The sequence below is a fragment of the Catellatospora chokoriensis genome, from assembly GCF_011297315.1.
Classification (GTDB): domain Bacteria; phylum Actinomycetota; class Actinomycetes; order Mycobacteriales; family Micromonosporaceae; genus Catellatospora; species Catellatospora citrea.
Genome location: NZ_JAAOTI010000024.1, coordinates 1 through 115,343, shown reverse-complemented (window position 1 = coordinate 115,343; position 115,343 = coordinate 1). Strand labels below are relative to the sequence as shown.

The following is a 115,343-nucleotide window of genomic DNA, read 5'->3' as shown; positions in this document are numbered from 1 at the left end:
CCGGACGCGACTGCTAACAGCGCAGACCCGCCGAGGCAGACCCCGGCTGAAGCACGCGGACCAATCGAACGGCAGTTTGCCAACGTCATCAACCGCCACCTCGCCAAATACCAGCAACGGGTGGTTGCTTCAGCGTGTCGACACATGGAGACGTCATCGAGTTCGAGACCATCCTGACCCCCACCGGCCGGCCAGGCCACATGACCACATCCGTCACCCATCGGTGCAGCAGCAGACCCCCCTCGAACCACGGCCGATGGCGGCACATTGGGTCACCGCTGGTATGGCCAGACCCCAGACCGGCGCGGCCAGTGACTCTGTCGGGTATCCGCCAGCCGCGGTCCATCGACAGCTGTGCTGCAGTGACTACAGTCCTGGCAGTGACGGACTCCACAGGGACGATGCCGCAGATGATGCCTGAGCAGCATGACGACGCACCTCTGACGGACCACCGCATGGCCCTGGCACGGGAGTGGGACGACCTTGTCGAACAGGTACGGGCACTGGAGGGTTTTGAGGATTTCCTGCGCCCCCCGCCGCTGGAGAACCTGCTGCCCGCCGCAACGAACGGACCTGTCGTCATCGTCAACGTCAGCCAGCGGCGCTGCGACGCACTCATCCTCAGCGCCGACGAGATGACGACCCGGGAACTGCCCGATCTAACCGCCGCCGACGCCGCTGCCTGGACGAACCGATACCTGAACACGCTGCGCGACGTCGAGCGGGCGGCCGAACGGCCCGCACTGGCCGGGCCAGATGACCCGATGGCGCTCACGCAGGCCCGCCAGCACTTGGCCAAAACCCGCCGCGCCGCCGAGGTCATGTTGCGAGAACTGCTCGCCTGGCTGTGGCGAGCGATCACCGAACCGGTGCTGGTGCAGCTGGGAATCCTCGGGCCGCCCACTGGCGGCGCGGCCTGGCCCAGGCTGTGGTGGTGCCCCACCGGCCCGCTGACGCTGTTGCCGTTGCATGCCGCCGGACACCACGACACCGACGACGGCCAGCATCGCACCGTGATCGACCGGGTCGTGTCCTCCTATACCCCTACGGTGCGGGCGCTGGTCGAAGCCCGCAAACCGCACGCCGAGGAACTGGCGCGAGCCGATTCGCTGCTGGTCGTCTCCCAAGGCGACGCTCCGGGCCAGCCGCGCCTGCCCGGGGTCGACCGCGAGGTCGCCATGATCGAGAGCCTCATTCCGGCCGCCAGGCGCACTGTACTGGCCGGAGCGGCGGCGACGCTGGCGGCGGTGCAGGAAGAGTTGACCCAGCACCGGTGGGTGCACTTCTCGTGTCACGGCACGCAAGACCTCGCGGATCCTTCCGAGGGCGGACTGCTGCTGCGCGACGGCATCCTCACCATCGCCGACATCACCTCCCGGCAGTACTTCGCCGAGTTCGCTTGCCTATCCGCATGCAAGACCGCTACTGGCGGGGTCAGCTTGCTCGACGAGGCGATCACGCTGGCCGCCGCACTGCACTACGCCGGCTACCGGCACGTGATCGGGACGTTGTGGTCGGTCTATGACTCGGCCGCCACCGACCTGTTCCAGACCGTGTACACCGCCATGGCCGTGGACGGGCGCCTTCACCCGCAGCGAAGCGCCATAGCCCTGCACCAAGCGACGCGAGCACTGCGTGACACCAACCGGACCCGGCCGAGCGCCTGGATCCCGTTCACCCATACCGGGCCGTGACGACAGGAGGACCAATGCCGACCACCGCGGACCAGGCCGAATTCAGGTACGAACACCGCACCCAGCCGTCGTACACCGAGCATGTCGCGACCACGTTCGAAGCCGAGACCAGCGACGAGTCCGTGGTTCTACACGGCTCGTGCCCGCGATGCGGCCACGTCATGGAGTACCTGATCGACGACGATGTGGTCAGATCCAGCCGAACGATCACTACGGACACCCCAGGCGCTGAGCCGTCCACCGCCGGTGCGATCAGTGAGCACATGGCATGCATGTGCGACATGGAACACTCAGGCAGGCCGGAGGGTTACCGCGGCTGTGGCGCACACTGGTATCTGCAGGTAACCAGATGACGGTCAAGCTGACCCCAGTGCAGCGGAACGACCTAGGCGATGTCGGTATCGTCCAGGCCACCCAGCGGCTGCACCGCGAAGCACTGCCGAAGGTCAGGGGCAACGCGATGGCCTGGCGAAACGGCCTCGCCGGACTGCTGGCAGGGCTGCTTGGATTCAGTCTGCTCAAGGGTCAGGACGACATCACCAGGCTGACGACCCCGTGGGCAGTCGCAGTCGGCCTGCTGCTGCTCGGCGCGTTCGTCGTCGGCGGAATCGGCGCCATGGGGCTGCTGTGGGCCGCGCACGGCCGCCCCAAGGTGATCAAAAGGACCGAGGTCCGCTCGGGGCTGGCCGCCGACCGCGCCGAAGCCGTCGCGGCTCTGCGCTCGCTGCGGTGGGGGATACGGCTCACTGTCGCATGCGCCATGCTGATCACCGCGGCGGTTGCGACGACCTGGTACGGCCCGACCACCGGTGCGCCGGAGCTCGAGGTGACGCTGCCGTCAGGACCAGTCTGCGGCTCGGTGGTCCGGGTCGAGGGTGGGGTCCTCACCTTGGCCACGACTGCCGGCGAGCGGCACATGTCGCTGGCCGAAGCAGTCGGCATGCACGCCGTCGAAAAGTGCTCAGGATGATGCAAACGGACGCTGGGTTATCCCAGGCGGTACTTGCGCGCCGCGTCAACCAGCGCAAGAGCCTGCTGAGCCGGGTCGCGGGCGAGCACACGCGCCAGAACGAGGTCCTGGTCAATGTGTGCGACGCCGAACTGCGGACCGGCGGCCCGCTGGCGTGGCTGGTTGACCACTCACCCCGCCAGCGGCCACGGTGCCGGTCCCAAATCCGGTTGATCTCCCCGAGCCGGCGGAGGTCTTCCTCGGCAGAGACCAGGAGCTGGCGGCCAATAGCGCCGTGGTGCATGCGGGCGCATCCGTCGGCACAGGGCGGATCGTGGCCGTGTCGGGTCCCGCGGTGCCGGCAAGACCGACCGGCAAAGCCATGCCGTCACCAGGCCGCACGACGTGCCTTCCGGCTGTACCCCCGGGCGGGCGACGATGGTCGGCTAAGCCAGGGCCGGCTGGGCATCATTGGTGGCGTCCGGACGCAGACCCGGTCGATCCGGCCAACACCGGCGAGAGGGCGATCCGGTGACTAATGCCAGCGCAGATCCCCACGAGCTGGTACGCCTTGGCCGGTTCGCCGAGGCCGTCCCGGCTTTCGAGCAGCGGTACGCCCAGGCCCTAAGCAACTTCGGCGAGATCTACCCGGCCACGCTGACGGCTGCAAACGACCTCGGATTCGCCCACATCATGGCCGGTCAGCCGATGGCGGCGGTCGGTATCCTCGCTCGTACGCTTGCCGGCCGACGGCATATCTCGGGGGAACGGAACCGAGAAACGCTAACCGTGATGGTGAATCTGGCCCAGGCACTCATCGGTGCCGATCAGGCAACGGTGGCTATCGAGTACCTGGAGCGGGCCAGTCACCTTTGTCGAGAGGTGCTGGGGCCAGCCGATCCGATGACGCTGACCGCGGAGAACAACCTAGCCGAGACGTATGTGGCGACCCTGCGGGTAGCCGAAGGCCAAACGCTGCACGAGCACGTCCTGGCTGTCCGCAGCCAAATACTCGGCGCGGACCATCGCGACACACTCACCTCCGGCCACAACTTGGCCTCCGCATACGAGGCTGGCGGGGACTATCCGCGGGCCATCGAGCTGCTGCAGGAAACAATCGCATCACTGGAACGAGCACTCGGACCGGACCATGTAGACACCCTGTCCACGCGCAACAATCTGGCCACGCTGTACCACACGGCTGGCCGCTACCCGGAAGCGATCGCCCTACATGAGCGGACCTGGGCCGACCGGGAACGGGTGCTCGGGGAAGCCCACATGCACACGCTCAACTCGGCAAACAACCTGGCCGTGGCGTACTTCGACGCCGGCCGGAACAACGACGGCCTGGCCGTATTCGAACGGGCCCAGGCAATCTGCCAGGGTTCGCTCCCACCCGACCATCCGACCCGGCGGAACTTCGAAGCTAACCTGCGGGCCGCGCGGGAGACAGCGAGCGGAGGATCGAAAAGGTGACCACGCCACAGCCAGGCGGCTACGACGCCGACACCTACTTCGCCCAGGCAATGGAGCGGGCCCGCGCCGGCGAATCGGACAGCGCGGCCGAACTCTTGCAGAAGGGAAGCGACCGTGGGCACGGGCCATCGGCGTTCCTATTGGGCGCGTGGTTCAAAGACGCTGGGCGGCTCGGCGAGGCCGAGGTCCAGTACCGGCGGGCGCTTTCCAGCCAGGGTCTTTCCACCGAGATGGTGGCAGCCTCGGAGCTGAGCCTGGGCTACATCCGGGCCCGGACGGGCGACGACGCGGGGGCTGAGCAGTACTACCGGTCGGCCGAGCGACACGGTAACCCGGATGCGACATTCAACCTCGCCAACGTTCTGAACCGTACCGGTCGGGCGGCCGAAGCCGAGGCGGCCTACCGGCGGGCCGTGTTGGCCGGGCACCCCGACGCCGCGTTCAACCTGGCTGACATCCTGGTCGAACGAGGTGAGGCCGAAGCAGCCGAACCGCTGCTGCGGCAGGCGGCAGTTGGCGGCATCACCGATGCATATAACGCCTTGGCCAAGATCCGGCTCGGCTTCGATGACGTCGCGGGGGCCGAGAACCTGCTCCGGACCGCGGTAGCGGCAGGCGACGACGATGCCGTCTTCAACCTGGGCATCGTCCTGCTGGTCCGGGGGGCCCTTGACGAGGCCGAGCACTGGTTGCGGCAGGCGCAGGCGGCCGGGCATCCGGAGGCGTCGCAGTACCTCGAACAAATCCGCACGACCCGGATGTCCTGATCATCGGAAGGAGCAAGCGTGTCGAACGAGCGGCCCTCACCCCATCCGGACGATGCTCCGGAAGACGCCACGGCGGCGATCACGGAGCGGCTCCGCGGCCTAATCGAGGCGTATGTCGCCGGTGGTGACGCCGGATGGATTCTGTCGCCCGACGCCGTCTCGCTGTGCCAAGCCGCAGTCCTGAAGGCCATTTCCGACGGTCTAACCAACGCGGATGCCGAGCTGCTCCGGCTGGCCGGCTGGCTATGCTGGTTCCGCCACGAGGCGCTGACCAATGTCGGTGACGGAACCGGAGCCGATCGGGAGCTCGGAGACTCCGTGCGGCTATTCCTCGTGCTGGACCTCGTGCGGCCGGATCTCGTTCCCTCGGGTCATCGGAGATACCTCGACCGGCTGCGATCCGACGGTGCCCTGCCCGACCTAGCCTACCGGGAGCGCGAACTAGCCGAGGTCCTGCTCGGCCCAGCCACAGCAGACCCGTCCACGCTCGACGCGGCCATCGAACTGGTTCGGAGCTCCATCGAACACGGTGGGCAGAATGGCATTGACGGATGGAACGCCCTCATGCGAGCACTGTGGCGACGCTATCGTAATGCGGCCCGGGTCGCCGACCTGACGGCGGTCGTCGAGGCGGCCGAGCGAGTGCTGTCTCTCGTCGACCCGGTCGGCCGGACCACCGCACTGACCCAGGTCGGCGTGGCGGAACAGATTCGCCACGGCCGGACCGGCTCCATGGCCAGCCTGGCTCGCTGCATCGAGGTCCTGTCTGAGGCGCTGGCACTGACAGCGACGGACAGCCCAGCCCGAATAGGCCTGCTCGTCGAACTGGGCATGGCCTTACGCGCCCGGGGCGCCCGGGCCCGCAGCCTCGACGACATCAGTCGGGCGGTGGCCCTGACCCGTGAGGCGTTGGTCCAGCCCGGCATCGACGCCAGCGAACAGGCCAGCGCGCTCTCCATGCTGGGTCTTGCGCTGTGCGCGCGGTACGAACTGGCCGGCCGCGCTGAGGACCTCGACGAGGCCATCGCGGTGGCGCGCGAGTCGGTGGCTATCGACACCGATGCGGACCGCAGTGTCCGGATCGGCAACCTCGGTCTGGTACTCAGCACGCAACACCATCATTGCCGGAACACCGATGATCTCATCGAGCTGGTGGGCGTCGCCCGGTTGGCGGTCGCGACGGCCGGAACCGCGCACCAGCAAGGCGTCGCTCAGGGGCAGCTGGCGGTCGCCCTGACCCGGCAGGCCGAGGCCAGCGGAGGCCTTGCCGATCTCAACGAAGCGATCACTGCAGCCCGAGCCGCAGTAGCTGCCCTGATCGACCATCAACACCGGCCATATTATCAACATGACCTCGCCAAGGCGCTGTACGAGCGGTACCTGCGGACCGGGAGCGCCGAGGATATCGACGAGGCGATCGACGTGAGCCGCGCTTCCGTCGCGGCCACCGATTCCGATGACCCATATCGGGCGATGCGACTGTCAGGCCTGGTAGGCCCATTGGAGAGCCGCTATCACCTGAACAACCAGTTCGGTGACCTACTGGATGCGGTCGCGGCGGCCGAGGAATCCGTCTTGTGCTCCCGGGCGTCCGCCCCAGAGTACGCGGGCCTGTTGAGCAATCTCAGCGGCGCTCGTCGCACACTGGCGGAGCACACCGGGCAGGTCGCCGATGCAGACGCTGCACTGCGGACGGCGGCGCGAGCTTTGGAGATCAACTCCCATTCGCCCGGGCGTCGGCACGTACACCTGAGGAATCTGGCCGCCTGCCACACGGTCCGGTTCCGGGCGACCGGCGAGCGCGCAGATCTCGGCCGAGCGATCGAGATGCTCCGGGACGCGCTTGCCGAACCATCCATTACAGAATCAGATCGCTGTACGCTGCTGTCGGACCTCGGCCAACGCCTGATCGAACGATACGAGGCCGCGCCCGACGATGGTGGCCCCGCACAGATCTCTGACGGCATCGCCGCCTGCCGCGAGGCCGCCAGGATCGCCGGTGCACCTGCCGGCGACCGGCTCCGTGCGGCCGCTCGCTGGGGTGCGGCCGCCGAGCGACACAGGTTGCCCGACGCAGCCGCCGGGTACGCCGCTGTGGTGAAGCTGCTGCCAGTTGCGGCATGGCATGGCCTGGATCGGCCGAGCCAAGAAAGGCAGCTGATGACATGGGGCTCCCTGGTCACCTTGGCCGCCGCCTGGTCCTTCGACACCGGGAGCCCCGACGATGCCCTCGAACTGCTCGAGCAGGGCCGCGGTGTGATGTGGACCCATCAGCTTGGACGGCGAACTGACCTGGCGGCGCTGCAGGCGGTGCGGCCCGATTTAGCCGACCGGCTGAATGCCGTCCGTATTGAATTGGACGTCCCGCGTACAAGTTTCGCGGATCGCGTCGGCCGAGCCAATTGGCCCACATAGACGGGGGTCTGCAGCTGTAGCCTGTCGGCTTCGCCATGTCGGCGACCGTCACAAGAAGACACTAAATGAGGGTGACCGCGGCTGGCGAACGGACGTGGTTGCACAAACGGCCCACACTCACCCAGCGACCTGTCCGGCATGAGCGTTAGCAGTCGACCGAAAGGATGAACATGTCTTTCTTTTCGAGACGAAAAGCCAAGCTTCCGAACTTCGCGGGCGTCTTACTGGAGGATTTGCTGGTCGATCCGACATGGGGCGAGCCTCTGGCCGGGGCTGGAATCTTCCCCGCTTCATGTGATCTGGTGCGACGAGTGGACAACGCGATGGTGGCATCGCCGCATCATTCATTTCGCGGCGGCATGCCTTTTCTGTCAGGTGGGCCGGCAGTCGTCCTAGTACAGGCCCAGCGGCTGGCCATTGCGCTGCCGGACGAGAGAGAAGTCCTCGTATTGACTCAACCTGCGAATAGAGGTCGGCTTATGCTCACCAGGTTTGGCGCGGTCCAGATCGTATTCGGCGCAGACGGTTCTGTGGACGGCTGGACATTCCCCGACATGAAGGTCGGCACCCCCGACGGAAGAGACTTCGGCAACGCTCTTCAACAGTACGTGGTTAGCGGCTGACGACCCGATGCGTAATTGGGGCTGGGACGTGTTCGTCCCCGCCCCACCGGGCACTCACCGGGCCATGACCGGCCATTTCCCGTCGGCGGTGTCATACGCCCACCGGCGCACGCGGTCGGTGGGCAGATGCTGGACCTGTGGTGACGAGGGTGCGAGTCTCGGTGTGGCCGCAGACAATGTGGGGTCGTCGGGAGGACCTAGCGCGGATAGCCAAGACCATACCCGAGGCCCACCCTCATCAGCCCGACACACCGAAACGGGCTCAGGTTCGAACCCGTCTCCACCGATGATCAACCCACTGAACTTCTGCCTCGTGAAGCTCTACGGACGCGAGCATGCTGGAATATTGCATTGAACACGTCCTTGATGCCGTGCCCCGCCCGGTAATGGAGACATCTGATGGCGAGCCGGGACTGTGATCCAAACCGCTGAGCTTTGACCGATTCACGCAACGCCGGAGTACGACACCCTTCGGCCTGACCGATCGCCTTCCGCCATCGACCCACCGGCAGGAAGATATGCACCCAGAAAGAGGAACTGCGAGCGCGAGGACTCGGCTACTGTCTGCTGCAGCGCCGATCGAGTGCAAGGTGTCTGACCGGACCTGTGCCTGCCGGCCGGCTCGCACTGCGGTGGATGTTCAGCAGCCCGAGGGGACCGATCGATGACCGACATGGACGCGAGCACCTTCCTGGCTGAACTCGTCGAGGAAGACGCGGCGCGTGACATCGAGAAGGCGGTCAGCGCCCGACATTCGATCGCTCGCAGGTACGTCAAGCGCATCCGCCGCCGGAATCCGGATGCGACGCCGGCCGAAGTGATCAGAATGCTCGAGCGCCAGTACGTCGCAGCCATCAGTACCGCGGGTGCCGTCATCGCTGTCGGCGCGATAGCGGCCGATGTCGCGATCGCGATGATTCCCGGGGTGGGGGCCGCCGCGGCCGGTGTCAAGAGTGCGGGCCAGCAGGCGGCGAAGAAGGCGGGGAAGGAGGCAGCGAAGGTCGTAGTCAAGGAAGCCGCGAAGGCTGCTGCCAAGGAAGCGGCGCTCGGTGCTGCCAAGACAGGAGCTCAGCGAGTGGCAGGGCTTCTCCCGGCGGGCGATGAGCAGCTCCAGTTCGAGATCACGGCGATCTTCGGGCTCGCCCTTGCCGACATCCACAACATGAACCTCGACAAAGATCAAGCTCACGCCCTCATCTATGGCCTGTCGAACGACAGCGTCAGTCAGAAGCAGATCGCGACGATGGCAACTGACCTCGCGACTTTGTCGACGGGTGGTGCCGTTGGCGTCGGACACGCGATAGCCGCCGGTCGCAGCGACTGGTCGCATTGGGCGAACACGCTTGCGGACACGCTGCCCGGGGGCGCAGCGCAAAGCCTTGTTCGGACCATCCAGACCGGCCGGCTTGACACCGTGCGTCAGACCCTGACCGGGAAGCAGCAGACGGCGGTCGAATACGGAGTCGGGGCATTGGCAGGCGGGGTCACGCGCTTCCTGTTCGGCAAGAAGGTGGTCGAGGCAGCCCGGGTCGCGTTCGCTGATGCTCCGGACCACTTCCCGGCGCACTTGACTCTTCCGATGAAGGCGAAGCCCGATGACGATGACGTCGAGGCCGAACCGAACCGGGCGCTAGCGGCCTTGGAGCATGCAGCGAAGGCGACGGGCAACTGGATCTCCGATGCCGCCAATGTGGCGGGTGCGGGCGTAGCGACCGCGGCGGGTGTTGTTGCGCGGCCGTTCAGAAGCGTCGACCTGGACGGCGACGGCATCCCGGATGCGCCGCAGGCGCTGACTGCGGTGAAGGGTGTGGGCGGAGCGATCGCCGGGGCAGCCGGTGCGGTCGGCGGGGCAGCCGCTTCGCTGTTCAAGGGCAAGATGCCGGGACGCCAGGCCCCTGGTGCGGGCCAACATCAGATCGAAGACGCCTCGGCTGGTGCTGAGCAATAGACAGCGTGAGCAGTGCGGGCAGTGCTCGTTTCGTTCGATTCGCAGGTGTGGCAGTGCCAAGCTCAGAGGCTGGGATGGGGATCGAGACCCGGCGCTGGTCGCGTTGGAGCGGATGAAACGGCGACCGGGGCCTTCGCGGAGCTCGGGCCGGCGGTCCGGCGGTGGTCGCTGCCGCCGTCGGGGCGATGTCGGTGGAAAGTGCGGCCACGATGTCGAGCTCACCGTTGCCGTACTGGTTGCCGCGGCCGGCGGGGTCCTTGTCGGCGGCGGTGGCGGTGAGCCGGCGCACGATCTCGGTGGCGGGCAGCTGCGGGAACTTGGTCCGCAGCAGTGCCGCCGCCCCGGCGACGAGGGCGGTTGCGTGGGAGGTGCCGGTGCCGATGCCGCGCTGGTGCTGTTTGAACGCGGTGCTGATGTCGTCGCACGGTGCGGCGATCGCGACCTGGTCGCCGGTCACCGAAGTCGGGGAGTGGGCGCCGTTGCGGTCGACGCCGCCAACGGCGAGCACGCCGGGGTTGGCGGCGGGGTAGCCGAGGGTGCGGTTGCGGGGCAGGTTACCGACGCCGGCGACGATGACGACGTTCTTGCGCGGTGCGTCCTGGGCGGCTTGTTGCGCCTGTACTCTGCTGGAGTAGTAGATCGAGATCGGTGACAGTTCGGCGCAACCTACAGCAAACGTCGGTCCACAGGCTGGGGTAGCAGCCGCTACCCCTCCGTTCGCAACCGGGATGTCGGTGGCCGTAGGCTCAAGCGGTCTGATTGGGAGGTCGCTGTCATGCCGATCCGGGCCGTGTTCTTCGACGTCGGCGAGACGATCGTGGACGAAACGCGTGAGTACGGGACCTGGGCGGACTGGCTGGGCGTGCCCCGGCACACGTTCTCTGCCGTCTTCGGTGCCGTGATCGCCCGCGGCCTGGACTACCGGGAGGCGTTCCAGTTCTTCCGGCCGGGGTTCAACCTGGCAGAGGAACGTGAGCGCCGTGCCGCGGCAGGGCAGCCGGAGTCCTTCGGCGAGGAGAACCTGTACACGGACTCCCGTCCGTGCCTGACGGGCCTGCGTGAGCAGGGTCTGCTCGTCGGTCTCGCGGGAAACCAGACCGCCCGTGCCGAGATGATCCTGCGTGCCCTGAACCTGCCGGTGGATCTCATTGGCACGTCGGACGGTTGGGGCGTGGAAAAGCCGTCCACGGCGTTCTTCGACCGCGTCGTCAAGGAGGCGGGCTGTGCCCCGGAGGAGATCCTCTACGTGGGCGACCGGCTCGACAACGACGTGCGCCCAGCCCAGGAGGTGGGCGTCTCGACGGCCCTGGTCGTACGCGGGCCGTGGGGCTACATCCTTGACATACCGCAGGTGTCGGACCGCTGCCTGTTCCGCATAACGTCCCTGGCCGAGCTGCCGGAGCTGGTGCGCGCCTATAACGAGTCCGGCCGCTAGACCAGCGTTAGGGTGCCGATCCGTTCGTCCAGTTCGCGGCCCAGCGGGCTGTCGCCGAGCTGGGCCCGCACCTCGCGGACCCGGTTCAGGCCGGTGCCGTACCACTCCCGTTCGACGGCGTCCAAGGCCCGGTTGAGATAGTCGGCTTGCTGGTCGCCGTCACCAGCATGGCACGCGGCGAGGTCGGCAAGCACGACGCTGCGCTGCTTTCCGGCTTCCGGGCCGAGCAGGTCCAGGGCCGACGACAGCCGGACGGCCGCTTCGGCGCGGTCGCCGCCGATGAGAGCGGAGTACCCGGCGAAGGATTGCAAGCGGCCGGCATCGAAGAAGTCGAGCCAGGTCGGCGTCTCCACGTCCGCGGTGCCGGCGGTGTCCAGCGCTGCGGTGGCTAGGTCGATGTGGTGCCTGCTGGAGGCACCCGCCCCGGCGCGTGCCTCAGCCTCGGAGGCGGTGCAGTGCAGCCAGGCGCGCACCGCCGGGTGCACACCATGCCAGGTGTGCTGGCGGGCAGCGTCCAGCAGCGACCGCGCGTGCTCGGGCTGATGCCCGAAGATCGGCACGAAGGCCATGTGCCCGATGACGGCGACGGCGAGGCTGTGGTCACCGGCCTCGCGGGTGGCGCTGAGCGCCACGTCGAAGCAGCGGTCGGCGATGGCGGGCCGACCGAGGTCGAAGAATGCCAGGCGCGCGGTGAGTAGCGCGGACTCGGCCAGTGACGTGGCGAACGCGGTCTTAGCGCTGCCGGTCGATCCGCGAACGAGGTCGAGACCGAGCTGGGTGTGTGCGTATGAGGCTTCGTAGAGTGGCCGCGCCGGGCTCGACCAGTACATCTTCCGGTGGCAGGCAGCGATCGTCGAGTATGCGGCGGGGTCGCCGGCCGGCAGCGCCGCCTCGGCGGCGTCCGGGGCGAGCGCCAGCAGCGGGCTGATCATGGGCAGCGCGCCGAGGCCGAGGATTCCGCGAAGTACCTGAGAACGGCTGACGCCGTCCGATGATTCGCCAGTCATGATCTCGCACAGTCTCCTGAACTCGGCGATGGTCTCAGCCTCGGGACGGACGTCCAATTCCTCCGGCGTGAGCAACCCTAGCTCGGTCGCGGGCTTGCTGAAGATCGTGACGAGATGCTTGCGGTATCGCGGATCCGGCCACCGCTCGCCGGTCTCCCAGCGGCGCACGGTGTTTGCCGACAGGCCCGTGTCGGTCTCCTGGCAGCGGCTCATCTCCGTGCGGATCCGGTCCGCAACCTCGTCATAGGACCAGCCGCGCTGCAGCCGCTCCCAGGACAGGAGTCGGTTAGGTGGGTGGCGTCGGTCTGCCATGCGATGAAGGTACGCCTCGCGACCTGGGTGGGGCAGTGGTGGTTGCGAATGGACGGGTGACGGACGGTACCGGCCTCCGTCGATCTGTCGTTGACTCGTCCTCACCGTGCGGCTACCGCCTGCTACGGGCGCACCCATGACTGAGCACATCGGCGAACACCCGAGGGAGGGCACGTTGCCGACCATGCCCGCCAGCACCTGGCAGGTTCCTGAGACCTGCGGCTGGAACGACTACGTGAGCGAGGCTGACCAGGCACTCGCCGGCGCGGGGTGGACAGTCCTGCGCCCTGGCCTCTGTCACGACGGCCCGTCTCCCGTCGCAGCATCGCGGACTGCCTGGACCGGCGTTGCCCCGGCGATCGTTCACCTGCACTGGCCGGAGAAGCTGGCCGCCGCCCTGGAGCCCGAGACCGCCCTGGAACTCCTCGGCGAGCTGCGCCGGGCGGGCGCCCGGATCGTGCAGACGCTGCACAACCTCACGCCGCACGAGTCACAGCCGGCACTCGCCCGATTCCGGGCGGCAGTCGACGCGATGACGGACGGGGTCCACTTCTTCAGCGCCGAGCACGAGCTCCTGGCTCGCGAGCACCGACCGGGTCTTCCTCGGTCGGTGCTGCACCTGCCGCATCCCCGTTACAGCACGCCGGGGCCGGTGGTTTCGATCGGCTGCTTTGGGCGTCTGCGGCCGTACAAGCGCACCGTCGAGTTCGCGTCGGCGGTCCTCGCGGGCAAGGACGAGCTGCGCTTGCTCGTGGCAGGCAATCCCGACGATGTTGATACGCACCGTCGCCTGAGCGTGATCGCCGAGTCGGATCATCGGCTCGACTACCGCCCCGACTTCCTGTCGATCACGGACTTTCGTGCTCTGCTGACAACGGTGGAGTGGGTTGCCCTGCCGTACCGGCAACTGCACTCCAGCGGAGTACTCGTGGAGGCGCTGCAGGCGGGCCGACGTGTGCTCAGCGTCGCGCCGGTAGGCGGCACAGCGCTCTACGGTGCATACCCCCCAGATCACTGGCTGGCGTTGCCGGCGTGGGACGACCAAGCCGCGCTTCGCGCCTGGCGCTCAGCAGTCGGAAGTAGCCGCGTCACGCTTCCCAGCTGGCCCGATGCCATATCGGCGGTCATTGGCTTCTACGAGGCCGTCATCGCAGCTCCACCTCGCCCTTGAGAGCCGCCAGCGACGCCGAGTCGGCTCCACCTCGCCCGTTTCCGAAACCTGATCTCATCTGAGGAGTTTCCATGCCATTTCCTGTTCCCCTTCACGCCCCCGCGACCAGGGGCGAACCGTTCGACTTCGGCACCCACGCCAACGACTTCCTCGTCAAACGCGAGCAAGCGCGGGCCACCGAGACATTCCTGGTGCGCGTCCCCGGCCTGGGCGCCGTGCCCGAGCACGCCCACTCCGACATGGAGCAGACCTTCGTCTTCCTGTCGGGGGTGGGCACGGCCACCCTCCGTCACGCCGGCGAGCAGGTCTCCTACGTGTGTCTGCCCGGCGACACGGTCTTTGTGCCGATCGGCTGGCACCACTCGGTGGCCGCGGACTGCCTGGAAGGCGTCACGTACGTGACCGTCAACTCGTTCCTGCCGGACGCCGAGCGGGTCGGCGGGACCGCTGTAGCCCACGCCGAGGAGGTGAACACGGCGTTTGCGCGAGCGTTCGCAGCTGGCCGCCCCGAGCGTGCGGTCGACGAGACGACGCTGTTCCGCTGCGCGGAGGCGGCGTTCCGCGGGGACGGCCCGTCGGGAGCCTGGGTGCAGGACTACACGTCGCTAGTCACAACCTTGACCGCATCACCCGACGGATACCGCGTCGACCGGATCGGGCCGTTCGAGATCGCGCGGACGGTGACGCCGGTGGGACAAGTTCTCACGTGTTCGCTGGCCGACGAGATCCACGCGGCAGTGGCGGGCCTGGCTCCAGTCGTCGTGGAGGGGTCGCAGTCGCCGCTGTCGGTCAAGCCGCCCCACGCGGGATCGGATCTCGATCTGCTGGTGGTCGTCCGCCACCCGGACGAACTCGCACTCGCGTCGAAGACGGTGCGAGCTCTCGACACGGTCACCGAACGGATCCCGGTGCCGCTGGCGGTCGGCATGGTGTTCGAGCCCTGGCTGACCCTGCCCGGCTTCTACTCCGCAGTCAGCATCGACCCCGGCCACCAGGACCGGCAGTGGTACATCGCCGCCGGGCCTGAGCGGCTCGCCGAAGCGACCCGCCGGCTCAAGGCCGGCCTCGCTACCGTGCGCGACCAGGGCCGGATGAGCGACATGTTCAGGGCCACGGTGGAGCTGGCCGGGCAGGACCACAGCCTGGTCCGGGAATGGCGGGTGACACCGCGCTGGCGCGGACTCGACGTGCTGGAGCCGTTGCCGTGACCAGGCATCCAGAGCTGACCAGCTGGATCTCCGAGGTCTCGACCAAGTGGCTAGCAGACGTGGCCACTACCGCGAACCTGTGGGAGGCGATCGAAGGTTCGGGAGCGGAAGCGCCGCCGGCGGCCGTCGCAGCGCAGACCCCAGGGCCGCTGCTATTCCCGCTGCTCTACCACCATCGCCCCCGCATCACCTCCGCGCTGTTCCATCAGATGGTCGACGCCTGTCAGGAGGCGCGCCGCAACCAGCGACGCCTCTGCCTCGTCGGCGCGGCCGTCGGCCGAGGCGAGCCCGTCGAAGACGCCTCCTACGACCTCACCGTGATCTGCGACGTCCTCAACGACGAGGGCTGGCCAGCCGATCTGGGCGGAGAAGTCGCCGAACTCGACGACTGCGCCCGGCACCTGGCAGCACGTGCACGGCGCACCTCCTATACCCGCCGCGCCACCGACCTGCCCGACCTGCTCATCTCCGCCGCGTATGACGCGGTCGGTGCGTCTGCGGTGTACCTGGGCGAGGGTGTGAACGGCGGGCGCTGCATAGGGCGCCTGCCGACCGTGGCTCCGCTCGGCCGACTGCACACACCTGGTGACCCGTTCGCGTCCGCACCCGAGGCTGCCAAGCTAAGGCCCGCTGGCTATGACCAGGTCTGGGGCGCTGCCTTCACCCTCGGCGAGACGAACACGTCGGCGGTGACCGACGACGAACGCCCAGATGTCGTACATAAGGTCCGGCAGCGGCTGGAGCCGACGTGGCGTGCGTTGCGCCGTGCCGGCCTAACCGCCCACAGCGGCCTCGCGCCCTCAGACAGCCGCCGTGTGGTCGCCTCGGGCGAGCGCCGGGCAAAGGTCGCAGTCCCGTTGTTTGGCGCGCGGACGATTTCAGCACCGACCATTTCGCTGGTCAAGGCCACGGCAGCGCTCGGTGAGGTAACGCTCGTGGTTGACGACCTCACGCCCCTGCTGCTGTATCGCTCGGCCGACGCAGCAGCGATCCGCGCCGGATTCAGGCAGCTCGCAGCCCGCACGGGTGGCCAGGTGTCGTTCCTTGGTGATCTCGACGCGACCGTTCTCCAAGAGCGCATCCAGGAGGTGCTCGAACGCTTGACCATGGCGGAGCTGATCGCCGCATCGCCGCACGGCAAGCCCGGACGCTCCCGACCGACCTTCACCGGCTACGACGCGATCCACCTGGCGATCATGGCCGTGGCCTGTGGTCTACACGACGGCTCGGCGCTCGCTGCCCAGGCGGCGAACGTCCCGGCCGTCCGCGCTCTGTCCCACCTGCACGGCATCGACTCGCTGGTGGTGCGCTCAGGACCGGCGGGTCCGGTTCGCGATCACGAGTTCCGGCTCGACGCCGCCTGGCTTTCCTCACCTACAGAAAATGGAGCCGATCATGACCGTTGACCTCCTGGAAATCGCACTGCGCGATCCGCAACCCGGTGCTGCGCTCGTCGTCGAGCGCAGCGACGGCCACCGCAGTGTCACCGACCTGGCCTGGTGGCGTCGGGATCCGGCCGCGCGACCACCCACGGACACCGAGATCCTGGACTGGGTGAAGCCGGGCCAGGCCGTCGCGGACGTCGGTTGCGCCACCGGCCGCCACCTGGAGATCCTGCGCGGCCGCGGCATCACCGCTGTCGGCGTGGACTCCTGCGCGACCGCCGTGGCGTTCGCCACGGCCCACGGGCTCATCGCGATCCACGCCGACGCCACGGTGTGGTTCCCGCCAGAGCCGGTCGACGTGATTACCGCGCTCGGCGGGGGTCTCGGCATCTGCGGCACCCTCGACCAGCTCGGCGACTGGCTCGCTCACCTGGCCCGGTGGGTCGGGCCTACCGGCCGCCTGCTCGTCACCAGTGTCGACTGGCGCGGCCCTGGCCACGCGGCCTGGGGTGAGGCGGCGCAAAGCCGCGACGCGTACCCCGGTGAGGTCACCTTGCGGCTGCGCTACCGAGACCAGGTCGGCGACTGGTTCCCCTGGCTCTGGGTGGATCCGCCGACGCTTCACGTCCACGCCCAGAAGGCGGGGCTGACCATGGTGAAGACGATGGCGTGGGGCGCGAAGTACGCCGCAGAACTGCGCAAGGAGCCCCTGCCATGATCCTGCGCGTCATCGTCGGGGCGGCAGGCCAGCTCGGTGCTGCCATCACCACCGCCTCGGCGCGGGCGGGTGACCGCACGCTCGCCGTCGACCCGCTCATCACCGAGGCCCCGCCAGGCATCGAAGTGCTCCGAGCTGGCGTTGGATCCCCGTCCTTCGCCGACGCGCTCGATGCGGCGCTGGCCGGCGCGACCCGGGGTGAGCTGATCCTCGCCGGTGGCCGCGTTCCGCCACTAGTCCGGGTACCCGACGCCACGAGCCACCACGTGGAGGCGGCGCTTGCCGACATCGTGGCCACATTCCAGGCGCTGTCGGTGTTCGCCGAGTCCGTCAAATCGGCGGCGATCGGCGGGTCGATGCTGCTCATCAGCACAGTTGGCGCCCGTCGCCCGCACCGCTACATGGCCGGCTACGACGCGGCGCGGGCAGGCATGGAGAGCCTGGCCCGATCCTTCGCGCTGGCGTACGCCCCGCACGGGATTACCACCCGCGTGCTCGCCGTCGGTCCCGTTGCCGAATCGGCCACCAGCCGAGCTGACGGCGACCTGACCGACGCCTTGGTCCGGCTCGTGCCGTTGGGCCGCTATCCGCGCCTGGACGAGGTCGCCAATGCGGCGATCACGGTCGCGTCGGCGGCGCTCGACTGCGCCAACGGCCACACCATCACCCTGGACGGTGGGCTGACCGTGCAGCTGCGCCCAGTCGACATCGAGCGCGCCCCGGCATGAACGGGACGCGACGGATACGCGTTTGAGCCACCAACCCACAGATCGGGTACCATCACAGCACTGGCCGGTGTCATCCAGGCGTCGCGCTGCGGTACCCGCACCCGATTCATTTTCTGGTGAGGACCGCAGTGACCATCGATTTCAGCACCATTCGCCAGCCACTCTCGCCGGTGGAACCCGGCAGCGTAGCGTCCATGATCGCTTCGCGGAGCAACGACTACCGCCTGCCCACCGCCAGTCAGGCACAGCTCAGCGTCGTCGTACCGATACGCAACCGCGCCTTCGTGATCACCCACGTTCTGGATGCGCTCGCCGCGAGCGAGGGCGTGGAACTGGAGGTCATCGTCGTCGATGACGCCAGCGACGACGACGGGGCGTTTCGCGCTGCCGCGCATTCCTCCCGACCGACCGTGATCAGGCTGACGGAGGCGGTCGGTTCGTCGGTCGCCCGCAACGTCGGGACCGTCCTCGCATCCGCGCCGACCGTCGTCTACGTCGACGGCGACATGATCTTGCCACCGCTTACCCTGCACGAGCTGGCGGTGCGCGCCGCCGACGACCTGATCTTGCTCGGCTTCCGCCAGCACGTGCCCGCCGCGGCCCTCGCCGCTGGTCCACTCATGCCGACCAGCATCGACCTTGACCAGGACCCTCGGGTGAGCACCGTCTTTCCCTCAGGCGTCCTGCCGTTCAGCGGCACAGTCCTCGATAGCCCACAGCGCTGTCGGCTGCTGGACGAGACCGACGAACTGCGCGGACTCGGTCACGGGCGATGGGTAGGTGACTGGTCACTTCCCCGGACCGTGATCACCGCCCTCGTGGCGATGCCACGGGAGGCAGTCCTCGACGTCGGCGGCTTCCACCCTGGCTTCCATGGCCTGTGGGGAGCCGAGGACGCGTACGTCGGGGCCAAGCTCGTCGCTGCGGGCTGCAAGGTCGTGCCGGTGCGCAGCGCGGTCGGGCTGCACGTGGACCCGCCGGAGACCCAGCCAGAAAACGGCAGGAAGCAGAACAGCCTGCCCCGTACCGTGGCGTTCTACCGCTCGCTGCTGGCACAGCCGATGCCAGTCGGCGGCAGCACGTGGCTGCGCGCACACGTGCAGGCACAGCTAGACCAGGCCACCGTCATCCGCGGTGACCGCGCACTGACCCGTACCACGAGTTGAATCGATCCGAGGTGACATCCGTGACCGACCTGACCATGCAGGACGCGCTATCCCGGCTCTCCGCCTACTGGGGTGGACTGGGCTGCCTGACCGTGCAACCGATGAACACCGAGGTCGGAGCGGGCACTCTCAACCCGGCCACCGCGCTGCGGGTCCTGGGCCCGGAGCCATGGAAGGTCGCCTACGTCGAGCCATCGGTCCGCCCTGACGACGCCCGATACGGCCAGAACCCGAACCGGATCCAGTGCCACACCCAGTTCCAGGTGATCCTCAAGCCGGAGCCCGGCAACGCGCAGGAGCTCTACCTCGGCTCCCTGCAGGCACTGGGCATCGACATCACCAGGCACGACGTGCGGTTCGTAGAGGACAACTGGGCCTCGCCGGCGCTGGGCGCATGGGGTCTGGGCTGGGAAGTGTGGCTCGACGGCCTAGAGATCACCCAGTTCACATACTTCCAGCAGGCCGGCGGCATCACGCTCAACCCTGTGTCGGTCGAGATCACCTACGGCATGGAGCGCATCCTCATGGCGCTGCAAGGGGTACGCCACTTCAAGGACATCACGTACGCGCCCGGCATCAGCTACGGCGAAGTGTTCGGGCAGGCCGAGTACGAGATGTCCCGCTACTACCTCGACGACGCCGACGTGCCCACCAACCGGGAGCTACTGTCGGCGTACGCGGCCGAGGCCCAGCGGATGGTCGATGCCGGGCTGTCGGTCCCCGCGCACTCGTTCGTGCTCAAAATGTCGCACGCGTTCAACGTCCTCGACGCCCGCGGCGCCGTGTCCACCGCCGACCGGGCCAGCGAGTTCGCTCGCATGCGCCGCCTGTCCAACGCCGTCGCCAAGCTGTGGATCGAGACCCGGGAGAAGGAGGGCTTCCCGCTCGTGCAGGCCGCGCCACCGACGATGACGGCCACCACTTGGTGCGAGCTGCCCAAGCAGACCGGACCGCAGCTGCTCGTCTTCGAGATCGGCGTCGAGGAGATGCCGCCCGCCGAGGCCCGCGACGCGCGCCAGCAGGTCGAAAGCGCGCTGACCGCACGGCTCACGGCAGGTCGGCTTCCGCACGGTGAGGTCCGGGTCCACGCCACGCCACGGCGCATCACGGCCATCGTCGCCGACGTCGCCGAGCGGGAGACCGACGCCGTCACCACCGTGCGTGGCCCGCGCATCTCGGTCGCGTTCAAGGACGGCACACCGACACCGGCCGCCCAGGGGTTCGCCCGCTCCAACGGCGTCAGCGTGGACGCCCTGGCCACCACCGTCGTCGACGGCGTCGAGTACGTCTGCGTCCAGCGTGAGGAACCCGGCCGCCCGGCCGTCGATGCCCTCGCCGAGAGCCTGTCTACGGTCGTGGGTGGCCTGCGGTCGGCGAAGAACATGCGGTGGAACGATCCGGAGCTGGCGTTCACCCGGCCGATCCGCTGGCTGCTGGCCATGTGGGGCAGCGAGCCGGTCCCAGTCACCAACTCACATCTGCGAGCCGCCACCGAGACGCGGCTGCACCGCAACGCGGACCACCCGACCGTTGTCGTCGACTCGGCAGACGCCTATCTTCCTGCGCTGCAGGCGGCGGGCATCCTACTCGACGAGACCGCTCGTAGGCAGGTCATCGTTGACGCGGCCCGCACCGCGGCTGCGAAGGTTGGCGGCAGCATCGATGTCGTCGGCGAGTCAGCGCTGCTCGACCAGATCACGTTCCTCGTCGAGCAGCCGACCGCGATCCTGGGCGACTTCGACCCCGGCTACCTGAGCCTGCCCGACGCCATCCTCACCACAGTGATGCGAAAGCACCAGCGCTACCTGCCCGTGCGCGATGCCAAAGGGCGGCTCCTGCCGCACTTCGTCGTCATCGCCAACGGTGTGATCGACCCGGCGACCGTCCAGGCGGGCAACGAGGCCGTGCTGCGGGCACGGTTCGAGGACGCGGCGTTCTTCCACCGCGCAGACCAGGCGGTCTCGATCGCCACGATGCGCGAACGGCTGCAGCGGCTCACCTTCACCGACAAGCTCGGCTCCATGGCCGAGCGAGCCGACCGCATCGCTGGTCTCGCCCAAGTGCTCTCGTCCGGCTTGGCTATGGAGGACGGTGATCGGGCAACATTGAAACGGGCCGCGCAGATCATCAAGTTCGACCTCGGGTCGCAGATGGTGACGGAGATGACCAGCCTCGCTGGCGTCATGGGCCGCGAGTACGCGCTGCACGCCGGCGAGGCCACCGCCGTTGCCGCCGCGATGCTCGAGGCTGAACTGCCGCGTTATGCCGACGACCAACTCCCGCAGAGCACGCCGGGTGCGTTACTGGCCCTGGCCGACAAGGTCGACTCGCTGATCGGCCTGGCCGCAACGGTTGGCCTGCCGACCGGCAGCAGCGACCCGTTCGCGCTGCGCCGCGCCGCCGTCGGCGTGATCGCGATCCACCGCGCCACGCCGGCCCTCGCCGGGCTGTCCCTGCGTCACGCCTTCACCGAAGCCGCCCGGCTACAGCCCGTCCCGGTTACGGGCGAGACGCTCGACGCAGTAGCCGAGTTCGCGGCCCGGCGGCTGGAGCAGCAGCTGCTGGACGAAGGGCATGCCTTCGACCGGGTGCGGGCCGTCATCATCCACGCCGACCAGCCCAGCACCGCCGATCGAACGTTGCACCAGCTGGCCGACCTAGCCGAAACCGCGGAGTTCGGGCGGCTCGCCGCGGCGCTGCAACGCGCCCGGCGCATTTCAACGACCGGCGGCACAGAGTACGCGCCTGGCAGCCTGACGGAGCCAGCCGAGCTGCAACTGCATGCGGCTGTCACAAGCGCAGCTGGCAGGCTTCCTGAGCGCCCCGGCCTCGACGACCTCGTGGCCGCCAGCGGCGCCCTGCCCGCCGCGGTGGACACGTTCTTCGACGACATTCTGGTGATGGCAGAGGACCCTCAGGTGCGGACGCGCCGCCTGAGCCTGGTTGGTGCGGTCGCCGCGCTCGGCGACGGCGTGCTCGACTGGCAGGCCCTCCGGCTGTAACACCAGGACGAGCTGAGCGCCGAGGGGTACCGCAGAGCCGCCATGATGTGCGGCTCTGCGGTCCCGCGACTCCGCCCGTCCAGCACATTGATCAACGCATCGTCGCGCGTGACCTCGATGCCGCGGTTGCGCAGCTCGCCAATCAGCTCGGCTTCCCGCTCGACGGGGATGTTCAGGAAGTCTCCGTTGAGTGCGGTGAAGTCGCTACTGCCGAACCGGGCTTGCAGGTCTTCGGGCAGCAGGTCGAATGCCCTGGCGGTCACCATGGGCGGCCAGTCGCCTTCGACCACGCAATTGACCTCGTTGATGTCGAACGCGGCGTCGTCGGGCTCCTCGTTCGGGTCGTCGTCGGGGTCGTCGAAGGCGACCGGGTTGCTCACGTGGCGGGTCTGCAGGCCACGGGCCTCGCCCCACGTCGTTGCTGTGGCGATGGCCTCGATTTCCGCGGCTTCGGCAGCGGCGGTGGTGGCGTCGGCAAACGCCAGGCTGTCGTGCAGCTGGGCGTGGCCGTATACGAGCCGGATCGGCTCCTGGGAGGCAGTGCTGGTCATGGCGGAACCGTAGCGGAAAAGGATCTTCGGGGCCTGCCCCAAGCGGGCAACGTTCCGGCAGCTCTTGTCGCATGCCAGGGCGAAATTGATCTCCGTTCGGCCGGGGTCGCGCCGCACCTAGATGAAGGTGTGTTCCAAGTGGTTGATCAACCTCGGCAAGTACGGCCAGTGATGACGCCGTAATCGAGTGAGCCGCCGTCGCCGGGTTAGTATTCGAAGGCCGCCCGGTCGAGGCGCTGCGCGAAGTCCAGCGACTGCGCAACCAGGCCGTTGATCTGCCTGTCGAGGGCGCCGGCGCACCACACGGCGGCCTCGGCGGTGGTGGTGTCGTCGTCGGGTACGCCGATCGCCGGGCGCAGGGGAGTCCATGCTGCGGTGATGTCGCCGACGGCGTCGCGGATGTCGCGGTCGGCTGCCCGCAGGTCGCGCGGGTCCACGTCGTATCCGGTGCCGGTCATCGCCGCGCCTTGCCGTCGAACAGTTCGATGGTCACAAGGGCCCAGGTGTCGTCGTGGAGTCCGATCGCCCCGTGTCGCAGCGTGTAGTCGTCCTTGATCCAGCATCCGTTGACGCTGACCTCGGGGCCGCGCTCGAAGTCGGGGCAGCGCGTCCACCCGGCCGACCGTGCCCGCTGGTCGTAGGCGGTGACCGCGTCGGTGGGCGAGGTTTTGAGTTCGTAGGTGACGATCCAGGTGTTGTACGAGGCTTGCAGGCCAGCTTCTTGGAAGCCACGGCCGGTCTCGGTCCAGCCGGGCGGTGCCAGGGCCGTGATCTGCTTATCTCCGGCTTCGCGCGTGCTGTCATCGCCCGAGCAGGCAGTGCCGCCGGCGGTGAGGATCACCGCGACGGTGAGCGCGGCCAGGATGCGTCGGATGTTCACGGGCGCCTCCTGCGGGCCATCAGGACACCGGTGACCGTCGCGCCCACGAGCAGCAGCAGGCACACCGCCACGGCGGTGACCAGCACGCCTGCCGCCGGCGTCGGGTTGGGCTCTGCTGCTGGGGCATTCGCTGTGGTCGGGCCGGGCGGTCCGGCGGTGATCGCCGCCGCAGTCGGGGCGGTGTCGGCCGAAAGTGCGGCCACGAGGTCGAGCACGCCGTTGCCGTACTGGTCGTCGCGGCCGGCGGGGCCCTTGTCGACAGCGGTGGCGATGAGCCGGCGCACGATCTCGGTCGCGGGCAGCTGCGGGAACTTGGTCCGCAGCAGTGCCGCCGCCCCGGCGACGAGGGCGGTCGCGTGGGAGGTGCCGGTGCCGACGCCGCGCTGGTGCTGTTTGAACGCGGTGCTGATGTCGTCGCACGGTGCGGCGATCGCGACCTGGGCGCCGGTCACCGACGTCGGGGAGTGGGAACCGTTGCGGTCGACGCCGCCGACGGCGAGCACCCCTGGGTAGGCGGCGGGGTAGCCGACGGTGCGATTGCGGGGCAGGTTACCGACCCCGGCGACGATCACGACGTTCTTGCCTACGGCGTCCTGGACGGCCTGTTCAAGGACGAGGTCCCGGGTGTCGTAGGCGACCGACAGCGACAGCACGGTGGCGCCGTGCTCGACCGCCCAAGTGATTGCTTGGGCGGTGGCGGTGCTGGACCCGGACACGCCGGTGGCGGCACGCACCGACATGACGCGCGCCGCGGGGGCGACGCCGCGGATGCGGCCGTGGCCGACGATGAGCCCGGCCATGGCGGTGCCGTGGCCGTCGGTGTCGAGCAGCCCGTCGCTGCCGCCACCGCGGCTGAAGTCGGCGCCGGCGACGACGGAGCCTTTCAGATCCGGGTGGGTGGCGTCGACGCCGGTGTCGATGACCGCGACGGTGACACCGGCACCTTTGTTGATCTGGTGTGCCTGTGCCAGGTGCAGGAAGTCGACGTACCACTGGCCGTCGGAGATCGGGTCGGCGGCCTGGGCGGGGGTTGCCGACAGGGCGCACGCGCCGATGAGCGCGGCGGCCGCCGCAGCGCAAAGTCGAGTTCTGATGGTCACGAGGGATTTCCGATCTGCGGCGGATGCTGACGTTGAGGTCGTCGGCCCACGGCGGCCAGTTCGAGCGCACTTGTCCATTTGCGCAACACAGTTGGTCAACGCCGGATCCGCCTTGACGGCGAAACGGATCTCCTGCCCTGCTCCGCAGGAGATCCGTTTCCTCCGGTCGTAAACGACCAGGGTTCCATGGAGGAGCGCGCTGGACCGAAAGCTAGACGGGTACGCCATAGGTGAGGAGATATGCCCACAGGTGATACTGCGACAAGCGGTCGCGACGGTCGACGGATATCCACTGGCGTTGAGCAGCTCGCAATGCTGCCGACGTGTGGATCCCAACGCTTGTCGCTTGGTAAAAGCCAGCCATGATTTCGCCGGTGGCCGCGTCGTCGATGTAATGCAGAGCCCCCACAATGTTAACGGCGCCGCGGATCTGGAACGCCAGAGGGAAGCCGCCGAGTTCTCCGCCGGAGTCCGCACGGATGTCCGTGTTGCAGGATGCGCCCACGACCAGTGCGGGAATGTACCACCGAAGCACGTGGCCGGTGGTCAGCCTTTCTCCGCTGGGCAACTTCTTGGCCTGTGTCCACCCGTCGCTTCCCCGCATTCCGTGCACTGCGAGAGCAAGCAGTCCGGCTGAGCGGCCAACCGTTGGGTCAGCCAGCAGATGGTCGATGTCGCCTAGGGTCTGTGCGGCCCGAACGGCTGGATGGTGCCGCACCAGAGCCTGCCATTCGGTCTCGGTGTGGCGCAGGCGCTGAGTGTCGTAGACGCCGACCTCAACTCCGCCGCTTGCGTCACGTCGAGCTGCGGCCAGGTTTTCGAGCGTCTGAAGCGATTGAGCGACCGCGACGATGGCGCGGTCGAGAACTAAGCCTCCCGCAACCCGCAGGGCCGTGAACGGCACGGCCAGCAGTCCGGTCGGCACTACCGCCAACGGAAGCGGCAGGTCTTCGCTTGCAGACGACAGCGCCTCAATGAGCGGAGCAGGGAGCAGGACGTCAGTAAGGAACGCCACTCGGCCGAAGAACTCGTCCGGGTTGGGGTCGGGTGATAGCTCGGGAAGCCAGGCCGGTGCGGGCACGATGTCGAGGTAAAGCTGCAGTGGCTCGCCGGTCGAGGGGCGCAGAGCGAGATGCCGCAACACTTGGCAATTGTCATTGTCTTTGAGTAGGACCAGCGATAGTACGGCGCCGGGGCCATCGCTGTAGAGTGCCTCGGCGGCTGCTCTCACGGTGTACCGCGAGACAGTCCCGGGATCGAATAATGTGCGTGCGATCGGCCCGAGTACTTGGCCGACAACGTCGAGCGTGCCGCTCAGCTGGTCGGCGAGGTTGCTGCCCCGGGTTTGTGCGTCCATATCCGCACTGTCGCCACCGCGCTGGCCAGTGGATGGCTCGTCGTCGGTCGAGGTCTCCGTCGGGCTGTCGATGTCGGCGACTTTGGCGCCGATCGCAGCGATGAGTTGCTCTGCTAGACGTGCGATCTCCAGGGGCATACCGTCGTCACTGGCCATTGCGTAGAGTACGGTGCCGACCAGGTCGCGCCTGATTACTTCGGTGGTGGCATCTACCGCGGCAGCGTTCTGCAGCTCAACGGCCAGCTCTAGAGTCTCCGTGAGCCACCGTCGGTACAGCCGGTCCAGCACGGCGCGCTGGCCGGGACTACCACAAGCGGTGAACCGGCGGGCAATCCCGGGAAGACACGCCATCCGAGCATTGAGTTCATCATCGGCCGAACAGGAGCCGTCGTTCAGACGGCGAAGGTTGCGTAACGCATATCCATGGATCTGGTGTGCTTCGACGACAGCTGCGGCGTCCAGTGGCACGGTCGACCTGCCCGGTTCGGTAAGAGTCAGCCCGTTCGCCGAATCGGCTGCGCGCACCGTGGCCTCCGACCATGCACGCCGTGCCGTGGCCACATCGCCGGCGGCACGGGCCGCGTCGCCGTGACGTAGATGCCAGCGGGCAATGCCAAGATCGAGGTGGGCGGCATCGACGGTCGGCGCGTCGTCTCGGAGTACGCGCAGCCGGTCTAGCACAACCACGTCGGTGGGGTCGCCATATTGGGCAGCCTTGACCGCGGTGCGACGCCGTCCCGCAACCCTCAGGAAACTGTCACTGCACTCCAGTAGATCACGGCCGATGGAGTGTGGATCGCGGGAGCCGTTGAGAGCTTCGAGTTCAATGCGGCGGAACTTCACCGCGACGTCGCCATTTACCCCGATGTCGGCCCAGGCCGCGTCGGCGACGTCGAGCCAAGCGGCCGCCTTCGCACGTGCGGCTGGGTCGAACTGGGCCCGACCGGATTCCAGCAGATACCGCGCGAGTTCGTAGGCGTCATTACCGATAGCCGTCGCATCAGCCTGTCGCGCCGCATCGATCAGACCGGGCAGTGCGCCCAGAACCGCGGCAGGATCGTTCTCGTTCACCGGCATCGCTAGCAGCTTAAATCGGCCAGCGATGCGCTCCCGGCGCAACTGTGTTGCACGATCCCAGTCGTCGAGAGCGACGGCTGACGCAGCGGCTGACGTCAGATACCGCAGGTAGACCCGCCGGTCCTCGGCATTGTCCGCGAACTCGCGTTGCTTGGCTTGCAGGCTGAGTGCGGTGGTGAAGTCGCCGAGTGTGCGGGCGAGCAAAGACCGCTCACCATACGCTTGGCAGCGAAGCATAGGCAGGTCGCTGATCCGCTCCGTCACCACGAGGGCATCGTCGAGATGTGCTGCTGTTTTCTCATACCGCCGCAGCATCCGGGCCGCGGCCGCGATCCGGTTATGCGCCCGAAACTCGAGCACCGCGCTCATCTGAGCGGCCAGCGGCAACCAAGTTGCGGCGGAAGTGGCGGCCGCGAGTTCGTGAGACGGCGCGTCCGCGTTGACGATCGGTGCGGTCCGCAGCAACGCCAGCGCCTGCAGCGCGACTGCTAGTGACTCCTCATAGCGGTGCGCGTTGCGTAGCAGGGTTGCGTCTGCCATCAATGCCCAGGACTCGAACTCTGGACCGAGCGCAGCCCCGGCCTCGACGGCGCGCCGCACGCCTGCCCGGGCCTCCTCGAGGGACTGGTTGCCAGTGTCGATCCGCTTGTACGTGCCGTAGGCCTGGAGTTCGCCGAGCAGCGCCCAAACGTTGCCGACCGAATCATCGCGGAGGTCGGCGTGGGCTAATAGTGCCCGACCCGCGGTGTACCGCGCCTGTAGATCGGGTCGGCCTGGAGGCAGGCCGGCAATGTCCCGGTCGATCGGGGTGGAAACGATCGGGCTGGTAAGGAGGCAGATCTGGGCCAGCACAAATGGTGCCGACACTGGATCGGGTTGGTCCACCAGCTGGTTGACGAACTCGCGCCACACTGCGCGTGCCGTGCCTACATCGTGTGTTTCAGCGGCCATCGCGGCTCACCTCCGCGACGATGGCTGGCGTGAGAATCATGCCGGTACTCCTATCGAGCTCGGCGGCGCCGACCAGCATGGCGTCCGTTCGATCGATGGCGACCGGGACTGTGATAGTGCCCGCCTCGCTTGTCCGCACCAGGGCGGTCACGCGATGCACGTTGTCGGCGATGCTGCCAGCGACAACGAGACTGACCGTGATCGTGCTGGTCACCACATCTAGAGCCACATTGATCTTGACTGGCGGGTCGTAATCCTCGCGCACCCTGCCGTGCAACTGCTCGAAAGCTTCATCCGGAAGCTCGAACCTGGCGTGCGTGCCGTGCTGGTCCTCGCCGCGGACCCCGGTGCTCGCAGCAGCCAGCTCGGCCTCCCACACGATTCGCACCAGGTCGAGCTCCGCCGCATCGAAAGCGCTCCTGCGCGAGACGCCGGCCTCGGCAAGCAGGGCGGTCAGTCGGCTTTCAACATAGTCATCTGTCATTGCATCGACTTGCTCGTCTACGCGTCGTAGCGCCTCCCGGACTGCGTCGGCAGCCTTCTGCCGTGCGCTTTCGGTAAGTCTGGTGCGCGGCTCGTTGCTGTTCACGGCTGTTCCTCCTCAACGTCGTTCGGCTGTTCGACCGCCCTAGCGGAGTGCGTTTGTGGCGCCACCAGGTCCTGCAGTCTTTTGCGGGCGTGCCGGATTGTGGACCGAACTGTCTTCTCATTGGCGCCCAGCGAAGCGGCGATTTCCGGGCCCGAGAGGCCTTCCAGCACCAGGTTCATGACCTTGCGCCGTGCCGGCGTTAGTGTCGCTAGCAGATCCGCTACCCACTGATCGTCCATCCATTGTTCGAGGTCGGACAATGTGCCATTCGAGGCATCCGCGATCGTGTCGGACGGCTTCGCTCGACGCAGGGCCAACCGAGCTTCACTCTCCGTCCGGTTTACGACCGCGCGAACGAAGTAAGGCAAGGGGGCTTCGATGTGGTCCCACTTTCCGCGTTTGATCTGTCGAGCGAAGACCTCGTGGACCACATCCTCGGCTTCGCACCTGTCGAGCCCCCACCGTACGAGCGCAGCGCCTGCGGCACGTACGAGGTCGCGATAGTGGGAGCGGTAGAAGTCCTCGAACCAGTCCGGTATACCGTTTTGCTGGGCCTCCGCTTCCAAAGGTCCCTCCACTGGTCGGCGGGGCGCCGTTGGCCCCTCTATGTTGGAGACTCCGTGCGATGCTCGACTGTGCACCGTCGGAGAGGCGTTTCTGCCGAGCGTCCTAACGACCACCCGCCGCGCTTGGCCGCCCTGACCGCTCATAGCCAGCGCGATAACCACCAGGATGACGACTGCCGCGATCGCAACGACTGTGACCGTGATAGAGCGCGTCGACGCGTACAAGCCGCCCACGCCGGCGAACACCGCGTTGATCCAGACGGTTGCGATTCCTAATTCGCGGCCCCGGCCGTTCGTCGACCGGCTTTTCCCGGAGCGCACCATAGCCATACCTCCGCCACCTCGTCGATCAGGTACCTGACGCACTTATAGACCGTGGTTCGGCCCGATCTGTGCATGCGCGTCGGCGTCGCGCTTCCGACGCCGCCAATCGGCGGTAGCACAGCGGGCACCTGACGGTGTTGGGCCCCTCGTCGACGACGGCCGAAATGTGACCCCGAACTTCATAGATCGGCTCCGCGCGTGGTGGAAGAATCGTTCGACGAGGTTCAACCAGCTGGCTCCCGTCGCGGCGAGATGCAGGTGGTTCCGCGGGTTTGGCTGCAGTTGCCGTTCGACCGCGGCGGTCTTGCGGGCGGCGAAGTGATTCATGATCAGGTGCACGTCGAGGACTGCCAGCTTGCCGATAACGGGCAGGATCACCGTCTGCGCTGAGCGTTCACCGGTCCGAGCGATCAGGCGTGAGGACATCGGTCCTGCGGACCGGGTCATGGGCATGCGCTTCTACGATGTCCATGCAGACGTCAGCATCGCCGTTCGGCCATTATGAATGACATATCTACCTGCGCGGACATTCACGTTTCAGAGCGGAGCCCAGCGCCGTAGCCGAGGCCGCTGCCCACACAGGTGCGGCAGTCCGATCGACACTTCAGGTGACCTTATGTACGCTCCCTGTCATCCATGCTCACGGGGAGGTAGGCAATGGGTAACGGGGAAACACCTGATGAGGTGTCTGTTGATCTCGGCACTCTGCGCTTCTTCGCCGAGGTCATGAAGGCAGACACCGACGACGGGCTGCGCAGGGGAGCGATCCGAGCCGACGCCGAGGTACAGACCGGAGTCCGGTTCGGCACCCGCACCCTTTCCGGCGAGGTCGTCGCCGGCACCGACGCCCTGAAAGCCGCCCTCGACCGCGCCAATACGAACGTCGCGCGCCAGGTCGAGGCAGCCGACATCCTCATCCACGCGATGGAGCAGATCCTCGCCAACTACACCGCCGCCGACATGGCCTCCGCCGAACAGGTCGCCACGGTCGAACGCACACTGCTCGACGCGGTCAAGGCCGCCGAGGCGGTATACCCCGAGCCTGAGCGGCTGCCGCGGGGGCTGGTCGCGTAGTGAGCGGACAGCAATACGTCCCACCGACCAACACGGCAATAACCCCCGTCGTCAAAGGCGAGTTCGTCGGGCCGGTGCAGACCGTGTTCACCGCGCAACCGGACTTCATCGCGTTCTGCACCAACTGGGACGCCTTCGACGTGCCGCGGCTGTGGGACTCGGTGCGTGCCGAGGACGACCCGGCCGCCTGGAAGCAGGCCCACGGCTGGGAGAACCTCGGACAGATGCTGGCCGACCAGCACGACCGGCTGCTGCGCCTGCGTGAAGCCCTGGCCGCAGGCTGGGATCCGATCAAGTCACCGGCGGCGCGGGTGTTCTTCCGGGTGCTGGATGGGCTGCTGGTGTCGATGCGCGAGGACGCCTACGCCCACACCTCCACAGCTCGCGGTGTCGATGGCATTCTGACGACTCTCAAGACGGCCAAGCAGAAGCTGGACCCGTTGAAGAGGGAGTGGGACGACGTCACCACCGACTGGCTACCGGAGTGGTGGGACAACGCGGCCGATGACCTGAACCGGCAAGGACGCGCCGCCCTCGAGGAGGTCGACAAGGCGGTCAAGGACTACCGGCGGCGGATCGTCATCCCCGCCGAGTACGACTACCGCGTGTTCTCCTCAGACGTCGTCGGCGGCCCGACCACCCCACCCGGCCCCGGCCGGGGCCTTGACCCGCGCCCTGGCGTTACGCCGGGCGGCGGCACGCCTCGACCACCACGCGCCGTCACCCCAGGCGGGAACCCGCCCCCGCCGGTGCCCGGCTACGACCCGGTGCTAGACGACGGACCCGTTCTGGAAGGAGCACCGCAGCCTGTGCCCGCGGTGCCCGGCTCGCCGATCTCGGTGCTGCCCGTGCCGCCGGGCAGCCCCTATGCGCCACACGGCGGCGCTTACGTGCTGCCGGGGCCGGGCGTCGGACGAGGCGGCTGGATCCACCCGATGCCGATATCGACCTCCACCGCCAACACCGCAGCAGCCGGCCGCCCCGCGGCGGGCGGCGTGACCGGCGCGGTGCCGGTGGCCGCACCGATGGGCGGCCCGGGCGCGCGCGGCCGGGCCGATGGCCGCGGCGGGCAGCGCGGCGGTGACGTGGTGTGGGAGGTGGCGCGCGGTGTGCCACCGGTCATCGGCCAGGCGCCCGACCCGCTCGCGGCGTCGGCAGCAGCCCAGGGGTCGGCGGTTGAAGCCGCGTTCGTCGACTGGTTCGCCGACGTCGCCACACCGTGGACAAACGACCTCAAGGTCAACATCAATCGAGGAACGGACCGGCCCACGTGACCACCCCCATGCGCCCGCTGCGCGCGATAGTCGCCGCACTGCTGACCGCGGCCGTGATCTCCACCGGCGCGCGGGCCGAAGCAGCCGACGCCATCAGCGACGGGCAGTGGTACCTCAAAGCACTCGACACCGCCGCCGCCCACCGCATCAGCCAGGGTAAAGGCGTGAAGGTCGGCGTCATCGACAGTGGCGTCGACGCCACCCACCCCGATCTTCGCGGCTCGGTCGAGGCCGGCGGCGACTTCAGCCGTGCCGGCGCCGGCGACAGCCTGACCGACACCGACGGGCACGGCACCTCCATGGCCAGCCTCATCGCAGGACACGGGCAGATCAAAGGCGTAGCGCCGGCCGCCAAGATCGTGTCAATCAAGGTCTCCGACGGGTTCAGCGGATCAGCCACAGCCGTCGGCCAGGCCATCACCTGGGCCTCTGAGCACGGCATCCGGATCGTGTCGATCTCCTCCGGCTACGACTCCGACGACCTGGTACTCCAGCAGGCCGTCACCAAAGCACGCGGCAAAGGCATGATCATCGTGGCGGCCGCCGGGAACAAACCCGACGCCACCACCGTGCAGTACCCGGCCGCATACAACGGAGTCATCGCCGTCGGCGCCACCGACAAAAACGGCAACCTGTCGAACAAGTCAGTGAGCGGCCCGCAGCTCCTGCTCGCCGCGCCAGGCGACTCCCTGAGCACCGCCCACCGCGACAAGCGCCGCGTCATCACCACCGGAACCTCCAACTCCGCAGCACTAGTCGCCGGGGCCGCGGCACTCGTGCTCGCCGCACACCCCGACATCAGCGCAGAAGAGCTGACCCGCAGGCTCACCTCGACCGCCACCGACAAAGGACCGGCAGGCCGAGACGACCAGTACGGCTACGGGATCATCAACATCACCGCCGCCCTGACCGTCGCCGCGGCGAGCACACCCGCCGCGGCGCCCACCTCAGCCGCGGCCGCGCCGCCGTCACCGCCGCTGGCGGCTCCCGGCGCTGACTTCCCGACCCGCACGGCGCTCACAGCCGGCATCGGCTGCCTACTCGTCCTGACCTCGATCGGAGCAGCGCTCGCCATCCTGAACCGCCGCCGGTCAAGAAGCTGAACAGGACACGCCGATGACATTCGAAGTACAGCCGCAGGCCCTACGCGCCGCGGCGAAGGCCTACGACACCAGCGCAGACCACCTTGCCGTCGCCCGCGACTACAACCAGACCCACTCGCAGTTCGAATGGTACGAAGAAGGCCTGATCGCCGGCGCCAACACCGACCACGACAACCTCATCAGCCTGCTCCGCCGGCGCCTAACCCAGGCGACCGACCTGCTAGGCCGCAGCGCCGACGAACTCGCCAAAGCAGCAGACGCCTACGAGGGCGTCGACACCAAAGCCGCAGCACAGCTCGACTCGAGCTACCCGCCAGTCGAGCGCGCCGACACCCGCACCAGGCACGGCCTGTGATGACCGACCCGACCCGCCATCTCACGACACCTGTGCCCCAAGACGAAAACGTCGACAACGGTTTCGTCAACATCACCGAACTGCTCGACTACCTCAGCCCCGCCGCCTGGCTCAACGAACTCATCGAAGAACTCACCGGCCACGACGTGACAGGCACGCTAGTCAAACCCCTCGCCGGCGACTGGGCCGCGATCTCCGCATACGGAGACGCACTCAAGAAACTGTCCCAGTGCTTCGGCGACATCGCCACCGACGTACAGGCCAACACGATCGAACTCGACCGGCACTGGCACGGCAACGCAGCCGACAGCGCCTACCTCTACTACTCCAGCACCGCCGCCTCACTGTCCTCACACGCCCAAGCCGTCCACCGGGCCGGTATCCAATACCAGAAACTCGCCGTCGGCATGTGGCAGCTCGCCGAACAGCTGAAAAGCTTCCTACAGCAGGTCTGCGACAAGGTCCTGCTCGCCGCCGCCTACGCCGCTGCCGGGACCGTGGCCGCTGAGACCGTCGTCGGCGGGGTGATCGGATACGCCCTGGCGGCCGCGGAAGTCGCCAAGGCACTCCAGCTGATCAACAAGTGTTCGTTCATCGTCCAGACAGCGAACATGGCCGTCGGAGGGTTCGTGTCGACGCTGCGGATCCTGTTCAAAGAGATCGAGGCGCTCGGCGACATCCCGACACCCGGCGCAGCCTACGACCACCCGATGGTGAGGTGAACCATGGACGACGAACGCACCGGCCTCGACCCGGACGTCGAGAAGCAGGTCGACCAGCGGCTGCTGCGCACCGCACTTGAACAGATGCGCCGAGGCCGTGACCAGATGATGCGAGAAGTTGCCGACGACCTGTTGGAAGGCCGCGTCGCGCTAGCCGACATCGGCAACTCCGCCGAGGTCGCACAGGCGCTGCGGGTCTCGGTGCGACGGTACAAAGACTGGCGCGAGAACATAGCCGAAGAAGACTTCCAGGCGCTTATGACGCGCGTCGGCAGCCAGGTCGAGATGGTACGCCGCCAGGTGGAGCAGGACCGGGACCATGGCTGACCCGAGCTCGGTCAAGATGTGGCACGGCGTGCGGCGCAGCCTCGCCATCGCCGCGCTGGCGGTCTGGTTCCCGCTGGGACTGGCGACCTCCATCGGCGTGATCGCGAACCTCACCGACGACGACCGGGTCTGGAACATCTCCGCACCCGAACTGATCCTGCGCTACCTGGTGCCGATCCTGCTCAGCACCATCGGCGCGGTCTTCGCCGTCGGAGTCCTGCGTACCGACGACCCGGAACGGTCGCGAACCCTCGCCTGGCGGCTCGCCAGCTGCTACGTAGGGGCCTATCTGATCTATGTGGCGGCGTCTGCCTCGCTCGCGTAGCGACGTTCGTGGGCTGCTCTGCAAAGCGGCGGTCGGCGAGCAGCCTGCGTCGACGACCCCCCAGGCACAGCAGAGAAATTGATAGGGTTTGCTGCCGCAGTCCAACTCGGACAGCAAGCAGTCGACCACTCAGAGCCAGAATCGATGAATAGGAGCAAGCGTTGTCTGCCCTACCACGCAGATCGGTCCTGCTCGGTGGAGCTGGCCTGATCCTGTCGGCATGCAGCGAAAAACGCGAGCAGCCACCGCCACTGATCACCGAACGCACCGCTCCGTCGCTGGCCCGGGATCCGCACATCGAGCGGGTATCCGCGGTGAACGAGATCTTGGCGCGCCGGGTCAAGGCTGTGCGCGATGGCGACGAGCGCGTGTTCCTGGCAGACCTCGATCAGACGAACACCGCTCTCGTTCAGCAGCAGCGGATGCTGTTCGCCAACCTCCGCCAGTTCAAGCTGACCACGTTCAACTACGTCATTCCGCCAGCGGAGCTGGTGGAGGTCAGCGGCGAACAGATGGTCTGCCCCGTCGTCGGGATCATCCAGTTCAGCATCGATGATGCAGGCACCGGTGTCATGCCCGGTGAGACCTTCCAGTACACGCTGGTACAGCGCGACGGACAGTTCCGGATCAAGGACATCACCGCCAAGACCGAGCAGAACGCCGGCACGCTCAACCTGCGGGGGCCGATGGCCGACGCACCCTGGAACAGCACCCCGCTAAAAGTCACCACCGTCGGCAACGTCTGGCTGGCATCAGACGCCTCAGTCACCGACCTCGACGCCTACATCAGCGCCGCCCAACACGAAGCACAACGCATCGACACCCTCTGGGGCAGTCGCACGCGCTACCCCGGCAGCCTGCTATTCCTCACCCGCGACAGCGAAGCATTCAAGACCTGGTACTCCTTCGGCTCCGCCGGCAACTACAAAGACACCATCGAAGGAATCGCGCCCCACCCCGAAGGCGTGCGGACCAACGGCGAGCCCTACACCGGGCAGCACGCCGGCTCACGAGCCGTGGTGAACCTCAAGCGCGTCGACGCGATCGACGACGACCCCCGCCGGGTCATCCGGCACGAACTCGCCCACGGCGTCACCGCCCGCGCCCGAATGACCGCGAGCGGGTTCATCAACGGCCACGACGGCCCACCCCTGTGGGCAGTCGAAGGATTCGCCGCATGGACCGAAACGCTCGACAGTCCGGCGCTGGCCGCCGCGTACCGCCGCGGCGCCAACACAGGCTTCAACGGCAAGCTCCCACGCTCGACGGACTTCTACAGCAAAAACTCCGGCGGCAACTACGCGATGGGCGCAGCGGCGTTCCTACTCGCAGAGAAACTCAAAGGCAGACAGGCCGCGGTCGACTTCTACGCGTCCCTGATCCAGCACACGGATCTCGGCGACCTGGCAGTCGCCGAGATGCCCGTGTTCGACGGCATCTGCAAACAGGCCCTCGGCATCAGCGCCGCGTCCTACACCAGCCAGTGGGCGGCCTACGTGAAAGCAGGGGCATGACATGGGCGCCGGTCGCCGTGCACTGATGAAGAACATCGCGCTCGCCGTCGTTCCGTTGGCGGTGGTCGCCGCGCTGCCCCTGCTGGTGCTCCTGCGGTCTGGCGGTGAAGTCGTCGAGACCGGCCTGGTCAGATGCCCGGGCAACCTGTCCGGCCAGTGTGCCGCGAACTTGACGGTCACTGCGGTGAAGGATGCGCTCGTCGGGCACGGATACACGTGCACCGACGTCAAGGAACGCGGTCACCACGAGTGCAAGCTGAAGATCGGCGTCGCCGAGTTCACCGTGTACATCGACTACAACGGTGACGGAGTCCGTGAACTCGAGGCCGCCGTGACCTTCTACCAGGACGGCATCACCCCAGGCAAAAGCAGTACTGCCCTGCTGAGCTGGGTGGCCAGCCTGCCGTTCGCGGACAGCCGCCAGAACATCGAAGAGGTTACGGCCTGGGTCGCGGCCAAGATGACATCACCCGGCGACGCCGAGGCTCGCATCGGCCCATACATCTATCACCTCGAGCGCGGCACAGCCGGCATACTCGACCTGAGCATCATCCCCGACTACAAGGCCAAGGCCACCAAGACCAAACCCCGGGCGGTCACTCTTCCTGCCGTGACCGGGGAGTTCCCGACCCTGGCCGACGCCTACCTTCGGGACCTGACGACCGCGAACCTCACCAAGTTGATGAGCGACGCGAAGTGGACGTGCGCACCAGAAGCCCCCTCATCGTTGGTGCAACCCGCGCAGCAACAGGTCAGCTGCCAGGCTCCAGCAATGGCGGAGCTGAGGCTGACCGTCGGATATGACGACGAGTCCAGGATCCGGTCGATCTACGCATGGTGCCATTACCAGCCTGGCACACCCTTGTGTCGCACCCTTTTTCGGACGCTGGCCGCGGCGGCGCATCTTGGGCACCCCGACCTGCGCGAGCAGTCCGCGGAGTGGGCGGCACGCAACGTCGACCATGACGCGATGACAGTCATCGGCGATGTGCGTTTCATCGCGGCGCTCGACCCAACCACCATCACGATCCTGCCTAGCCTCCTCTGACCGCACGCGGACAGTTCGCCAGCTCTGCCGCCAACCGCCGAAGGAAACGTCACCGCGCATCAATCGTGACAGCCGGCCAACCCGGCGAGATTTCCCGATGAAAGGATGACTTCACGCCCAGCGGCGGATCGCAGCAGAACGTCGCTTCGATCGCCTCATGCGTGAAGCACTTATCGTCGAGCACGACACTGACTCGGTGGTGCATCCAGGGATGCGCCCGCAGAGAGCTAATTCTTAGAAATTGCGCGAATCTCGTTGGCCTCGCTGAGGAGGCATAGCACGAAATCCTTTCCGTTCACAAATGCGGCGGCCGCTACCTGCAGAACATTGCTGCAGCCATCTGCGCTGCGAGCCTCGATCTTTCTCCAGCCCACAGGTGCCGCGCCGGTGTGCAAGAACACCCATGCGTTCGTGGAGTCGCAACTTGCGTAGACTCCGTACACCCTAAACTCTGCCAATCCATCGGAAGCTCCTCGACGAAGAGGGTTATTCACTCGACGACCATCGATGACCCGGCAACGGCTGGCTTGATCGACCCGTGATGTGTCGGCGATGGACGCGACGGCCGTCCACTGGTAGACCACCTGGCTTGTGTCAGCACACAAGATCCTCGCGGACAGGCCGTCTCGGGTAGCGACTATGACGGGCCTGACCAGCGATCAGGCCGACCGGCTCGTGCTCGACGTCTACGCCCACGTCGACCTGGACCCGGCCCGCCGCCGCCGTGCGGTCGGCCCCTACCGCGCAGTGCTGGTCGTCCTGCTCTACCTACGCCACAATCTTTCCCAGACACTGCTTGCCGAACTGTTCGGCTGCTCCCAGCCGACCGTGTCCCGCCTGATCACCCGGCTCACACCCGCCGTCACCAAGGTGCTCACCCCCTACGCCGAGCAGGCCGCCGACCGCGACCTGCGCTCCACCATCCGCGTCGACGGGTTCGTCGCTCCGACCGGTGACCGGCGCAAGAACACCTACACCTCGGGCATGTACTCCGGGAAGCGGCACCGCTGCGGGTTCAACATCCAGGTCGTCGGCTCATTCCACGGCAGGCTCGTGCTCACCGGCGCACCGCAGCCAGGCGCGATGCACGACGCGAAGGCCTGGCGCGAGTCCGGACTCGCCGCGAAGTTCGAAGGCCGGCTGCACGCCGACGGCGGCCCCGGAGGCTTCGCCGACACCGCCTACACCGGCACCGGCCTGTGCGTGCCCGTCCGCAGGCAGAAAGGCCAGGCCCTGACCGAATCGACCCGCGAGTACAACCGCGCGATCGCCTCCCGCCGGGCCAGCGTCGAGCGCGTCATCGCGCACCTCAAGAACTGGCGGCTCCTGGCCACCGGCTACCGCGGCATGCTCGACCGGTTCCCGATGTACCTCGATGCCATCACGAAGCTGGAGATCTACCGGACCTCATAGCGCAGGAGGCAGGGTCTGGTTCAGCTCTCGCGTATACATCAGGCACGCATCGTCGTCGATCACGACGGATTCTCCCGGCGGCACCGGCTCACCTGCGTACATGATCCCGCGCCCGTCCGGGATGTAGCCGCGTTTGACGTACATCCGCTGGGCGGCGCCGTAGTCGCCATACAGGCCCACCCCGAGACCGACCACCGGGGTCCGCGTGGCCACCAGCATTTCGGCCGCGTCCATCAATGCACTGCCCACTCCCCGCTGGCGGTGCGCCGGGAGCACGTTGAAATCCTGGATCTCTGGTATCCCCTCGACCCGAAACGGCAGGTAGCCGCTGGCCCACGCAACGGTGACGTACCCCGCGAACCGTCCACCCAGCTCAGCGACGATGACGTCCCGGTCGCCGGCAGCCTGCTCGGCCAGGTAGCACCGGAACTGCTGCACGTCCTTGCCCGGCCACCCGAGTTCGGCGAACGCCGCCGGGATCGTCAGCAGGTCAGGCTCGGCCAGCGCCCGCATCGTCAGGTCAGCGATCACCGGCCCATCATCCTTCACCCGTCAAGAACGTGATCGAGGGACTGGAACAGCCACGCCACCGGCGATCGACGGCTGAAACACGATCCTTCCACCACGTCCGACACGTCACCACGCCTGGATACCTACCAGGCATCGACAAGCGCCACATGAATAGCCCTCGAAGGCTCTACATGTCGCCGTGTAGGTGGCTACCTCTGTGGTCTTGAACCTCTGTCCGGGTGACGACGGCACGCTATACGGTATCGGTCGGGCGGGCCCGAGGCGTCTCTCGAATAATAGCTGCTGATCGTTGTTCTCGCGTAGGTCTACCGCGGTTGCGAAAGCGCGACGACGGGTACATCCAGGACAGACGACGGGTACATCCAGGACAGCAGCTGCGGAGTATGGCGATGCACGCCCCTGGTGAGCAGTTCCTGGCGAAGGGGAACGCTCGTGCGAGGTCGTGGCGGTCGCGGAGGCGGCCGGCAAGCGATCGCCGCGACACAGTCCGCCGGCCCTTTTCGGGTGATGCCTACAGAAGCGCATCGGGTCGGCTGTTTAGCCGACGTGGTCATGTCGGCGGATCTCGTGGAGCGTTGACGGGATCCGACGCGCCACTTGCTCATGCAGCCGCAGTGATCAACACCGTGTTGGTCTGCTTATCTACTTGCTCGTGGGCGAGTGGGTTCCGTTCGCGGCCGGGTCGCGGTCGACGTGCTCGGCCTCTGCGGCTGAGGCGACGCGATGTATCTGATCGCGGGGGCAGGCTGGACCGCCGTTGCCCGCCTGGCCGATTGCGGGTGACGGCGCCTCGCGTCGTGTCGTGCGCTCTGTCCATCGCAGCGTGGGGGTGCAGGGGGGGCGGGTTGGCCCGTCCAGCCTGTCAGTTCGGCGCCAGTCAGTCGCCGCACGCGCTTGACGTGCGCAGTGCCGTACTTGGCGACCTCGGCCGACATGTCTCTCGGTGATCGCGGCACGCGATGCCACGCCGTGGATGATGTGCCGGATGGGCTAGCTTTGGTACTTTGATGGTACCAATTGACCGTTTTGCGCAGTTGCCACGAGGTGAGGTTGCCATGTCAGACGCCGTCGACATCGTCGCACAGGACACGACGCCACCGATCCTGGACAATTCCGCCAGAGAGATCCTCAAGGGCACGCTCGTGCCGTTGCGCGTCGAGGTGGCGACCGACGAACCCGGCGGCGGAATCGTGAAACTCGGCGCCATCCGGCAGATGGTCCTCAGCCGCGGCGACACCGACGACATCCGCGACCAGCTGCACGCCGCCGAGCGCCAGTACGGACAGTCGGCGCACATGTCCGCCGAGACCCTCGACCTGCTGCGGACGTTCGAGGATCCGCTCCTGCGCTCGGCCCGTCCCGAGCTCAGCACGATCGCGCGGATCCCCGCCACTGAGCTAGTGACCTTCGCCGAGGCACTCATCGCCAGGCGCACCGAGCAGATGCGGCGCGTTCAGGCGATGCGGCGTGAGGACTACGACAAGTCCGACGTCGTGTACGAGATCGGCCGCTGCGCGCAGGCGCTTAACGCCGCCGACGTCGCGCTGCGCGTGCTGGCGGCGACCGTGGCGCCGCCGGTCGGCATGCTTAACCTGGAACGCATCGAGATGGTGCCGGTCGGGATCCAGCGCGGTGAACTGGTCGGAACCATCCCGCTCGCGCCCGGCGAGGAGACCGCGGTCACCTACAAGGAATGGTCTGTCACATCCCGGGAGTTCACCACGATCGTCACTGACTCGCTGGAAGAAGTCAGCGAGACCGGTGTCACGGACAACACGGACCTGTCGCAGTCGACGTCCTCGCAGACCCAGCACTCCAACCAGTTCAACATCACCGGCACTGTCCAGGGCGGTATCCCGATCATCTCCGGTTCGAGCACCGCCGGGTTCACCGCGCAGGGCTCGGAGTCGGTGTCTGCCACCGAGAGCATCAAGCACGCGCGGGCGGTCACCCAGAAGGCCTCGTCACGCTCGCGGCGCGAGCACAAGGTCACCATCGCGACGAAGACGGAGACCGGCACGTCGCAGACATCGACCCGGGTGCTGAAAAACACCAGCAACCAGCCAGTGCGCATCGACTACTTCAGCCTGATGCGCAAGTGGCGGGTCAGGCTGTACCGGTACGGACTGCGCCTGACCTACGACATCGTGGTGCCCGAACCTGGCGCCGGGCTGCGGCGGGCGTATGCGGAACTGAAGGCGTTGCGCGCGCGGCAGGGGCCGTTCGTGTTCGACGTCAAACGCTCGGACATCACCACGGAGCTGGTCGGCCCGACCGGCAACCCCGACCCGAACGGTGTCCCGAAGTACCGGTGGCTCGCCGAGCGGCACGGGGTGTCGGTGCGGTCGTATCCCGCAGACCCGACCCCTCTCACGCCCAGTGCCCGAGCCGGGACCAACGGCGGATGGTGGTTCCTCGACGTCGAGTTCGACGTCCCCGAGGGCACCCGCATCCGCGAGCTGAAACTGGACGCCCAGATCGGCAAGGACGACTCCGACGACCGGATGAACTTCGACGTGATCGGGTCCCGCATCGAGGCGGCGTGGCAGGGCCTGAGCAATGCGCTGATCATCCGCGACCACAAGGTCATGGCGGTCGCCGGCGGGCTGCCGTTCATGCAGGGCTACACCGGCCGGCACAAGGTGACGTTCTTCTTCCACCACTCCGAGCAGGTGTTCGTGGGCCTGACCGTACACCGCGAACTGGCGCCCGAAACGGTCGAGCAGTGGCGCACCGACGTCTGGAACGCCCTGTACGACGCGGCCCAGAACAAGCACTTCGCGCAACAGCAGGAGATCGCGGCGAGCATCGCGGCGATCGAGGAAAGGCTCGTCAGCGTCGACACGCTCACCCTGCGACGGGAGGAAAGCGACGAGATCATGAAATGTGTGCTGAGGTTCGTGCTCGGCACCGACTTCGACTTCATGCCCGACGAGGTGCTCGCAGCCTTCGTCGCGGCCGGTGTCGACCTGAACCACGGCATCGGATTCGACGGCCCGAGCCTCGGGCTGACCCCTGAGCAGTGGAGCCTCGTGCGCCAGCACGAGGACCTGGTCCGGTTCATCAACCAGGCGATCGAGTGGGAGAACGTGGTCACGTTCCTGTACTCGTACTTCTGGGACGTGCCTGCAAGCTGGTCGTTCATCCGGCAGCTGCGGCACCCGGACGCCAACCGCCAGGCGTTCCTGCGCGCAGGCAGCGCACGGATCGTCCTGACCGTCCGCAAGGGATGGGAGGAGCGCTGGATGCGCTACGCCGAGGGCGGCGCGATCGGCGCGCAGATCCCAGCCCCATACCTGACCATCGCACGGGAGATCGCCGCCTACGACGACCGCAACTATCCCGGGATCCCGCCGGCCAATCCCGGCCGGTCGGCCGTCCGGCTGCAGGACGCGGTCTTCACGACCAGCACGGTCGACGTACAACCGAGCAGCAACGTGGTCGAGATCAGGGTCGCCGACAGCACCGGATTCGTCGTCGGGCTGCCCGTCGTCGTCGACGTCGAGGACGAGCGCAACATCCAGGAGGCGACGACGGTCGTCGAGACAGCCCAGGGGAAGGTCAAAGTCGCGGGCCTGAAATTCGCGCACCGCGGCACGCAGGCCCCCGTGCCGCTCCTGCAGCCGGGGGAGAAGGGCGCCCTCATCGCGGAATGGAACGAATACACCCCCTCCTCCGGGACGGACATCGCGCTTACGTCCAACCTCGGCACGATCTCCTAGCCATGGCGATGCGCGACGTCGGCCGCACGGTGTTCGACCTCCAGCCGGGCGAGCTGTTCCGGCGTGACGCATCCGGCAACGTCGAAGCCGACCCCGGCGCGCTGCTTGCCGGCGCAGACCTGTGGAAGTTCGGCTGGAAGGTGCTCGACCGGGCGGCGGCGGACGGATTCACCTACCACCTGGCCCCGTTCGCCTCGGCCGGGATCAACGAAGGCAACAAGCGGGAGGTCGCCGGCCGTGCCTTCGCACTGGAACGCGACTCCGGCACGACGCGGCTGTTCTTCGTCTGGCTGCCAGGCGCGCTGGTCGACCGGATGAGTAAGGGCACCCTGCTCGCCCCACTGAACTTCCATGTGATCTTCCACCCGCCTACGCGGGGGCCGGAGTACACGGGGTCGCAGCCGTACTGGAAGGGCAAACTGCCGGCCGACGGGGTGGCCTACTACCTCCGGCTCGGGACGCGCTACCTGTGCTCGGACTTCAGGGCCGTGGCCCAGCACGTCATGGCCCTGACCGACAGGGAACCCAACCTGGCCTACGTGGTCCCGGTCGCCGACCTCGCCGGCAACCTCGGCGACCTGACCAGCCCAGACGGGATGCTCGGCGCCCTAACCGAGCTGAACCGCACGCTGTCGACGTTGTTGCGCCCGGCCGGCCCGGTGCAGTTCGAGAAGATCGGTGGGGTCATGCTGTCCGGATACAGCCGAAGCGGCGACCGCCTCGTCGAACTGATGGCCCAACTGGGCCGCAAGCCGTTCTTCACCGAGCACCTGATGCAGGTAAACGCGTTCGACATCAACCTCGGCGACAACGACGCGCAGCGGCTTCCGCAGCTCGCCCGTCTCTGGGAAGGCGTCCGGCAATGGGCGAGCTTCAACCGCAGGGCCAGGGCATTCGTCTACACAGCCTACCGGAGCCACTACCAGCAGTGCCTGGCCAGCCCACCGGGCAGCGGCTGGACGGACCGGATCGACGTCAACCTCGAACAGGTGTCCTGGTCCGACAGCGCGCTAAAAACCGTGAAAGGCGACGAGCGCGGCACGGCCTCGGAGGCGTACGGCGTGGACGGACGGTTCGGCCTGGTCTGCCTGCCGATCTCCTTCTTCCGGCAGTACCTGACCAACCATGAGGGCGGCAAGAGGGAAGTCCTCGGCAATCCGGCGAGGGGCTGGCACAACGCGGACTATGACCTCGAACCACGGGCCCACGCACACGGCCTGTTCCTGCGCGGACTGATGTCCCACGCGCTCGCCCACGCCGACCCGGCGTTCTTCGCCCCCAGGAGGGTGAGGTGAGCCGCTGCGGCGCGGCTCGGTCCTGCCTACGGTCCGACACTGGCGCAGCCGCGGCACTGGGCCGAATGGCTGGTGCTGGAGCGTCATTGCTGCTTTCAACGCCAACTCGTCAAGGTCCAGTCCGGTATCCATTCAGGCCCCTGATTGAACAGGCGGCTTGCGGCGGCATCCAGGGAGTCCCGTCGGGACCGCTGCCAGCTCAGACCCTGATGTCAGGGATGGGTTGTACAGTGTCGGCTCGTGGGATGGTACGGAACGGTTGTGTTGGCCCGGCCCTCAGCGGTGTCGCTTCCCGCGCACCCTGAGGTTCGCAAGGGGTTCGGGTCACGGTTCAGCATGCCGGGGCTGTGGAGTGATGACTACAGCCTGCACGACGTCGGAGACGGCTGGCAGCGCGTCGGGGTGAGCGCGTTCTACAGCGAACGCCCGCGGATAGCGCAGGGCGTGGCGGACCTCGTCGCGGCCACCGGTGCCCCGGCGATCGCTGCCTATATCTCTGAGAGCAGCTGCGCCCACGTGGAGGGCCGGACGCCGGCTGGCGTGGCCTTCACCCTGCACCTGCCCGACCGCGACGAGGCGTGCGGATACGAGCACCTCGACGGTCGTCCCCGGCCGAGCCCTCCCGACGCTGCGCTCGAAGCAGTCATGGCGTGGGCGGCGCAGGTCGGGCGGCGCACGTCGGCGGGCGCGGTTGCTCAGATCCTGGACCCGGCCTGGAGCCGTGGCACGATCATGGAGGAAGTGATCATCGACTGGTACGGCGCGCTCGGGTTCTCGTCAAGGGGCATGGTCGAGCCGACGGTCGACCCGGATGATCCTGCTTTTGAAGGCTTCCAGAAACAGGCCTTCAGGGCCGACTGCAAGGCCAGTGCGCAGTGGCGGGCAGCGCTGGAGGGTGACACGCTCGACGTCTCGTGGGATCTGACGGAGCAGGAACGCGAGTACCTCGCGTTCCGGGACCTGCTCTGGGGCTCGGTCTATGGCGGAGGACTCACGCAGGAGGAATGCGTTGAGCGGTATGACATCCTGCGGGCGCGCTGGGTCTAGGTCTCCGAACTAATCCGAGCGCTCTACCCGTTCGAGGAAGGGCGCTCCGCGTCGCCGCTCGTGAACAACAGCCCCCGTAACCAGCGGCGCAGCAAACGGGTGTATGGATCAAGCAGGGTTTTACGTTCCATACATCAGGCCCGGTGATTGATCAGGCGGTTTTTGCGGCGGCATCCAGGGAGTTCCGGCGAGGGCGCCGCGGTGGGCGTCGAGTGGGTTGACGCCGTGGTTGCGGGCGGTGGCGAGGTAGGAGCGCACGCGGCAGTGGCGGGCGGCGGTACGGACGCTGCGCCAGCAGCCGCCAGGTCTCATTAACGTGTTCGGCAAGGCGATCTGCGACGCCTAAAGATCCTGGTACTGGTGGGCAAGTGCCTTGTTGTGTGCCGCCCGCGCGGCATGCCAGTGAGCACGCAGTACGTCGGCCCCCTGTAGCCGAAGCAGGATCGTGCCTGTGTCATGGAGGAAGCGCAGTGCGTACTGGGTGCTGGTGCGCAGATCCGGGAGAACATTCTCACCCAGGATGCGGTCGGTCGGGGTCCGCGCGAAGAAGTCACACCACACGTCACTGCCAGGTTCGTCGAACGCCGCAAGAATGTCATCGAACGTCCGTACATCGATAATTCGCGTGCCGGCCCACTCGTCCTCCCATCCGCGAACGCGCGTTGCCATGCCTGGAAGGGCACACAACCTGCCCCAGTCTTGCCGGATCTCACTCACAGCGACATGAACATGTCCCAGGCCTGCTCGTCTAAAGCGTTCCGTGAGCGGACGCACGGTGTCGGCCACCTCGCCGCTGCCTATCGCACGATTGCGAGCTAAGACGTCGACCAGAACGAGAATATCGTCGATGAGAGCTTCCCAGTCGGAATCTGACAGACGGGCACCGTCACCGCGATCGGGCAAAGTCCGCTCGATACGCCGAGCGCTGGCCTTCATACTCTCAATTAGCGCCTCCGATTCGGCGACATCTCTTTGTTGGCCGGCTTCCTGGTCACGTAGCTCGATCACACGGCGTAGCACGACTATGGCTAGAGGGAGGCCGAAGCAGGCACCAACCATCGTCGAAAGGATGTTTGTGAGGAAGGGCCGCGACTGCCACCAACCCCAGGCGTCGCCCAGAATCCCAACGCCGACAAGCACAATTCCTATCGCAACGAGGGCGATTGATACCAGAGCGATTAGCCGCTGAGCCCGGTCTGTTCGTGCTTCGATCGGCGGTGCAACCAGGTGCAGCAGAGGGCGCGGAGTGTCGTCGTTGCTTGAGACTTGCCGGGCCGCATGCATCTCGTAGGGCATTGTCGACGCATCGGCCATAGTCACAGGATACTGGGTTACGCAACCAGGCTGGGGCCGCTCGAGCACCCCTTGGTGTGCTGGTGCGACATCCGCGTCCCCCGTCGGAAGCGCATTGGCTCCAGGTGGCGGTCAGTGGTGAGGACCTGCCGCCCGGCATTGCGAAACCAGCCGCTGCACGCTCCACGGCAAGCCCATCGCCGCGCATAGACGCTACGTACCGCGCCGTACTAGCTCACGAGAGCTGACCCACCATTCCGGCAGCGCATCCCCGCGCTCGCGCAGCGGCGGCTGCCGCGCCGGCTTGCTGCAATGGAGACCTCGGGCGCTCCCTTCGCCAAACCCGTCAACGTGCACCGTGGCCAACACGCGGATGCGGCCGGTCGACGTCCTGTGGGCGCCACAGCGCCATCACCTGGATCCCGGCCAAGGCCGAGGACTACCTCAGCGGCGAAAACCCCGTCCAGCGCATTGATGAGCTCATCGTCGCGCGTGACCTCGATGCCGCGCTCGCACAGCTCAGCGATCAGCTCGACTTCCCGCACGACGCGTAGGCGCAGGATGTCGCCGTTGAGGGCGCTAAAGTCGTTCGTGTCGAACCGGGCATGCAGGCATGTGGCAGCATGCGTCGTCGGGCGGCCCGGGCTGCGGGCGGCGCCGTTCAAGCGCGAGGTCCCAGACCATGAGCCGACGGTCGGATGACAGGTGGGCGGTGTGTCCCTGGTCGCCTTGGCGTTGAGGCCGAGTAGCGCTGGAGCGGCGAGGTCGTTCTGGACGGCGCGCCCGGATTTGCAGGCATAGAACGCCAGCGCCGTTGCGACGGGGTGGGCCGTCGCTGTAGGCGTGCTTGTCCGGCCCTACGAGTGCGGCCAGCTGTGACGGGCGACGTCGGTAGCGTCGGCCAGGGCCCAGTAGACGGCCTCGACGCTCATGGCCTCGGCTTCCCTGCTGGGCCCACGTCATCGCGGTCAGGAGTGTGCCGATCGGGTCGACGGTCGCTTGGTGCCTGCTGACGGCAGACCAGCAGGTCTTTCCCGATGGCGCTTCCATCTCCGTACAAAGGGTCGCCCACCAACTCGCAGAGGTCGCGGCCGGCACCGGCGTAGACGAAATGATCGGGCCCGCTCGCGGTGTGCACGATGACAATCCGCTGCACACAGCGCAGACCCGAGGTGTACGCGGCATCCAGCAGCCGGGCGTGGCCTTCGGCCCGGGGCTGGCCGGCCTGCGTCGCCGTCGAGACGAGGACGTGGCCGTCGTGGTCGAGCAGCTGTGCTGCGGCCTGCAACAACGCGGCAGGTTCGGTGGCGTCATGGCCCGGCCGCGGCCAGGCCAGTGCGACCAGCTGTGCCTGGCCGAGGTGCATGTCGAGCCCGGCGGCCTGGCGACGGTCGTACATCGGAACGTGGCGGCGGCCAATGGCACGGGCGACCAAGGCCAGTGCGGGGTCGGTGTCGAGGTCGATGATGAGACCGCCGCGGCTGGTGTAGACGGCGAGCAGCCGCAGGGCGTCGGCAACGGTCAGGTCCGGTCCGGTGGCGTCCTGGCGGATGTGCCAGACCGCGACGGGTGGCAGGTGACCGGTGTGCCGCTCGGGGCGATGTGAATGCGGGCGAGTCGGCCGCTGGTGATGGGTCCTGGGCTGAGGTGATGTGTCCACGCCATCGAATAGCGCTGCTGTTGGCCGAGATCGGAGGTGCGTCGGCGCCGTGTTGGCCAACACCGGCAATCCGGTCACAGCACACGAGCCCAGGTCGTGGCCACTGTTGGCCAACAGAGGTAGGCAACCCTGGGGGCACGGTCCTCGTCTTGAGCCCGCAGCCGGGGCGATGTCGCGACCATCGACCCAACAGCGGCCAACAATGCCCCTACCTGCACCCGGTCGGCCGTCGCCGGCCGGCCGCGGCTGCTTTGCCCGTGATGTGACCGGCATGTGTGTTGGGTGTGGATGAACGGATGACGGCATCGCAGCCGCCCCAGAGCAGCGGGCGGAGCAACTCGGCAGAGGAGTCGTGATGTCGTTTCCGGGAACAGGTTGGCCAGCCGGACCGTTGCAGGCCGCGCAGCGGGCATTCGGATGGCTGTGCTGCGAGCCGCAGCCGCTGACCTTCGACTGCCGGCCCTATGCGGGCCTGCCCGACGGTGACGTGGTGCTCGAGCCGTTGCGTGAGTTGCTGCTGGCACCGCAGACGGGCCGTGCCGTTCGTGACGCGGTGTGGCGTGAGCTCGTGGTGCGTGCCCGTGGCGGGCAGGCGCCGTGGATGGTCGCCGTGGTCGGTATGGCACTGCCTGCGCTGGTGCGCGCCGCACGGGCGTTGTCGGGCGGTAGGCCCGGTCAGCCGGACCTGGACGCGGAACTGCTGGCTGGATACCTGGCTGCTGTTCACACGGTCGACCTGGACCGGGGCCGGATCTGCGCGCGGCTGGTCCGTGCTGGTGCCGCCGCCGCGCAGCGGCTGCGTGACACCGACGCCGCGCATGTCGCAGTGCAGGCGTGCCGGTTCGTGTCCCGGGCGCCGTCGCGGCCGTGGGACCACCCGGACCTGCTGCTGGCACGGGCGGTGACCAGCGGGGTGATCAGTGAACTTGACGCGCGGCTTATCGCCGTGACCCGCTTGGACCGGGTGCTGCTGGCCACCGCCGCGGCCGGGCTCGGTCTCGCTACGACGTCGGCGCAGCGCCGGCGCCGCCGCGCCGAGCACCGGCTCGTCGCCGCTCTCGTTGGCGGTGACCTGTGACCGTACGTCCCGGACCGCGCGCATCAAGGGTGTGCGTCGACTGCAGTCGCCGCCCGGGATTCCTGCGCGTGCGGGCACGCACCCTGAGCTGCCTGTTGGGTGGTGTTGGGTTCGTCCGATGCCGGATCCGGGCCTACGCGGCCGCCTTTTGAGATGAGCGGCCGCCATCGTGGCGGCCGGTGAGGGAACCCGTGGCGGACACGGACGGACCGGCCCGCGCCGGTGGTGGCATCTGAACCCCACCCGCCTGCGCCGCAAAGCAGGCCCGCGGCAGACGTCCTGTCCGCCACGGCGTCCCTTACCCATGAACCTGGAGGTGGATCATGATGGTGGAGCTGGTCGACGCAATCCTGTCCGCGGCACCACAGCCGGCGATCAAGACGCTGCCGGAAGTCATCGCCGGTCTGACGTCGTGGGTCGTCGGGATCCTGGCCGGGGTCGCGACCCTGTTCCTGACCATCGGCGGGCTGCGCTACCTCGCCGCGGGCGGTGACCCGGCCGAGGTCGAGCGGGCCAAGACGTCGCTGCGCTCGGCGCTGGTCGGCTACGCCCTGGCGGTGCTTGCGCCGGTGCTGCTGTCCGTCGTGCAGGGCATCGTGGGCCGCTGACATGGCCCCGCTCGCCCGCCCCGGCGTGGTGTCGGAGCTGCCGTTCGTCGGGCTGCCGGTCGAGGCGATGGTCACGGCGCTGAACACGTTCCTGGCCAAGGTGCTGCTGGGGCTGCTCGGGTCGTTGCTGGACCTGCTGCGGGCCAGTGTGTTCACGTCCCCGGACGTGACGGTGCTGCCGCAGGTCGCCTCGACGTCGTGGACGGCGATGGCGGTCGTGGACACCTGCTACGTCCTGGTGATCGTCGCCGCGGCCGCGTCCGGCATGACCGACGGCCTGGTCCAGGTCCGCTACACCTTGGCGGACCTGGGCCCGCGGCTGGTGGTGGCGTTCGTCGGGGCGAACTTCGCCCTGCCGCTGTGCTCGGGGCTGATCCAGACCGCGAACGCGCTGACCATGGCGCTGACCGCCGACACGATCTGGTCCCAAGCCTCCCTACTGCAGCTGCGCAGCCTGATCGAGGCGGCGCAGACGAACATGACCGGGACGGTGGCGTTCCTGTTCACCGTCGTGCTCGTCCTCATCGCGGTCCTCGCGGCGATGCTGGTGTGCCAGTGGCTGGCCAGGGTCGGGGTCCTGATCGTGCTGTGTGCGATTGCTCCGGTCGCCCTGGCCTGCCACGGCCTGCCCGCCACCGACGCCGCCGCCCGTGCCTGGTGGCGATCCATGCTCGCCGCCCTGGGCACGCAGCTGCTGCAGGCCGTGTGCCTGCACGTGTGCATCTCCGTGCTCGTCAGCGACCAGGCGCCAGTGCTGCCTGCAGCCTCGGATACGCAGCTGGCAGTGCTGCGGCTGTTCACGGTCCTGGTGCTGCTGTGGGGCACGGCCCGGATTCCGTCGCTGATGGGCCGGTTCGCGACCAACGCGGGCGGGGGAGGGCAGCGGCTGGGTTCGTACCTGGTCAAGAGTGTGCTGATCAACCGCGGCCTGGGCGCGCTGCGGACGGCCGGCGGGGGTGGGCGAAGGCCGATGCAGGTCGTCAACGTCCGCAACATCACCTACAACCGGCTGTCGCAGGCCGCCCTGCCGTCACGCCCGACGCCCCGACCCGGCAGCCCCGGCCCTGCTGGCTCGGGCGGTGCGACTCCGCCGGCCGGCAGCCGTCCGAACGGCCCACGGCCCCGCCCACGATCCGGACCGGGTCCTGCGGGTCCGGTCTCCCGGCCCTGACCCGCCGTACCCGCGTCCTGCCCGCTGACCGCGGGTCGGGCCCTTCTTCCGTTCCCGATTGGAGCACTGTGATGAGCGAATACGAGCTGGGAGCGCACATCCCGGCTGACGTCGACGCCCCGGACAAGGTCGTCTACAACCTGACGTTCCGGCAGGCGGCGATCCTCGCCGCGACCGCGGCCGGGTTGTGGCTGGCGTGGCAGCAGCTGCGCGACCTGCTGCCGGGCCCGGTCCTGCTCGCGGTCGGGCTGCCCGTTGCGGCTGTCGCGGTCGTGGTGGCGCTGGGCCGCCGCGACGGCCTGAGCCTGGACCGGTGGCTCCTCGCCGGGCTGCGTCACGCCCGCACCCCCAAGGCCTACCTCCCGCCGCACGCCGCAGGCGCCGGGCGTGCCCGGCTGCTGCACACCACGTCCCGGCCGGTCGTGCCGGGCGTACTGCAGTTGCCCGCCCAGGCCGTCGGCGCCGACGGTGTCCTCGACCTGGGCCAGCACGGCACGGCGGCGGTGGTGGCGGTGTCGACGGTCAACTTCGGGCTGCGCGACCCCGCCGAGCAGGCGGCGCTGATCGACACGTTCGGCCGGTGGCTCAACGCCCTGACCTGCCCGACACAGATCCTGCTCACGACCCGGCCGGTCGACCTGACCGCCCGCGCCCGCACCCTGTCGGCGGCCGCGGGCCACCTCAACCACGACGGCCTGGCCGCCCTCGCTGCAGATCACGCCGTGTTCCTGACCCGGCTCGGCGAGCAGACTCAGCCCCTGGCCAGACAGGTCCTGGTCGTCGTCCGTGACCCCGCCCGGGTGCGGGCCCGCCGTCACGCCGACGACACCGCCGCGGCCCTGGCCCGCTGCGCCGCCAACACCCGCGTCCTGGACCCCACCCAGCTCACCCATGTCCTGACCCACGCCGTCGACCCGCGCCGCCCCGGAGGCCTGCCATGAAACGACCCGCCATCACCGGAGCCCATCAGCCCGTTCCGCAGCCTGCCGGGCTGCACGCCACCGCCCGCCATCTCGGTGTCGGCGATGGCCTGTCCGCATCGTTCGCGGTCGTCGGCTATCCGGCCGAGGTCGGGCCGGCGTGGCTCGAGCCGCTGCTGTCGTGGCCGGGCTGTCTCGACGTCGCGGTGCACATCGACCCCGTCGACCCGGCGACCGCCGCCGACCGGCTGCGCCGCCAACGTGCCCGGTTCGAGGCCGGCCGCCGCGCCGGCGACGCCCGCGGCCGCCTGCCCGACCCGTACCTCGACGCCGCAGCCGATGATGCGGCCGCCCTGGCCGAGCAGGTCGCCCGCGGCGCTGCGCGGCTGTTCTCCGTCGGCCTGTACGTGACCGTCCACGCCGCGACCGAGGCCGACCTCGCGCAGGCGTGCCGGCAGGTCCGTGCCGCTGCAGCATCGGTCTTGCTCGATGCACAGCCGGCCACGTTCCGGCACCTGCAGGGTTTCACCTCCACCCTGCCGCTGGGCGTCGACGACCTGCACGCCCGCCGCACCATGGACACCGCAGCGCTGGCCGCAGCGTTCCCTCTGGCCGCAAACGACCTGCCCGCGCCGCTGCCCGGCGACTCGCCCACCGCCGGCGGGATCCTGTACGGACTCAACCCCGCGACCGGGTCGGTCGTGTGGTGGGACCGGTTCGCCCAGGACAACCACAACACCGTCGTGCTCGCTCGCTCCGGCGCCGGCAAGTCCTACCTCGTTAAACTCGAAACCCTGCGCAACCTGTACCAGGGCATCGACGTCACCGTCATCGACCCCGAAGACGAATACACCCGCCTCGCCCACGCGGTCGGCGGCACCGTCATCGCCCTCGGCGCGCCCGGGGTGCGGGTCAACCCGTTCGACATCCCCGCCGGCGACACCCGCCCCGACGCCTACACCCGCCGGTGCCTGTTCGCCCACACCGCCGTCGCGGTCCTGCTCGGCTCCGAGCAGCTCACCCCAACCGACCGCGCAGCCCTCGACCGCGCCCTCATCGCCACCTACACCGCCGCGGGCATCACCCCCGACCCCGACACCTGGACGCGGCCGGCACCCCAACTGGCCGACCTCGGCCAGGCCCTGCAGGCCGACCCCGACCCGGCTGCACGCACCCTCGCCGCGCGGCTCGCACCGTGGACGACCGGCACCCACCGGCACCTGTTCGACGGCCCCACCACCGCCGTCCCCGGCGGCCACCTGACCGTCTGGTCGCTGCGGCGGCTGCCCGACGAGCTGCGCACCATCGGCACGCTGCTCGCACTCGATGCGACGTGGCGGACCATCGACAACCCGCCCGCGGCGGGGGTGCGCCCGCCGCGGCGGGTCGTGGTCGTCGACGAGGCGTGGCTACTGATGCGCGACGGCGAAGGAGCCCGGTTCCTGCACAGGATGGCCAAAGCGTCCCGCAAACGCCGCGCCGGGCTCACCGTCATCACCCAGGACGCCGCCGACCTGCTCGGCACCGACCTCGGGCTCGCCATCGTGTCGAACGCCGCCACGCAGATCCTGCTGCGGCAGGCGCCGCAGGCCATCGACGCCGTCACGGCCACGTTCGGGCTGACCGCGGGCGAGCGGCACTACCTGCTGTCGGCCGACCGCGGACAGGGCCTGCTACTGGCCGGCACCGAACGCACCGCCTTCGCCCAAATCGCCTCCGACAAGGAACACGTCCTCGCCGCGGATGGCCTGGAGTTCGCAGAATCTTCAGGTGTCTAGAGCTTGAACCCGGGGGTGCTGGGCGCTCGAACACGGAGTGTTGACCCCTGGGTTCGGTTCGGCCTCGTGCTACGGCTGGCAGGTCAGGGCGTGTCTCGTGGATCAACGCGGCCTAGTACCTCACCAAAGGGTGCCGGTGGTGCGGATGGTGTCGAGCTGGACCCAGACAGCGTGGCTCGCCGCCAGCAGCGCAACGGCCGCGCCGGCGAACGTCCACCAGCGGTGCGGGCCGGGGCTGCGGCCGAGCAGGGTGGCGGTCAGTGCAGCCGTCAGCAGGACCTCAGCGACACCCTCAACGAGCCAGGTCCAGCCGGTGCCGAGGGTGTAGGCGTGCGTGGCAGCGACCGCGCCATGTCCGGCCAGCAGGGCGAACGAGCAGCCTGCGGCAAGCGCCGCGACAGTGGGGCGGGCCCGGCGGATGGCCTGGCCGAGCAGGCCCAGCACCGTCCCGCCGGCGGCCGAGGCGGCGGTCCAGAAGGCGGTCGCCGTCAGTACCGACACCAGACTCGACTCACCGGGGAAGGCATCGCCGTCGGCGACCGCATCCCGCCAGCGGTGGCCGTCGACGAGAATGGTTCCGTAGTAGACCAGCGTGGCGACGGCGAGGACGGTGACCGCGGAGCCAATTGCGTTGCGGCGGTCCCGGGCCCCGAAGCCGAAGGCCAGGCCGACCGCGCCCCAGGCGAACATGCTGCTCGACACCAGCAGCATCACGACGGCGAGCAGGCCCTGGCAGAAGTCGGTGGCGTAGGCGAGGCCGCCGAGGACCACACCTACCGAAGCCGCCCACCACCACACGGAAGGTGATGCTACGCAACGAATCCCGGCGCTAGGGGGCGTCTCGTGGATCAGCGCGAGCCGACGTCCAGGACCAGGCGCAGGCCGCGTTGATCCACGAGACACCCCTAGCCTGATGCGAGGCTGTCGGCAGCGCGGTCGTAGTGCAACTCGGCTAGGCGGGGCAGGGTGGAGAACACCTTGTCCCGGTTGTCGAAGGCGATCGGTCTGCCAGCCGGGGCGCCGATCCGGTCCCGCCGAGCGTGGAAGCCGCGCCTGTCGAGCTCAGCCTCGATGCCTTCTTCCTCGCCCGTGACCCGGTCCCAGGCGATCAGGCCGACGTGTAGGAATTCCTGGCAATCGGCGAAGTCGTTGCCGGTCGCGGTCACTGCGACGGCCGCAGGCACGTCAGCGAGGGAGTCGGGATCAGCAAGTGCCGCCTCGTATACGTCTCGTCCCTGAACGATCAACCAGTTGCGGAAGTATAGGAAGAGGTCATCTGAGCCGAACCCTTCGTTGATCAGCATGCACGCCGCCCAGAGGTCGTATCGGTATGCCCTGTCCTCGAACTCGTCGTGCAACTGGGCGAAATCGGCGATCTCGGAGGTCGGAAGCCAGGTGAGTGTCCTGATGACGATGGCGGGAACCCCGCGCCAGTCTCCGCTGCATCGCCGACGTGCGCCACCGACGATGTTCCAGAAGCCGTCGGCGTCCACGGTCGCTCCTCGTTCAGCGTGGGTGAGCTGCGTGACACGATAGTGCCCGGAGTGGCTTTGTCGTACCGGTTCGGCCAGCAGGATCACGTGGTCACCGATGTGCAGTCTGCCGTCGTGCAGGTCGGTGAGCAGAAGACGGCGCAGCTGACGGATGCGTACGGTGTGGAAGGCCAGTAGCGCGCTCAGCGCCGCTGCGCAGGCCGAGCCGTCGCCACAAGGACGCGGCCATGTAGTCCCGAGCCGCAGTCAGGAACTTACGCGCGTCGGGCAGCCACTGACTCCAGCGCTCGAACAGCAGCGCCACCTCCTCCTCGGCGGGCGACACCCGAGCCGCGCCGTAGTCGGTGCTGGCCGGGCGATTGAACTCGTCTATCACCTGGTCGACGACGTGCCCGGCGAGGGCGTGGATGTCGCCCCGGTGTCGGACCGTGAGGAAGTCGAAGAACTGGCCCAGCGTGATGGCCTTGCCGCTCACCGCGGAGTGCGCCCGGCCGAGGTCCCGCCGCTGGTGCGCCGATAGCGATCCGCATCAGCCGGTCTCGCGGTCCACGCCGGTCTGCCCAGGAACCGGATGAACTCGAACAACACGCTGCGGTCGCCCGCGATCGTCGAGTCCCGGCAACCGGCACCGACCGACGCCAACAGGAACCGGTCCACCAACTCCTGCTCGTAGTCCTCGATCTCCTGCGCAGTGCCCAAGCGCCGCGTCGAGTCGATGGACCTCACCAATGCCAACGCCAGCGGACACCAAACCTTCCCGAGAACAGGAAGAACGCCATGAATCCCTACAAGTCGTCAGTATTGCTGACGCAAAGTCAGAATCGCGTCCCCTGCGCGGGGGACCTCAACAACCAGCCCTGGCCAGCGCCAACACCACGCGGCCAACAAGGGCGCAGCACGGAACTCCAGGACGTACCGACAACCGGAGCCGACGATGCCGGCCTCTGACCTGCCCACGCAACCTCTCCAGCCATGGGTGATCGCCGCCGTCCTGGCCGGGCTCGCCGCCGCGATCGCCGCCCGGACCATGCTGCTGTTGTGGCGCCGGGACCGACTCGTGCGCGGCGCGAAGCTGGTGACGGTCTACACCCCGCCGCAGGCCGACCCAGCCGGCGCGGCCATGTTCTGGACCACTACCGCGGGGCTGCTGCGCATCAGCGGCTGGCGACGCCTGCTATACGGCCCGGCCCATGTGGCCGCCGAGTACGTGTGGACCGGCCGGGCCCTGGCCATCCGGATCTGGCTCCCCGGGACCGTGTCCGCTGCGCTGGTGACCGCGGCCGTGCAGGCTGCGTGGCCGGCCGCGACCACGAGAACGGACGAAGCCGCACCGCCGCTGCCGACCGGACACCCCGCGGCCGGCACGGCCTTGTGGCCAGCCCGCGCGGACGTCCTGCCGCTGCGCACGGACCACGACCTCGACCCGCTGCGACCACTGCTGGCACTGGGCGCCACCCTGCGCCCCGGACAGCACCTGGCCGTGCAGATCCTGGCCCGTCCGGCCACCTCCCGCCGCACCAGCCGGGCGGCCACCGCACCGGCCACGCTGAAACAGCATGGCCGCCCCGCAAGCCTGCTGGACCCGGCCATGTTGCTGCGGTTCGTCCTCGACCTGGTCATACCGGTCGGCCGCGGGCAACCGGCCGGTGCGGCCCGCCGGGCCGACCCGATGGCCGACCGTGACGCCAGGGCGGCGCTGGACAAGACCGGACATCCGCTGTGGGAGACCGCGATCCGCCACGCCGTCGTCGACACCAACAGCCGCCGCGGCAGCGACCCACTGCCGCAGCTAAGGGCCCTGGTCAAAGGCGCCACCGCCGCGTTCGGCGCCTACACCGACCGCAACCGTCTACGCCCCATGCGGCTGCACAACGCCCCTGCGGTGCTCGCCGCCCGGGTCCTGCGCCGCGGGTTTCTCACCTCCACCCCGGAACTGGCCGCCCTCGCCGGCCTGCCCCTGGACACCGCGGTGCCCGGCCTGGACCGCGCCGGAGCCAAAGCCGTCCCCGCGCCGGTGGCCGTACCCGCAGGCGGCCGCAACGTCAAACCGCTGGGCCGTGACAGCAGCGGCCACGCCGTCGGCCTGCCGGCCGCCGACGCCCGCCAGCACCTGCACGTGCTCGGCGCCACCGGATCGGGAAAGTCGACGCTGCTGGCCAACCTCGTCCTGCACGACATCGCCGAACGCCGCGGCGTCGTGGTCATCGACCCCAAAGGCGACCTCGTCAACGACCTGCTCGACCGGCTACCGGCCACCGCCGCCGACCGTCTGGTCCTCATCGACCCCGAACAGGCCGCGACCCCGGTCCTCAACCCCCTGGCCGGTGACGACCACGACCTGACCGTCGACAACATCGTGTCGATCTTCGCGAAGATCTTCCAACGGCACTGGGGACCCCGCATCGACGACGTCCTGCGCGTGTCCTGCCACACCCTGCTGCGCCACGCCGGCGCCACCCTCACCCTCATCCCACCCCTGCTGCAGGACAAACAGTTCCGGGCCCGGTTCACCCACGACCTCGACGACCCCGAAGGCCTACGCGGCTTCTGGGACTGGTACGAATCCACCCCACCACCGCTGCGCGCCCAGGTCATCGGCCCCGTCCTGGCCCGGCTGCGCTCGTTCCTGCTGCGCGACTTCGTCAAACAGACCCTCGGCACCCCCAGGTCCAGCTTCGATATGGGGACCGTCCTCGACGGCGGGATCCTGCTCGCCCGCCTACCCAAAGGTGTGCTCGGCGAGGAGACCACCCGGCTGCTGGGCTCGTTCGTCCTGGCCGCGGTCTGGCAGGCCGCGACCGCCCGCACCCGCCTGCCCGAAGCGCAGCGCCGCGACGCGACCTTGATCGTCGACGAGTGCCACAACTTCCTCACCCTGCCCGGCTCGGTCGACGACATGCTCGCCGAAGCCCGCGGCTACCGCCTGTCCATGGTCCTGGCCCACCAGCACCTGGCCCAACTGCCACGCGAGACTCTCGCCGCGCTGTCCGCCAACGCCCGCAACAAGATCTTCTTCTCGTGCGCGCCCGAAGACGCCAAGACACTGGCTCGCCACACCCTGCCCTACCTCGACGAACACGACCTCAACAACGCCGGCGCCTACACCGCCGCAGCCCGACTGGTCATCGGCTCCCGCGAAACACCCGCGTTCACCCTGCACACCGCACCACCACGCCCACTCGTCGGCGAAAGCACCGCACTGCGCGCCGCCACCGCCGCAGCCCTCACCACACCGACACCCGCGTCGCCGCGCGGTGTGCACGCCCAAGCCCGCAGCAGGAGCCGCAGCACCTGATCACCGCAGCCGAGGACCGGACCATCCGCCGGATGCAGGGACGCCACCGCCATGCGGGGCGCCCCTGCATCGCGTCCACCGGCCGGTAGACCGGTCGGCGGCCCGCACGGCAGACCGATCAGTCACCCAGACGCCGACCGGAATCCCGATCACCAATCCGAAAAGCCACAGCCAGGAGGCCGCCATGTCCGCAAGCCAACGACCCCGACATCCCCTGTCGGGGGACTTCCCTTTCACCGGGGGAGACCGCATGGACCTGACCGCGGTAACCCCGATGCTCACCGACCGCGACATCGCCATCATCGAACTACTCGGCGACCACGGCGTGCTCACCACCCAGCAGATCACCGCGGCGTTCTTCGGCTCACGCCACACCGCCCAGCACCGGCTGCGGCTGCTGCGGATCTGGGGCCTGCTGGACCGGTTCGTGCGCTACCGGCCCGGATTCGGCTCCTACCCCTACCACTGGGTGACCGGCCCCGTCGGCGCACGCTGGCTGGCCCTGTCACGCGACGAGCCGGCACCGAGCCTGCGCGCGGTACGAGAACGCCGTGACCGGCTGGCATCCAGCCCGAAACTCGAGCACCTACTCGGCGTGAACGAGTTCTTCACCCAACTGTTGGCCAACAGCCGCGCCCACGACGACCGCCACCTGCTGCGATGGTGGCCCGAGGCCGCCACCGCCAACCGGTTCGGCCGCCGGGTCAACCCCGACGCCCACGGGTTGTGGGCCGTCGGCGACCAGACGGTCGGCTTCTTCCTCGAACACGACACCGGCACCGAACAACTCGACCGTCTCGTGCGCAAACTCGACCGCTACCGCAAGCTGCGCGCCGACGGCGGCCCCGGGTTCCCGGTCCTGTTCTGGCTCGGCTCGCCCACCCGCGAGACCAACCTGAAGCGGCGCCTGAACGGCACCGACCACGGCGTCACCGTGGCGACCGCATCCCGGCAAGCCGGCGCCGCGCCGTGGGAGCCGGTATGGAAAGTCCACGGCAACGGCCGCCACCGCCTGGCCCTGCACGAGCTGCCGTGCGACCCGGGCCTGCCCGGCCCGCTCAACCCCACCTGGCCCTGACACTGTTGGGCTGTCACCGCCGCGAATCCGAACCCTGCGAATGCGCCGTGACCAGCACTGTTTGGTCGCCGGTTTAGGCTGGCCGCACACACATCACCCATTGCAGCTCCACCCGTTCACCCCGGGATCGCCCGGGCCTTGGGACGGCCGTCCACCCGCATCACGCCGGTCGACACCGAGCACCCCACCGCCCCGCACCCCGCCAGGCGAACGCAGCACCACCACACCGCGGCGATCGCCGCACCACGCCGCCCTCCGGCGCACCGCCACGGCGAGCCGGTCGCGTTTGGCGACCCCACCATCGCGCGGCAGCCCGCCGCGCACCCTCACCAGGCCGAACGGCCATCCACGCCAAGCCCGCGCCGATCCGGTGCCGGGCCCGTCACCGTGCCCGCCGACCGGCAGGCACGGCGACCCGTTCTGCAAAGGAGCACCCCCGTTGTACGAGGTGAACCGGCCGCGCCGCGGCCACGACTTCCTGCCCACACCCGACCGGCTGCTGACCGTCCCGGCCATCTACACCCAGGAGACCGTCGACACCGTCGACAAGGTCGTCCACCTGCACTACTTCGCCGCCGCCGGCGACTGGTGGATCACCGAACTCGACCCGCAGACCCTGCTCGCCTTCGGGTACGTGCGCCTGGCCGCGATGCCCGAATGCGCCGAGTGGGGATACATCCCGCTCGACGAACTCGAAGCGGCCATCGACGGCCTCGGCTGCCCGGTCGAACGCGACCTGCACTGGCAGCCCACCGCGTTCGGCCAGATCCCGGACGCCCGATGAGGCCGCGCACCGACACCGTCCTGGTCGACGGCGCCGGTACGCGGCTTCGGGTGTCCTACACCGGCCCCGCACACCAGATGCCCGACGTGCTGGCACTGGTCGCCGCCGACCTGGCCGAGCACGGCCCGGCCAGCGTGTTCTGGCCCGAACTCCGCCCCGCCCAACGGCGGCTGCTGACCACCGGCCCCACCACCTGAGCCATCCCACCTGCCCACACCACCACGGTGCGGGCTGTCCACCCGACGAACAGAAAGGAGCCGACCATGGCTCACGAACTCGAGGTCTTCGCCGACGGACGCACCGCGTTCGCCACCGCGAAACTCGACGCATGGCACCGCCTCGGCGTCGTCACCACCGCCTGCATGACCGCACAGGAGGCGATGAGCACGGCACTGCTCGGCGGCTGGAACGTGCGCACCGCCGCCCTGCAGGCAGTGGAGCTGACCGCCGACGGGGTGCAGGTGCTGCAGGTGCCCGACCAGGTCGCCACCGTGCGCACCAACCCCGCCACCGGCACCACCGACCTGCTCGGCGTCGTCGGCAAGGACTACCGGGTCATCCAGAACGAGGAATGCGCCGAGCTGATCAACCTGCTCGTCGACGAGTCCGGGGCGCACTTCGAAACCGCCGGCAGCCTGCGCGGCGGACGCCAGGTGTTCCTGACCATGAAACTGCCCACCTCGCTGCGCCTGGCCGGCGTCGACGACGTCGACCTGTACCTGGCCGTGACGACCAGCCACGACGGGTCGGCGGCACTGCGCATCGACGCGACGCCGGTGCGGGTTGTGTGCGCAAACACCCAGCGGATGGCGCTGCGGGCGTCCTGCGGGCACTACACGTTCCGGCACACCACCAACGTCAAAGGCAAGATCGCACAGGCCCGGTCGGCGATCGGCCTGATGTGGGACTACTGCGCGGCGTTCGAAACCGAAGCCCAACACATGATCGACACCGAGCTCGCGTTGACCGAGTTCCGCAAAGTCTGCGAGCAGCTGTGGCCGCTGCCGGACAACCCGAGCACCCGCACCACCGCCTACCACGCCCGCCGCGCCGCGACCGTCGAGGACCTGTTCGTCAACGCGGGCACGCAGGCCAACGTGCGGGGCACGGCATGGGCCGGGCTGCAGGCGGTGGGGGAGTACCTGGACCACCACGCCCCGGCCGCCGACGCGGCAAAGCGTGCCGAGCGGGTCCTGACCTCAGGCACCGTCGCCCGGCTCAAGCAGAACGCCTACGAGCTGCTGACCGCCTGACCCGCCGGCACCGCACCACAACGCACGACAGCACCTGACCGACAACCCATCCGCCTCGAGGCGCCACCCCCGAGGGGTGGCGCCCCTTCACCACGAAGGGAACACCACCCGACATGGCAACACCAGAACCGGACCCCGCCGCACTCGCCGAACTGATCCACACCGTGCGCCAGGCCGCCACCACCCACGAGCAACAGCTCGCCGCCCTGATCGCCCGCACCCGCCGCGCCATCATCACCGCGGTCGCCGCCGGGACGATATGCTACCGCGGCGCCGACGACGTCCTGGCCGAATGGGACATGCCCGGCCTGCCGAAACTGTGGCCCGTCGAAGTCGAGGCACCCGTGGCCTACCGCCGCCGGCATCCCGACAGCGGCTCCGCGCTCACCGCCCACCACACCATCTGCGACATCCTCGCCGCCGCCCTACCCGACGAGATCGACATCGGCCCCACCCGGCACGAGCACGCGGCACCCGTCGGCGACGACGGGCAGGAGTTCGACGTCAGCGCGACCGTCGTGCTGACCGTGCCCGTCACGGCCGACGGCGCCGACACCGCCATCCGCATCGCCCAGGACCGGCTCGCCGAGGCGCTCACGTGCGCCGACGAACCGATGCAGGTCACCGTCGACCTCGACCGCGCCCAATGGGACACCGACAGGCCCCGCGACGCCGCGCTCGACCCCGACGAAGACGCACCGGCCCACATCGCCTACCCGACCGCTGGCTGGGACCTCGATCTCGGACCAGAGCAGCAACTTGCCCAGGCTCGCGAACGCGAGGATGCAGCCCGGCTGGCGCTGCCGGCGCTGCGGGCCGCGATCAGGACCCGGGCCATCCGGGCCGTCGCCGACGACCTCGGCCACCTCGACGACCCGGCCCAACGCGTCGACCGGTTCCTCGCCGACATCGGCCTGGACCCGTTGCCCCGGGCGTGGCTGGTGTGCATCGAGGCCTCGACGACCGTAACCGTCACCGCCGACCACGCCCGCCACGCCCGCGCCCTGGTCGCCGACGCCGCCCAGGCACGGTGGACGCGCCGGCACGAGCGGGTCGGCAACGACGACGCGTTCACCGACACCCCACGCCAGAGCGATGACGGCCGGTGGCAGGTCACCTGCAACGAGCGGCTACGGGTATGGGCCCGCACCGCCGACGAGCACACCGCCGCCGACATCGCGACCCGGCTGGCACGGGCACACCTGGACAACCTCGACCTGCCGCAGCTGCACGGCCACCGCCTGGTCGTCACCGGCACAGCGCAGGTCGTCGACCCCGTCCTCGACCCCGACCGTGACTGACCCGGCCGATCACAGCCGGCGACCCTGCGCAGCGGCCCGCCACACCGCCGGCCGCTGCCCGTCCATGAAAACGCCCCGGGACGCCTCGCCTGCAAGCACGCGTCCCGGGGCCTCCTGTTGGAGGTGTCCATTGTCCATCCTGATCCTGCTGATCGCCACCGCCGTCACAGCCGTGGCCATGTTCGCCGCCGGGCGAGCCACCGCCGCGCCGGCGCTGCGGCGCCTGCGTGACGCCTACACCCACGCCTGGCACCTGGCCCACACCGATGAACTCACCGGGCTGCCCAACCGGCGCCACGCCCACCGGCTGCTCGAGCAGCGGCTCGCCGCGCACCAGCCCACGACCGTGGCGCTGCTGGACCTGGACCGGTTCAAATCCGTCAATGACGAGCACGGCCACCACGTCGGCGATCAGCTGCTACGCCACACCGCCGCGCGGCTGCGCACGGCCGTGGCCGCGCACGGCGGTCACGCCGCCCGGCTCGGCGGAGACGAGTTCCTGCTCGTCCTGCCCGCGGGCACCGGCGACAACGCCGCAGTCGTGGCTGATGTGCTCACCCGCCTCGAGCAGCCACTCACCCTGCACCCCGACCGGTACACGGTGCTCGAGCATGTGCCGCGGGCCAGCGCCGGCATCGCCACCACCGGCCACACCGCCCGCACGTGGGCCGACCTGGTGCGCCAGGCCGACATCGCCCTGTACCGGACCAAACGCGCCGGCCGCTGGTACCACCTGTACCAGCCCGGCCACGACACCGAAAGCGCTCGCGTCGATCCCCGCAGCCAGGCACGGCTACGCGACCTGCACCGCACCCCCGTCAGCCGCCCGCAGCCGCACACCAGGACGGGGGAGCAGCCGTGAGGCTGTACTGCCCGGCCTGCGGCGAACCGGCCCGCAACACCCCGCCCGTCGGCCCCTACCCGAAAGGGGTCAGGGTGCCGTGGCACAGCCACCACGACGGCACACCGCTGTGCCCCACGGTCGGCGACGGCGGCTACACCCCGCACTGGCCGTACCAGGTCGACCTCGAGTTGAGGCGGCTGCGCCGCGGCCGGTTCGCCATCCCCACCCACCACGCCTGCCGTGGACCGGCGGCCGACTGCGCATTGGCCCTCGATGAGCCGCACGACATCTGCGTCGCACTACGCGACGACGACCGGCACCTGCCGTTCGAGACGCCCGGGTTCGCCCGGTCGCTCGACGCCCGCCACAGCCAGGTCCTCGGCAACTGGCTACGCGCCCACACCGACGACTACCTGCAACTCATCGACGAGACCGGACACGAACACGCCCACCGGGTCATCGCACTGACCGTCGCCTGGCTGCACTGGTGCGCCCGCCACACCGGCTTCCGCGTCCACACCTACTGGCCCACCTGCTGACACCGACCACAGTCATCACGACACAACCTCCATGCGTGGGTGGCGGATTCTTCCGCCACCCACGCCCTATTTCCATGCCCAGGAGTTGATCATGAAAGTCGGTTCCGTCGCCATCGTCGTCGCCACCACCATCACCGCGGTCCTACTGTGCCTGGCCGGACCCGTCCTGCTCCTCGGCGCAGAAGCCACCGCCACCACAGACGGATGCAGCCCGGGGCCGCTCGGCTGGACCCAGCCCGTCCACGCACCCGTCGGCAGCGGCTACCGCACCCCCAGCCGGCCACGCCACAACGGCGTCGACCTCATCGCCGCCCGCGGCACCACCATCTGCGCCGCCGCAGCCGGCACCGTCGTGCGCGTGCGCTGCAACGTCAACCCCACCAGCTGGGGCTGCGACCGCGACGGCTCGCCCACCCAGGTCACCGGGTGCGGCTACTACGTCGACATCGCCCACACCGGCGACATCTACACCCGCTACTGCCACATGCTGCAGCCGCCAGCAGTCACCGTCGGGCAGTCCGTTACGGCAGGCCAACCCATCGGTATCGTCGGCTCTTCCGGACACAGCTCCGGACCCCACCTGCACTACGAAGTTCACCGCGGCAGCACCGCCTGGGACACCGGCATCGACCCCGTCGCTTTCATGCACACCGTCGCAGCGCCGCTCGGTGGCGCCGACATCCGCCCGCTCACTTTCAGTGGTGGACCGGCCGCTGCCGCGCTCGCCGCAAGCCAGCAGGCGGCACCACAGCGAGTAGATCGGCCTGCCGGCTCGGCACACATCCGGGATGAGGCCACCTCACCTGCCAGCAATCTCGAGGGGCGCCCATGAGCATCGAAGCGATCAGCTGGGTCCTCAACGACGCACCCGACCTACCACCGAATCTGGTGGCCACACTCGTCGCACTGGCCAACCACGCCGACGCCGCAGGCAGAGGCACCGCACCCTCACAAAAGCGACTGTCCCACTACACGCGCAAAAAGCCACGCACCATCCGCGACGACCTCGCCGCACTAGAAGCACGCGGACTCATCCGACGCGGCAACCAACGCCACGTCGCGTCCCTGCCCGCCGACCGGCGCCCCGTCGTCTACGACCTAGCCATGGAACGCCGAACACAACCACCGGCGGCCGACGAGCCTTCCGGGCCGCAGACCGGCCCACCCGCTGTGGATAACCCTGTGGATAGCCGGGTGGCGGTCCGCCGCCGCCCGGCGGCCGGCCGCCGGGCGCAGGTCGCACCGACAGGCGGTACACCGCCGCCCGCAACCAACGCGATGAGCAGCGCAAACGTGACGCGGGAGGCGGTGCACCGCCACCGAACCATATTGGAGGAGGCGGTAAAACCTCCAACACCCGACGTACTCGCCTGGGCGACAGAACTGCTGCTCGAACTCGACCACCCCTGGCGCGTCGGCCGACGCACCGCCACGGCGCTCGCCCCGCTGGTAGCCGCCGCGTTCACCGCCGGATGGAGGCGGAAGGACCTTGCCGCGCACCTGGCTGCCAACCCCGGCGGCGTCAGGTCCTACACCGCTGTCCTACGTGCCCGGCTCGGCGACCTCCCGGCGCCACCCAGACCGCGCCACGTGCCGCACCCGCCACCGCGGCGCAGACCGCCGGCATGGTGCGGCGAATGCTCCCCGAAGTCACGCATGATCCCGTCACCCCAGCACGCCGGCAAATTCGTCACGTGCCCCAAGTGCCATGCCGGACACGAGGGGCCCACCAGGAAGGAGGCCGCCCACCACCAGGCTCCGCACACGACGCGAACAACGGGGTGGAATCCCGCGGCGAGTAGGTCGTCGCGATGAACATCGCGACGAGGCCCGCAGCGCGCACGGATATCGTCGGAGTCATGCCGTTGGCGTTGGTGGTGAAGACGTGAAGACTGTGCTGGTCACGGGAGTATCCGCTACGGGGAAGAGCGCATTGGCGCGCTGGCTTGCCGAACACGGCCACCACGCGGTCAGCCTGGACGGCCATCCAGGCCTCTGCGATTGGGTCGACGACCAGGGACACAGCGTGCCCTGGCCGACCCAACCCGACCTACGCTGGCTTTCACAACACCGATGGGTGTGGCGGCCAGAAGTACTCGACGCGGTGATCACCGCCGCTGCTGGTTCGGACGCGCGGGTGCTGTTCCTGTGCGGCCGCGCCGACAACGCCCCTGAACTGGCGGAACGGTTCCACGCAATCATCGGCCTGTTCATCGACTCGTCGACCATGACAGCCCGCTTGGACGAGCCCTCGCGTGGGAACCCATTCGGGCGCATGGGTGACAGTCGACGATTCGTCATCGACAACCTGGACGGCGATCAACGCCTACTGGCAGACTGGGTCGACGCGATCGTCGACGCAGGCAGACCACTGGCTCAGGTCGCTGAGGACGTCTTGTCCGCGGCAGCGCTGGAACTTCTCCGGGCGAAGATGTAGGCACGGGGCCGGCCGTCTGTCGGCACAATGTCCCGCACGACAGATGGCCGCGTAGCCGCACGCCGCGGCTTTGGCGGCGTTGGATGACCAGTACTCGGCCTTGTCCGTCAGCGATGACGCTGGCGACGCTGACGGAGTGACGCGGCAGGTCGGTCATCAGATCGTCGAACCCGGCTGAGTGTGGGCGACGGCATTGCTGTACTTCACTGCTGTGTGCGCCACGAGGCGCTGGATTGTCGAGAGGGGTGGGATTCCTCTCCGTGAGGACGTCGTAGCGGCCTGATCGAAGCTGGGGGCAGCCTGATCCGGGGGACGCCGGGGAGGGTGGGAAGCAGCCCCGACAATGCCGGGACGTGCTGGTACTGCCAGACGGTGCAGGTCCGGCTAGCGAGGCCAGGGTGCGTAACGCGAGTGAATCAGTGGTTGAAGCCTCGTAAAGAGTGCCGGCTCAAATCTGGTGGATAGGGGCCGGGGTGCAGTGCGTGACCGCCATGTTGGGGTCAACTCCGAAGCCGTGTGCAGCAGACGGTGGGGAGGCCACGCTGAAGGTCTACGGCGTAGGCGTGGCGAGGCTGCCGGGGTATAGCTGAGCGCCGATCTGGCCGATCGATGATCCGGTGAACGTGGGAACCATCCGCGGTCGCCCTGGCCTCCGGGCAGCCGGTCTGGTGGTGGGCAGGTGCGTCGCCGACTGTGGGCCGTGGGTGGGGCGGAGGCTCCGTAGTAGTCCGAGCCCGGGAAAGCCGAGGCACATGGCGAAGGGAGCCAGCAAGTCTGTAGTGGAGATGCTGGAATGCCGGGAGGCGTTGGTGAACACCGATGAACTGGAATCGGCCCTGATGCGGGCCGAGATCCGGGTACTGGAGATCCAGGCGAAGCTGCACCGTTGGGCCCGTGATGATCACCATCGCCGGTTTGACGATGTGTTCAACCTTGTCGCCGATCCCGCGTTCCTGCTTGTGGCGTGGGATCGGGTACGGCACAACAAGGGCGCAAAGACGGCTGGCGTGGATGGGCAGACCGCCTACTACGTGCAAGCCGTGGTCGGGGTCGCGCAGTTCTGCGACCGGCTGCGGACCGCGTTGAAGGACCGCAGTTTCCGCCCGGTGCCGGTGCGGGAGCGATTGATCCCGAAGGCCGGCGGCAAGCAACGCCGGCTGGGCATCGCAACCATCACTGACCGGGTGGTCCAGGCGTCCCTGACGCTCGTGCTGGAGCCGATCCTGGAGGCGGACTTCCAGCCGTGCAGCTACGGCTTCCGTCCCGGACGGCGGGCTCATGACGCGATAGCCGAAGCCCGGTATCTGGCGACCCGCTCGTATGAGTGGATCGTCGAGGGTGACATCACGGCGTGCTTCGACGAGATCGCGCATCCGGCCCTGATGGACCGGCTACGCAAACGGATCGGAGACAAACACGTCCTGAGCCTGGTCAAGGCGTTCCTGAAGGCCGGGATCCTCGGCCAGGACGGAGCGCTGCGTGACAGCAACACCGGGGTGCCGCAGGGTGGGATTCTTTCTCCCGTGCTGGCCAACCTGGCCCTATCGGTACTGGACGAGCACATCGCCCAGATCCCGGGCGGGCCGGGCAGCACGCAGAGCCAGCGGGCCACACGTCGCCGCAAGGGCCTGGGCAACTACCGTCTCGTCCGCTACGCAGACGACTGGTTGCTCATGGTCAGCGGAACCCGCGAACACGCCGAGCAGATGCGTGAGCAGGCGGCGGCGGTGCTGGCTCCGATGGGCCTGCGCCTATCGGCGGAGAAGACGAAGATCACCCACATCGACCAGGGCCTCGACTTCCTCGGCTGGCGCATCCAACGCCATCGCAAGCGAGGCACGAACCGGCATTACGTCTACACCTACCCGTCCCGCAAAGCGATCAAGGCGGTAACGGCCAAGGTGAAGATGATCTGCCGACGCAACGTCAACCAGCCGCTACCGGCCCTCATCCGCCAGCTCAACCCGGCGCTGCGAGGCTGGTGCGCCTACTTCCGCCCCGGAGTGTCCGCCTCTGCCTTCGCTGACCTGGCCAACTACACCCTGGACCGGTTCATGCGATGGGCCCGGCGCAAACACCGCCGGATCACCGTGAAAACCATCCGCCGCCGCTACTGCGGCGGCGGATGGTGGCCGACCACGGCAGAGATCGGCTTGTTCAACCCGGACAAAATGCGCACCACGCGCTACCGATACCGGGGAACCGCCATTCCTAGCCCGTGGCCGACCAGGGGATGAACCACCACGACAACCGTGACGGGACTTGTGGAGAGCCCGGTGCCGGGACGACCGGCACGCCGGGTTCGGGAGGCGACTCGGGGAGACCCACCGTTCGAGACAGCGGCAGGGCGCCCCGAGTCGACCTCACACTGGAGCGACCGGGGCTCGCTGCATGTTCTTTGAGATCACCGGTCGCCAGGCGCTGCGCTGCCCGCGGCCGGCTAGCCCGGAACAGAACATCTGACCTGCTTAGAAGAGTGGTTCCTGCCCGTCAATCTGCCGTTCGCGTGGCGTCTCAACTTGAACCTCGGTGAACCGGTCCGCTGGCCGGTCGTAATAGCCCGGCGCGGCCACCAAGGCGGACTGGAAAAACATCCCCTCGAAGTCCTCAGGATCATCTGGAATCCCCGGCCGCCACAGAGCGAGGAGGAGGTCGGGTGCGACGACTGCGGAACCGTTATCCTCTATCTCCACCCGGGCAACTGTCGCCAACCTCCTGGCCACCTCATCAGCAGGTAGTTCGAAGAGCGAGATGTCCTGGAACATGACCACCACACCTTCCGACGGCCGCCAGACCTCCATCACATCTACAAGCCCTGCGCGATCTTGGCCAATGGAAAGCGTCAACCCGGATTCATAGTGGAAATAGCCCGTGTTCACCCATTTGCCTGGCTGCGGTTGCCGGTAACCGTCCACCTGTCGAAGCAGGTTCGCCGCTTCATCGAACGGCATACCCAACGTGATCGGCCCGGCGGAGCCCGGCGGATTTAGAAGGAGTTGCATGTCCTCCACCAGGGTGTCATCTGCGCATGAGCTCTACAACTCAGCAGTCTGGACCAAGCCGCAACTGATGGCTAGCCGGCTGGCGAAGGACTGTAAATCCGTCGCGAAAGCTACAGAGGTTCGAATCCTCTACCCGCCACCAACAGCAAAAACGCGGTTCTGACCAGCAAGAACGGTCAGGGCCGCGTTTCGTTTGGGGTCCGGGCGTGTCCGGCTGAGTCCGGCCATCTACGGCTGTCCTGGGGAACATTGGGGGAACACGCGCAGCTCAAGATCGCGGTTGGCTGTACCCTGCCGTCTGCCGGAGAAGATTCGCAGATTTGGTGGTGCCCGATGCCTTCAGACGTATGGCCGAGCCAGAGGGCGCTTCTCGTCGGTGCACTATCGGTCTGGGCAGCGGTGGGCCTCTTGGCGGTCATGTCGATCTTGCCCTGGAAGGTAGCCGCATTCCTCGGAACTCTGGCCTGGCTCCCTTACTGGATTGCAGGATCGAAGCGATTCGATAGCCCAACCTCATGATCTTGTCCCACCTGGCTCCCCGTCTGCCGTCGGCCCGCACTCCGTGGCATGATCTCCCGACCTGGTCAAGTGGAGCGCCCTACCGGACGACCTTGACCAGGGCGGCAGATCATGAAGGCTTTGCCCGGGTCGAAGGTAGGCGGGGTGCGACTCCCCGGAGCCCGAGGTTGAGGGGTTGACTTTGACCTTGAAGACATCAGGTGGCACGGATGTGACGGCGGCGGGAGCAGCGGTCAGGTAGTCCAGCGGCCCTGCGAAGTCAAGGTTGTTGCTGGCTTGAGCTTCGTCGGCGCTTCCGAGACTTCACCGCTATGAACACATGGCCGGCAAGTATTAGCAGCACCCATAACGCGTTCACTGCCGCCCCGAACCAGTTCCCATATTCGATCTTCGTCACCGCGCTGAACGTGAGCAAGGTGATCGTTACAACCGCGCCGACGACCCCACTAACCGACTCCGCAAGGTCGCAGACATCAAGGTCACCAGTCAAGCGGCTGCTGGGACGGATCGGTCAAGCAGGTACTGGGACTAGACACCGATGGCATGAGTTGTGTGCTGTCCCGGTAGATGCTTGACATCGGCGTCCCAGTAGCTGCTTGACATGATCGTGCGGGCGGCTCAGGTGTCGATGCTCTCGGAGGTGACGCTCGGCGACACCCGTGCTGGCCACTCTCGTTACGATCCAGCCGTGCTCAACATCCAACGGACCTATCGGCGACTTGAACCGCTGCACCTGGTGTTCGCGCTCGTTTGGGGCTTGGGGATGTTGATTCCGGTACTCGCCCACAGGTCTAAGGGACCTGGCGTGGTGGCCTCCCTGCTCGCCTTGGACGCTGCTGGCCTCATTTGGGTCTACCTGGCTGCGCCGGCGGCTTCGATCGTCGTCACATCGGGGCAGGTGATCGTCAGAAACCCGTTCCGTCGGCACGTCGTCCCTCGTCGCCTGATCGAAGGGGTGGACACCGAGACCGCCTTGACTCCCCGCCTCCTGGTGCGCAACGCACCGCCGATTCGACTCGCAGCCCTCAACCTCAACTTGGCTCGCGGCTACCAGGTGAACGCGGGCCGCCACCAACGGCTGGGCGTGGGGGCGATGCTCGAGCAGGTCCCAGTGGAGCTGAATGACGGCCAGGTGGACCGCCGCGTCCGCTACGGTCACGTGCTGCTGGCCGCAGTGGCGGTGGGTGTGACGCTGGCAGCGGTTCGGTATCTGCTGTCCATCGAGCAGCTGTAGTTCGAGCAGGTGCTGCTGGCCGCGCTCTTGATCGAGAAATATCCGAGCTGGCCGCTTGCACGGTGACTAACGGTGATGACTCCAGCAAGAACGTCTAGGCCCTGCGTCAAGCATGTGCTGGGACGGATTCGTCAAGCATGTGGTGGGACTAGACACCTCCCGGGCCAACCTGATCGAGGCCCATTTCGGACCTCTGCGGCAGTTCCCCATCGCCAGCTTCAGCCACTGCAGCCCACATCGTCTAGCCCTGCGCGCCTACCTGCGCTGGCGCAACGCCAACGCCCGCCACCCCGATATCCCGACCGCTCAACGCCGCAACGAGCCGGCATCTGTAGTGAGAAGCGCATCCGAAGGGGCGGCCTGACCAATCCGGCGAAGTTCGCGGTCGGAGCGCTAGCTAGCCGAGAGTCCGAAGCACACGCTTGCCGTCCCAGCGGTCTACCTCGCCACGGGCACGGCGTACCGAGGTGACCCGGAGCAGGGCTGCGTCCCTCAGCGAGTCGATGGCAGCGGAGAGACCTGCTGCTGATGAGGGTCGAGATGGCCAGGCCTCGCCGAGAAGGGGCACGCTGGCGGCGACAAACTCGTCAACGGTCGCGGCGGCTCCGCGGGCAGTGATCGTGTCCCGGGTGTCCTGGATCATCTGGGCGAGCTTGCGGGAGTACTTGTTGGCGGTGTCCCGCTCGTCGGGCCACCATGCGTCGAACCACCACCACACTGCGATCAAGGCGTCACGGATGCCCTCTGCGAGCTGCTCGTCGGTGATCTGGGCTCGCGCCCGGGTGTACTGGTTCGGTCCGTCATACCCACGCAGCTGTTCCGACACGAATCAAACATACGTTCGAGCCAAGGGTGCGAGTCAACCCCGGCTCGCGGGTCACGGCGTGAGGTCCCGCCCCCGATACCGAGGGGTTGCGTACCCTCGATGCTGGTGACCTACCCGCTCATGGGCACCTCGACCGGATTAGCCACCCTGGGCTCGGTGTGGCGGTCCAGCTCGAAACTGACGAGCATCTGGCTCGCCTTCTCGAGAACGTGGCCAACCGTGGCAGCGCCTGGGTGGGAATGGCAATCCGCCGTCAGCTGCCGAGCAGTCGTTTGAGCAGGTTGTCCGGGACGGCGAGCAGGGCGACGGTGACGGCTTGGCGGATCCACCAGGCGGCTGTGGCGATGAGGTAGAGGGTGATGAGGATGCTGTCGTTGGAGGGGACGTGAACGATGGCGAAGCCGAGGCCCAGGACGGCGGCCAGCGCGGTCGCAGCCGCGCGCCGTCGGGTGAGGGTGAGCGCGACGGCGACACCGAGTAGTGCGGCTCCGCCGCGGCCGCCGATGATGACGACCAGGTCGTAGGGGATCGGTGCGTCGAAGGGCAGGCCGTTCCATGCGGCCTGCATACCGGCGATGCCTGCCGCTGCGAGGAGCATGGCGGTGACCGGGTGGTGCAGGGGGTCGGTCCACGGTTTGTCGCGCAGCGCCGGGATCAGGGGTGCGACCAGTCCGACGGTGACCGCGACTGCGGCGGCGGGTGCGGCCGCGGCCAGGGTCGGGGTGAGGAAGTCGGGGGCCAGTTCCGGTGAGCCGCCGAAGATCGCGTCGGCGAGTAGGCCGAACAGGCCGGCGACGGCCAGCCCGATGGCTGCGGTGAACGCGAGGAGCCGTCCGGCGCGTGTGGCGTGGTATCCGGGCCGGTTGTCGGTGTGGTCGTCGCGCAGCAGGGCTGCGGCGGCGAAGCGTCCGCCGGCGATGGCGGCGAAGGTGGTGAGCATCGCGGCGACGGCGTATTGGGGCATGTTGAAGTAGGCGGTGATCTTGGCGTAGTCGTCGGTGGTGTAGGTCAGGTTGTGCGGCAGTAGGTACTGGGTGTCGGTGATGTCCTGGATCGCCAGCACGCCGGCCGCCACCGACGGTAGGACGACCGCGGCCAGATGCCGCACCCGCAGCCGAGCTCCTGTGGCGGTTCCGGCTGCCGTGGCCGGTCCGGGCTGGTAGCTGGTGAGTGCACCGTCGGCCCGCGCCAGCGCGGGTGCGGACAGGGGCACAGGAGCGAGCGCGAACCGGCCTTGTAGGGCGTCGCCGGCGCCGATCAGCGCGGCGGTGTCGCCGAGGGCGACGATGGCCGCTAGGTGCTCGGGGTCGATGTCGGCGGCGGCCATAGCTTCGTCCGCGGCGGCGAGGATCTGCTGACGCATCCGTGCGGCGGGCTGCTCGAGGTCGGCGTGGGTGAGCAGAATCGGCGGGTGGGGATCGGGCAGTACGACAGCCGCCCGGCCGTTGTCGGCCAGCTGTGCCAGTGCCGCTTGCACCGCGGCGGGCGCACCGCTGTCGACGTCGCTGCCGTCGGGTACTGGCACGGGTAGGTGCTCGACGAGTGCCCGCGCTAGGGCTTGTGCGCCGGTCGCTGGCATGGGGATCGTCGACAGCAGCTGCCAGCCACCGCCTGTGTGCTGCACCAGGGACATGTTGGCTTCGGTTACGCCGATGTCGCACACCAGGACGCATCCGCTGTCCGGGACCGGCTCCACGGTGTGGGCATAGGCGGCCGCCGCGACCGGTGCAGCGACGATGGTCGGCGCAGGAAGCCCTGCCGACGCGGCAGCCTGGCGAAGCAGGGCGTGCCGCCGAGGGCCCCAGGCCGGGGGAGCGGTCAACACGAGCCCGGTGACCGTGCCAGCGAACGTCTCGGCGGCGTCAGCGACGCGGCGCAGCAACACCGCAGCAGCCCGCACATCGCCAACGGCACCGCCCAGCGCCGAGCGCACATCGTCGACCACCACTCGCTCGCCGCCGTCTGCGTCCGGGGGCAGGGTGACGGCCGACGGCGTCGAGGTGGTGGCGCCGAAAAGAACAGGGCTGCGGCGGTGCCCGACCGCGGCGACGGCCACGGTGGTCTGTTCTCCGATGTCGACGGAGAGCGTGACCGTGGTCGATTCCATAGGGGGCAGTGTGTCAAACCGTTCGCGGTGGCGCTGCCCCGCGGTGACGGTCTGGCTACCGGATGTGGCGAGCGAGTGCGGGATCGATGATGATGAACGGCGACCGGTGGTCGAGGCCGCCTGGGGGAGGAGTGCCATGGAAACACGTACTTCTACGACCGTCGCGCCACGCGGCAGCATCGTAGGCCGAGCGTTACGCGTGTTGATCTCCGCCGGTGGGCTGCTGGCCATGCTGGCCGGGCTGCCCGCAGCCCTGGTCGTGCTGGTGGGCTGGCCGCTACCGGACGCGTGGCCAACAGGCGAGCAGTGGATGGCATGGCTAGCGCAGCCGGTCACGGTGCCGTTCCTGATCGGGCTCTTCACGTGCGCCGGATGGCTGCTGTGGGCAGGACTGCTCGCCGCGGTGGCCGCGGAGGTCCTGTCGGTAGTCGCGCGGGTAGACACGTCCCGGTGGCGGCTGCCCACGCCGCTGCGTGCGGTCGCTGCCGGCCTGGTCGGCGCGGTCGTCATCGCGGTTGCGGGCAGCGCTGCCCGCGCAGCAACCACCAGCCCCGCACCAGCGGCCACCACGCCCCGCGCGGCCGCCTCTACCGCGCTCGTGACACGGGATGTCGTGGAGACGGCGCCGTCTGCGTCGGCAGCGACCACGACCAAGGTGCACCACGGGACGATCACGTTCGAGGTCCGCGGCGAGCGATTCCACGCGGTGGTGCGTCGTGGCGACACGATGTCGAAGATCGCCCGACAATGGTTGGGTGACGCCGATCGGTGGCCGGAGATCTGTCGCCTCAACTGGCACCGGCACTGGGCCAAGATCGGCGGGAAGCTACGTGACTGCGATGTGATCTACCCCCGTTGGGACCTGCGACTGCCCGCCGACGCCACACCACCGCCAGGTGCTGTGCGCGTCGGTACACCACCACGCGTAACGCCGCCACAACAGCCGCTGCCAGCGCCGGTGCCACCGCAGCCGACCGCCACGCCACCAGCAGACGCCGACCCCGACGGTGTCGTCGAGCCCGACATCACCACGACCGCCCCGACTACCATCGACCAGCACAAGGACAACAACCAGGTTGGTAGTTCACAGCAACAGCAGCCAGCCGGAATCGCACTGCCCGGCGGCTGGGTCAGCACCGCACTGGCCGCCGGCATCCTGGCCGCGATAGCCGCGGCATGGGCCATGCGCCACCACCGCTACCGCCCCCGCAGGCCCACCGGCCTGCAGCAGACTGACCCGTGGTGGCCTGCGCTACCCGACGCCGTCCGCCGCCTACGCGAAGCACTACGCGCCACGGCAGACGACAACCCTGCACAGCACCCAACCCAGCCCCAAGTAGGCCCGAGCACGAGCAATGACCAGCACACCGACGCGAACACCTATGCCGCCGCCGACGTGCACTACACCAACACACCCGCGGAGCCGCAACCGGCAACCACCGGGCCAGCACTGGCCGGCATCGGCACACTGCCGCCCGGCGGACTCGTCCTGGCCGGCCCGGGCGCACACGCGGCAGCCCGCGGACTCATCGCCGCCACCCTCGCCACAGCGGACCGCAGCCCCGACCAGCTCATCACCACCCGAGCGACCGCGGACGTCCTACTCGGCGATGACAACCTGCACCACCCCCAACTGACCGTCGCCACCACCACCGCCGATGCCATCGAACACATCACCCGGCAGATCCTGTCCCGCACCCGCCAAGCCCAACAACACGACCAACCCTCAACACCACCGCCGACGGTCCTGCTACTGGACACCGCCGACGGGCACGGCAAGGTCCTCGACGCACTGCTACCCGTCGCAGCGGCCAGCAACATCGGTGCCGTACTGCTCAACATCCACCGAGCCGCGCAAACCATGACCGTCGACCCTGACGGCCACACCGACCACGGCACCAGGCTCGCCATACTCGACGCCCCCAGCACCCTCGACCTGCTACACATCACCAACCCGGCACCAGCTGCCGCAGACCGGCCGCCGAGCGACACGATCACCGCAACCGCACACGAACCAGCCGCAGCACCAACTACGCAGGCCGTCACGAAAACTCAAGTGAAGATCATCGGTCGGCCGCAGATCCTCGACCAACACGGCCAACCCATCACCGGCCTGCGTACCAAAGCCATTCAGACACTGGTCCTACTCGCGGTGCAACGCACCACCATCGCCAAAGTCGACCTATGGGAGGTGCTCTTTCCCGACGCGACCATGCAACGAGCCGAGGAACGTTTCGCCGTCACCATCGCCGACCTGCGCAACGGCTTCCGCCGAGCCGCCGGCGACAAAACCCGCAACGCCGTACCCAACCCCGGCGGCCGCTACCACCTCGACCCCGACCTCGTCGACGTCGACCTATGGCAATTCAGTGACCACCTCACCGCCGCAGACCACACCACCGACCCCGACACCCGACACCACCACCTACAACAAGCGCTCGCCCTACACGCCGGACCGCTGGCCGAAGGAACGGACTACGACTGGACCGAACCTCACCAACACACCTACATCAGCAAGGTCATCGACATTCTCGTCACCCTCGCCCAGGACACCGGCGACCCCCGCCAAGCAGCAGAACTCCTCGACCAGGCATCCGCACTGTCACCGGCCAACACGGCTGTCTTCCGGCGAGCGTTGACAGCATGGACCCGGCTCGGCATGCCGGACCGGGCCAGCAACGCGGTCAGCAGATACCACGCGGCCCTGCGTTACCTCGACGTCGACATCGACCACGAAACCGCAGAACTGATCCGCACAACCAGCTAAACACTGCCTCCGACTCCGACGGATCGTTGCAGCCGCCCAGTGCGGCCACGCCCAGATCGCTGCCGAATGCCTTGGCGGACATCATCGGCGGCCAGTCGCCTTCGACCACTGAATTGACCTCGTTGATGACAAGCGGGGCGTCGTCGGGCTCCTCGTTCGGTCCTCGTCGGGGTCATCGAAAGCGGGCCGGCGCGCGCTCTTCGGGTCTGAGCAGGCGATCTGGATGGTATCCGTGTCTCGCGCCGCGGCCGGGCGCAACGTAATCTGCTCGCCGTGGCTCGTCATGGCATGAAGAACTGGCTGGAGGCCGTCGTACGGAGTGGCCTTGTCGCCACCCAGACGCGTCGGGGGATGACGCGCGCACGCTGGTGCGCCCTCGGCGTTGGTGCGGCCGTACTCGTCGCTGGGGTGACCTGGGCCCTGTGGCCTGAGGCCGAGGGACCGAACTCCCGGCAGTATCGCGACGTGGTGGCTTGCATGTTGACCGACGACAAGGGCCTGAACAGCCCCGATGCGGCTCTGGTCTGGTCGGGTATGCAGGAGGCGTCCGTGCAGACGCTGGTCCGGGTCCAGTACCTCACCGTCGACGGCGAGCAGACCGTGGAGAACGCGCGCGGCTATCTCAACAGCCAGGTGCAGAGCCGGTGCACGATGGTGTTCGCGGTGGGCGAGGCGCCGCGCGCGGCGGTGCGGGACAACGCCTCCGCACATGCCGATGTGCGATTCGTGGTGTTCGCGGCAGCGCTATCGGACGAGAAGGCGAACGTGTCCGTTCTGGAGCTTTCGCGGGCTGCAGTCCGTACTGCCGTAATTGACGAAACGGGCGCTGGCCAGCAATAACAAAGATCGCTATTGACCCGACGAAGCCGAACATAAATGATCTCCCCGGTTTACCACGGGGAGGAGCCCAGTCATGGGTCGGTCAGCTGTGCGCGTCTTGCATCGGGTCGCGTTCGTCACTGCTGTGCTGTTCGGTCTGACGTTCGCGGTTCCTGCGGGCGTGGTCCCCGCTAACGGCGAGTTCCCGATCTCGTGGCTGTGGTCGTGGCTGCCGCACCAGCCCGCGTGGGCGGGTGATGCGCTGTTTAGCCTGTCCGGGCACGAACTCAACGGCGCGTCCGGTCGCAGCCATGACGCGCCGAGCTCGGCGACGAGGGCGAACGGCGGTGCAGGCCGTGCGCCCGGGCATGCGCCGGGCGCGCTGCCCGATGACGTGCTGCCCGAGCAGACCCGCAAGCCGACAACGACCCCGCCGATCGACGGCAAGTTCGACCCGGCGACGAGCAAGCGGCTGCCTCAGCGGTCCGGCCGCAGCTCGGACGTCTACCAGAACGCCGACGGGACCATGACCCGGCGGGTGGCTGCCGGACCCGTCAACTTCCGCGCCTCGGACGGGACGTGGCAGCCCATCAAGACCGGCCTGCAGCGGCGGTCTGACGGCCGGCTGCACATGACGGCCAACTCGCTGGCGGTCTCACTGGCCGGCCGGGTGCGCGGCGGCCGTGACGCCGGCACGGCACTGGTGTCGATGACGCTGCCGGGCGGACAGAAGCTCGGCTACGACCTTGCCGACGCCGCGGACGTGACACCGGTGGTGGACGGCTCGTTGGCGACCTACCGCGGGGTGCTGCCGCAGACGGATCTCGAGCTGCGCATGTTCGAGTCCGGTGTCGAGGAGACGATGGTCCTGGCATCACCGGACGCGCCGAACTCGTGGCTGTACCCGCTGCACCTGGACGGGCTGACGCCGCGCCTCGACGACGACGGCTACGTCGCGCTGCTGGACACCAGCGGCAAGACGGTCGCATGGTTCCCCCGCGGGCGCATGGAGGACTCCCACGTCGAACTGCCCACAGGCGAGCGGACCTCTTCCGACAAGATCACGTATGAGTTGGTGGACACGCCCGAAGGCCAGGCGCTGCGGGTGACCGCGGACGCGGCATGGTTGCGCGACCCGGCTCGCGTGTACCCGGTGCGGGTCGACCCGACCGCGACGACGGGCACCACGGCCGACGTGTTCGTCGACAACGACCCCAGCACCGACTCCTCGACGCAGAACGGCCACTCGCTCGCTGTCGGCTACGACAACGAGTCGCCCGCGCGCTCGTTCATCGCGTTCGATGAGTTCGACGACGACTCGTTCCTCGGCAAGCGGATCACCTCGGCCCGGCTCAAGCTGTTCCACACCTGGTCCTGGAACTGCACCGCGCACCTGCCCGTATACGTGCACAAGGTGTTGGACACGTGGAAGGTCGTGAACCTGAGCACCAGCACGCTTCCCGGGCCGTCGCGCAGCAACGCCATCGGCACCCTGAACATCACCGACAACTATCCGGCCTGCACCAACACCAGCGCCAACCGAGATGTGGGCAAAGACTGGTGGGTAAGTCTCAACCCGGGCACCTTCAACGACTGGTCGATCGGCGGGCGCAACTACGGCCTGGCGCTGACCGCGTCGGAGACCGACCCGGCGGGCTGGAAGCGGTTCACGGCCGCGAACTACAACGCCGGTGAGCACAAGGCCATCCTCGAGCTGACCTATGCACTGAACGTGGCGCCGCAGGTGGACGCGCAGTACCCGCCGCACGGGTACCAGTCGCCCACCCTCACCCCGGAACTGCTGGTCTCCGGGCAGGACCCGGACGCGTTCCCGAAGACGATCACGTTCAACTTCCAGGTGTTCGACAAGACCGGTACCAAGATCGCCGAATCGGGGGCGACCAGTTCCCGCCGCTGGGTCGTCCCGTCGGGCAAACTGGCGTGGGGCGAGACCTACACATGGTGGGCCGTCGCCAGTGACGGCCAGGTCGACAGCAGCTCGCAGACCCTCAACGTGCTCAGCACGCCGGTGCCACAGCCGTCGATCACCTCGACCCTGTCCCAGAATGGCGACAAGGGCTTCGACCCGACGGCGGGCAACTACACCACCGCCGCGACCGACGCGACGATCGCCACGGTCGGCCCGTCGCTGTCGGTGCAGCGCTCCTACAACAGCGTCGACCCGCGTAACAGCGCGTTCGGGTTCGGTTGGGCAGGCATCGCCGACTCCCGCGCGGTTGAGCGTTATGACGCCGCCGGTGCGCTGCAGACTGTGGTCGTCACCTACCCCAACGGTCAGGACGTCGCCTTCGGCAAGAACGACGTCGGCGGCTCGTTCACTCCACCGAGCGGCCGGTTCGCGACCTTCAAGTCCGCCACCGGTGGCGGGTACGAGCTTGTCGACAAGGACGGCACCCGCTACGCCTACACCAAGGGTTCGGCCGGCACGTACGCGATCAGCTCCATCTCCGACGCCCAGGGCCGCACCGAGACCTTCACGTACGACGCGAACAACCGCCTCGCCAAGATGATCGCGGCTTCTGGGCGTAGGCTGCACTTCACGTGGGCGCAGCCCAGCGGTGCGACGGCACACCACGTGACGACGGTGTCCACTGACTGGGCCGACCCCGCCGACGCGAATTCGGTGCAGACCTGGCAGTACAACTACACGGGCGATAAGCTGACCTCGGTCTGCCCGCCCGACGGCTCGGCGTACTGCACCACCTACACGTATGAGAACAATTCGGTGCACCGCGGCGTCGTGCTCAACCAAGGCCCGCGCTCGTACTGGCGGCTGAACGAAACCTCCGGCACCACCGCGAACAGCTCGGTGGTCGACAAAGCCGGCGTCGACAACGGGACCTACACCGACGTCGCCCTCAACCAGGCCGGACCGCTCAGCGGTGGCACCTCCAAAGCGGTCGGCTTCAACGGCACCTCGTCGTCGGTGAAACTGCCGTCGAACCTCGCCGCGACTGCCGGGTACCAGTCGGTCAGCATGTGGTTCAAGGCCGCGCCGGGCAGCGGCGACGGAGTGCTTCTCAGCCAGTCCTGGGACGACCCGGCTGCTTCCGCCACCAGCAATGGCGCCTACTCTCCGACGCTCTATCTGGGCTCGGACGGTAGGCTACAAGGCGGGTATCCGACCGCTCCGCCGGTCGGGTTGCTGGGCAGCATGACCAGCACCGCGTCGGGTCGTTGCCTCGACGTCCAAGGCGGCCCGGCGGTGAACTACGCCCGGCTGACAATCTTCGACTGCCACGGCGGCGCCAACCAGCAGTGGACGCTCGACAGTACCAACCGACTTACCGTCACGGTGTCCGGCGTGACCAAGTGCCTCGACGCGCTCAGCGGCGGCACCGCCGATGGCACTGATGTCATCCTCTTCGACTGCCACACCGGCACCAACCAGAAGTGGTCGGTCTTGGCCGACGGCCGGATCATGAACCAGAACTCCGGCAAATGCCTCGATGTCGAGGCCAACGGCCTGGAAAACGGCAGCTACGCGCAGCTGTGGAGCTGCGGAACGGTTCCCCAGGGCAACCAGTCGTGGCACTCCCGCGCACACTGGCCGATGCAGACCGCCACGTCGTACGCCGACGGCAACTGGCACCACGTCGTGCTATCAGCCTTCGGCGACCAGCAGAAGCTGTTTGTCGACGGCCAGGAGACCGGGTCCAAGAACGGCCTGCTGGTGCAGGACATCCAGGACAAATTCACCTACTTGGGCGTGGGATACCTCGGCGGTGCCTGGCCCAACCAGTCGCACCCCGACGTCCTGAAGAACACTGGCACCCGGGACTACTTCAACGGCTCGATCGCTGAGGTCTCCTTCTTCGACCGGGCGCTCACCGCAGACACCGCCAGAGAGATCTTTGACGCCCGACGCTCCACCGACCTGCTCAAGTCCGTGGTGCGCCCGTCGGGCAAGGTCGCCGCATCGGTCAACTACGACACGGTGACCGGCATGGTCAAGGACGTCACCGATGAGAATGGCGGGGTCTGGAAGCTCAACGCACCGACGATCCAGGGAACGAGCCTGGTCTACCAGAGCGCCGCGCTGGCGGGAGCGCCCGCCGACTACTACCGCATGGCCGAGACTGGCGTCACCAACGCGGTCAACCAGGTCAACGGCAACACGGCCACGTACAACTCGGTCACCCTAGGTACCGTGGACGGCCCGTTCAGCGACAGCACCGTGGCCAGTTTCAACGGGACCAGCTCGTACCTCCAGCTGCCCGCCGAGGACGTGCCGACCGCAGGCCCGGTCTCGATGAGCATGTGGTTCAAGATGCCGGCGGGCAACACGGCCGGTGGCGTGCTCTATAGCTACCAGGCCGCGCCGATGAGCAACCTCGATGCCGCTGGCCACTGGACCCCGGCCCTGTATGTCGGGACCGACGGCAAGCTGCGCGGGCAGATCTGGATCGAATCGATGACCATGATGACATCCGACAATGCCGTCAACGACGGCAAATGGCATCACGTCGCCATCTCGGCAGCTAGCAACAGCCAAGCCTTGTACCTGGACGGTGCCAAGATCGGCACCTTGAATAGCGCCATCGTTGCCACATCCGCCGTGCAGGCCTACGTCGGCGCGGGCAAGTGGGAGGGTGGCTGGCCTGCCCACGGCACGTCGCGCGCCGGCTACTGGCCCGGACAGATCGCCGACTTTGCCTACTACCGCACGCAGCTCAGCGATGCTCAGGTGGCGAGCCAGTTCGCGGCACGGGACCAGGCCAACGGTGTCAAGGGCAAGTGGGTCACCATCACCGACCCCGGCGACAAGTCCCTGGTCACGATCAGCGATCTGAACACGGGACGCAAGGTCGCCGACACCGACGCGCGGGGCAAGATGACGCGGTACGGCTACGACACTGCCGGATTCGTGCGCACCGTCACCGACCCCAACGGCAACGTCACGATCACCGAGCACGACGTGCGCGGCAACACGATCTCGTCGACGACCTGCCAGGACTACTCGGCCAGCAAGTGCTCGACGGTCTATTACACGTTCTACCCCGATGCGACCACCCGGGTGCTGACCCCGGACCCGCGCAACGACGTCATGCTCACGATGCGTGATGGCCGGTCGTCGTCGGCGACGGACAACACCTTCCTGACCACCTACGAGTACGACGCCAAGGGCAATCGCACCAGGGTCACCGATCCGCTGGGCCGCGTCACCACGACCGCGTACACGGCTGCGCCGACAGCCACTGGCAGCGCCAGCTGCGACGCCAACACCGAAGTGGGTAAGGCGTTCGACCGCGACTGGTCCAGCGGCAACTGGTCGAAGTTCTGCTCCCACGAAGCCTCGGCCTGGCTGCAGGCGCAGTGGCCCACGGCGCAGACGTTTACCGCCATCACGGTCCGCCACGCGGAGGCGGGCGGCGAGACGGCGGCTTACAACACCAGGGACTTCGACATCCTCACGTCGGACGATGGCGCCAGCTGGACGGCGCGGTTCCAGGTTCGCGGCAATACGTCCGCGGTCACCACGCACGACCTGCCCGCCCCCGTGTCGGCGAGATATCTGAAGATCTCGGTGATCACCCCGCAGAGCGGGGCCGAGCACGTCGCCACCCGGATCTACGAGGTCGAGACGAACTTCACGGTCCCGGCGGGCCTACCGCGCACCGTCACCACGCCCGGTGGCGCAGTGCAGACCGTCGAGTACCTGATCAGCGGCGACGTGGCGAAGGTGACCGACCCGGCCGGTCTGGTCACCAAGTACACCTATGACCAGCTCGGCCGCAAGATCACCGAGACGGAGGTGAACAAGAGCTTCCCGGCGGGCGTCACCACTTCGTACACCTACGACAAGGGCAACCGGATCAGGACCCAGACAGACCCGGCGATCACCAACCGGGTCACCGGCGCCCAGCACACCGCGGTGACCACCACCGAATACGACCGGGACGGCAACGTGCTGTCCCAGACGACCGCGGACAGCACCGGCGGCGACGCCTCCCGAACACAAGCCAGCACCTACAACAACCGCGGCCAGCAGCTGACCTCGACCGACGAGGCTGGCAAGACGACGACGTTCGAGTACGACGCCTTCGGCCGGGTCGTCAAGGAGATCGAGCAGGACGGCGGCGAGACCGTCTCCACCTACGATGAGACCGGCAACCTGCTCACCACCACGGTCAAGGGCTTCACCGGCGACCCGGCGAACCCGCTGCCGGCGCCCATCGACCTGGTGATGACCTCGAAGGCCTACGACCCGTCGGGACGTCTAGCCTCGGAGACCGACCCCGAGGGCGTCACCACCGAGTACACCTACACCGACAACGGCCTGACTGCGACGGTGACCCGCAAGAAGGGCACCAGCTCGTTCACCATCGAGCAGAACACCTACGACGCCGCCGGAAACCTCATCCAGCAGGTCACCAACAACGGCGCGACGACGACGGCCTATAAGTACGACGCCGCGAGCCGGCAATACGAGTCGACGCTGGACCCGGGCGGCCTCAACCGCACCACCACCCAAGCACTCAGCGCCGACGACCACGTCCTGGCCACCACGGACAAGGACGGCACGGGCAAGGTCTACGGCTACAACGAGTCAATCTACGACCCGATGGGACGAGTGCTCGCCTCGACGACATATAGCCCTACCGGGCTGGCCCCTGTTGCCCGCTGGAGGTTGGACCAGACGAGTGGCACGACGGCCACTGATTCAGTGGGAAACACAGCGGCTCAGTTCTCGCCGACCGGTGTGCGATGGTCGACGGATCGTCCGCCGACACGGCCGGATCTGACCGGTTCGGCGGAGTTCAAGCACGACGGCACGCCAGGGTCGCTGTCCACCACCGGGCCAGTGGTGGACACGGCCCGCTCGTACACGGTGTCGGCGTGGGTGCGTCTCGTCGATCCCACATGGAACCAGGCGGCGGTGTCGCAGGACGGACCACAGTTCACCTCCTTCGCGTTGGGCTACGACATCGGCAACTCCGGTTGGCGCATGTTTGCGTGCAACGCCGATATGTCGGCGTGTGTAGCGCCAAGTTCCACCAGCCCTGCCGCACGCGACACATGGACTCATCTGACCGGTGTGTATGACGCCGGCACCAAGACGGTGAGCCTCTACGTCAATGGCGTCTTCCAAGGTAGCCAGAACCTACCCGGCGTAACCGGACTGTCGGGACCTCTGGCAATCGGTGATCTCAAGTGGGACAACGCTCGCAATGATCACTGGCCGGGCAAGATCGCCGATGTCCAGGCGTATCAGAAGGCCTTGAATGCTGCGGAGGTTGCCTCGATCTACGGCGGGACCGCGCCGGCTGTGGACGCGAAGGTCATCCGGACCTCCTCGCAGCTGGACGTCGACGGCGCGGTGAAGGCTGTCGCTGACGCCAACGGCAACACGACCCGCTACGAGGTCGATGAAGCCGGGCGGATGGTGAAGAGCACTACACCGCAGGTGTTGACCGAGTCGGTCGACCAGGGGCAGGTCGCGGCCAACGCGGTGTCGTGGGCGGGATACGACACGTTCGGTGCGGTGACCGACTCGCAGGACGCGCTGGGCCGCTGGACCCGCACGGAGTACGACGCGGCCGGTCACGTGGTGAAGGTGCGCATGCCGTCCTACACGCCACCGGGCTCGTCGACACCGATCACGCCGGAGACCACGTCGACCTACGACGACCTCGGCCAGCTCAAGACGGTCACCGACCCGCTGGGCAAGGTGACCTCGTACGACTACGACCAGCTGGGCCGGGTGTGGCGGATGACCGCGCCCGACGGCGGCGTCACGAAGTACACCTACAACAACGTGGGCGCGGTCCTGGCCGTCACCGACCCGGAGGGCGCCGTCAACGAGACGGTGTACGACTTCCTGGGCCGCACGGACAAGTCGCGGCAGTTCGTCCGGCAGACAGGGCAGACCCATGAGACGAAGTACACCTACGGAACAGGTGGCTGGCTGTCGGAGGTGACGTCAGCCGCCGGTGTGAAGACCAGCAAGACCTACAACGCCGCCGGGCAGCCGCTGACCGTCAAGGACGGCGCGAACAACACCACCAGCTACAGCTACGACGGCGGTGGCCGGCTGGAGCAGACGACACTGGCCGACGGCTCCTACACGCGATCCGTCTACGACCTGACGGACCGGGTCACCTCGACATCGTCGTACAAGCTCGGCGGCGCGCTACTGAAGACCGAATCGAGCGAGTACGACCCTAACGGCCAGGTGCTGAGCAGCACGGACGCGATGAACATCAGGACGACGTTCACGTACGACGCGACCGGCCTGCTCACGTCGTTCTCGCAGCCGATCTCAGGTTCGGACTCGATCGTCAGCAGCTTCGGCTACGACCTGGCCGGCAACCGGACCCGGTTCACCGACGGGCGCAACAACTCGTTCTGGACGGCGTACAACACGTTGGGCCTGCCGGAACGGGTGATCGAGCCGGCGACGACCGCGTTCGCGAACCTGGGGGATCGCACCTACACCACCGCGTACGACGCGGCGGGCCGGGCGGTGTCGCAGACCCAGCCCGGTGGCGTCACCACCACCTACACTTACGACGACATGGGCCGACTGGTCGCGCAGTCCGGCGTGGGCGCGGAGGCGACGACCGCCGACCGCACGTTCGGCTACGACCGCGCCGGCCGGATGGTCTCGCTGTCGGGCTCCGGCGGCGCCAACACGTTGACCTACGACGACCGGGGCCTGCTCCGGGCGGTGACAGGCCCGTCGGGTGACTCGTCGTTCGACTACACCGCCGACGGCAACATGGCCAAGCGCACCGACGCCGCAGGCGAGACGACCTACGGGTACGACTCCGCAGGCCGGCTGGCGTCGCTGAGCAATCCGGCGGCCGGGGTGCTGGCAGGCTACGAGTACAACAACCTGTCACAGGTCAACAAGATCACCTACGGTGCGACGGGCAACGTCCGCTCCTTCGGCTTCGACGACATGCACAGGCCGAGCTCCGACGAACTCAAGACGCCAGGCACCGGCGGCACCACGATCGCGAAGATCGAATACGAGTTCGACAAGAACGGCAACGAGACCCGCAAGAAGACCACCGGCTTCGCGCAGTCGGCCGACAACATCTACACCTACGACCTGGCCGGTCGCCTCACATCGTGGAACAACGGCACCGCCACCACGGTCTACGCCTACGACAAGTCCGGCAACCGGGTCCAGAACGGCCCCAAGACGTTCACCTACGACGCCCGCAACCGGCTCCAACTCGGAGGCGGCGCCACCTACACCTACACCGCGCGGGGCACCCTCGCGCAGGTCACCGACGGCAGCAGCTCGTACACGACCCTGTCCGACGCGTTCGGCATGGCCGTGTCGCAGCAGGGCACCGGCGGCACCCAGACCTACACCTACGACGGCCTGGGCCGGGCGATCCGCCCCGGGTTCGCCTACACAGGTATCGGCAACGACCTCGCCGCAGACGGTGCTGCGACCTACGTGCGCGACACCGCCGGTGCCCTGGTCGGCGAGGTAGCGGGTGCGATCAAACGGCTCGCCTACACCGACCTGCACACCGATGTCGTCGGCCAGTTCACGGCCACCGGCACCGTGCTGGACGGATCGACCGCCTACGACCCGCTAGGCAAGGTCCTCAACACCATCGCCATGATCGGCAACCTCGGCTACCAGTCGGAGTGGACCGACGGGCTCACCAGCCGGGTCAACATGCACGCCCGCTGGTACAACCCTGACACCGGCCAGTTTGACTCCCGCGACACCGCCAGCAACAGCCAGGTACCGGACTCGATCAACGCCAACCGCTACCAGTACGGCGACGGCAACCCGATGACGGTCACCGACCCGACCGGCCACTGGGGCTACAACCCGTTCAAGGCCATAGCCAAGGCAGCGTCGAGCGTCTCGTCGTTCGTCTCGAACACGGTCAGTTCGGTGCGCTCCTCGGCAGCGAGCGCCTGGAACTCGGTAAGCAGCTACGCCGCAGAAAAGTACCAACAGGCACGCAACTACGTGGCCACGAAGGTCGAGCAGGTCAAGACCGTCGTGAAGAAGGCCAAAAACTACGTCAAGAAGAAGGTCGAACAAGGCCGCAAGTGGGTCGCCAAGAAGGTCGACCAGGTCAAGAAGAAGGCCAAGGCGGCCTACAAGAAGGTCCAACAGGCAGGCAAGCAACTCGTCGCCAAGGCAGCTAAGGTCGCCACCAACCCCATCGGAGCGATCAAAGACGCCTACAAAGCGACAGAGAAATGGGTCAAAGAGAACAAGAACCTCCTGATCGAGATCGCCGCTGTCGGCGTCGGCGTGCTGGCCGGCCTCGCCTGCACCGCGGTGACCGCAGGCGCAGGCGCCGTCGCCTGCATGGTCGGCGCCGGCGCGCTGATCAACCTGGCCAAGGACGGCTTGCAGGGCGACATCCACTCCCTTGGTGACGCTCTTGGATCGCTGGGCACCGGTGCGCTGTCAGGCCTCGCAGGCGGGGTCGGTGGCCTGGTGGGCGCGAAGGTGGCCGCCGCGATCGCGAACAAGGTCGGCACCGGCGTGCTCGGCAAGCTCACGACCGAGGCGGGCGAGAACTTCGTCGGCGACGCCGTCGACCAGTTCATCAGCACCGGCAGCGTCAGCCCGAGCAGCCTGCTCGAAAGCGCCGTCCCCGGCCTTGGTGCTCTCAGCAAGGGTCCGAAACCCAAGGTCGGCCAAGGCGCAGGAGGTGGCGGAGCCGGAGCCGGGGGTGGTGGACCTGGCGGTGGCGCCAAGAGCTGTCACAGCTTCGACCCGGCGACCCCTGTACGCATGGCGGACGGCAGCACACGGCCGATCAAGGACGTAAACGTTGGTGACAAGGTCGCCGCGACGGACCCGATCACCGGCGAGACTGCGGCGAGACCGGTCACGATGCTGCACCGCAACCATGACAAGGATCTGACCGACGTCACGGTGCGCAACAAGGAGACCGGCAAGCTCACCACCCTGCACACCACCCAGCACCACCCGTTCTGGAACAAGACCAAGGGCGAATGGACTGATGCTAAGGACCTGACCGCGGGCACCGAACTGCAGGTGCTTGGCGCGGGCGAGGTCGTCGTCGAGGCCGTCAAGAGCTGGGACGGCGAGAAGGAGATGCGCGACCTCACGGTCGCAGAGATCCACACGTACTATGTGCTCGCTGGTGACCAGCCGGTCCTGGTGCACAACAACAACGCCAATAAGTATCTCGAAGGATGCCCCGTCAATGTCACATCTCGTACGGTGACGAACTCGGCTGGGCAGCAAGTTGAGCGGCATACCGTGGATAACGAGGATGATCTCCTCGCAATTGCTGATCATCTCGCTGGTGGCAGCCTGGACAACTTTGAGAACCGGAAGCCCGATTTCTGGCGTGGCCAGCTTCCTGACGGAACTCACCGCGATATTGAATTCAATCTGGTGGGACACGACTTTCCGCCGGAAGGCCCGCATGTAAAATTGTCCGAGTTGGACGACAACGCTCGCGGGGTAACCAAGGGTAACCCTTGGCGAACAGTGCTGAAGGTCTTCATCAGAGGTCGTGAGTTCAAATGACATCAGTAAAGCGGCACGTGAACTGGGACTTCGCGGAGAGTGTCCTGTCCGCGGTCCTGCCGGGATCCACGGCATTCGATCCTAATGGTATCGTTGGCATCCCGCTGGACGCTTGGGAGTCCTTCGACATCGAACAGCGGGATGCGGATGTCATTGAAGATGAATTCCTATCTCGTTGCGTCGGCCTCAAGGGTCCCCTAATTGTCGTCAACAGCACCAGCTTTGACGCGGATCAAGGCCCGTTCTTCGTGGAGGCATCGCAACTCCACCAATTCGTAAAGACGTTTCATGTTCGTGTCCGCGACTACTTTATGTACGCCAGCGTAATAGTCGTTTCTCCATTGACTGGAATCGTCATCATCGTTCAGGACGATGGCTATATCGTTACCGTGCAAGGTAGATCAATAATGGCGCCATCCTGCGACATGGGAGGGGCTTGAGATTGGCATCGCGAGCGAAGTGGAGTGGCTATGGGGTGAATACACTCCGCATTGGTGCCATTGCGAAGTGCGTTGAGGGGCATCGGTGTGCGCGGGGGTTGCCGTCGGCGTTGCCGTCACGGATGTGCATCGAATGTGCATGGATCGATGGATTGCGGCTGAAGATCATCGGTGGCGCAGCGCGTAGCGGCGCGGCGTCCATCGCCGGGAACCGGGCGAAAGGCTTGACTGCCGATGCGATCGTCGCGGCCTTGTGCGGAGACGGACGGGGCAGCATCGTTTGAGCGCGGTTGCGTGGGCGCGTGCGCGCGGGCCGGAACGGCATAGCGCGTGCGCGTGCGTCCGGCGTAGCCGGGCGCTCTTGATGTTCTTTGTATAGCAACTTTGAGCCCACTCGGGACTTCGGCTTGGTCGGTGGCGGTCAGGTCAGGTTGGAGGCGCGGTTGTCGAGGCGTTGGGCTGTGGTGAGTCCGCGTCGTCGGTAGACGGCGAGGTGGGCGCGCATGCTGGTGACAGCGTCGCGGGTGCGGGCGGAGCGGATGCCGGTCATGCCGTCCAGGGCGGTGTTCCAGGTCTGGCAGGCGGCTTCGACGTTGCCTCGGGCGCATTGGATCTCGGCGAGGTCGGCCAGGGTGAGGGCGTGGATGCGCGGGTGGGTGGCCGGGTTCCAGCAGCGGGCCGAGCGTCGTAGCTGGTCTTCGGCTGCGGTGAGGTCGCCCATCGCTTGGAGGGCTTTGCCGGACTGGTTGGCCAGGCGGGCTTCGGCGGGTCCGCCCAGCGACGCCCACTCGGGTGCGGCGTCGCCGCGGCTGCGGTCGAGTAGCCGTTCTGCCGTGGAAAGCGCTGAGCGTGCCTGCTGGTTGTCGCCGCTGGTGGCGTGGGCGCGGGCGGCGGTGAGCCAGAACAGGCTTTCGGTGTCGGGGTCGGTGCGGCCTTTGACCCGGTCGAGTGCGGCGCCGGCCAGGTCGACGCAGTGTTCGCGGCGTCCGAGGTCCATGGCCTGGTGGGCGAGGATGCGCAGCCCGTATGCGGCGTGCGCGTGGGGGTCGGCCTCGGCGGCGAGCTGGTAGGAGTGCAGGTAGTAGCGCTGCGCCAGCCCTGGCAGGCCCAGGTCGTGTGCCTTCCACCCGGCCAGGTACGACAGTTGGGCGGCTGCGGCGAACATCGAGCGGCGCAGTGCGTCGGTGGCGAAGGTTCCGCGCAGGTAGGCGGTGACGTCGGTGGTGAGGTATTCGACGACGGCGGTGCGGGCGTGGCCGCCGCCGAGGCGTTCGTCTGCGGCGTTGAACGCGGCGGTCATCTGCCGGACGGCGTCGATCTCGCCCTGGCCGACGGTGACTGTCGGTCGGGTGCGGGCGGCGTGGGCGCGGGCGGCGATCTCGGGCTGTTGCAGCGGCAGCACTAGCGCGGCGACCGAGTACGCGGCACCGGAGATCAGGGTGCGGCGGTCCACGTCGGCTCTGCCCAGGTGCGCGACGGCGGCCACGGCGTCCGGCGGCAGGCTCGCCGGGTCGTAGACGGGTTCATTGCCTGAGCCTAGCCCGAGGTCGGCTGGTGTGAGTGGACGTGCCAGGCGTCGTGACAGGGCTTCGGCGAGGTAGCCGGCGGTGCGTGGCTGGGGGCGGGTGCCGGCGATCCAGTGCGCGACCGACGACTTATTGGCCCGCAGCCGGTTGTCGCCGTTCTCGGCGGCGATGTGGCACACCGACCGGGCGAGGGCCTCGTAGGAGATCCCGGCCTCGGCGATGAGGTGTTGCAGCCGGTCGTTGGGTGCGGTGCTGGCGCGCACGTGTTCGCCCTTTCGTGAGCGTGGTTCATCAACGTGGTTAAACCTGTGAAACGCTCGCACCTGCCCGTGAGCCTACAGTCCGGGCGTGGTCGCCGGTTGACTGTCGGTAGGGGTGATTCGCACCCGCCCCGATCGGCGCGGCGGCCGGACGCATCCCATGGCACCGGTCGCCGCGCCTCGTCGCCACGCCAAGGGGAGGGACCGACCGTGGGTAGAGCGCTGACAGCCGGGCAGTTCGAGGTGTACGCGCGACGGAAGATCACCGTCGCCCTGGACATCCTCGACGGCCACCACGCGGACCTGTTCGGCCTGTGCGCGTGCGGCAGGCCGCAGCCGTGCTCGGTCGCGGCCACCTGCCAGGCTACGATCGACCACTACCGGGCCAAGCTCGCACTGGTCGGAGCGACCCAGCCGCTTCGGCTCGTCGTGTCGCAGTCGTCGTCGGCCGCATACCGTCCAGGGGTCGCACTACCGGCGATCGGAACCTGAACCGAGCGACGCGCGGGCCGCACCACGTACCGCCGCCCATCGACGCTCACGAGATCAGTTAGTCGCTGGTATTGGCGTCTGACGATGCTGTGTCCTGGGTCACCTGCGACGTGCGCTCACGTTGCCGTCACGGTAGCCGTCAAGGAAGATGCCCGGTTCCGCCCGTCGCGAGAAGCCACAGGTGGGAGCCGAAATGCATCGACTATCGCCTGCATGAGGGGCAACTTTCCCACACGTACTATGTGCTCGCCGGGGACACGCCGGTCCTGGTTCACAACTGCGGTGACCAGCATGTTGCTCTCGGTTTGAAGTCCGAGGTAAAGGGCTTTGCCGATAAGATTGGCGCTGAACACTTCATGGGTGACAAGGACTGGAAGGGCAGTGTATGGACTGCAGCAAATTTGCTAAAGCTTGACAAGCCGGGTATTCGTGTGTCCTTTACCCTCGATGGCATGCACGGACTCGAGGGTGGTGTAGAGGGCGTTGTTAATACCTCTTTACTGAGGAACGCACGCCAAATTGGCGGTGCTACGGATCTAGAGTTGGCGTTCTTCAAGGATGCTGGCACTCTCGGCAAGGTTGACTTCTATATCGATGGCATCAAGCGACTCAATCCGTTCAGCTAGCTGGGGATATCATGAGTAGGATTGCGTTCCCTCTCAGTTTCGACCGTCGATTCGAACTCTGGTCTTACCGGGTCAGTCATGGTGTTCTGCTGCTTCGCAGCAACATTCGGGCCGGTTGTGCGACTCGCATCGACCTGATGTTTCGAGGCGTTACGGCGTTGAAGCTGAGAGACGAATACAAGGATCTCGTAGTCGATCTACTGTCCCTCGACGCGGCTAGGGCTGAGCTTGGACACGAAATGGATGCCATCCAAAGTGGCATGTTCGCCTTCTCGATCCGGAGTGCCTCCGGTGCAAGCGGATACGTGGTCGCGAGCAGCGTCTACCTGTCGGAGGATGACATGGATTACGGCGAGCCAAGTTCTATTGATCATCCGGAGTTTGAAGATCGCGTGATACGCGCAGCTGAGTTCAGATGACTGAGTGAACAGCGCGATTAACCAACAAACTGAATGCTATGTAGTGACGGCGTGGTGCCATTACGGCACGTATTGGCACCACGCCGTTGTGCACCGGTGGGCGTGGTCATGCGTGCAGGTTGCTGTCACGGTTGCTGTCACGTACATCGCACATATGTAGATTCGTGGATGCGATCCAATGTGGATACATCCACGTGTGTGCGGTGAGCGTTGGCTGCGGTCGGGCAGGGCTCGTGTTCGGCGCTCGTTGGCGCGGCGCGTAGCGGCGTGGCGGCGATCCCCGGAACCCACGTCGGTGGCTGACCCGCGAAGGGATCGTGACGGCCTCGCATGTCCCCGGCGCGGTGGCCGTCGGCGGGTCTGGTGGACCGATGCGTGGGTGCGTGCGCGCGGGCCGGAACGGCATAGCGCGTGCGCGTGCGTCCGGCGTAGCCGGGCGCACTTGATGTTCCTTGTATAGACGTTTTGAGCCAGCCTGTGATCTTGGGCGGTGGGCTGGGCGTCTACTTCTCGGTCTTGCGGGTGCGTGCGGTGCGCTTTGCGGGCTTCGGCTGGTCGGCGGGTTCGCGGCGGTCGCCGAAGGGGTCGGTGGCGAAGTTGCCGTGGCTGGTCTGGTAGCGGGTGGCTTCCTCGATGAGGTCCCGGTGCGTGTCGGCGTGCGCGAGCAGGTCGGCCAGGGCGGCGTTGCGGTCGGTAGCCCTGTACGGGACGAAAGATCCACGTGCCGGGCTCGTCCTGGCCAACCGCGCCGCCGCCTCCGCCCTCACCCGTAGCTCGGTCGGCACCGGGCTGGCCACGCTGCACGTCGGCGAGGCGCAGGCCATGCTCGGCAACCGGCACGAATGCCAAAGAGCGCTCGGCGAGGCCGACGAACACCTGAGCCGGGTCAGGGCCGACGATCCCGCTGCCGCGCTGTTGTGCCCCACCACACCCGGGCGGCTGGCCGGCTCCTGCTACCTGCACCTCGGGCAGCCCGCCAAAGCCGAACCGATCCTCAACGCCACCCACCAGCTTCTACGCCAGGCCAAGAAGTCCACGGCGATCGTGCTCGGCAACCTGTCACTGGCCAGCATCCGCCAGCGTCACATCGACGACGCCACCACCTACCTGCACCAGGCCATCGACGTGCTGGAACAGACGCGAGGCGGTGGCGGACTCAACATTGCCTTCACCGCCGCCCGCGAACTGCGCCCCTGGCGCGAGCACGCACCCGTCGCCGATGTCAGCGATAGGCTCATGGCCTTGATGACCACGGCATGACGGAGGCTGGCGTGATCGACCCGGCGACAGACCAAGCCAAGCAGGCCGCCCGCGAGAAGGTATGGACCCTACTCGACCAAGCCGGAGCCGCGCTGCCGCCCGAGGCGCACGGGCGCATCCCCAACTTCACCGGAGCCGACCGCGCAGCCGAGCACTTGTCCCAACTCGACGAATGGCGAAACGCGCACGTCGTCAAGGCCAACCCGGACTGGGCACAACAACCGGCACGAGCCAACGCCCTCCACGACGGCAAACTGCTCTACATGGCCGTACCGAAACTGGCCACGGCCCAACCGTTCTACCTGCTCGACCCCGACACCATCCGCGAGCCGTTGGAGATCATCACGACCGGTGACGGCGCTGCCCAGCACGCCCCCCGCGTCGAGGTCGACCACATGCGGCCCGTCGATCTCATCATCGCGGGCAGCGTCGCCGTCAACCGGCGCGGAGTACGGGTCGGCAAGGGCGCGGGATACAGCGACATCGAGGTAGCGCTGCTCACCGAGGCCGGACTCATCGGCCCGAGCACGGTCATCGTCACCACGGTCCACCCCCTCCAGATCCTCGACGAAGACCTGCCCGAGACCGAGCACGACTTCAGCCTCGACCTCATCGTCACTCCCGACGAGGTCATCCACTGCGCGCCACCGCGCCGCCCGAACGGAATCGTGGCGGCCCACCTGACACCGGAGAAGATCCGCGCCATCCCGGCATTGGCCCGGTTCTCCGACAGCGTGCGCTGAGGTTGCCGTCAGGGTTGCCGTCAACGCCGCGAAACCGGTACCCATAGATGGCAGCCACGGTCTGAACTGGCAGCTCAACAGCATGATCACCGCATGATCTGAGCGCACATGCCGTAACGCGCCCACACGTACTATGTGATGGCCGGTGACCAGCCGGTTCTTGTACACAACTGCGGCGGTTCAGATCCAGACCATGCCGACAGATGTCTTTGCGGAACCGGTGGGCCAACTCGCCTTGCAGTTAAGCCCGGCGAAGTGGGGTCTTTTGGTGACCTCAACCGTCGATCACGCGTTGGGGACGGTCTGACTCCAGACCACATTCCACAGGCGGCTTCGGGGCGTCTTGCTAACTATGATGATTACGCGGCAGTGATGCTGACGGATGCTGAGCATGCCCTAACTCGAGACTTTCGGGGTAAAGGAATTCGTACTAAGCGGCTCGATGCGGGATTGTCGTTCCGTGAGGTAGTCGCCGCGAAGTTGTGGAACTATCGGTCAATTGGCCAGCAGTTGTATGGTGAACCTTCCTACTTCAATGAATCCATCAAGGGAGTACTCGCTTATTATCGAACGAATTTCCCACACCTCGGAGTCTGACGCGATCGATGATTTCGAAGTGGTTCGATCGCTTGTTCGGAACCGTAACGTGCAGCTGGCTGGCGTCGTTGGTTTGAGTCGTGCCGTGTCACGAACTTAGATAGAAGGAAGGTCACATATGGTTCGGCCCGAAGTTCAGGACTTCGTTAACCTAGGCAAACTACCGTCTGAGCGTGGCGAACCCACGGAAGAACTCGAGGAAGCTGTAGATCGCGCCGGAGCACTACTGGATCTTATTGAACGCCCCGTAACTGACGAGGAGGCAAATGCCTTGGCAGAATGCTTCGGTGAGGACCTATGCTTCGGTCTGGCTTGGAACCTGTTGCATCTTATTGAAACTGCGCCATCTGCGAGAATAAGCCCGCCCGATGGTGCGCGGCGCTGGCGAGAGGGTCTTTCAAACCTTTAGCCATTGCAGCTGGATTTCGCACTGACAAGGGTCGACAAGCAACGACGCGATTGTTGTGGCCACAACCTGTTTCAGCAAGCGAACTAAGGGCATTAGCGGGCTTGTCGAGAGCGGAGTGGGGTCACTACCGAACGTATTGGTGCCACTCCACGGTGCGCTGGTGGGCGTGGCCGGGCATCCAGGTTGCTGTCACGGTTGCTGTCAAGCGCTGACATAACATGCACATAAATCGATGCATCAAATGTGGACTAGGTTGCCTGATGAATGCGTGAGATGAACGAGGGCCGAGGGCGCCAGCGTTCGGCTGGGAGGCGCCTTGGGCGTCGATCCCCGGTAGGCATAGCGACGGCTGACCCGTGAAGGGATCGTCACGGCGTTGACTGCCTCGGCTGGGAGGCGTCGCCGTGTCGGTGTGGTGGTTGCGTGGGCGCGTGCGCGCGGGCCGGAACGGCATAGCGCGTGCGCGTGCGTCCGGCGTAGCCGGGCGCTCTTGATGGTCCTTGTATAGATGTTTTGAGCCAGCCTGCGATCTTGGAGGCGACGATCGGCCGGTTCGGTGTCGGAGCTGCTGCGCTCGCCTGGCTCGGGCGGCAGTGGCGGTGGGCCTGGGGTCACCGCGGCTGGCGGTGTGCCTGTACGAGGTCGATGTAGAAGGTCGGTTCGAGGTCGTCGTCGGTCAGGCCGAGGTCGGTGAGCACGCCGTGGATGGCCTTGAGCGCGTCGTCGCGGTCGGTGTCGTCGGAGATGAGGGTCTCGATTTCCAGGAAGGTGCCGTCGATCTCGGGGATGGTCACGACGGTGGCGACGATCGGGTGCCGGTGGGCGGTGAAGCGAAAGTTCTCGCACTGCTTGGTGTAGGCGATCAGGGGTTGCAGGCCGAGACCGGTCAAGATGGCGTCAGCGGCTTCTGAGTCGGCGACTTCGGTCTCCCACTCCGGGGTGCTGGCGTTGTCCAGCACCGCGTCCTTGAACGTCCACACCGTCCGCCTGCCGGTGGGCTTGTCGATGATCCGCAGCCGCAGTTCCTGACGGCCGGTGTCGGTCAGCCTGCGGTCGGGGAAGTCGTAGTAGGTGTCGGCATATGTGCTCACCTCACCGTCGGCCCAACTCCGTAGCCGGCCCACGACGGTGTCGGGGTCGGTGATCCTGGCCTTGAGCTCTACCTCGATCGGCATCGGGTGCGCCTCCTGGTCAGACCACGCGCTGGGCGTGGGCGAGGATGTCGGTGAAACTGCGTCGGAACCCTGCGTACAGCGTCCCGCCCGCTACGGTGGAGATCTTGTAGGTGGGGGACTCGTGGCCTTCCCGGTCGGCGGTGAACGCCGACACGTACAGGGTGTCGTCCAGGCCGAACAGCCGCCAGACCGGCTGTGTCCGGTAGAGCCACACCTGCACATTGGCGACCGCCGACAGCTCCCGCAGGCGGGCGATGGACATGCGGATGCCTGCGGCGAACCCGTCGACCGACTCGCCGATCTCGGCCGCCCGCGCCGCTGCGGCGTGGCTGTCCGGGTCGAGCATCGCCACCCGCACCGAGACCGGACGCGACGGCTCGGTCAGCGCGGGGCGCAGCAGCGAGTCCTTCATGCCGATGATGCCCAGCGCCCGCACGGCCAGCACGTCGAAGCGGGCGGCGGTGCGGGCGGTAGCCTGGATGTCGGCCGTGGCGGCGGCCTGGTTGCCGAACACCCGCACGATCTCGCCGAACCATGCGGCGTCGTGGCCGCCGGTGCGGTCCTGCCGGGGTGCCAGGCCCAGGGCGATGCGGGCGTGGTCGGGCATGGCCAGCCCGTCGGCGATCCGCTCGAACACCTCCAGCGCTTCGACCTGCCGCTGACCCCGCAGGATCTCGCTGACCCGGCCTTGCAGGATGCCCACGGCGTTGGCGATGCGGTGCTGGCTGGCCCCGTGGCGGTGCGCCAGCCGCAGCAGCCCGGAAGCGTCCCGCGCCGGTAGCGCCTGCACGGCGGCGTCGGTGCGCCACGCCGCGTCGGGCAGCACGATCGGCTCGAACACCGTCGTCACCAGACACCCCCACACCGCCAGCGACGGCCGTCGCTATCCCCCGGTGAGATTAGCCGGTGACATCACCCCGGCGCGATCGCGGACCCTCGCCGCGACACGGAAGAGTCACCACTTGAGAGCCCTGCCGCCCGGAGCGAACCGAACGCCCTGACGGTAGGCGCCCGCGGTGGGCAGCCGTTGCCCGCCGACGCCAGCCGGGGTACGACGGCACGTCTCGCACCCGTGCGCACCGGCCCCGGCTGGCACCCACCCGCGCAGACCGATCCGCCGGGCTCGGAACGCGCGGCAGGACGCCGAGGAGGCCACCATGGGCAAGGCACTGGACCGCAGCGCACTGGCCGCCTACGCCAAGGCCCGCATCCGCGCCGCCCACGACATCCAACAGTGGCACCACCCCGACAGGTTCGGGCTCTGCGCCTGCGGACGACCACGACCATGCACCGTCGCCGCCGCATGCCTGACCACCATCGCCCGCTACCAGGCCACGCTCGCCCTCACCGACACCACCATGCCCATGCCGACCATCACGCCCCGTAAGACGACCTCCGGCGCTGCCGACGACCGGCCGCCATCCGCATAGCCGGGCCGGGCTGACCCAAGCTCTATCGACGCTCGTGGTTGCTGTGGCGGCCGACACACCCGGCGTTCCCCCACGTTGCGGTCAGCGTTGCTGTCAACATCGCACAGCCTCTATGCGCATGATCGTCCGAGGTGAAGCTCAGTCCACGTCGCGCCACACTTCAGGCTGAGCGCTGCGGCGCTGATCATGGTGCTCAGGCCACACGTACTATGTGATCGCCGGTGACACACCGGTACTCGTACACAACTGCACACCCGGGACGCCCTGTACCTGTGGCACTCCGACTCGTACGACATCTAGCAATGCTCAAATTCTTGGCGATAACATGGTTGCGGCTGGAATTCCTCAGCCTCCGCAAACGTCGCCGCATCACATGGTTGCAAGTACTTCGCCAAAGGCAGCGCCTGCCCGGCAGCAGCTAGCGAACTTCGGTATCGATATCAATGATCCGAGGAACGGAGTATTCCTTCCACGGGGCTCGGCATCGCCCAATCCAACGGGCGCTGCCGTGCATTCAAAAGTTCATGCGAATGTGTACTACGATACCGTCAATTACCTGATGTCAGGGGCGAGAAATGCCTCTGAGGGCACGGATGTTCTAAACTACATCCGAAATCAGTTGCAGGCCGGTCCCTGGCCCTAGCTAGCGCCGGCGACAGAGATGCCCGGCTGTCCCGTGGGGATGGCCGGGCCTGATCCGCAGGCCGAAAGGGTGTATAATGCCTGGTAGTACCCCCATCGTGGCAGCGGAGGCCATGCTCCGTGATCTTCTGGGTTCCGGCGATCACGTCGCAGTCCCGCCATCTGTTGATTCTGTCCTGCGGGCAATAAGGCGATTCGGCTCGGTGGAATTCGATGTATCAGATTTGCCTGATGCCGACGGGTTCCTCTTTCAGTACGGGAACTTCAATTGGCTTGCTAATCCTGGTTTCGTCATCGGGTTCGTGCGCCAGTTTGAAGAGGTTGATACCGCAGGTGAACATGTTTGCTACATACAACTCCAATGCGAATTCACTTACTTCATCAGCCCGGAACTTGAGTCGATAGCCGGGAATGAGGATTGGTGGTTTCGGGGTGAGCGGGAACCATTTGAAGCATGGTTCGCGAGGTGTTCGTCAGACCCAGTCTGGAACCTCGTCCGAGACCTGAAACCGTTGCAGTTCACTGTCGCGCAGGGGTCGGTTTGATCGCCACTCCGGGAGGGTTGACGGCCACTTCGTAGGGTAATCGGTCCGTTGCCTTAAGCGCTGGTGGGCCTGTTCGTGCGCTCGGGTTGCCGTCACCGTTGCCGTCAAGCATCGATATAACATGTCGATGGATCGATGCAAGGGTCTAATATGGACAGATTGCCATTGTGTGCGCTCGCTACAGCTTGCTGACTGCGGGAACGGGCCGAGGTATCCGGTGGCGTGCCGCGTCAGCGGTGCGGCGTCGATTGCCGGTTGCCGCTTCTCGGCTTGACCACCCTGGCGATCGTCACGGCCTCGGGTTCAGCGGATCGCTTCGGGCATCTCTGTTGCCTTGATGCGTGGGCGCGTGCGCGCGGGCCGGAACGGCGTAGCGCGTGCGCGTGCGTCCGGCGTAGCCGGGCGCTCTTGATGTTCTTTGTATAGACGTTTTGAGCCAGCTTATGATCTTGCGTGGTGCTGGCCGTCGGTGCGGGCATCGTCGATGTGGTTGGCGGCGTCAGCGTGCCAGTGTTCGGTGGGGATGTGCGCAGGCCAGCCGAGGAAGCGTTCGTGTAGCGTGCCTGCGGCGGCCTGGCGAAGGTCCTGGCAGGCCTCGATGAAGTATCCGGACAGGTGGATCATGAGTGAGACCGGTGCTTGGTGGTAGTGCGCGATCAGCTGCCGTTGGCGGGTCGGGCATGGCCAGGCGGCGGCGCAGCCCGCGCAGGTCCAGTCTGGTCGGATCGGCTGGTGCATCGACATCGGGTGCTCCGTTCAGCTGTCGCGGCGTAGCTTCGCGGCCTGCTGTTTGTGCTCGTGGCACAGGGCGGAGGTCGGTTGGCCGCAGTTGCCGCACCAGGTGATCGGCACCCCGTCGTGGCGTTGGCGGGTGCGGCGTGGTCGTGCCAGTAGTCCGGCGAGGACGCCGAGGATGAGCCCGGCGATGGTGTCCAGAGCGTGCATGTGCTGCCTGCTTCCTTAGGGGTGTGGGGTGCCGGGACGGGCGGGGGTGCGAGCCACGGGCCGTCCCGGCCCGGCTCCTACAGCGGCCCGCCGTCCCGGCCGACGCAGAGCTGCTCCGGTGGTGCCGACGTCTGTGTGCCGAGGTGGGCGATGACGCGGGCGGCGGCCTGTTCGGCGTGTTCGAGCAGGGTACGCAGCGGCGAGTAGGCGACTCTGCCGGCGAGTTTGCGGGCGGTGTCGGCCTGGTCGAGTCCGGCAACGAGTACGCGGGCGTGTTCGAGGGCGCGCAGTACCGTCTGCATCTCGTGGGCCATGTCGGCGGGACTGCTCATGTGGCGACTCCTCGTCGACAGATGATCAACAGACTGTGACATCAGATTGGTAATTACCTTTGCATCGTCCTGTTTGGTCCGTCAACCCTTGGCGCTAGATTGGTTAGGACGTTTCCGTGGGAGGGTGGGCCGACGTGCCGGGACAGCCGAAGTACCAGCGCATCGCCGAGCAGTTGCGCCGACAGATCGACGACGGAGCGCTGCCACCCGGCGCGAAACTGCCCACCGAGGACGAGCTCCAGGCCGCCTACGGCGTGTCACGCCCGACCGTGCGCGATGCCACCGACGTGCTCCAGGCTGCCGGGCTCGTCGAGCGCCGCCCCGGTCGAGGCGGCGGGGTGTTCGTCCGTGAACGGGTGACGATCGACGCGTACGCGTGGCGCGACGACCAGCCGATGAGCACGACGTCGGAGGCCGACCTGTTCTTCCGCACCGTCCGCGAGCAGGGCTACGAACCCAGCCAGCAGTTCTCCACCCGCGTCGAGCCGATGCCCGCCGACTACGCCACCCTGCTGCACGTCCAGCCCGGCAGCACCGCCGCGGTACGCCGCTGCCTGCGGTTCGTCGACGGCGTGCCCCACTCGATCCAGGACTCCTGGTACCCGCAGTGGCTGTGCGAGAAGATTCCGGAACTGTTCAGTCCGCACAACATCGCCCAGGGCACTACACGGCTGCTGGCCGAGCGCGGCTATCACCAGGTCGCCGCGCTGACCACGACCGGCGCACGCATGCCCACCCCGATCGAAGCCGCCCTGCTGCAGATCCCGGTCGCGGCCGGCACTCCGGTCCTGCACAACGTCCTCACCGGCTACACCGCTGACGGGCCGCTGCGCATCTCCACCGCGACCTTCGCCGCAGACAAGGTCCGGCTCGTCTCCGCCCACGGCGACATCGACACCATCACCAGGCACCGCCGATGATCCTCCGACGGGCGCGGATGACCGACATCGACACCATCCTCGACTGGCGCACCCAACGCGCTGCCTGGCTGGCCGCACGCGGGCAGACCCAATGGCAGACCCCCTGGCCCCGATGGGCCGTTGCCGCCGCGATCCAAGCCGGCCAGACCTGGCTGGCCCACGACGGCGACACCCCGGCCGCGTCGATCACCCTGACCGCCTACACCGACCTCGACAGGCTCTGGAAATCCGACCGCGCCCCTGACGCCGACACCCTCTGGCACCCGGTCGACGACCCCGCCAACGCCCTATACGCCTCCAAGGTCATGGTGCCCCTGCACCACGCCGGCACCGGACTCGGCTCCGAACTGCTCGACTGGGCGGCCGGCCGCGCCTATGACGCCGGAGTCCTCTGGCTACGCCTGGACGCCTGGACCACCAACACTCGTCTACACGCCTACTACAACGGACTCGGGTTCGACCACGTCCGCACCGTCACCACCCGCGCCTCCGGCGCCTGCTTCCAACGCCCCGCCCAGCCCTACCGCGGAACCCGACTCAAAGAAGATCAATAACAGTCAGGCGCCAGACCTTCCAGCCGCACGCATCGACGTCTCTCGCCGGCATGGCGGCCGACACATCCGACGTTCCCTCACGTTGCGGTCAGGGTTGCTGTCGGCATCGCAATGCGTCGATCAGAAAGATCGCTGGTCGCGCGGACGCCGCAGCTCAGCACGACTCATCGTCGTGGCGGATCGCCTCGAAAGCGGCCCTGACTCCACACGTACTATGTGATCGCCGGTGAGACTCCGGTACTCGTACACAACTGCAATGGGCCCAACTGCACGTGCGGTCCCTCAGCGACCGAACTCAGAAATACGCCCGGTGTTGCGGGTGGCAATGGCGCGCCTATGGGTGGCGGAAACTGGCTTCGCGGATCACACGGAAATGCTGGTGTCTTTCCGAGTCAAGTTGCGGATCGTCTACGCGGCCAGTCGTTCGACACCTTCGGCGATTTCCGTGAGGCGTTCTGGAGGGAGGTGGGTAGCGACGCCGATCTCTCGGCAGGATTCAGTCCGGCAAACGTCGCGAGAATGCAGAACGGCAATGCGCCATTTGTGGCGACCTCGCAACATTTCGGTCCGGGCAGGAACTACGTGTTGCACCACGTCGATCCCCTCCAGCACGGTGGGGGGGTGTACGATATGGATAACCTGGTCGTCGTTACACCGCTATATCACTCCCAGATCCTTAAACCCAGCTATCACTATGGAAATGGCTAGAATGGTCCTTGATGGCGCCGGACGCGAGCGAGCGCTTTGGCTTATCGGGGAGTTGCGCGATCCCAGACTCCCAGATGAATCGGCTGATGCGCTGCTCGTGGAACTGGAAAGGCTACTCGCGTTCCCGCGAATTACGGATCTCTTGTTCTACGAGAACCCCGAATTGTCGGACGAGGAAGTCATAGAAAAGGCGCTTGGAAATAGGCCGATTGAACTCTAGTGCCGCGTCACGCGGCCTTGATGGTGTAACCCGGCTCGCGAATACGTGAGCCGGGTGCGAAGTTGGTCTTGGGTTTCGCGCGGTGGTTGCGCCATCGGATGTAGGCGCCGATCGCGGCGTCCTGCTCAGCATGGGACTGGTGGTCGGTGCCGTTGAGGGCGAAGTAGCGCAGGGCGGCGAACTCGCATTCGATCCAGTTCAGCCACGAGGCGTAGGTCGGTAGGAACACCAGTTCCACCTGGTTGGCCGCGCACCACGCCTTGACGGTGGCGTGCTTGTGGGTAGAGAGGTTGTCGCAGATCAGGTAGAGCTTCTCACCGGGCCAGCGGGCGCGTAGCGCCTTGAGCAGGCCGAGGAACTCGCGGGCGCGTTTGCGGTTCTTGATCCAGTAGAACATCTTCCCGCTGGCCAGGTCGAGTGCGGCCAGCATGTGCCGAACTCCCTGCGTGCGGGTGTAGGTCGCGGGTAGCCGGCGGGCCCGCTCGACCGGACGCCAGACCTTCCCGGCCCGGGGTTGGAGGTTGAGCGGCCCGAACTCGTCGACGCAGAGCACCCGCCCGTCGGTGGGCGGCCGGTCGTAGAGGTCGAGGATCCGGCGGAGTTTGGCCTGGAAGTCGGGGTCGTTGGACGACTTCCAGGTCTTGGTGGCCTGCCAGGACACCCCGCCTTCGTGCAGGATGTGCCGCAGCGTCTCGCGGCTGACGTCGGCGACCAGGCCGGTGGCGATGAGGTGGTCGCGCAGCTTGGACAGCGACCAGGTGGAGAACGGCAGTTTCAGGAACCGGGGGTCGCACCAGGCGATCGTGACGATCTTCGCGCGGACGACGTCACTGATCTTCTTCGGTGGGCCCCCAGCCCATTTTGGGTCAAGTGCGTCGAACCCCCGCTCGTTGAACGCGTGGATCACGCCGCGGACATAGTCCGCGCTGACCCGCATCAGGTGCGCGATGTCGGCCGCGGGCTGGCCCTGCGCCGACATCAGCACCACGATCGACCGACGCAGTTTGACCGGGTCCTTGGCGGTGCGCCCGATCCGCTGCAGCCGCTGACCCTCGGCCATCGTGATCTCGCGGACGAACACTTCCGGCGGACGAGCCATAGCCACCTCTGCAACCCGAGAAACAGTCGCAGCAAAGCCTGCCGCACCAACCGCCGGAATCAGTGGATTACACGGCCAACCCCGCGGGACGAGCCACTAGTTCCCACCTCAGACACGGACGTAGCTGGCGTCCTAAAAGCGGTCTGCGGCCACGCTGAGTCCAGGACAGCCATGGCCGCCTCCTCTGGGCCGGCTGCCTTGCCGCCCACCCGAATATGAAATGGCCGGGCGCGGCTCGCCGCCGACGCCCGGCATGGCGATCATGCAAGCAGCAGATCACCTGCCATCGTGATCATGTACTTAGGGTTCATGTAGTCCCGGAGACTCCAGACTTCATCAGCGAAGCTGTTTTTCCTGCTCAGTGGCGTTTGCTCTCCGCGTCTCGGGGTGCGTTTCGGGCGGCTCGCCCAGAAGGTGGGACGCAGGAAGTGGGGCTACTTCACGTGGGTATGAGGTCTCGTGCACCGGGCGCGTCGGGCACCTTGAGCGCATAACAGTCCTCACTGCCGCCGCCACGCCCGAATCAGCTCGATTAGCCTGCGGGCCGGATTGTCACTGCGGACGAACAGCAACGCGCCCAGCAGCGCCAACGACACCAGCACGATTCCGCCCGCGATCCAAGCTAAGCCGGAATCTGTGGCGGTCACGACCACGATGGCGCCGCCGACACCGAGCACATGGGCGATCTGGACCAGGCCGGCGACCCACGTCGGCACGGCCGCGCGGCGCGGCCCGGAAAGCACCCAGGCCAGCCTCGGCACGCCCCACAGGGTCTGCAACGTGAACCTGACCCTGGCCCGCCGGGTCGCCAGCGCGCCGACCTCGGCAGCCCATTCCTCCCGCCAGCGGCTGCGCGCGCTTCTCGGCAGGAGCAGTGTGGTCAACTCAAGCAGGCGTAGCGTCGTCAGCGTGGGCCGGTCGGTGACGGCCATTGGGCGCAGATAGGCGAGCGAGATCTCCTCCAGCTCCCGCCGGAGTCCGATCAGCCCTAAGCGCTGCGCGATCGGCGCCACGGTCTCCAGAGTGTCGCGGGCCACCCGGACCTGCCTGGCGATGCTTGCGTGCTGCAGCGTGCGCATATTGTGCAGCCGATCGGCCAGCTTTATTACCAGCACTTCGACGTCCGGCGAGCCGGCGTGACTCGCGTCCAGGTTAAGGGCCGTTCTGTGCAGCTCTGTGCTGGTCGGCAGCGCCTCGACCATCGCGGTCACGTCGTCGCCGAACTCCGCTCGCATCTGGGCGAAGGTGTAGGGCGTGTCGTCGACCGTGTCGTGCAGGATCGCGGCGCATACCGCGACAGGGCTCAGGTCGAGGTTGGCGACGATTGCCGCCACCTCCACCGGGTGTGTCACATAGGGGTCGCCGCTGCGACGTCGCTGTCCGGCATGCCAGCGAGCGGCCGTTTCGTACGCCGCGCGGATGGCCGCTCCATCGGTACGCGGGTACCGCGCCTCGATCGACGCGACCAACGCGGCACCCGGTTCCTCGAAGAAAGGGGGCCTCATGATGGCACCACGCCGGGATCGGTTTGGCCGCTGACGTTCCAGCCCGCTCGCTGGGGGCGGCCGGATCGATGTGAGCGGGCCAGCGCATCGCGTGCCTGCTCGGCGCCGTCGGCAGACAGGGAGTAGAACCTCCGACGGGGACGGCCGTCGGTTACCGATGCGCCGTCCTCCCAGCCGCTTTCGAGCCATCCGGCCTGCTCCAGCCGGGCAAGGATCGGGTAGACGGTGCCGGAGGCCAAGCCCACCAGATCGCAGATCTCCAGCCCGTACCGCTGCTGGGTCGGGTCCGAGGTGAACGCCTTCAGTACCAACTGGGTTTGCAGTGTCATTCGGGGGTCGGTCATAGTCGTACTCTACATAGCTAGAGAACGATACGTCTAGTATGAAGTTGCGACGATCAATGACCTGCTGTCGGATCAGCCGACGGCTGTACGGCGAGCAACCTCCCATTTCGTTATCCGCCATCGACGTGATCGGTGAGGCGTGCATCTCTGTGCGCAGCCGTGGCCCCTTCGACCTGGGCGGGTGCGGCTTCCCGGCGTTAGCGGAGCGCAGCTATCTTGCTGGCGTGATCGTTGACGATCGTCCTCAGCCGCTGGACTCCTGCTGGAACTACTGGCTCTGCATCGCGGGTGGCGACCAGGCAGGCATCATGGGCATGCTCGGGTTGACCGACCCGCAACCGACGACCTACGCGCTTGCCAGGGACATGGTGGACGATGCCAGCCACGGCAGGGACACGGGAATGGTGTGCGTGACGGGTGAGATCAACGGCTGGACTGCCGTCGTCGGTCCCTGGTGCAACCCCGCCGACTCGAGCCGCCGGGAAGAAGTGCGGCTTCTAGTAGAGGCGCTGAGCGGGGCTTACGGCGAAGCTCACGCCTTCTACTGGGGCGCGCAGGGCGACGGATCAACCTGGCTCATCGCTCGTGACGGCCACACTGTGCGCCGCTACAACAGCCTTGCCCCCTGGACATCGTTGGGCGACCCGCTCCCGATCGAGCAGCACTACCTTGATCAGTTCAACATCCCAGGTCGGCCAGAAGACCACGCCGACGACGACGACATGTACGACGACATCTACGAGTTCGAGTTTGCGTGCTCGGCTCAGAAGGTGGCGGAGACGCTCAGCCTTGACGTGGTCTGGGGCATGCCCGCCGACGCCGATGTGCGCGGCCAGGCCGTCCTGGCGCGGGTTCCAGACTGAACTCCGGTGGACCCACCGGGAACTGGCCTGGGGCGTAGCCTCGGGCTCAGATGTGACCGTCGCGCACTCGGGCTCGGCACACCGACTGCCTGCAGGAGCGGTGCAGACTGCGCTGACCTCTTCGCCGCCGCCAACTGCCGAAGGCCGGCCCCTTGCAGATGCCCAGGCCGCAAGATCACTGCGACCGCGCATCGCCGTCTGGCCGGGCGGCAACTCGCCATGGCCGTCGCCGCCCGGCAACCCTGATCAGGCAAGCAGCAGCGCACCGGCCATCGTGATCATGTACTTAGGGTTCATGTAGCCCCTTCGACACAAATACACGGCACGCCGTCCTGCGCTTGGCGAGATCGCAGGGTTGTGGCGGTGTCCTCCGTCGACGAACCCGGACCGGCATCTGTGCCTGCGGCAGGCTGAGTTCGATTCAGCCAGGGACGAGTACTACTTGCGCTACGGCAACTACGTAACCACTGAGCGTTCGTTCCTAGCTGTTGCCTCCCGGGTCCGCTACCGAAGCTGCAATGCCATCTTCGGCAGCTTCGGCGGCATAAGCGAGTGGCATCCGGCATTCCTGCCAACCTGGGTGCCATTCCACCATCCGATGCGGCGTCATCCGCGGCGTGGTACCCAACACGTGCATGATGGTGTCCCGGTCGCCCTGACACGCGTTCGCGTCACAGCGCCGGGGCGGACCGCATCGACCAGGTGAGCCAGGTTCCTAGGGACGGGCTAATCGAGGTGGGCCGAACTACCCGCCAGAAACGCCCGGGGACCCTGCGGTGCGACCCTTGCCGGCGCGGCTACGTCCACGATGGGGCCGCGCCGGCGACTGAAGGGTCAGCTCCTGACGGACCGGAGCAGGCGCAACGTCACCATCTCGAAGGGCCGCAGCTTGATGTGGACCGCGCCGTCGATGAGCTGCGCGGCATCCGTGTCGCCTCCGTCAATCGGCCGTTCCAACAGGTCGCACACGCTCACCGAGCGGACGTCGAACGACGGCGTGAGCCGGGTGCGGGCGCGGCCGCCCTGTGATTCGTAGACGCGTACGACAACATCTCCGCCCATGTCGTCGGCGAGCTTGACCGCGGTCGCGACGACCGCGTCGTTGTCGAGCTCCACCAGGGCGTCGACGTCGCCGCTGCCGGGCACGCGCCGTTCCGGCAGGTTGATCCGGTAGCCCTCCCGCACGGCGTCGCCGATGTCCGCGCCCGGCGCCAGCGCGTAACTGAACCGGTGCAAGCCCTGGTCGGTGTGGGGGTCGGGGAAGCGGGGAGCGCGCAGCAGTGACAACCGCACTGTCGTGGTCGTGCCGCCGTCGGCCCGCACGGCACGGGTCACGTCGTGGCCGTAGGTGGATCCGGTCACCACTGCCACGCCCCAACCGGGCTCTGCCAGGTGTACGAACCGGTGGTTGCACGCCTCGAACTTCGCCGCCTCCCAGCTGGTGTTGGTGTGCGTCGGGCGGAAGATGTGCCCGTACTGGGTCTCGGCGGCGTACCGGTCGGTGTGGATGTCGAGCGGGAACGCGGCCTTGAGGAACTTCTCCCGCTCCCGCCAGTCGACCTCGGTGTCGACGGCCAGCCGTTTCTCGCCCGCGACGAGGGTGAGCGTCTGCGTCGCCGTGGACTGCCCGAACGAGCGGACCACCCGCACCGCCACCGCGTCGGGGCCGTCGGCGACGACCGTCATCTCGTCGAGTTCGGTCAGGTCGACGACCGTGTTGCGGTAGAACTGGTCCACGTCCCACGCGTCCCACTTGTTCGGGAAGTCGGGGTGGATCTGCAACAGGTTCGCGGCGGCCCCGGCGGGGACCGTCTCGCGGTCGTTGTCGACGTCGTGGACCGACACGACCAGGCCGCGCGCATCGACACGCACCCGGACCAGGCCGTTGTCCAGCAGCCAGCCACCGCCGTGCGCGGCGGTGACGGTACATCCGCCCGCGCCGGCCGGGGTGAGGCGACCCGCCCGCGCGGGCACGCCCGCACGAGCGTGCGGCGCGGCGTTGAACACGACCTCGCCGCCGGCCGCCGGATCCCCGGCGAGCGCCCGCTGCGCCCGCTCGATGATCGCCGTCAGGTCCGCGGCGACGGCGGCGTACACGGCCTCGGCTTCGCGGTGTACCCAGGCGATCGACGACCCGGGCAGGATGTCGTGGAACTGGTGCAGCAGCACCGTCTTCCACAGTCGGTCCAGTTCCTGGTGCGGATACGGCAGCCCGGTCCGCACCGCCGCGGTCGCCGACCACAACTCGGCCTCGTAGAGCAGGTGTTCGCTACGCCGGTTGCCCTGCTTGGTCTTCGCCTGGCTGGTCAACGTCGCCCGGTGCAACTCCAGATACAGTTCCCCGACCCAGACCGGGGGGTCGACGTACTCGGCCTGCGCCCGGGCGAAGAAGTCCGCGGGCCGCTCCCATTGCACGACGGCCGAGCCTTCCAGGTCGCGCATCCGCGCCGCCTTGGCGATCATCTCGCGGGTCGTGCCGCCCCCGCCGTCGCCCCAGCCCGTCGGCGCCAGCGAGTGCCGCGCCCGGCCCTTGTCCTTGAAGTTGCGGGCGGCGTGGGCGATTTCCCGGCCGAGCATCGCGCAGTTGTACGTGTCCACCGGCGGGAAGTGCGTGAAGATCCGCGTCCCGTCGATGCCCTCCCACAGGAACGTGTGGTGCGGGAACTTGTTGATCTGGCTCCACGAGATCTTCTGCGTGAGCAGCCACTTCGCGCCCGCGGCCTTGATGATCTGGGGCAGGCCGCCGGCGAAGCCGAACGTGTCGGGCAGCCACGCCTCTTCGTTGTCGACCCCGAACTCCTCCAGGAAGAACCGCTTGCCGTGCACGAACTGCCGCGCCATCGCCTCCGAGCCCGGCATGTTCGTGTCCGACTCGACCCACATACCGCCCGCGGGCACGAACCGGCCCTCGGTGACAGCCTTCTTGACCTGGGCGTACACCTCCGGCCGGTGCTCCTTGAGCCAGGCGTACTGCTGCGCCTGGCTCATGGCGTAGACGAAGTCCGGCTCGTCGGCCAGCAGCGCGGTCATGTTCGCCGTGGTCCGGGCGACCTTGCGTACGGTCTCCCGCAGCGGCCACAGCCACGCCGAGTCGATGTGCGCGTGCCCGACCGCGCTGATCCGGTGCGCCGACGGTTCGGCCGGCGCGGCGAGCACACCCGCCAGCTGCTCACGCGCCGCCGCCGCGGTCGCGTTGACGTCCTGCAGGTCGAGCACGTCCAGCGCCCGGTCGACGGCGCGCAGGATGTCCCAGCGCCGCCCGCCCTCGACCGGCAGCTCGGCCATCAGCTCGCCGAGCACCTCGAGGTCCTGGACGAGCTGCCAGACCGTGTCGTCGAAGACCGCCAGTTCCATCCGTTCGAGCCGGTAGAGCGGCTCGTCGCCGGCGGTGTCCCGGTCCCCGAGCGCGGTCGGCCGAAACGGCTGGTAGCCCAGGATCATCGGGTTGGACGCGGCCTCGACGTGCAGCAGCACCTGCTCGCCTCCGGCGACCGGCGCGCCGATGCGTACCCACTGGTTGCGGGGGTTGAGGCCTTTGACCGCCGTCCCGTCGGGCCGGTAGACCAGGCCTTCGCACTGGAATCCCGCCCGGTTCGGATCGAATCCGAGGTCGAGCAGGGCCTCGACGGTCCTGCCCGCCCATCCGGCGGGCACCGTGCCGCAGACGGTCAGCCAGCTGGTGCCCCACGGCGCTCCCCAGGCGTCGCCGACCGAGATCGGCGAGCCCACCGCGGCCAGGCCCTCGGCGACCGGAACGGGCTCGCCGGGAGCGTTCCAGATCGTCACCTGCAGCGGCGCCGACTCCGGGTAGACCGCGGGGCGGATACGTTCCTCCAGGACGCGCTTGAGGCGCGCCTCGGCGAGCAGGCGGTCGTCGTGCACGGCTTCTCCCATGTTCGGTGCGCCGCGGGTCGTCGCCCGGCTGGTGGCCGGGCCGGCTCCGGGCTGATCAAGGCTGCCCGCTGACCGTATCGCCCGCGCCTGATCCGCACCGACCTGAGTCGCCCGCGCGGCCGGCATGCTCGCCGCAGCCGTGCCCAGCCGGGTGCATGATGCTCAGCCGAGCACCGTGGAGCGGGCGCAGGTACCGGTCGCGTTCGTCGGCCGTCAGCCTGCGTGCTGAAGGGCTGGGGTCGCGGGCTTGCGGTACGCGTCGAGGCTGACGGCGGCGCGGGGATCGGCCGGGTCGCGTACCAGCCTGGCCACGGCCAGCCACATCAGCCGCTCGTCGGCGAGGTTGTCGGGCATGACCAACCCCAGGTGCTCGGCCAGCCGGACGCGGCCGAGGTTGACGATGGAGCGCACCGCCCCGTCCCAGCCGTCGACGGCACGCACCGCCGCGGAGTACCAGACCCGGGCGAGGACCAGCAGCACCACCGCCGCGATCACCGGTCCCTGTCCGGTGACCGTCCCGGAAGACCTCAGCACGACGAGGACGACCGCGAGCAGCACGTGGCCCGACAACAGGCACACGAAGAAGTCGACGTTGGTCCGGGCCGCGGTTTCTTCCTTGCGGGCCTGCTCGTCGGCCACGCAGCCCAGTTCGCTCCAGAGGATCTGCGAGTCGAGTCCGAATCGGCTCCAGGCGTACTCTTCGAGCCGGCGGATCGAGTTGCCCAGCCGGGTCGGCGCGATCTGGGCGTCGTCGAGCGGGTAGCGGCGCAGCTGTTCGGCGACCAGTCCGGTCACCACGGCCGAGCCTTCGCCGCGCCTGGTGTAGGCGGCGAGCCGCCGGTGGGCGCGGTAGGGCGCGATCGCCGTGGCGACGTCCTCGCCGCGAGCTTCGGCTTCGGCCAGGCGCAGGGCGGTGAGCCGGTCGGTGAGCAGCCGTTTGCGCGCGAGCTGGCGTTGCCGGGCCCAGCGTTGCAGCGCCCACGGCCACAGGGTGTAGCCCTCCAGGACCCGGTAGAGGAAGTTCTGCACGGCGGCCAGGACGAGCCCTGCGACCAGGACCCCGGAGACGACGGCGACGACGGCGGCGGTGTTGGCTCCGCTGAGCAGGTCACCGATGTCGACGGGGGTCAGTGCCGGGGCCACGGCGACGAACAGTGTCACGTTGATCAGGGTCGGCAGGATCCAGCCCACCAGCAGCCCCCAGCCGCCGCCGAGGATGCCCTTGGCGATGTCGCTCACGATCCGCCCCGCAGGCGGCGCAGCAGCCGCCCGACCAGCCCCGGGCCGTCGGGTGTCAGCGGTCCCGCGGTCTGGTCCTTTCCGGACCAGCCCCCTGCCAGGTCTGGTCCCGGCGGCGCGCCGCCGGGCGCCGCGTAGTGCGATGGCGCCTGGTAGAAGTCCGGTCCTGGCGGCGCGGCGGTGACAGGCGAGGTGTAGGTCTCGGGCCACGGCGGCCCGGCCGGGTGGTTCGGCACTGGCCAGTCGTTCGGCGGAGTCTCACCCGGCGCAGGCCCGTCGTTCTGCCAGCGGGCGGCCTGTTGCGGTTGCGCCCACGTCGGCTGTGCTGAGTCGTACAGGTCGGGGCCGGGCGGGGTGGCCTGTTGCGGTTGCGCCCACGTCGGCTGTGCCGAGTCGTAGAGGTCGGGGCCGGGCGGGGTGGCCTGTTGCGCTTGCGTCCACGTCGGCTGTGCTGAGTCGTACAGGTCGGGGCCGGGCGGGGCGGCCGAGGGCGGTGCGTCGTCGTACGGCGACCAGTCGGCCGGGGGCTGGTACTGCCACCCGACCGGGGGTTCGGTCGATGGGCCGGTCGGCTCATGGTCGCCTGGACGCACGGCTCCTCCTTCATCGGCGGTGTCCGTGACACGGTACACATAGGGCGCCGGACGCCGCATCGTCCCGAGCACCACCGTCGACCGACGCCGTAGCCCGTGCCGCCTACGGCTTCGGCAACCCCGCCAACCAGCGGCTGCGCACTCGCTGCGCCACGACGCGGCGGTACCGCGGCCACCTCGACCCCCGCTGGTGTCCGTTGACCCGTGAAATCTGGCTGCCGCCCTGTTCCCATCAAGCTGGGGCCTATGTAGATTACCTACTATGATCACCGAGATACGCATGACCGTGCCTGTCGCACGGGTTCTTGCGGCCCTCGTCGCCGACCCGACCGGTGACCACTACGGAATGGAGCTGATGCAGTCGTCCGGACTGCCCAGCGGGACGCTGTATCCGATCCTGGCCAGGCTGACCGAGGCCGGCTGGCTGGAGAAGCGCTGGGAGGAGATCGATCCGTCCGCGGTCGGCCGCCCGGCCCGGGCGTACTACCGGCTCACGCCGGCGGCGCTGCCGGTCGCCCGCCGGCGCCTCGCCGAACTGCACGAGCAGACCAGGACGGCGCCCGCGCACACCGTCGCGAAGGAGGCCACCGCATGATCAGGCGTCTGTGTCACGCGTTCCTGGCCAGCGCGGCCCGGCGCTGGCCGGCTGAACTGCGTGGCGAGATGCTCGCCGAGTGGCGGGCCGAGCTGCACGCCATCCCCACGCCTGCCCGGCGGCTACGCTACGCGGCGAGCCTCGCCTCGTCCCGCCCCCACCGCGAGCCCGCGCTCGTGGTCTCGCCGGGACGCAACCTCGCACACCTGGTGCTGTCGTTCGTACTGGTGGTAGGGCTGCCCTGGGTGTACGGCCGGTTCTCCCTCGGCTGGACCACCTCCGTCTCGGACGACACGATCGGCTGGCAGGCATGGGCGGGCGTGGGCGGCATCGTCGGCGCCGTCGCGCTGGGAATCATCTGCGCGCGGGCCACGACGGGAGTGACGCAGCTGATCCGGCCGGCGTTCGTGCCGCTGTGGACCGTCGGCATCATGTACACGATGCTGCTGGCCGGACCGTTACTGGAGGGGCACCTGCCCAACCGGTCCCATGCGATCAGCCATTCCTGGTGGGCGCTGAGCGCCGTCGTGCTGTGCACGCTAGCCGGCCGGGTCGCCAGGCGCGGCAGCGTGTTGCTCTCCTGGGGAGTCGTCATGCTCGCCGTGGCGGTTTCCTTGACGGTCGTGGACAGCAGCATCCACCACCTCGATGCGGGCGGTTTTGAAAGCTTCTTCGACGGCGAGTTCCTACCCGGATTCCTCTTCCTCGTGGTCACGCGGATATCCCTCCACGACACCGTCTTCCTGCTCGTCTACGCGCACTGCCTGGTCCGGCGGCACCGGGCAGCCGAACACCGGCTGACCACGCAGGCAATGCTCGTGTAGGACACCCGACCGCCAGACCGCCCCCGTACGCCGCATGGCACCCAACGGCCGGCGTGAAGCCCGATTGCCATGCCGCGCGCCGAAAATCGACGCGCCCGATACCGGCGGCCGTGGTTAGCCTTGCACACGTGGGGGTCCTCGATCGCAATCACGCATACACCGTGTTCAAGCACAACATCGACGCGGTGCGTGCCATGGTCGACGCCGGCCAGGTCATGGACGCGTTGATGCGGCGCGCCACGGCAGCCGACCTGGCCCGCCTCGGGGTCGCGGAGCTGGACCTGAGCCGGCTCGACGCGACAGACATGTACCGCGGAGCGTGGGGTCTGGCCGTCAGCGCGCTGGATCGGTGGGTGAGCGACGAGATCCTGCGCCGCGTACGGATCCTCGTGCTGATGCCGCCCGACCGTCGACCGAGGAAGCTCAACAAGGTCGCGGTCACCGGCGCCGTCACGAAACTTCCCGCTCGGCCAGGGCACGAAGGCGCTGTTCGGCCGCTATGGACCTGACGAAGGCGGCCTGATGATTGGCCGGTCGTCCTACACCTACCGTTCCTACTGACTGTGCATAAGTTGCACAGGTCCAGTCGTGTGCCCCGAACGGTCTTGGACACACTGGTCGCCCGCGTTCAGGTCGCAGTCCGGCGACGGGCATCGTGTGCGCGGTCCGGGAAT

The 115,343-nt window shown here is 67.7% G+C and carries 100 protein-coding genes; 68 read left to right on the top strand and 32 right to left on the bottom strand.

Features of this window, described 5'->3' with window-relative positions:
- Positions 1 to 380 precede the first annotated feature (380 nt).
- The 8 genes from HAV39_RS30460 (at position 381) to HAV39_RS30425 (ending at position 9,872) form a co-directional block, all read left to right on the top strand.
- Positions 381 to 1,694 (top strand): CHAT domain-containing protein, encoded by a 1,314-nt coding sequence (locus HAV39_RS30460; protein ID WP_191842615.1) that lies wholly within the window; start codon positions 381 to 383, stop codon positions 1,692 to 1,694.
- Positions 1,695 to 1,708: 14 nt separating this feature from the next.
- A complete protein-coding gene (locus tag HAV39_RS30455; protein WP_191842614.1) occupies positions 1,709 to 2,047 on the top strand; it encodes a hypothetical protein in 339 nt (112 codons plus the stop codon).
- The gene (locus tag HAV39_RS30450; RefSeq protein WP_191842613.1) at positions 2,044 to 2,664 is read left to right on the top strand and encodes a hypothetical protein; all 621 of its coding nucleotides are present in this window, start codon (positions 2,044 to 2,046) and stop codon (positions 2,662 to 2,664) included. The genes HAV39_RS30455 and HAV39_RS30450 overlap by 4 nt, the downstream gene beginning before the upstream one ends.
- 510 nt (positions 2,665 to 3,174) lie before the next feature.
- Entirely contained in the window at positions 3,175 to 4,119 is a 945-nt protein-coding gene (locus tag HAV39_RS30445) for a tetratricopeptide repeat protein (RefSeq protein ID WP_191842612.1), read from the top strand.
- Positions 4,116 to 4,886 carry a tetratricopeptide repeat protein gene (locus tag HAV39_RS30440; RefSeq protein ID WP_191842611.1) on the top strand — a complete coding sequence of 257 codons (771 nt, stop codon included), beginning with the start codon at positions 4,116 to 4,118 and terminating at the stop codon, positions 4,884 to 4,886. Before HAV39_RS30445 ends, HAV39_RS30440 begins: the two co-directional genes overlap by 4 nt.
- An 18-nt stretch (positions 4,887 to 4,904) precedes the next feature.
- Positions 4,905 to 7,301 carry a tetratricopeptide repeat protein gene (locus HAV39_RS30435; protein ID WP_191842610.1) on the top strand — a complete coding sequence of 799 codons (2,397 nt, stop codon included), beginning with the start codon at positions 4,905 to 4,907 and terminating at the stop codon, positions 7,299 to 7,301.
- A 170-nt stretch (positions 7,302 to 7,471) separates the two neighbouring features.
- The gene (locus tag HAV39_RS30430; RefSeq protein ID WP_191842609.1) at positions 7,472 to 7,924 is read left to right on the top strand and encodes a hypothetical protein; all 453 of its coding nucleotides are present in this window, start codon (positions 7,472 to 7,474) and stop codon (positions 7,922 to 7,924) included.
- 664 nt (positions 7,925 to 8,588) lie between these two features.
- Positions 8,589 to 9,872: a hypothetical protein gene (locus HAV39_RS30425; RefSeq protein ID WP_191842608.1), complete on the top strand. Its 1,284-nt coding sequence runs from the start codon at positions 8,589 to 8,591 to the stop codon at positions 9,870 to 9,872.
- On the opposite strand, the gene HAV39_RS30420 is transcribed toward HAV39_RS30425, so the two are convergent.
- Entirely contained in the window at positions 9,790 to 10,746 is a 957-nt protein-coding gene (locus HAV39_RS30420) for a S8 family serine peptidase (protein ID WP_191842607.1), read from the bottom strand. The two genes, HAV39_RS30425 and HAV39_RS30420, sit on opposite strands and share 83 nt — an antisense overlap.
- Here HAV39_RS30420 and HAV39_RS30415 point away from each other — a divergent pair.
- The gene (locus HAV39_RS30415) at positions 10,648 to 11,307 is read left to right on the top strand and encodes an HAD family hydrolase (RefSeq protein WP_191842606.1); all 660 of its coding nucleotides are present in this window, start codon (positions 10,648 to 10,650) and stop codon (positions 11,305 to 11,307) included. The genes HAV39_RS30420 and HAV39_RS30415 overlap by 99 nt on opposite strands.
- Here the strand turns inward: HAV39_RS30415 and HAV39_RS30410 are convergent.
- Positions 11,304 to 12,764, bottom strand: coding sequence for a helix-turn-helix domain-containing protein (locus HAV39_RS30410; RefSeq protein ID WP_239120643.1), 1,461 nt, complete (start codon positions 12,762 to 12,764; stop codon positions 11,304 to 11,306). The two genes, HAV39_RS30415 and HAV39_RS30410, sit on opposite strands and share 4 nt — an antisense overlap.
- On the opposite strand from HAV39_RS30410, the gene HAV39_RS30405 reads away from it, so the two are divergent.
- From HAV39_RS30405 to HAV39_RS30375, 7 genes are all read left to right on the top strand, one after another.
- Positions 12,763 to 13,797, top strand: a complete 1,035-nt coding sequence (locus HAV39_RS30405; protein ID WP_239120644.1) for a glycosyltransferase family protein — start codon at positions 12,763 to 12,765, stop codon at positions 13,795 to 13,797. The two genes, HAV39_RS30410 and HAV39_RS30405, sit on opposite strands and share 2 nt — an antisense overlap.
- A gap of 71 nt (positions 13,798 to 13,868) precedes the next feature.
- Positions 13,869 to 15,005: a cupin gene (locus HAV39_RS30400; protein WP_191842605.1), complete on the top strand. Its 1,137-nt coding sequence runs from the start codon at positions 13,869 to 13,871 to the stop codon at positions 15,003 to 15,005.
- Positions 15,002 to 16,411 (top strand): hypothetical protein, encoded by a 1,410-nt coding sequence (locus tag HAV39_RS30395; RefSeq protein ID WP_191842604.1) that lies wholly within the window; start codon positions 15,002 to 15,004, stop codon positions 16,409 to 16,411. The genes HAV39_RS30400 and HAV39_RS30395 overlap by 4 nt, the downstream gene beginning before the upstream one ends.
- A complete protein-coding gene (locus HAV39_RS30390; RefSeq protein ID WP_191842603.1) occupies positions 16,401 to 17,108 on the top strand; it encodes a class I SAM-dependent methyltransferase in 708 nt (235 codons plus the stop codon). The genes HAV39_RS30395 and HAV39_RS30390 overlap by 11 nt, the downstream gene beginning before the upstream one ends.
- Positions 17,105 to 17,836, top strand: a complete 732-nt coding sequence (locus tag HAV39_RS30385) for an SDR family oxidoreductase (protein WP_191842602.1) — start codon at positions 17,105 to 17,107, stop codon at positions 17,834 to 17,836. The genes HAV39_RS30390 and HAV39_RS30385 overlap by 4 nt, the downstream gene beginning before the upstream one ends.
- 128 nt (positions 17,837 to 17,964) lie before the next feature.
- The gene (locus HAV39_RS30380) at positions 17,965 to 19,002 is read left to right on the top strand and encodes a glycosyltransferase (protein ID WP_239120645.1); all 1,038 of its coding nucleotides are present in this window, start codon (positions 17,965 to 17,967) and stop codon (positions 19,000 to 19,002) included.
- Positions 19,003 to 19,022: 20 nt separating this feature from the next.
- A complete protein-coding gene (locus HAV39_RS30375; protein WP_191842601.1) occupies positions 19,023 to 22,004 on the top strand; it encodes a glycine--tRNA ligase in 2,982 nt (993 codons plus the stop codon).
- On the opposite strand, the gene HAV39_RS30370 is transcribed toward HAV39_RS30375, so the two are convergent.
- The 7 genes from HAV39_RS30370 to HAV39_RS30340 form a co-directional block, all read right to left on the bottom strand.
- Positions 21,917 to 22,555 (bottom strand): hypothetical protein, encoded by a 639-nt coding sequence (locus HAV39_RS30370; protein ID WP_191842600.1) that lies wholly within the window; start codon positions 22,553 to 22,555, stop codon positions 21,917 to 21,919. The genes HAV39_RS30375 and HAV39_RS30370 overlap by 88 nt on opposite strands.
- Before the next feature lie 206 nt (positions 22,556 to 22,761).
- Complete coding sequence (locus HAV39_RS30365; RefSeq protein ID WP_191842599.1) at positions 22,762 to 23,013, bottom strand: hypothetical protein; 252 nt, start codon at positions 23,011 to 23,013, stop codon at positions 22,762 to 22,764.
- The gene (locus tag HAV39_RS30360; protein WP_191842598.1) at positions 23,010 to 23,435 is read right to left on the bottom strand and encodes a hypothetical protein; all 426 of its coding nucleotides are present in this window, start codon (positions 23,433 to 23,435) and stop codon (positions 23,010 to 23,012) included. Before HAV39_RS30360 ends, HAV39_RS30365 begins: the two co-directional genes overlap by 4 nt.
- The gene (locus tag HAV39_RS30355) at positions 23,432 to 24,535 is read right to left on the bottom strand and encodes a S8 family serine peptidase (protein ID WP_191842597.1); all 1,104 of its coding nucleotides are present in this window, start codon (positions 24,533 to 24,535) and stop codon (positions 23,432 to 23,434) included. The genes HAV39_RS30360 and HAV39_RS30355 overlap by 4 nt, the downstream gene beginning before the upstream one ends.
- A 211-nt stretch (positions 24,536 to 24,746) precedes the next feature.
- The gene (locus HAV39_RS30350) at positions 24,747 to 27,920 is read right to left on the bottom strand and encodes a CHAT domain-containing protein (RefSeq protein WP_191842596.1); all 3,174 of its coding nucleotides are present in this window, start codon (positions 27,918 to 27,920) and stop codon (positions 24,747 to 24,749) included.
- Entirely contained in the window at positions 27,910 to 28,509 is a 600-nt protein-coding gene (locus HAV39_RS30345; RefSeq protein ID WP_191842595.1) for a hypothetical protein, read from the bottom strand. The genes HAV39_RS30350 and HAV39_RS30345 overlap by 11 nt, the downstream gene beginning before the upstream one ends.
- Positions 28,506 to 29,405 carry an RNA polymerase sigma factor gene (locus tag HAV39_RS30340; RefSeq protein ID WP_191842594.1) on the bottom strand — a complete coding sequence of 300 codons (900 nt, stop codon included), beginning with the start codon at positions 29,403 to 29,405 and terminating at the stop codon, positions 28,506 to 28,508. Before HAV39_RS30340 ends, HAV39_RS30345 begins: the two co-directional genes overlap by 4 nt.
- A 192-nt stretch (positions 29,406 to 29,597) precedes the next feature.
- On the opposite strand from HAV39_RS30340, the gene HAV39_RS30335 reads away from it, so the two are divergent.
- The 10 genes from HAV39_RS30335 to HAV39_RS30290 all read left to right on the top strand — a co-directional run bounded on the left by HAV39_RS30335 (position 29,598) and on the right by HAV39_RS30290 (position 37,141).
- A complete protein-coding gene (locus HAV39_RS30335; RefSeq protein ID WP_191842593.1) occupies positions 29,598 to 29,789 on the top strand; it encodes a hypothetical protein in 192 nt (63 codons plus the stop codon).
- Between the two features lie 267 nt (positions 29,790 to 30,056).
- Positions 30,057 to 30,473 carry a hypothetical protein gene (locus HAV39_RS30330; RefSeq protein ID WP_191842592.1) on the top strand — a complete coding sequence of 139 codons (417 nt, stop codon included), beginning with the start codon at positions 30,057 to 30,059 and terminating at the stop codon, positions 30,471 to 30,473.
- Positions 30,473 to 31,747 carry a hypothetical protein gene (locus tag HAV39_RS30325; RefSeq protein ID WP_191842591.1) on the top strand — a complete coding sequence of 425 codons (1,275 nt, stop codon included), beginning with the start codon at positions 30,473 to 30,475 and terminating at the stop codon, positions 31,745 to 31,747. The genes HAV39_RS30330 and HAV39_RS30325 overlap by 1 nt, the downstream gene beginning before the upstream one ends.
- Positions 31,744 to 32,850 carry a S8 family serine peptidase gene (locus HAV39_RS30320; protein WP_191842590.1) on the top strand — a complete coding sequence of 369 codons (1,107 nt, stop codon included), beginning with the start codon at positions 31,744 to 31,746 and terminating at the stop codon, positions 32,848 to 32,850. The genes HAV39_RS30325 and HAV39_RS30320 overlap by 4 nt, the downstream gene beginning before the upstream one ends.
- Positions 32,851 to 32,863: 13 nt before the next feature.
- Positions 32,864 to 33,205, top strand: a complete 342-nt coding sequence (locus HAV39_RS30315; RefSeq protein ID WP_191842589.1) for a type VII secretion target — start codon at positions 32,864 to 32,866, stop codon at positions 33,203 to 33,205.
- The gene (locus tag HAV39_RS30310) at positions 33,205 to 33,927 is read left to right on the top strand and encodes a hypothetical protein (RefSeq protein WP_191842588.1); all 723 of its coding nucleotides are present in this window, start codon (positions 33,205 to 33,207) and stop codon (positions 33,925 to 33,927) included. The genes HAV39_RS30315 and HAV39_RS30310 overlap by 1 nt, the downstream gene beginning before the upstream one ends.
- A gap of 3 nt (positions 33,928 to 33,930) precedes the next feature.
- Positions 33,931 to 34,254 (top strand): hypothetical protein, encoded by a 324-nt coding sequence (locus HAV39_RS30305; protein WP_191842587.1) that lies wholly within the window; start codon positions 33,931 to 33,933, stop codon positions 34,252 to 34,254.
- Positions 34,247 to 34,579, top strand: a complete 333-nt coding sequence (locus HAV39_RS30300; RefSeq protein ID WP_191842586.1) for a hypothetical protein — start codon at positions 34,247 to 34,249, stop codon at positions 34,577 to 34,579. The genes HAV39_RS30305 and HAV39_RS30300 overlap by 8 nt, the downstream gene beginning before the upstream one ends.
- Positions 34,580 to 34,740: 161 nt before the next feature.
- Positions 34,741 to 36,093: a hypothetical protein gene (locus tag HAV39_RS30295; protein ID WP_191842585.1), complete on the top strand. Its 1,353-nt coding sequence runs from the start codon at positions 34,741 to 34,743 to the stop codon at positions 36,091 to 36,093.
- Positions 36,094 to 36,118: 25 nt separating this feature from the next.
- Positions 36,119 to 37,141 carry a hypothetical protein gene (locus tag HAV39_RS30290; protein WP_191842584.1) on the top strand — a complete coding sequence of 341 codons (1,023 nt, stop codon included), beginning with the start codon at positions 36,119 to 36,121 and terminating at the stop codon, positions 37,139 to 37,141.
- Positions 37,142 to 37,190: 49 nt separating this feature from the next.
- Here HAV39_RS30290 and HAV39_RS43385 read toward each other — a convergent pair whose 3' ends face one another.
- Entirely contained in the window at positions 37,191 to 37,325 is a 135-nt protein-coding gene (locus tag HAV39_RS43385) for a hypothetical protein (RefSeq protein ID WP_275413933.1), read from the bottom strand.
- Positions 37,326 to 37,780: 455 nt separating this feature from the next.
- On the opposite strand from HAV39_RS43385, the gene HAV39_RS30285 reads away from it, so the two are divergent.
- Complete coding sequence (locus HAV39_RS30285; RefSeq protein WP_191842583.1) at positions 37,781 to 38,554, top strand: transposase family protein; 774 nt, start codon at positions 37,781 to 37,783, stop codon at positions 38,552 to 38,554.
- Here HAV39_RS30285 and HAV39_RS30280 read toward each other — a convergent pair.
- Positions 38,549 to 39,085: a GNAT family N-acetyltransferase gene (locus tag HAV39_RS30280; RefSeq protein ID WP_239120646.1), complete on the bottom strand. Its 537-nt coding sequence runs from the start codon at positions 39,083 to 39,085 to the stop codon at positions 38,549 to 38,551. The two genes, HAV39_RS30285 and HAV39_RS30280, sit on opposite strands and share 6 nt — an antisense overlap.
- A 1,055-nt stretch (positions 39,086 to 40,140) precedes the next feature.
- Between HAV39_RS30280 and HAV39_RS30275 the strand changes: the two genes are divergently transcribed.
- From HAV39_RS30275 to HAV39_RS30265, 3 genes are all read left to right on the top strand, one after another.
- Entirely contained in the window at positions 40,141 to 42,807 is a 2,667-nt protein-coding gene (locus tag HAV39_RS30275; RefSeq protein ID WP_191842582.1) for a hypothetical protein, read from the top strand.
- Between the two features lie 2 nt (positions 42,808 to 42,809).
- Positions 42,810 to 44,102: a PilN domain-containing protein gene (locus HAV39_RS30270; RefSeq protein WP_191842581.1), complete on the top strand. Its 1,293-nt coding sequence runs from the start codon at positions 42,810 to 42,812 to the stop codon at positions 44,100 to 44,102.
- Positions 44,103 to 44,438: 336 nt separating this feature from the next.
- On the top strand, positions 44,439 to 45,149 hold the full coding sequence (locus tag HAV39_RS30265) for a rhodanese-like domain-containing protein (RefSeq protein ID WP_191842580.1): 711 nt from the start codon (positions 44,439 to 44,441) through the stop codon (positions 45,147 to 45,149).
- A 342-nt stretch (positions 45,150 to 45,491) separates the two neighbouring features.
- Here the strand turns inward: HAV39_RS30265 and HAV39_RS30260 are convergent, their stop codons facing one another.
- Both HAV39_RS30260 and HAV39_RS30255 read right to left on the bottom strand, forming a co-directional pair.
- Complete coding sequence (locus HAV39_RS30260; protein ID WP_191842579.1) at positions 45,492 to 46,463, bottom strand: hypothetical protein; 972 nt, start codon at positions 46,461 to 46,463, stop codon at positions 45,492 to 45,494.
- A 907-nt stretch (positions 46,464 to 47,370) separates the two neighbouring features.
- Entirely contained in the window at positions 47,371 to 48,180 is an 810-nt protein-coding gene (locus tag HAV39_RS30255) for a hypothetical protein (protein ID WP_191842578.1), read from the bottom strand.
- Between the two features lie 277 nt (positions 48,181 to 48,457).
- Here HAV39_RS30255 and HAV39_RS30250 point away from each other — a divergent pair, with 277 nt between their 5' ends.
- The 5 genes from HAV39_RS30250 (at position 48,458) to HAV39_RS30230 (ending at position 53,657) form a co-directional block, all read left to right on the top strand.
- Positions 48,458 to 49,180: a hypothetical protein gene (locus tag HAV39_RS30250; protein WP_191842577.1), complete on the top strand. Its 723-nt coding sequence runs from the start codon at positions 48,458 to 48,460 to the stop codon at positions 49,178 to 49,180.
- A gap of 323 nt (positions 49,181 to 49,503) precedes the next feature.
- The gene (locus HAV39_RS30245; RefSeq protein ID WP_191842576.1) at positions 49,504 to 49,788 is read left to right on the top strand and encodes a pilin; all 285 of its coding nucleotides are present in this window, start codon (positions 49,504 to 49,506) and stop codon (positions 49,786 to 49,788) included.
- A 1-nt stretch (position 49,789) separates the two neighbouring features.
- Entirely contained in the window at positions 49,790 to 50,959 is a 1,170-nt protein-coding gene (locus HAV39_RS30240; RefSeq protein ID WP_191842575.1) for a TrbL/VirB6 family protein, read from the top strand.
- Between the two features lie 71 nt (positions 50,960 to 51,030).
- The gene (locus HAV39_RS30235; protein ID WP_191842574.1) at positions 51,031 to 51,900 is read left to right on the top strand and encodes a PrgI family protein; all 870 of its coding nucleotides are present in this window, start codon (positions 51,031 to 51,033) and stop codon (positions 51,898 to 51,900) included.
- Positions 51,897 to 53,657, top strand: a complete 1,761-nt coding sequence (locus HAV39_RS30230) for a VirB4 family type IV secretion system protein (protein ID WP_191842573.1) — start codon at positions 51,897 to 51,899, stop codon at positions 53,655 to 53,657. Before HAV39_RS30235 ends, HAV39_RS30230 begins: the two co-directional genes overlap by 4 nt.
- A gap of 120 nt (positions 53,658 to 53,777) precedes the next feature.
- Here the strand turns inward: HAV39_RS30230 and HAV39_RS30225 are convergent, their stop codons facing one another.
- The 3 genes from HAV39_RS30225 to HAV39_RS30215 all read right to left on the bottom strand — a co-directional run bounded on the left by HAV39_RS30225 (position 53,778) and on the right by HAV39_RS30215 (position 55,625).
- Positions 53,778 to 54,455, bottom strand: coding sequence for a hypothetical protein (locus HAV39_RS30225; RefSeq protein WP_191842572.1), 678 nt, complete (start codon positions 54,453 to 54,455; stop codon positions 53,778 to 53,780).
- 107 nt (positions 54,456 to 54,562) lie between these two features.
- Positions 54,563 to 55,237 carry a DUF4240 domain-containing protein gene (locus HAV39_RS30220; RefSeq protein WP_191842571.1) on the bottom strand — a complete coding sequence of 225 codons (675 nt, stop codon included), beginning with the start codon at positions 55,235 to 55,237 and terminating at the stop codon, positions 54,563 to 54,565.
- A gap of 4 nt (positions 55,238 to 55,241) precedes the next feature.
- The gene (locus HAV39_RS30215; RefSeq protein ID WP_191842570.1) at positions 55,242 to 55,625 is read right to left on the bottom strand and encodes a hypothetical protein; all 384 of its coding nucleotides are present in this window, start codon (positions 55,623 to 55,625) and stop codon (positions 55,242 to 55,244) included.
- Positions 55,626 to 56,084: 459 nt separating this feature from the next.
- Here HAV39_RS30215 and HAV39_RS30210 point away from each other — a divergent pair, with 459 nt between their 5' ends.
- The 12 genes from HAV39_RS30210 to ltrA all read left to right on the top strand — a co-directional run bounded on the left by HAV39_RS30210 (position 56,085) and on the right by ltrA (position 68,918).
- Positions 56,085 to 58,445 (top strand): type IV secretion system DNA-binding domain-containing protein, encoded by a 2,361-nt coding sequence (locus HAV39_RS30210; protein ID WP_191842569.1) that lies wholly within the window; start codon positions 56,085 to 56,087, stop codon positions 58,443 to 58,445.
- A 250-nt stretch (positions 58,446 to 58,695) separates the two neighbouring features.
- Entirely contained in the window at positions 58,696 to 59,523 is an 828-nt protein-coding gene (locus tag HAV39_RS30205; RefSeq protein WP_191842568.1) for a replication-relaxation family protein, read from the top strand.
- A 448-nt stretch (positions 59,524 to 59,971) separates the two neighbouring features.
- Positions 59,972 to 60,307 (top strand): DUF2958 domain-containing protein, encoded by a 336-nt coding sequence (locus HAV39_RS30200; RefSeq protein WP_239120651.1) that lies wholly within the window; start codon positions 59,972 to 59,974, stop codon positions 60,305 to 60,307.
- On the top strand, positions 60,304 to 60,504 hold the full coding sequence (locus HAV39_RS30195) for a hypothetical protein (protein WP_191842566.1): 201 nt from the start codon (positions 60,304 to 60,306) through the stop codon (positions 60,502 to 60,504). Before HAV39_RS30200 ends, HAV39_RS30195 begins: the two co-directional genes overlap by 4 nt.
- Positions 60,505 to 60,570: 66 nt before the next feature.
- The gene (locus tag HAV39_RS30190) at positions 60,571 to 61,560 is read left to right on the top strand and encodes a DUF932 domain-containing protein (RefSeq protein WP_191842565.1); all 990 of its coding nucleotides are present in this window, start codon (positions 60,571 to 60,573) and stop codon (positions 61,558 to 61,560) included.
- Between the two features lie 113 nt (positions 61,561 to 61,673).
- A complete protein-coding gene (locus HAV39_RS30185; RefSeq protein ID WP_191842564.1) occupies positions 61,674 to 62,861 on the top strand; it encodes a hypothetical protein in 1,188 nt (395 codons plus the stop codon).
- A gap of 130 nt (positions 62,862 to 62,991) precedes the next feature.
- Positions 62,992 to 63,723: a GGDEF domain-containing protein gene (locus HAV39_RS30180; RefSeq protein ID WP_191842563.1), complete on the top strand. Its 732-nt coding sequence runs from the start codon at positions 62,992 to 62,994 to the stop codon at positions 63,721 to 63,723.
- Positions 63,720 to 64,244, top strand: coding sequence for a hypothetical protein (locus HAV39_RS30175; protein WP_191842562.1), 525 nt, complete (start codon positions 63,720 to 63,722; stop codon positions 64,242 to 64,244). Before HAV39_RS30180 ends, HAV39_RS30175 begins: the two co-directional genes overlap by 4 nt.
- A 31-nt stretch (positions 64,245 to 64,275) precedes the next feature.
- Positions 64,276 to 65,076 carry a M23 family metallopeptidase gene (locus HAV39_RS43685; RefSeq protein ID WP_191842561.1) on the top strand — a complete coding sequence of 267 codons (801 nt, stop codon included), beginning with the start codon at positions 64,276 to 64,278 and terminating at the stop codon, positions 65,074 to 65,076.
- Complete coding sequence (locus HAV39_RS43680; RefSeq protein WP_373311783.1) at positions 65,073 to 66,059, top strand: helix-turn-helix domain-containing protein; 987 nt, start codon at positions 65,073 to 65,075, stop codon at positions 66,057 to 66,059. Before HAV39_RS43685 ends, HAV39_RS43680 begins: the two co-directional genes overlap by 4 nt.
- 70 nt (positions 66,060 to 66,129) lie before the next feature.
- On the top strand, positions 66,130 to 66,681 hold the full coding sequence (locus tag HAV39_RS30165; RefSeq protein WP_191842560.1) for a hypothetical protein: 552 nt from the start codon (positions 66,130 to 66,132) through the stop codon (positions 66,679 to 66,681).
- A 785-nt stretch (positions 66,682 to 67,466) separates the two neighbouring features.
- On the top strand, positions 67,467 to 68,918 hold the full coding sequence (gene ltrA / locus HAV39_RS30160; protein ID WP_239120652.1) for a group II intron reverse transcriptase/maturase: 1,452 nt from the start codon (positions 67,467 to 67,469) through the stop codon (positions 68,916 to 68,918).
- A gap of 231 nt (positions 68,919 to 69,149) precedes the next feature.
- On the opposite strand, the gene HAV39_RS30155 is transcribed toward ltrA, so the two are convergent.
- Complete coding sequence (locus HAV39_RS30155) at positions 69,150 to 69,692, bottom strand: hypothetical protein (protein WP_191842559.1); 543 nt, start codon at positions 69,690 to 69,692, stop codon at positions 69,150 to 69,152.
- Between the two features lie 1,111 nt (positions 69,693 to 70,803).
- Here HAV39_RS30155 and HAV39_RS30150 point away from each other — a divergent pair.
- Positions 70,804 to 71,436, top strand: a complete 633-nt coding sequence (locus HAV39_RS30150) for a PH domain-containing protein (RefSeq protein ID WP_191842558.1) — start codon at positions 70,804 to 70,806, stop codon at positions 71,434 to 71,436.
- Between the two features lie 397 nt (positions 71,437 to 71,833).
- Here HAV39_RS30150 and HAV39_RS30145 read toward each other — a convergent pair whose 3' ends face one another.
- Positions 71,834 to 72,262, bottom strand: coding sequence for a hypothetical protein (locus tag HAV39_RS30145; protein WP_191842557.1), 429 nt, complete (start codon positions 72,260 to 72,262; stop codon positions 71,834 to 71,836).
- Positions 72,263 to 72,515: 253 nt separating this feature from the next.
- On the bottom strand, positions 72,516 to 74,369 hold the full coding sequence (locus HAV39_RS30140) for an Hsp70 family protein (RefSeq protein ID WP_191842556.1): 1,854 nt from the start codon (positions 74,367 to 74,369) through the stop codon (positions 72,516 to 72,518).
- Between HAV39_RS30140 and HAV39_RS30135 the strand changes: the two genes are divergently transcribed.
- From HAV39_RS30135 to HAV39_RS30120, 4 genes are all read left to right on the top strand, one after another.
- Entirely contained in the window at positions 74,350 to 77,136 is a 2,787-nt protein-coding gene (locus HAV39_RS30135; protein ID WP_191842555.1) for a BTAD domain-containing putative transcriptional regulator, read from the top strand. The genes HAV39_RS30140 and HAV39_RS30135 overlap by 20 nt on opposite strands.
- A gap of 288 nt (positions 77,137 to 77,424) precedes the next feature.
- Entirely contained in the window at positions 77,425 to 77,976 is a 552-nt protein-coding gene (locus HAV39_RS30130; RefSeq protein WP_191842554.1) for a type 1 periplasmic-binding domain-containing protein, read from the top strand.
- A gap of 73 nt (positions 77,977 to 78,049) precedes the next feature.
- A complete protein-coding gene (locus tag HAV39_RS30125; protein ID WP_191842553.1) occupies positions 78,050 to 89,470 on the top strand; it encodes a LamG-like jellyroll fold domain-containing protein in 11,421 nt (3,806 codons plus the stop codon).
- A gap of 17 nt (positions 89,471 to 89,487) precedes the next feature.
- Complete coding sequence (locus tag HAV39_RS30120) at positions 89,488 to 89,910, top strand: hypothetical protein (protein ID WP_191842552.1); 423 nt, start codon at positions 89,488 to 89,490, stop codon at positions 89,908 to 89,910.
- A gap of 421 nt (positions 89,911 to 90,331) precedes the next feature.
- Here HAV39_RS30120 and HAV39_RS30115 read toward each other — a convergent pair whose 3' ends face one another.
- A complete protein-coding gene (locus tag HAV39_RS30115; protein WP_191842551.1) occupies positions 90,332 to 91,699 on the bottom strand; it encodes an NsdA family TPR-like regulatory protein in 1,368 nt (455 codons plus the stop codon).
- Positions 91,700 to 91,906: 207 nt separating this feature from the next.
- Here HAV39_RS30115 and HAV39_RS30110 point away from each other — a divergent pair, with 207 nt between their 5' ends.
- From HAV39_RS30110 to HAV39_RS30100, 3 genes are all read left to right on the top strand, one after another.
- Positions 91,907 to 92,188 carry a hypothetical protein gene (locus HAV39_RS30110; RefSeq protein ID WP_191842550.1) on the top strand — a complete coding sequence of 94 codons (282 nt, stop codon included), beginning with the start codon at positions 91,907 to 91,909 and terminating at the stop codon, positions 92,186 to 92,188.
- A 242-nt stretch (positions 92,189 to 92,430) separates the two neighbouring features.
- On the top strand, positions 92,431 to 92,814 hold the full coding sequence (locus HAV39_RS30105; RefSeq protein WP_191842549.1) for a hypothetical protein: 384 nt from the start codon (positions 92,431 to 92,433) through the stop codon (positions 92,812 to 92,814).
- Between the two features lie 11 nt (positions 92,815 to 92,825).
- On the top strand, positions 92,826 to 93,233 hold the full coding sequence (locus HAV39_RS30100; protein ID WP_191842548.1) for a hypothetical protein: 408 nt from the start codon (positions 92,826 to 92,828) through the stop codon (positions 93,231 to 93,233).
- A 503-nt stretch (positions 93,234 to 93,736) separates the two neighbouring features.
- On the opposite strand, the gene HAV39_RS30095 is transcribed toward HAV39_RS30100, so the two are convergent.
- A complete protein-coding gene (locus HAV39_RS30095; protein WP_191842547.1) occupies positions 93,737 to 94,000 on the bottom strand; it encodes a hypothetical protein in 264 nt (87 codons plus the stop codon).
- 55 nt (positions 94,001 to 94,055) lie between these two features.
- Between HAV39_RS30095 and HAV39_RS30090 the strand changes: the two genes are divergently transcribed.
- Positions 94,056 to 94,493 carry a hypothetical protein gene (locus HAV39_RS30090; protein ID WP_191842546.1) on the top strand — a complete coding sequence of 146 codons (438 nt, stop codon included), beginning with the start codon at positions 94,056 to 94,058 and terminating at the stop codon, positions 94,491 to 94,493.
- Positions 94,490 to 95,236 carry a 5-formyltetrahydrofolate cyclo-ligase gene (locus HAV39_RS30085; protein ID WP_191842545.1) on the top strand — a complete coding sequence of 249 codons (747 nt, stop codon included), beginning with the start codon at positions 94,490 to 94,492 and terminating at the stop codon, positions 95,234 to 95,236. Before HAV39_RS30090 ends, HAV39_RS30085 begins: the two co-directional genes overlap by 4 nt.
- Before the next feature lie 1,617 nt (positions 95,237 to 96,853).
- Here HAV39_RS30085 and cyaB read toward each other — a convergent pair.
- Together cyaB and HAV39_RS30075 are read right to left on the bottom strand one after the other, a co-directional pair.
- Positions 96,854 to 97,417: a class IV adenylate cyclase gene (gene cyaB, locus HAV39_RS30080; protein WP_191842544.1), complete on the bottom strand. Its 564-nt coding sequence runs from the start codon at positions 97,415 to 97,417 to the stop codon at positions 96,854 to 96,856.
- Between the two features lie 16 nt (positions 97,418 to 97,433).
- Entirely contained in the window at positions 97,434 to 98,267 is an 834-nt protein-coding gene (locus HAV39_RS30075; RefSeq protein ID WP_191842543.1) for a helix-turn-helix domain-containing protein, read from the bottom strand.
- A gap of 307 nt (positions 98,268 to 98,574) precedes the next feature.
- Here HAV39_RS30075 and HAV39_RS30070 point away from each other — a divergent pair, with 307 nt between their 5' ends.
- The 3 genes from HAV39_RS30070 (at position 98,575) to HAV39_RS30060 (ending at position 100,034) form a co-directional block, all read left to right on the top strand.
- Positions 98,575 to 98,847 (top strand): hypothetical protein, encoded by a 273-nt coding sequence (locus HAV39_RS30070; protein ID WP_191842542.1) that lies wholly within the window; start codon positions 98,575 to 98,577, stop codon positions 98,845 to 98,847.
- Positions 98,848 to 99,172: 325 nt separating this feature from the next.
- On the top strand, positions 99,173 to 99,490 hold the full coding sequence (locus tag HAV39_RS43675) for an AHH domain-containing protein (protein ID WP_203736308.1): 318 nt from the start codon (positions 99,173 to 99,175) through the stop codon (positions 99,488 to 99,490).
- Positions 99,491 to 99,587: 97 nt separating this feature from the next.
- Entirely contained in the window at positions 99,588 to 100,034 is a 447-nt protein-coding gene (locus HAV39_RS30060; protein WP_191842540.1) for a hypothetical protein, read from the top strand.
- 441 nt (positions 100,035 to 100,475) lie between these two features.
- Here HAV39_RS30060 and HAV39_RS30055 read toward each other — a convergent pair whose 3' ends face one another.
- The 3 genes from HAV39_RS30055 to HAV39_RS30045 form a co-directional block, all read right to left on the bottom strand.
- The gene (locus HAV39_RS30055; RefSeq protein WP_239120647.1) at positions 100,476 to 100,778 is read right to left on the bottom strand and encodes a flavin reductase; all 303 of its coding nucleotides are present in this window, start codon (positions 100,776 to 100,778) and stop codon (positions 100,476 to 100,478) included.
- Between the two features lie 12 nt (positions 100,779 to 100,790).
- Complete coding sequence (locus HAV39_RS30050; RefSeq protein ID WP_191842539.1) at positions 100,791 to 100,979, bottom strand: hypothetical protein; 189 nt, start codon at positions 100,977 to 100,979, stop codon at positions 100,791 to 100,793.
- A 77-nt stretch (positions 100,980 to 101,056) separates the two neighbouring features.
- Positions 101,057 to 101,311: a hypothetical protein gene (locus HAV39_RS30045; RefSeq protein WP_191842538.1), complete on the bottom strand. Its 255-nt coding sequence runs from the start codon at positions 101,309 to 101,311 to the stop codon at positions 101,057 to 101,059.
- A 116-nt stretch (positions 101,312 to 101,427) separates the two neighbouring features.
- On the opposite strand from HAV39_RS30045, the gene HAV39_RS30040 reads away from it, so the two are divergent.
- From HAV39_RS30040 to HAV39_RS30030, 4 genes are all read left to right on the top strand, one after another.
- The gene (locus HAV39_RS30040) at positions 101,428 to 102,231 is read left to right on the top strand and encodes a GntR family transcriptional regulator (protein ID WP_244958894.1); all 804 of its coding nucleotides are present in this window, start codon (positions 101,428 to 101,430) and stop codon (positions 102,229 to 102,231) included.
- Entirely contained in the window at positions 102,228 to 102,785 is a 558-nt protein-coding gene (locus HAV39_RS30035; protein ID WP_191842537.1) for a GNAT family N-acetyltransferase, read from the top strand. Before HAV39_RS30040 ends, HAV39_RS30035 begins: the two co-directional genes overlap by 4 nt.
- Positions 102,786 to 103,001: 216 nt before the next feature.
- The gene (locus HAV39_RS43670) at positions 103,002 to 103,493 is read left to right on the top strand and encodes a hypothetical protein (RefSeq protein WP_373311786.1); all 492 of its coding nucleotides are present in this window, start codon (positions 103,002 to 103,004) and stop codon (positions 103,491 to 103,493) included.
- Positions 103,486 to 103,713, top strand: coding sequence for a hypothetical protein (locus tag HAV39_RS30030; protein ID WP_191842536.1), 228 nt, complete (start codon positions 103,486 to 103,488; stop codon positions 103,711 to 103,713). The genes HAV39_RS43670 and HAV39_RS30030 overlap by 8 nt, the downstream gene beginning before the upstream one ends.
- A gap of 7 nt (positions 103,714 to 103,720) precedes the next feature.
- Here the strand turns inward: HAV39_RS30030 and HAV39_RS30025 are convergent, their stop codons facing one another.
- From HAV39_RS30025 to HAV39_RS30015, 3 genes are all read right to left on the bottom strand, one after another.
- A complete protein-coding gene (locus tag HAV39_RS30025) occupies positions 103,721 to 104,812 on the bottom strand; it encodes an IS630 family transposase (RefSeq protein ID WP_191842535.1) in 1,092 nt (363 codons plus the stop codon).
- Positions 104,813 to 105,312: 500 nt separating this feature from the next.
- Positions 105,313 to 106,317, bottom strand: coding sequence for an HD domain-containing protein (locus tag HAV39_RS30020; protein WP_191842534.1), 1,005 nt, complete (start codon positions 106,315 to 106,317; stop codon positions 105,313 to 105,315).
- Complete coding sequence (locus HAV39_RS30015; RefSeq protein WP_239120649.1) at positions 106,314 to 106,661, bottom strand: PadR family transcriptional regulator; 348 nt, start codon at positions 106,659 to 106,661, stop codon at positions 106,314 to 106,316. The genes HAV39_RS30020 and HAV39_RS30015 overlap by 4 nt, the downstream gene beginning before the upstream one ends.
- A gap of 38 nt (positions 106,662 to 106,699) precedes the next feature.
- Here HAV39_RS30015 and HAV39_RS30010 point away from each other — a divergent pair, with 38 nt between their 5' ends.
- Positions 106,700 to 107,524 (top strand): hypothetical protein, encoded by an 825-nt coding sequence (locus tag HAV39_RS30010; RefSeq protein WP_191842533.1) that lies wholly within the window; start codon positions 106,700 to 106,702, stop codon positions 107,522 to 107,524.
- Positions 107,525 to 108,358: 834 nt separating this feature from the next.
- On the opposite strand, the gene HAV39_RS30005 is transcribed toward HAV39_RS30010, so the two are convergent.
- From HAV39_RS30005 to HAV39_RS29995, 3 genes are all read right to left on the bottom strand, one after another.
- Complete coding sequence (locus HAV39_RS30005) at positions 108,359 to 111,406, bottom strand: alpha-mannosidase (RefSeq protein WP_191842532.1); 3,048 nt, start codon at positions 111,404 to 111,406, stop codon at positions 108,359 to 108,361.
- Positions 111,407 to 111,631: 225 nt separating this feature from the next.
- A complete protein-coding gene (locus tag HAV39_RS30000; protein WP_191842531.1) occupies positions 111,632 to 112,657 on the bottom strand; it encodes a hypothetical protein in 1,026 nt (341 codons plus the stop codon).
- Entirely contained in the window at positions 112,654 to 113,250 is a 597-nt protein-coding gene (locus HAV39_RS29995; RefSeq protein WP_191842530.1) for a hypothetical protein, read from the bottom strand. Before HAV39_RS29995 ends, HAV39_RS30000 begins: the two co-directional genes overlap by 4 nt.
- Before the next feature lie 280 nt (positions 113,251 to 113,530).
- On the opposite strand from HAV39_RS29995, the gene HAV39_RS29990 reads away from it, so the two are divergent.
- From HAV39_RS29990 to HAV39_RS29980, 3 genes are all read left to right on the top strand, one after another.
- Entirely contained in the window at positions 113,531 to 113,845 is a 315-nt protein-coding gene (locus HAV39_RS29990; RefSeq protein ID WP_244958892.1) for a PadR family transcriptional regulator, read from the top strand.
- Complete coding sequence (locus tag HAV39_RS29985; protein WP_191842528.1) at positions 113,842 to 114,669, top strand: hypothetical protein; 828 nt, start codon at positions 113,842 to 113,844, stop codon at positions 114,667 to 114,669. The genes HAV39_RS29990 and HAV39_RS29985 overlap by 4 nt, the downstream gene beginning before the upstream one ends.
- A 128-nt stretch (positions 114,670 to 114,797) precedes the next feature.
- Positions 114,798 to 115,178 carry a hypothetical protein gene (locus tag HAV39_RS29980; protein WP_191842527.1) on the top strand — a complete coding sequence of 127 codons (381 nt, stop codon included), beginning with the start codon at positions 114,798 to 114,800 and terminating at the stop codon, positions 115,176 to 115,178.
- Positions 115,179 to 115,343: the final 165 nt, after the last annotated feature.

Coding starts and splice junctions, on each gene's coding strand:
- HAV39_RS30300 (WP_191842586.1), top strand. CDS start 34,247: ATGGCTGACCCGAGCTCGGTCAAGATGTGGCACGGCGTGCGGCGCAGC.
- HAV39_RS30140 (WP_191842556.1), bottom strand. CDS start 74,369: ATGGAATCGACCACGGTCACGCTCTCCGTCGACATCGGAGAACAGACC.
- HAV39_RS30455 (WP_191842614.1), top strand. CDS start 1,709: ATGCCGACCACCGCGGACCAGGCCGAATTCAGGTACGAACACCGCACC.
- HAV39_RS30085 (WP_191842545.1), top strand. CDS start 94,490: ATGACGGAGGCTGGCGTGATCGACCCGGCGACAGACCAAGCCAAGCAG.
- HAV39_RS30260 (WP_191842579.1), bottom strand. CDS start 46,463: ATGGCCGATGCGTCGACAATGCCCTACGAGATGCATGCGGCCCGGCAA.
- HAV39_RS30245 (WP_191842576.1), top strand. CDS start 49,504: ATGATGGTGGAGCTGGTCGACGCAATCCTGTCCGCGGCACCACAGCCG.
- HAV39_RS43685 (WP_191842561.1), top strand. CDS start 64,276: ATGCGTGGGTGGCGGATTCTTCCGCCACCCACGCCCTATTTCCATGCC.
- ltrA (WP_239120652.1), top strand. CDS start 67,467: ATGCTGGAATGCCGGGAGGCGTTGGTGAACACCGATGAACTGGAATCG.
- HAV39_RS30240 (WP_191842575.1), top strand. CDS start 49,790: ATGGCCCCGCTCGCCCGCCCCGGCGTGGTGTCGGAGCTGCCGTTCGTC.
- HAV39_RS30100 (WP_191842548.1), top strand. CDS start 92,826: ATGAGTAGGATTGCGTTCCCTCTCAGTTTCGACCGTCGATTCGAACTC.
- HAV39_RS30035 (WP_191842537.1), top strand. CDS start 102,228: ATGATCCTCCGACGGGCGCGGATGACCGACATCGACACCATCCTCGAC.
- HAV39_RS30010 (WP_191842533.1), top strand. CDS start 106,700: ATGAAGTTGCGACGATCAATGACCTGCTGTCGGATCAGCCGACGGCTG.
- HAV39_RS29990 (WP_244958892.1), top strand. CDS start 113,531: ATGACCGTGCCTGTCGCACGGGTTCTTGCGGCCCTCGTCGCCGACCCG.
- HAV39_RS30030 (WP_191842536.1), top strand. CDS start 103,486: ATGGCTAGAATGGTCCTTGATGGCGCCGGACGCGAGCGAGCGCTTTGG.
- HAV39_RS29985 (WP_191842528.1), top strand. CDS start 113,842: ATGATCAGGCGTCTGTGTCACGCGTTCCTGGCCAGCGCGGCCCGGCGC.
- HAV39_RS30285 (WP_191842583.1), top strand. CDS start 37,781: ATGACGGGCCTGACCAGCGATCAGGCCGACCGGCTCGTGCTCGACGTC.
- HAV39_RS30405 (WP_239120644.1), top strand. CDS start 12,763: ATGACTGAGCACATCGGCGAACACCCGAGGGAGGGCACGTTGCCGACC.
- HAV39_RS30130 (WP_191842554.1), top strand. CDS start 77,425: ATGAAGAACTGGCTGGAGGCCGTCGTACGGAGTGGCCTTGTCGCCACC.
- HAV39_RS43680 (WP_373311783.1), top strand. CDS start 65,073: ATGAGCATCGAAGCGATCAGCTGGGTCCTCAACGACGCACCCGACCTA.
- HAV39_RS30250 (WP_191842577.1), top strand. CDS start 48,458: ATGTCGTTTCCGGGAACAGGTTGGCCAGCCGGACCGTTGCAGGCCGCG.
- HAV39_RS30050 (WP_191842539.1), bottom strand. CDS start 100,979: ATGCACGCTCTGGACACCATCGCCGGGCTCATCCTCGGCGTCCTCGCC.
- HAV39_RS30450 (WP_191842613.1), top strand. CDS start 2,044: ATGACGGTCAAGCTGACCCCAGTGCAGCGGAACGACCTAGGCGATGTC.
- HAV39_RS30430 (WP_191842609.1), top strand. CDS start 7,472: ATGTCTTTCTTTTCGAGACGAAAAGCCAAGCTTCCGAACTTCGCGGGC.
- HAV39_RS30275 (WP_191842582.1), top strand. CDS start 40,141: ATGTCAGACGCCGTCGACATCGTCGCACAGGACACGACGCCACCGATC.
- HAV39_RS30190 (WP_191842565.1), top strand. CDS start 60,571: ATGGCTCACGAACTCGAGGTCTTCGCCGACGGACGCACCGCGTTCGCC.
- HAV39_RS30315 (WP_191842589.1), top strand. CDS start 32,864: ATGACATTCGAAGTACAGCCGCAGGCCCTACGCGCCGCGGCGAAGGCC.
- HAV39_RS30330 (WP_191842592.1), top strand. CDS start 30,057: ATGGGTAACGGGGAAACACCTGATGAGGTGTCTGTTGATCTCGGCACT.
- HAV39_RS43675 (WP_203736308.1), top strand. CDS start 99,173: ATGGTTGCGGCTGGAATTCCTCAGCCTCCGCAAACGTCGCCGCATCAC.
- HAV39_RS30055 (WP_239120647.1), bottom strand. CDS start 100,778: ATGTCGATGCACCAGCCGATCCGACCAGACTGGACCTGCGCGGGCTGC.
- HAV39_RS30305 (WP_191842587.1), top strand. CDS start 33,931: ATGGACGACGAACGCACCGGCCTCGACCCGGACGTCGAGAAGCAGGTC.
- HAV39_RS30235 (WP_191842574.1), top strand. CDS start 51,031: ATGAGCGAATACGAGCTGGGAGCGCACATCCCGGCTGACGTCGACGCC.
- HAV39_RS30425 (WP_191842608.1), top strand. CDS start 8,589: ATGACCGACATGGACGCGAGCACCTTCCTGGCTGAACTCGTCGAGGAA.
- HAV39_RS30290 (WP_191842584.1), top strand. CDS start 36,119: ATGAAGAACATCGCGCTCGCCGTCGTTCCGTTGGCGGTGGTCGCCGCG.
- HAV39_RS30415 (WP_191842606.1), top strand. CDS start 10,648: ATGCCGATCCGGGCCGTGTTCTTCGACGTCGGCGAGACGATCGTGGAC.
- HAV39_RS30390 (WP_191842603.1), top strand. CDS start 16,401: ATGACCGTTGACCTCCTGGAAATCGCACTGCGCGATCCGCAACCCGGT.
- HAV39_RS30400 (WP_191842605.1), top strand. CDS start 13,869: ATGCCATTTCCTGTTCCCCTTCACGCCCCCGCGACCAGGGGCGAACCG.
- HAV39_RS30020 (WP_191842534.1), bottom strand. CDS start 106,317: ATGAGGCCCCCTTTCTTCGAGGAACCGGGTGCCGCGTTGGTCGCGTCG.
- HAV39_RS30385 (WP_191842602.1), top strand. CDS start 17,105: ATGATCCTGCGCGTCATCGTCGGGGCGGCAGGCCAGCTCGGTGCTGCC.
- HAV39_RS30150 (WP_191842558.1), top strand. CDS start 70,804: ATGATCGTGCGGGCGGCTCAGGTGTCGATGCTCTCGGAGGTGACGCTC.
- HAV39_RS30195 (WP_191842566.1), top strand. CDS start 60,304: ATGAGGCCGCGCACCGACACCGTCCTGGTCGACGGCGCCGGTACGCGG.
- HAV39_RS30230 (WP_191842573.1), top strand. CDS start 51,897: ATGAAACGACCCGCCATCACCGGAGCCCATCAGCCCGTTCCGCAGCCT.
- HAV39_RS30015 (WP_239120649.1), bottom strand. CDS start 106,661: ATGACCGACCCCCGAATGACACTGCAAACCCAGTTGGTACTGAAGGCG.
- HAV39_RS30070 (WP_191842542.1), top strand. CDS start 98,575: ATGGGCAAGGCACTGGACCGCAGCGCACTGGCCGCCTACGCCAAGGCC.
- HAV39_RS30310 (WP_191842588.1), top strand. CDS start 33,205: ATGACCGACCCGACCCGCCATCTCACGACACCTGTGCCCCAAGACGAA.
- cyaB (WP_191842544.1), bottom strand. CDS start 97,417: ATGCCGATCGAGGTAGAGCTCAAGGCCAGGATCACCGACCCCGACACC.
- HAV39_RS30090 (WP_191842546.1), top strand. CDS start 94,056: ATGCTCGGCAACCGGCACGAATGCCAAAGAGCGCTCGGCGAGGCCGAC.
- HAV39_RS30045 (WP_191842538.1), bottom strand. CDS start 101,311: ATGAGCAGTCCCGCCGACATGGCCCACGAGATGCAGACGGTACTGCGC.
- HAV39_RS30265 (WP_191842580.1), top strand. CDS start 44,439: ATGCCGGGGCTGTGGAGTGATGACTACAGCCTGCACGACGTCGGAGAC.
- HAV39_RS30205 (WP_191842568.1), top strand. CDS start 58,696: ATGGACCTGACCGCGGTAACCCCGATGCTCACCGACCGCGACATCGCC.
- HAV39_RS30370 (WP_191842600.1), bottom strand. CDS start 22,555: ATGACCAGCACTGCCTCCCAGGAGCCGATCCGGCTCGTATACGGCCAC.
- HAV39_RS30025 (WP_191842535.1), bottom strand. CDS start 104,812: ATGGCTCGTCCGCCGGAAGTGTTCGTCCGCGAGATCACGATGGCCGAG.
- HAV39_RS30210 (WP_191842569.1), top strand. CDS start 56,085: ATGCCGGCCTCTGACCTGCCCACGCAACCTCTCCAGCCATGGGTGATC.
- HAV39_RS30365 (WP_191842599.1), bottom strand. CDS start 23,013: ATGACCGGCACCGGATACGACGTGGACCCGCGCGACCTGCGGGCAGCC.
- HAV39_RS30350 (WP_191842596.1), bottom strand. CDS start 27,920: ATGGCCGCTGAAACACACGATGTAGGCACGGCACGCGCAGTGTGGCGC.
- HAV39_RS30410 (WP_239120643.1), bottom strand. CDS start 12,764: ATGGGTGCGCCCGTAGCAGGCGGTAGCCGCACGGTGAGGACGAGTCAA.
- HAV39_RS30340 (WP_191842594.1), bottom strand. CDS start 29,405: ATGGCTATGGTGCGCTCCGGGAAAAGCCGGTCGACGAACGGCCGGGGC.
- HAV39_RS30270 (WP_191842581.1), top strand. CDS start 42,810: ATGGCGATGCGCGACGTCGGCCGCACGGTGTTCGACCTCCAGCCGGGC.
- HAV39_RS30125 (WP_191842553.1), top strand. CDS start 78,050: ATGGGTCGGTCAGCTGTGCGCGTCTTGCATCGGGTCGCGTTCGTCACT.
- HAV39_RS30185 (WP_191842564.1), top strand. CDS start 61,674: ATGGCAACACCAGAACCGGACCCCGCCGCACTCGCCGAACTGATCCAC.